At 70.8% G+C, this 115,343-nt stretch carries 96 protein-coding genes, 1 tRNA gene and 4 pseudogenes (1 of these 101 cut by a window edge); 41 read left to right on the top strand and 60 right to left on the bottom strand.

Going from position 1 to position 115,343, the window contains the following annotated elements:
- Positions 1-10: 10 nt before the first annotated feature.
- The 3 genes from ABXJ52_RS32255 to ABXJ52_RS32265 all read right to left on the bottom strand — a co-directional run bounded on the left by ABXJ52_RS32255 (position 11) and on the right by ABXJ52_RS32265 (position 3,189).
- The gene (locus tag ABXJ52_RS32255) at positions 11-991 is read right to left on the bottom strand and encodes an ABC transporter permease subunit (RefSeq protein WP_367046901.1); all 981 of its coding nucleotides are present in this window, start codon (positions 989-991) and stop codon (positions 11-13) included.
- Positions 988-1,938: an ABC transporter ATP-binding protein gene (locus tag ABXJ52_RS32260; protein WP_367049434.1), complete on the bottom strand. Its 951-nt coding sequence runs from the start codon at positions 1,936-1,938 to the stop codon at positions 988-990. The genes ABXJ52_RS32255 and ABXJ52_RS32260 overlap by 4 nt, the downstream gene beginning before the upstream one ends.
- Before the next feature lie 156 nt (positions 1,939-2,094).
- Complete coding sequence (locus ABXJ52_RS32265; protein WP_367046903.1) at positions 2,095-3,189, bottom strand: mechanosensitive ion channel family protein; 1,095 nt, start codon at positions 3,187-3,189, stop codon at positions 2,095-2,097.
- Between the two features lie 344 nt (positions 3,190-3,533).
- Between ABXJ52_RS32265 and ABXJ52_RS32270 the strand changes: the two genes are divergently transcribed.
- From ABXJ52_RS32270 to ABXJ52_RS32300, 7 genes are all read left to right on the top strand, one after another.
- On the top strand, positions 3,534-4,670 hold the full coding sequence (locus tag ABXJ52_RS32270) for an ROK family transcriptional regulator (RefSeq protein ID WP_367046905.1): 1,137 nt from the start codon (positions 3,534-3,536) through the stop codon (positions 4,668-4,670).
- 35 nt (positions 4,671-4,705) lie between these two features.
- Positions 4,706-5,962 (top strand): sugar ABC transporter substrate-binding protein, encoded by a 1,257-nt coding sequence (locus ABXJ52_RS32275; RefSeq protein WP_367046906.1) that lies wholly within the window; start codon positions 4,706-4,708, stop codon positions 5,960-5,962.
- A complete protein-coding gene (locus ABXJ52_RS32280; protein WP_367046908.1) occupies positions 5,959-6,906 on the top strand; it encodes a sugar ABC transporter permease in 948 nt (315 codons plus the stop codon). Before ABXJ52_RS32275 ends, ABXJ52_RS32280 begins: the two co-directional genes overlap by 4 nt.
- Entirely contained in the window at positions 6,899-7,753 is an 855-nt protein-coding gene (locus ABXJ52_RS32285) for a carbohydrate ABC transporter permease (RefSeq protein ID WP_367046910.1), read from the top strand. Before ABXJ52_RS32280 ends, ABXJ52_RS32285 begins: the two co-directional genes overlap by 8 nt.
- A gap of 74 nt (positions 7,754-7,827) precedes the next feature.
- Positions 7,828-8,877 carry a Gfo/Idh/MocA family oxidoreductase gene (locus ABXJ52_RS32290; protein ID WP_367046912.1) on the top strand — a complete coding sequence of 350 codons (1,050 nt, stop codon included), beginning with the start codon at positions 7,828-7,830 and terminating at the stop codon, positions 8,875-8,877.
- A complete protein-coding gene (locus ABXJ52_RS32295; RefSeq protein WP_367046914.1) occupies positions 8,874-9,890 on the top strand; it encodes a Gfo/Idh/MocA family oxidoreductase in 1,017 nt (338 codons plus the stop codon). The genes ABXJ52_RS32290 and ABXJ52_RS32295 overlap by 4 nt, the downstream gene beginning before the upstream one ends.
- A gap of 34 nt (positions 9,891-9,924) precedes the next feature.
- On the top strand, positions 9,925-10,530 hold the full coding sequence (locus ABXJ52_RS32300) for a hypothetical protein (protein WP_367046916.1): 606 nt from the start codon (positions 9,925-9,927) through the stop codon (positions 10,528-10,530).
- Here ABXJ52_RS32300 and ABXJ52_RS32305 read toward each other — a convergent pair.
- Positions 10,492-12,153, bottom strand: a complete 1,662-nt coding sequence (locus ABXJ52_RS32305) for a CAP domain-containing protein (RefSeq protein WP_367046918.1) — start codon at positions 12,151-12,153, stop codon at positions 10,492-10,494. The two genes, ABXJ52_RS32300 and ABXJ52_RS32305, sit on opposite strands and share 39 nt — an antisense overlap.
- Before the next feature lie 180 nt (positions 12,154-12,333).
- Between ABXJ52_RS32305 and ABXJ52_RS32310 the strand changes: the two genes are divergently transcribed.
- Positions 12,334-13,680 carry a radical SAM protein gene (locus tag ABXJ52_RS32310; protein ID WP_367046920.1) on the top strand — a complete coding sequence of 449 codons (1,347 nt, stop codon included), beginning with the start codon at positions 12,334-12,336 and terminating at the stop codon, positions 13,678-13,680.
- An 84-nt stretch (positions 13,681-13,764) separates the two neighbouring features.
- Here ABXJ52_RS32310 and ABXJ52_RS32315 read toward each other — a convergent pair whose 3' ends face one another.
- Positions 13,765-14,043, bottom strand: coding sequence for a DUF4190 domain-containing protein (locus ABXJ52_RS32315; protein ID WP_367046922.1), 279 nt, complete (start codon positions 14,041-14,043; stop codon positions 13,765-13,767).
- 81 nt (positions 14,044-14,124) lie between these two features.
- Here ABXJ52_RS32315 and ABXJ52_RS32320 point away from each other — a divergent pair, with 81 nt between their 5' ends.
- Both ABXJ52_RS32320 and ABXJ52_RS32325 read left to right on the top strand, forming a co-directional pair.
- On the top strand, positions 14,125-14,901 hold the full coding sequence (locus tag ABXJ52_RS32320) for an SDR family oxidoreductase (RefSeq protein ID WP_367046924.1): 777 nt from the start codon (positions 14,125-14,127) through the stop codon (positions 14,899-14,901).
- A gap of 111 nt (positions 14,902-15,012) precedes the next feature.
- Positions 15,013-15,567, top strand: a complete 555-nt coding sequence (locus tag ABXJ52_RS32325; protein ID WP_367046926.1) for a GNAT family protein — start codon at positions 15,013-15,015, stop codon at positions 15,565-15,567.
- A gap of 13 nt (positions 15,568-15,580) precedes the next feature.
- Here the strand turns inward: ABXJ52_RS32325 and ABXJ52_RS32330 are convergent, their stop codons facing one another.
- Positions 15,581-17,110 carry an amino acid permease gene (locus ABXJ52_RS32330; RefSeq protein ID WP_367046928.1) on the bottom strand — a complete coding sequence of 510 codons (1,530 nt, stop codon included), beginning with the start codon at positions 17,108-17,110 and terminating at the stop codon, positions 15,581-15,583.
- 88 nt (positions 17,111-17,198) lie between these two features.
- Complete coding sequence (locus tag ABXJ52_RS32335; protein WP_367046930.1) at positions 17,199-18,191, bottom strand: hypothetical protein; 993 nt, start codon at positions 18,189-18,191, stop codon at positions 17,199-17,201.
- A gap of 242 nt (positions 18,192-18,433) precedes the next feature.
- Here ABXJ52_RS32335 and ABXJ52_RS32340 point away from each other — a divergent pair, with 242 nt between their 5' ends.
- The 7 genes from ABXJ52_RS32340 to ABXJ52_RS32370 all read left to right on the top strand — a co-directional run bounded on the left by ABXJ52_RS32340 (position 18,434) and on the right by ABXJ52_RS32370 (position 27,156).
- On the top strand, positions 18,434-19,906 hold the full coding sequence (locus ABXJ52_RS32340; protein ID WP_367046931.1) for an FGGY family carbohydrate kinase: 1,473 nt from the start codon (positions 18,434-18,436) through the stop codon (positions 19,904-19,906).
- Positions 19,903-21,345, top strand: coding sequence for an FAD-dependent oxidoreductase (locus ABXJ52_RS32345; protein ID WP_367046933.1), 1,443 nt, complete (start codon positions 19,903-19,905; stop codon positions 21,343-21,345). Before ABXJ52_RS32340 ends, ABXJ52_RS32345 begins: the two co-directional genes overlap by 4 nt.
- Positions 21,342-22,553, top strand: coding sequence for an FAD-dependent oxidoreductase (locus tag ABXJ52_RS32350; RefSeq protein WP_367046935.1), 1,212 nt, complete (start codon positions 21,342-21,344; stop codon positions 22,551-22,553). Before ABXJ52_RS32345 ends, ABXJ52_RS32350 begins: the two co-directional genes overlap by 4 nt.
- Positions 22,554-22,760: 207 nt before the next feature.
- Entirely contained in the window at positions 22,761-23,948 is a 1,188-nt protein-coding gene (locus ABXJ52_RS32355; RefSeq protein WP_367046937.1) for a thiolase family protein, read from the top strand.
- Positions 23,949-24,019: 71 nt separating this feature from the next.
- A complete protein-coding gene (locus ABXJ52_RS32360; RefSeq protein ID WP_367046938.1) occupies positions 24,020-25,537 on the top strand; it encodes a long-chain fatty acid--CoA ligase in 1,518 nt (505 codons plus the stop codon).
- Positions 25,538-25,550: 13 nt separating this feature from the next.
- Complete coding sequence (locus tag ABXJ52_RS32365; protein WP_367046940.1) at positions 25,551-26,312, top strand: sulfite exporter TauE/SafE family protein; 762 nt, start codon at positions 25,551-25,553, stop codon at positions 26,310-26,312.
- Positions 26,313-26,355: 43 nt separating this feature from the next.
- Positions 26,356-27,156 carry a cobalt-precorrin-6A reductase gene (locus ABXJ52_RS32370; RefSeq protein ID WP_367046942.1) on the top strand — a complete coding sequence of 267 codons (801 nt, stop codon included), beginning with the start codon at positions 26,356-26,358 and terminating at the stop codon, positions 27,154-27,156.
- A 100-nt stretch (positions 27,157-27,256) separates the two neighbouring features.
- On the opposite strand, the gene ABXJ52_RS32375 is transcribed toward ABXJ52_RS32370, so the two are convergent.
- From ABXJ52_RS32375 to ABXJ52_RS32385, 3 genes are all read right to left on the bottom strand, one after another.
- Positions 27,257-29,347 (bottom strand): MDR family MFS transporter, encoded by a 2,091-nt coding sequence (locus ABXJ52_RS32375; protein WP_367046943.1) that lies wholly within the window; start codon positions 29,345-29,347, stop codon positions 27,257-27,259.
- A gap of 89 nt (positions 29,348-29,436) precedes the next feature.
- Complete coding sequence (gene cobF, locus ABXJ52_RS32380; protein WP_367046946.1) at positions 29,437-30,216, bottom strand: precorrin-6A synthase (deacetylating); 780 nt, start codon at positions 30,214-30,216, stop codon at positions 29,437-29,439.
- Positions 30,217-30,532: 316 nt separating this feature from the next.
- On the bottom strand, positions 30,533-31,060 hold the full coding sequence (locus tag ABXJ52_RS32385) for a DUF309 domain-containing protein (protein WP_367046948.1): 528 nt from the start codon (positions 31,058-31,060) through the stop codon (positions 30,533-30,535).
- A 108-nt stretch (positions 31,061-31,168) separates the two neighbouring features.
- Here ABXJ52_RS32385 and ABXJ52_RS32390 point away from each other — a divergent pair.
- Positions 31,169-31,242, top strand: a tRNA-Pro gene (locus ABXJ52_RS32390).
- A 729-nt stretch (positions 31,243-31,971) separates the two neighbouring features.
- On the opposite strand, the gene ABXJ52_RS32395 is transcribed toward ABXJ52_RS32390, so the two are convergent.
- The 3 genes and pseudogenes from ABXJ52_RS32395 to ABXJ52_RS32405 form a co-directional block, all read right to left on the bottom strand.
- Positions 31,972-32,334 (bottom strand): integrase core domain-containing protein, encoded by a 363-nt coding sequence (locus tag ABXJ52_RS32395; protein ID WP_367046949.1) that lies wholly within the window; start codon positions 32,332-32,334, stop codon positions 31,972-31,974.
- A 97-nt stretch (positions 32,335-32,431) separates the two neighbouring features.
- Entirely contained in the window at positions 32,432-33,634 is a 1,203-nt protein-coding gene (locus ABXJ52_RS32400) for an IS110 family transposase (RefSeq protein WP_367040134.1), read from the bottom strand.
- A gap of 244 nt (positions 33,635-33,878) precedes the next feature.
- Positions 33,879-34,544, bottom strand: a pseudogene (locus tag ABXJ52_RS32405) (integrase); the annotation flags it as partial.
- 76 nt (positions 34,545-34,620) lie between these two features.
- On the opposite strand from ABXJ52_RS32405, the pseudogene ABXJ52_RS32410 reads away from it, so the two are divergent.
- Positions 34,621-34,890, top strand: a pseudogene (locus tag ABXJ52_RS32410) (integrase core domain-containing protein); the annotation flags it as partial.
- Positions 34,891-34,967: 77 nt separating this feature from the next.
- On the opposite strand, the gene ABXJ52_RS32415 reads toward ABXJ52_RS32410, so the two are convergent.
- A complete protein-coding gene (locus ABXJ52_RS32415; protein ID WP_367046951.1) occupies positions 34,968-36,101 on the bottom strand; it encodes a hypothetical protein in 1,134 nt (377 codons plus the stop codon).
- Positions 36,102-36,786: 685 nt separating this feature from the next.
- Here ABXJ52_RS32415 and ABXJ52_RS32420 point away from each other — a divergent pair.
- Positions 36,787-37,092, top strand: coding sequence for an antibiotic biosynthesis monooxygenase family protein (locus ABXJ52_RS32420; RefSeq protein WP_367046953.1), 306 nt, complete (start codon positions 36,787-36,789; stop codon positions 37,090-37,092).
- Positions 37,093-37,096: 4 nt separating this feature from the next.
- Here the strand turns inward: ABXJ52_RS32420 and ABXJ52_RS32425 are convergent.
- From ABXJ52_RS32425 to ABXJ52_RS32480, 12 genes and pseudogenes are all read right to left on the bottom strand, one after another.
- Positions 37,097-37,953 (bottom strand): IS5 family transposase gene (locus ABXJ52_RS32425; RefSeq protein WP_367046955.1). Its coding sequence is split into 2 segments (ribosomal slippage): positions 37,097-37,617 and positions 37,617-37,953, totalling 858 coding nucleotides; the frame shifts between segments, so codons are not numbered across the junction.
- Between the two features lie 36 nt (positions 37,954-37,989).
- Positions 37,990-38,592 (bottom strand): annotated as a pseudogene (locus ABXJ52_RS32430) (tetratricopeptide repeat protein); the annotation flags it as partial.
- 59 nt (positions 38,593-38,651) lie between these two features.
- Positions 38,652-40,094, bottom strand: a complete 1,443-nt coding sequence (locus ABXJ52_RS32435) for a DUF6177 family protein (RefSeq protein WP_367046957.1) — start codon at positions 40,092-40,094, stop codon at positions 38,652-38,654.
- Entirely contained in the window at positions 40,091-44,116 is a 4,026-nt protein-coding gene (gene eccCa, locus ABXJ52_RS32440) for a type VII secretion protein EccCa (protein ID WP_367046958.1), read from the bottom strand. The genes ABXJ52_RS32435 and eccCa overlap by 4 nt, the downstream gene beginning before the upstream one ends.
- Positions 44,113-45,258, bottom strand: a complete 1,146-nt coding sequence (locus ABXJ52_RS32445) for a hypothetical protein (RefSeq protein ID WP_367046960.1) — start codon at positions 45,256-45,258, stop codon at positions 44,113-44,115. The genes eccCa and ABXJ52_RS32445 overlap by 4 nt, the downstream gene beginning before the upstream one ends.
- A gap of 11 nt (positions 45,259-45,269) precedes the next feature.
- The gene (gene eccD, locus ABXJ52_RS32450) at positions 45,270-46,652 is read right to left on the bottom strand and encodes a type VII secretion integral membrane protein EccD (RefSeq protein ID WP_367046962.1); all 1,383 of its coding nucleotides are present in this window, start codon (positions 46,650-46,652) and stop codon (positions 45,270-45,272) included.
- Between the two features lie 401 nt (positions 46,653-47,053).
- Positions 47,054-47,497, bottom strand: coding sequence for a hypothetical protein (locus ABXJ52_RS32455; protein ID WP_367046964.1), 444 nt, complete (start codon positions 47,495-47,497; stop codon positions 47,054-47,056).
- Between the two features lie 14 nt (positions 47,498-47,511).
- A complete protein-coding gene (locus tag ABXJ52_RS32460) occupies positions 47,512-47,973 on the bottom strand; it encodes a hypothetical protein (protein WP_367046966.1) in 462 nt (153 codons plus the stop codon).
- Between the two features lie 20 nt (positions 47,974-47,993).
- Positions 47,994-50,342, bottom strand: coding sequence for a hypothetical protein (locus ABXJ52_RS32465; protein WP_367046968.1), 2,349 nt, complete (start codon positions 50,340-50,342; stop codon positions 47,994-47,996).
- The gene (locus ABXJ52_RS32470) at positions 50,339-50,731 is read right to left on the bottom strand and encodes a DUF6507 family protein (RefSeq protein ID WP_367046969.1); all 393 of its coding nucleotides are present in this window, start codon (positions 50,729-50,731) and stop codon (positions 50,339-50,341) included. The genes ABXJ52_RS32465 and ABXJ52_RS32470 overlap by 4 nt, the downstream gene beginning before the upstream one ends.
- Before the next feature lie 85 nt (positions 50,732-50,816).
- On the bottom strand, positions 50,817-51,128 hold the full coding sequence (locus tag ABXJ52_RS32475) for a pore-forming ESAT-6 family protein (RefSeq protein WP_367046970.1): 312 nt from the start codon (positions 51,126-51,128) through the stop codon (positions 50,817-50,819).
- 58 nt (positions 51,129-51,186) lie between these two features.
- Positions 51,187-51,516, bottom strand: a complete 330-nt coding sequence (locus tag ABXJ52_RS32480) for a hypothetical protein (protein WP_367046972.1) — start codon at positions 51,514-51,516, stop codon at positions 51,187-51,189.
- Between the two features lie 512 nt (positions 51,517-52,028).
- Between ABXJ52_RS32480 and ABXJ52_RS32485 the strand changes: the two are divergent.
- A pseudogene (locus tag ABXJ52_RS32485) lies at positions 52,029-52,223 on the top strand (hypothetical protein); the annotation flags it as partial.
- A gap of 145 nt (positions 52,224-52,368) precedes the next feature.
- The gene (locus tag ABXJ52_RS32490; protein WP_367046975.1) at positions 52,369-53,034 is read left to right on the top strand and encodes a phosphatase PAP2 family protein; all 666 of its coding nucleotides are present in this window, start codon (positions 52,369-52,371) and stop codon (positions 53,032-53,034) included.
- A 29-nt stretch (positions 53,035-53,063) separates the two neighbouring features.
- On the opposite strand, the gene ABXJ52_RS32495 is transcribed toward ABXJ52_RS32490, so the two are convergent.
- The 24 genes from ABXJ52_RS32495 to ABXJ52_RS32610 all read right to left on the bottom strand — a co-directional run bounded on the left by ABXJ52_RS32495 (position 53,064) and on the right by ABXJ52_RS32610 (position 84,274).
- Entirely contained in the window at positions 53,064-54,392 is a 1,329-nt protein-coding gene (locus tag ABXJ52_RS32495) for a glutamate-1-semialdehyde 2,1-aminomutase (RefSeq protein ID WP_367046978.1), read from the bottom strand.
- A gap of 7 nt (positions 54,393-54,399) precedes the next feature.
- A complete protein-coding gene (locus ABXJ52_RS32500) occupies positions 54,400-54,951 on the bottom strand; it encodes a dTDP-4-dehydrorhamnose 3,5-epimerase family protein (RefSeq protein ID WP_367046980.1) in 552 nt (183 codons plus the stop codon).
- The gene (locus ABXJ52_RS32505; protein WP_367046982.1) at positions 54,948-56,174 is read right to left on the bottom strand and encodes a polysaccharide pyruvyl transferase family protein; all 1,227 of its coding nucleotides are present in this window, start codon (positions 56,172-56,174) and stop codon (positions 54,948-54,950) included. The genes ABXJ52_RS32500 and ABXJ52_RS32505 overlap by 4 nt, the downstream gene beginning before the upstream one ends.
- Positions 56,171-57,118 carry a glycosyltransferase family 2 protein gene (locus tag ABXJ52_RS32510; protein WP_367046985.1) on the bottom strand — a complete coding sequence of 316 codons (948 nt, stop codon included), beginning with the start codon at positions 57,116-57,118 and terminating at the stop codon, positions 56,171-56,173. Before ABXJ52_RS32510 ends, ABXJ52_RS32505 begins: the two co-directional genes overlap by 4 nt.
- Positions 57,115-58,398, bottom strand: coding sequence for a hypothetical protein (locus tag ABXJ52_RS32515; protein ID WP_367046987.1), 1,284 nt, complete (start codon positions 58,396-58,398; stop codon positions 57,115-57,117). Before ABXJ52_RS32515 ends, ABXJ52_RS32510 begins: the two co-directional genes overlap by 4 nt.
- Before the next feature lie 5 nt (positions 58,399-58,403).
- Complete coding sequence (locus ABXJ52_RS32520) at positions 58,404-59,678, bottom strand: DUF4910 domain-containing protein (RefSeq protein WP_367046989.1); 1,275 nt, start codon at positions 59,676-59,678, stop codon at positions 58,404-58,406.
- A complete protein-coding gene (locus ABXJ52_RS32525; protein ID WP_367046991.1) occupies positions 59,675-60,700 on the bottom strand; it encodes an SDR family oxidoreductase in 1,026 nt (341 codons plus the stop codon). The genes ABXJ52_RS32520 and ABXJ52_RS32525 overlap by 4 nt, the downstream gene beginning before the upstream one ends.
- A 3-nt stretch (positions 60,701-60,703) precedes the next feature.
- Positions 60,704-61,366: a PIG-L family deacetylase gene (locus ABXJ52_RS32530; protein ID WP_367046992.1), complete on the bottom strand. Its 663-nt coding sequence runs from the start codon at positions 61,364-61,366 to the stop codon at positions 60,704-60,706.
- Positions 61,363-62,157 carry a glucose-1-phosphate cytidylyltransferase gene (locus tag ABXJ52_RS32535; RefSeq protein WP_367046993.1) on the bottom strand — a complete coding sequence of 265 codons (795 nt, stop codon included), beginning with the start codon at positions 62,155-62,157 and terminating at the stop codon, positions 61,363-61,365. The genes ABXJ52_RS32530 and ABXJ52_RS32535 overlap by 4 nt, the downstream gene beginning before the upstream one ends.
- Positions 62,154-63,404 (bottom strand): class I SAM-dependent methyltransferase, encoded by a 1,251-nt coding sequence (locus ABXJ52_RS32540; protein ID WP_367046995.1) that lies wholly within the window; start codon positions 63,402-63,404, stop codon positions 62,154-62,156. Before ABXJ52_RS32540 ends, ABXJ52_RS32535 begins: the two co-directional genes overlap by 4 nt.
- Positions 63,401-64,612 carry a glycosyltransferase gene (locus ABXJ52_RS32545; protein WP_367049435.1) on the bottom strand — a complete coding sequence of 404 codons (1,212 nt, stop codon included), beginning with the start codon at positions 64,610-64,612 and terminating at the stop codon, positions 63,401-63,403. Before ABXJ52_RS32545 ends, ABXJ52_RS32540 begins: the two co-directional genes overlap by 4 nt.
- Before the next feature lie 2 nt (positions 64,613-64,614).
- Positions 64,615-65,916 carry an O-antigen ligase domain-containing protein gene (locus ABXJ52_RS32550; RefSeq protein WP_367046997.1) on the bottom strand — a complete coding sequence of 434 codons (1,302 nt, stop codon included), beginning with the start codon at positions 65,914-65,916 and terminating at the stop codon, positions 64,615-64,617.
- A 1-nt stretch (position 65,917) separates the two neighbouring features.
- The gene (locus ABXJ52_RS32555; RefSeq protein ID WP_367046999.1) at positions 65,918-67,438 is read right to left on the bottom strand and encodes a right-handed parallel beta-helix repeat-containing protein; all 1,521 of its coding nucleotides are present in this window, start codon (positions 67,436-67,438) and stop codon (positions 65,918-65,920) included.
- Complete coding sequence (locus ABXJ52_RS32560) at positions 67,435-69,420, bottom strand: alginate lyase family protein (RefSeq protein ID WP_367047002.1); 1,986 nt, start codon at positions 69,418-69,420, stop codon at positions 67,435-67,437. Before ABXJ52_RS32560 ends, ABXJ52_RS32555 begins: the two co-directional genes overlap by 4 nt.
- Positions 69,417-71,606: a bi-domain-containing oxidoreductase gene (locus ABXJ52_RS32565; RefSeq protein ID WP_367047004.1), complete on the bottom strand. Its 2,190-nt coding sequence runs from the start codon at positions 71,604-71,606 to the stop codon at positions 69,417-69,419. Before ABXJ52_RS32565 ends, ABXJ52_RS32560 begins: the two co-directional genes overlap by 4 nt.
- A 46-nt stretch (positions 71,607-71,652) precedes the next feature.
- Entirely contained in the window at positions 71,653-73,581 is a 1,929-nt protein-coding gene (gene asnB, locus ABXJ52_RS32570) for an asparagine synthase (glutamine-hydrolyzing) (RefSeq protein WP_367047006.1), read from the bottom strand.
- A gap of 3 nt (positions 73,582-73,584) precedes the next feature.
- Entirely contained in the window at positions 73,585-75,171 is a 1,587-nt protein-coding gene (locus ABXJ52_RS32575) for a Wzz/FepE/Etk N-terminal domain-containing protein (RefSeq protein ID WP_367047008.1), read from the bottom strand.
- Positions 75,168-76,538, bottom strand: coding sequence for a Wzz/FepE/Etk N-terminal domain-containing protein (locus ABXJ52_RS32580; RefSeq protein WP_367047010.1), 1,371 nt, complete (start codon positions 76,536-76,538; stop codon positions 75,168-75,170). Before ABXJ52_RS32580 ends, ABXJ52_RS32575 begins: the two co-directional genes overlap by 4 nt.
- Entirely contained in the window at positions 76,535-77,809 is a 1,275-nt protein-coding gene (locus ABXJ52_RS32585; RefSeq protein WP_367047013.1) for a glycosyltransferase family 4 protein, read from the bottom strand. Before ABXJ52_RS32585 ends, ABXJ52_RS32580 begins: the two co-directional genes overlap by 4 nt.
- A complete protein-coding gene (locus ABXJ52_RS32590) occupies positions 77,799-79,118 on the bottom strand; it encodes a nucleotide sugar dehydrogenase (protein WP_367047015.1) in 1,320 nt (439 codons plus the stop codon). Before ABXJ52_RS32590 ends, ABXJ52_RS32585 begins: the two co-directional genes overlap by 11 nt.
- Positions 79,119-79,200: 82 nt before the next feature.
- The gene (locus tag ABXJ52_RS32595; protein ID WP_367047017.1) at positions 79,201-80,694 is read right to left on the bottom strand and encodes a sugar transferase; all 1,494 of its coding nucleotides are present in this window, start codon (positions 80,692-80,694) and stop codon (positions 79,201-79,203) included.
- 405 nt (positions 80,695-81,099) lie between these two features.
- On the bottom strand, positions 81,100-81,384 hold the full coding sequence (locus ABXJ52_RS32600) for a hypothetical protein (protein ID WP_367047018.1): 285 nt from the start codon (positions 81,382-81,384) through the stop codon (positions 81,100-81,102).
- 144 nt (positions 81,385-81,528) lie between these two features.
- Entirely contained in the window at positions 81,529-82,209 is a 681-nt protein-coding gene (locus ABXJ52_RS32605) for an alpha/beta fold hydrolase (RefSeq protein WP_367047020.1), read from the bottom strand.
- Between the two features lie 94 nt (positions 82,210-82,303).
- On the bottom strand, positions 82,304-84,274 hold the full coding sequence (locus ABXJ52_RS32610; RefSeq protein ID WP_367047022.1) for a hypothetical protein: 1,971 nt from the start codon (positions 84,272-84,274) through the stop codon (positions 82,304-82,306).
- Positions 84,275-84,891: 617 nt separating this feature from the next.
- Between ABXJ52_RS32610 and ABXJ52_RS32615 the strand changes: the two genes are divergently transcribed.
- The 9 genes from ABXJ52_RS32615 (at position 84,892) to ABXJ52_RS32655 (ending at position 95,026) form a co-directional block, all read left to right on the top strand.
- Positions 84,892-87,051 carry a hypothetical protein gene (locus ABXJ52_RS32615; RefSeq protein WP_367047024.1) on the top strand — a complete coding sequence of 720 codons (2,160 nt, stop codon included), beginning with the start codon at positions 84,892-84,894 and terminating at the stop codon, positions 87,049-87,051.
- 230 nt (positions 87,052-87,281) lie between these two features.
- Positions 87,282-88,820: a GT4 family glycosyltransferase PelF gene (pelF, locus tag ABXJ52_RS32620; RefSeq protein ID WP_367047026.1), complete on the top strand. Its 1,539-nt coding sequence runs from the start codon at positions 87,282-87,284 to the stop codon at positions 88,818-88,820.
- Positions 88,817-90,235: a hypothetical protein gene (locus tag ABXJ52_RS32625; RefSeq protein WP_367047028.1), complete on the top strand. Its 1,419-nt coding sequence runs from the start codon at positions 88,817-88,819 to the stop codon at positions 90,233-90,235. The genes pelF and ABXJ52_RS32625 overlap by 4 nt, the downstream gene beginning before the upstream one ends.
- 77 nt (positions 90,236-90,312) lie before the next feature.
- Complete coding sequence (locus tag ABXJ52_RS32630; protein WP_367047029.1) at positions 90,313-91,314, top strand: SDR family NAD(P)-dependent oxidoreductase; 1,002 nt, start codon at positions 90,313-90,315, stop codon at positions 91,312-91,314.
- A gap of 70 nt (positions 91,315-91,384) precedes the next feature.
- The gene (locus ABXJ52_RS32635; protein WP_367047030.1) at positions 91,385-92,098 is read left to right on the top strand and encodes a nucleotidyltransferase family protein; all 714 of its coding nucleotides are present in this window, start codon (positions 91,385-91,387) and stop codon (positions 92,096-92,098) included.
- Positions 92,099-92,106: 8 nt separating this feature from the next.
- Positions 92,107-93,069 (top strand): NAD(P)-dependent oxidoreductase, encoded by a 963-nt coding sequence (locus ABXJ52_RS32640; protein WP_367049436.1) that lies wholly within the window; start codon positions 92,107-92,109, stop codon positions 93,067-93,069.
- Positions 93,066-93,728 (top strand): spherulation-specific family 4 protein, encoded by a 663-nt coding sequence (locus tag ABXJ52_RS32645; protein ID WP_367047032.1) that lies wholly within the window; start codon positions 93,066-93,068, stop codon positions 93,726-93,728. The genes ABXJ52_RS32640 and ABXJ52_RS32645 overlap by 4 nt, the downstream gene beginning before the upstream one ends.
- 38 nt (positions 93,729-93,766) lie before the next feature.
- Entirely contained in the window at positions 93,767-94,513 is a 747-nt protein-coding gene (locus ABXJ52_RS32650) for an endo alpha-1,4 polygalactosaminidase (protein WP_367049437.1), read from the top strand.
- A gap of 126 nt (positions 94,514-94,639) precedes the next feature.
- Complete coding sequence (locus ABXJ52_RS32655) at positions 94,640-95,026, top strand: hypothetical protein (protein WP_367047033.1); 387 nt, start codon at positions 94,640-94,642, stop codon at positions 95,024-95,026.
- A 34-nt stretch (positions 95,027-95,060) separates the two neighbouring features.
- Here the strand turns inward: ABXJ52_RS32655 and ABXJ52_RS32660 are convergent, their stop codons facing one another.
- From ABXJ52_RS32660 to ABXJ52_RS32670, 3 genes are all read right to left on the bottom strand, one after another.
- A complete protein-coding gene (locus tag ABXJ52_RS32660; RefSeq protein WP_367047034.1) occupies positions 95,061-97,166 on the bottom strand; it encodes an MMPL family transporter in 2,106 nt (701 codons plus the stop codon).
- Positions 97,167-97,375: 209 nt separating this feature from the next.
- Positions 97,376-97,690, bottom strand: a complete 315-nt coding sequence (locus ABXJ52_RS32665) for a hypothetical protein (protein ID WP_367047036.1) — start codon at positions 97,688-97,690, stop codon at positions 97,376-97,378.
- Positions 97,687-98,070 carry a winged helix-turn-helix domain-containing protein gene (locus tag ABXJ52_RS32670; RefSeq protein ID WP_367047038.1) on the bottom strand — a complete coding sequence of 128 codons (384 nt, stop codon included), beginning with the start codon at positions 98,068-98,070 and terminating at the stop codon, positions 97,687-97,689. Before ABXJ52_RS32670 ends, ABXJ52_RS32665 begins: the two co-directional genes overlap by 4 nt.
- Before the next feature lie 212 nt (positions 98,071-98,282).
- Here ABXJ52_RS32670 and ABXJ52_RS32675 point away from each other — a divergent pair, with 212 nt between their 5' ends.
- The 7 genes from ABXJ52_RS32675 to ABXJ52_RS32705 all read left to right on the top strand — a co-directional run bounded on the left by ABXJ52_RS32675 (position 98,283) and on the right by ABXJ52_RS32705 (position 104,174).
- Positions 98,283-99,482 carry a sensor histidine kinase gene (locus tag ABXJ52_RS32675; protein ID WP_367047040.1) on the top strand — a complete coding sequence of 400 codons (1,200 nt, stop codon included), beginning with the start codon at positions 98,283-98,285 and terminating at the stop codon, positions 99,480-99,482.
- A complete protein-coding gene (locus tag ABXJ52_RS32680) occupies positions 99,479-100,153 on the top strand; it encodes a response regulator transcription factor (RefSeq protein WP_367047043.1) in 675 nt (224 codons plus the stop codon). Before ABXJ52_RS32675 ends, ABXJ52_RS32680 begins: the two co-directional genes overlap by 4 nt.
- 93 nt (positions 100,154-100,246) lie before the next feature.
- A complete protein-coding gene (locus ABXJ52_RS32685) occupies positions 100,247-101,206 on the top strand; it encodes an ATP-binding cassette domain-containing protein (RefSeq protein ID WP_367047045.1) in 960 nt (319 codons plus the stop codon).
- Positions 101,203-102,003, top strand: a complete 801-nt coding sequence (locus ABXJ52_RS32690) for an ABC transporter permease (RefSeq protein ID WP_367047047.1) — start codon at positions 101,203-101,205, stop codon at positions 102,001-102,003. Before ABXJ52_RS32685 ends, ABXJ52_RS32690 begins: the two co-directional genes overlap by 4 nt.
- 170 nt (positions 102,004-102,173) lie before the next feature.
- The gene (locus ABXJ52_RS32695; protein WP_367047049.1) at positions 102,174-102,515 is read left to right on the top strand and encodes an N-acetyltransferase; all 342 of its coding nucleotides are present in this window, start codon (positions 102,174-102,176) and stop codon (positions 102,513-102,515) included.
- Between the two features lie 43 nt (positions 102,516-102,558).
- A complete protein-coding gene (locus ABXJ52_RS32700) occupies positions 102,559-103,239 on the top strand; it encodes a hypothetical protein (protein WP_367047050.1) in 681 nt (226 codons plus the stop codon).
- A 101-nt stretch (positions 103,240-103,340) separates the two neighbouring features.
- The gene (locus ABXJ52_RS32705; protein WP_367047052.1) at positions 103,341-104,174 is read left to right on the top strand and encodes a DUF1206 domain-containing protein; all 834 of its coding nucleotides are present in this window, start codon (positions 103,341-103,343) and stop codon (positions 104,172-104,174) included.
- Positions 104,175-104,206: 32 nt separating this feature from the next.
- Here ABXJ52_RS32705 and ABXJ52_RS32710 read toward each other — a convergent pair whose 3' ends face one another.
- From ABXJ52_RS32710 to ABXJ52_RS32730, 5 genes are all read right to left on the bottom strand, one after another.
- On the bottom strand, positions 104,207-104,995 hold the full coding sequence (locus ABXJ52_RS32710) for a VOC family protein (RefSeq protein WP_367047054.1): 789 nt from the start codon (positions 104,993-104,995) through the stop codon (positions 104,207-104,209).
- Between the two features lie 104 nt (positions 104,996-105,099).
- Entirely contained in the window at positions 105,100-106,752 is a 1,653-nt protein-coding gene (locus ABXJ52_RS32715; protein WP_367047056.1) for a sigma-70 family RNA polymerase sigma factor, read from the bottom strand.
- Between the two features lie 476 nt (positions 106,753-107,228).
- Positions 107,229-107,732 (bottom strand): MarR family winged helix-turn-helix transcriptional regulator, encoded by a 504-nt coding sequence (locus ABXJ52_RS32720; protein ID WP_367047058.1) that lies wholly within the window; start codon positions 107,730-107,732, stop codon positions 107,229-107,231.
- An 88-nt stretch (positions 107,733-107,820) separates the two neighbouring features.
- Positions 107,821-108,783 carry an electron transfer flavoprotein subunit alpha/FixB family protein gene (locus ABXJ52_RS32725; protein ID WP_367047060.1) on the bottom strand — a complete coding sequence of 321 codons (963 nt, stop codon included), beginning with the start codon at positions 108,781-108,783 and terminating at the stop codon, positions 107,821-107,823.
- A 60-nt stretch (positions 108,784-108,843) separates the two neighbouring features.
- The gene (locus tag ABXJ52_RS32730; RefSeq protein ID WP_367039323.1) at positions 108,844-109,629 is read right to left on the bottom strand and encodes an electron transfer flavoprotein subunit beta/FixA family protein; all 786 of its coding nucleotides are present in this window, start codon (positions 109,627-109,629) and stop codon (positions 108,844-108,846) included.
- Positions 109,630-109,737: 108 nt separating this feature from the next.
- On the opposite strand from ABXJ52_RS32730, the gene ABXJ52_RS32735 reads away from it, so the two are divergent.
- Together ABXJ52_RS32735 and ABXJ52_RS32740 are read left to right on the top strand one after the other, a co-directional pair.
- Positions 109,738-110,463 carry a TetR family transcriptional regulator gene (locus ABXJ52_RS32735; protein ID WP_367047062.1) on the top strand — a complete coding sequence of 242 codons (726 nt, stop codon included), beginning with the start codon at positions 109,738-109,740 and terminating at the stop codon, positions 110,461-110,463.
- Between the two features lie 175 nt (positions 110,464-110,638).
- The gene (locus tag ABXJ52_RS32740) at positions 110,639-110,968 is read left to right on the top strand and encodes a zinc ribbon domain-containing protein (RefSeq protein WP_367049438.1); all 330 of its coding nucleotides are present in this window, start codon (positions 110,639-110,641) and stop codon (positions 110,966-110,968) included.
- Positions 110,969-111,011: 43 nt separating this feature from the next.
- Here the strand turns inward: ABXJ52_RS32740 and ABXJ52_RS32745 are convergent, their stop codons facing one another.
- Entirely contained in the window at positions 111,012-112,547 is a 1,536-nt protein-coding gene (locus ABXJ52_RS32745; RefSeq protein WP_367047063.1) for an AMP-binding protein, read from the bottom strand.
- Between the two features lie 169 nt (positions 112,548-112,716).
- On the opposite strand from ABXJ52_RS32745, the gene ABXJ52_RS32750 reads away from it, so the two are divergent.
- A complete protein-coding gene (locus tag ABXJ52_RS32750) occupies positions 112,717-113,580 on the top strand; it encodes a GNAT family N-acetyltransferase (RefSeq protein ID WP_367047065.1) in 864 nt (287 codons plus the stop codon).
- Positions 113,581-113,644: 64 nt separating this feature from the next.
- Here ABXJ52_RS32750 and ABXJ52_RS32755 read toward each other — a convergent pair whose 3' ends face one another.
- Positions 113,645-115,343, bottom strand: the 3' portion of a protein-coding gene (locus tag ABXJ52_RS32755) for a glycoside hydrolase family 3 N-terminal domain-containing protein (RefSeq protein WP_367047067.1). Its footprint extends 620 nt past the window's final position; only the last 1,699 of its 2,319 coding nucleotides appear in the window; its start codon lies beyond the right edge, outside the window — the gene reads right to left on this strand; it ends in the stop codon at positions 113,645-113,647.

The following is a 115,343-nucleotide window of genomic DNA, read 5'->3' on the forward strand; positions in this document are numbered from 1 at the left end:
GCCGACGGTCCTAGAGGGGCCGCCGCGACGCCCACCACAGGACGAAGACGGCCACGACGGCGGTCGCGCCGAGCAGCACCGCGGCGCCGGTCCACTGCATGCCCGGCATCTGGTCGTAGCCGAAGTACTCGACCATGTTGTTGACGATGCCGTGCTCCTTGATGCAGGCGTTGGTCGCCTTCTCGGTCGGTTCGGCGCAGGTGCCCCAGCCGTAGAGCTGCCCGTCCGCGGTGCTGATCCAGCGGTCCGCCTCCACGGCGCTGCCGCTGTCGAGGAAGTTCGGCGTGTCGTCGTTCAGCGGCCAGGTGATCGTGCGCGGGGCGGCGAGGCGGTCGCGGAACTCGCCCCAGGCCACCTGGACGACCAAGGCGAAGAAGAAGGTGGCCAGCATGGCGGGCAGCACCCGGCGCAGCAGCATGCCGATCGCGATGCCGCCGATGGTGGTGAAGAGGGAGAGCGCCGCGAGCATGGGGCCCGTGTTGTCGAACACCGATCCCGAGAGCCATTCCGCGAGGAGGGGGTCTCGGTAGGGCTCCCACCACCAGAAGAACAGCGTGGAGAGCACGAGGGTGGCCACCAGGACGAGCGCGAGGCACCAGGTCAGCTTGGCCGCGAGCCAGCGGCGGCGCTGCACCGACTGTGTGGTGACCAGGTGCGCGGTGCCGTGTTCCTGGTCGCTCGCGATCAGCGGGGCGCCGATGAAGACGCCGAGGACGATGGGCAGGGCGCCGAGGGCTTCGGCGATGTACTGAAACCTCTCCGGGGCCTGCGTCAGGTTGACGTTCTTGCCGGGCCAGCCCATCCCGGCGAGCATGTCGGCCAGCTGGCCGCGCTCGTAGATGATCGCGGCCGAGCCGAGCACGACCAGGGCGACGACGATCCATGTCGTGGTGCGGTGCTGGCGCAGGACGAGCCAGGTGAGCCCGTGCAGCAGACCCGGCTTCTTGGTGGACTGCTGCGTGCGCGGCTGCTCGGTCAGGGTGGTGCTCATGCGGCGGTGATCCCCTCGGCCTCGATACGTGCGTCGTGCGTGAACAGCGGCTCCGCGTCCGGCGCACGGAGGTGGGCGAGGAGGACTTCCTCCAGGCTCGGCTCGGAGACCTCCCAGTCCGGGGCCAGCGGGCCGTGGGGCCTGATCAGGGCGCGGAACTGGCGCCCCTGGACCCGGAATTCGACCACTGTGTGCGGGGTGAGGTCCGCGGGCCGCGTTCCGTCGGGCGCGAGCCCGGTCACCAGGGCGTGGGCCGGGACCAGTTCATCGGTGCCGCCCGCCATCCTGAGCCGGCCGTCGGCGATGACCAGGAGGTAGTCGCACATGTCCTCCAGCTCGGAGAGCATGTGGGAGGACATCACCACCGTGGTGCCGCGCTCGACGGCCTCGGACATCAGCAGGGAACTCATCTCGTCCCGGGCCAGCGGGTCCAGGTCGGCCATCGGCTCGTCGAGCAGCAGCAGATCGGGCCGCTTGCCGAAGGCGAGCGCGAAGGCGACGCGGGTGCGCTGACCGCCGGAGAGCGTGCCGACCTTGGCGTTCATCGGGATGCTGCCGGAGCGCACGATCCGCTCGGCGGCCGCCATGTCCCAGCCGGGGTTGAGTTCACTGCCCATGCGCAGTGTCTCGGCCACGGTGAAGCGCTTGAACAGCGGCTTGTCCTGGGAGAGGAACGCGTAGCGAGGCATGGCCGCCGGGTCGTCCACCGGTACGCCGAAGATGCGCAGTTCGCCCTCGGTGGGGGTCGTAAGGCGGGTGGCGAGCCCCAACAGAGTGCTCTTTCCCGCCCCGTTGGGTCCGACGAGGCCGCAGATACGCCCGGCGGGCAGCCGGAAGGAGCAGTCGCGCAGCGCCCAGCCGCGGCGATAGCGCTTGCCCAGGCCGCGGGCCTCGAGCGCGGTCGTGCCCAGGGGTCCGGCGGCCTCGGTGGGGTCGGCAAGGGTCATGTCCACGCGCGCCTCTCTCGATTCCATTAAACAATTAATGGAATCATGATCTGCGCGGCGCATGCCTGTCAAACGCCTCGGGGGCGCTGTGGTGGAGGTGTCGTGGTGCGGGCCGCCCGCTTCAGGCGCTTGCTATGGCACTTGCAACGGCACTTGCTAGGGCGCCGGCTTCGTCGTCGGGGCCGTCGCCTCGCGCTGATGGGGGATCAGGACGGAGGGGAGTTCGCCCTGCTGGACGTTCACTGTGCGGACCGGGGCGGGGACCCGGATGCCCTCGGCGCGATAGCGCTGGTGGAGTTGCTTGATGAACTCGTGCTTGATGCGGTACTGGTCGCTGAACTCGCCGACGCCCAGGATCACCGTGAAGCTGATCCTGGAGTCGCCGAACGTGTGGAAGCGTACGGCCGGTTCGTGCTCGGGGAGGGCGCCGTCGACGTCCTTCATGACGCTCTCCACGACCTCGGTCGTGACGCGCTCCACCTGTTCCAGGTCGCTGTCGTAGCTGACGCCGACCTGCACCATGATCGACAGATCCTGCTCGGGGCGGCTGAAGTTGGTCATGTTGGTGCCCGCGAGCTGGGCGTTGGGGATGATGACGAGGTTGTTCGACAGCTGGCGCACCACCGTGTTGCGCCAGTTGATGTCGACGACGTAGCCCTCCTCGCCGCTGCTGAGCTTGATGTAGTCGCCCGGCTGGACCGTCTTCGCGGCGAGGATGTGTACGCCCGCGAAGAGGTTGGCCAGGGTGTCCTGAAGAGCCAGGGCCACCGCGAGTCCGCCCACGCCGAGCGCCGTGAGCAGCGGGGCTATGGAGACACCGAGCGTCTGCAGGACGACGAGGAAGCCCATCGCGAGCACGACGACGCGGGTGATGTTGACGAAGATCGTCGCCGAGCCCGCGACACCCGACCGGGACTGCGCCAGGGACTTCACCAAAGTGGTGACCACGCGGGCCGCCGTCAGCGTCGCGGCAAGGACGAGCAGGGCGGTCAGCGTCATCGTGACGTTCCGGCCGGTCCTCGGCGTGAGCGGGAGGGCCGCGGCGGCGACGGCCGCGCCCGCCGTGATCGCCGCGCAGGGGACCAGGGTCCGCACGGCGTCGACGATGACGTCGTCACCGCTCCACCGGGTCCTGCTGGCCCGCTCACCCAGCCACCGCAGGATCATGCGCAGCAGCAGACCCGCCGCGATTCCGGCGATCACCGCGATGCCGGCGGTGATCAGGTCGTGCCATGTGAGGGCTCGCTCCATCAGTTCATTCTCCAGGTTGTGCGGGCGCGCCGGACGTATGTTCGCGGTCCGGCGCGAGCGTCATCCTGCCCCATGGGTGCGGCGCCGTTGCCGGGGGCCCGCGCCCAGCTTGCCCTCAACTCGCCGGGCACAGGGTGATAACCGATGTCCCGACCCGAATCACCTGACTTCCGCCGGGACGGCTACGGCTTGCGCGCACCCGGGGTGCGACGTCGTAGGAGCCAGGTCCCGCGAGGGGGGTTCCCCGGCGGCCAGAGATATGCAAGTCTCCTCACTAATTTCCGGGTGCGGCGGCCGATCTGCTGGTCAACAGGGCTGCCCTGGACTCGACATGGGGTGAAGAAGTGTTGCGGAACGGGACACGGGGGCACGATCTCGCCTCACTGCGCCGGCTGAACACCACCGTCGTGCTGCGCGCCCTGCACCGCCGCAGCCCCCAGACGCTCGCGGAGCTCGCCGCGGGCACCGGACTCTCCCGGCCCACCGTGGAATCCGCCGTCGAGGAGCTGACCGCGCACGGCTGGGCGTCAGAGGCCGAGCGTGACGACGCTGAGCGCACGCCGGGGCGGCCCGCCCGGCGGTTCCGGTTCCGCGTGGAGGCGGGCCGCGTCGTGGGCGCCGACATCGGCCTGCACAAGATGGTGCTGCTCCTCGCCGACCTCGGTGGAACGGTGCTCGCCGTGCGGCGCGAGGACGTCGACCCGGAACTCGGCGGGGCCCAACGGCTCGACCTCCTGCGCAAGGGCCTCGAAGCCTTCCTCGACGCGCACGCCGTACGGCGCGTCGACATCCTGGCCCGCTGTGTGGGCGTCCCGGGCGTCGTCGACGCGGGAGGCACCATCACCTCCTACGTCATCCCCGAGTGGTCAGGCGTCGACCTCGCGGGGCTCCTCTCCGAGGGGGAGGCCGGCCACACCCTCGTCGAGAACGACGTGAACCTCGCCGTGCTCGCCGAGCGCTGGCAGGGCGCGGCCACCCTCGCGGGCGACGTCGTCTGCGTCCTGACCGGCCACCGCGTGGCGTGCAGCCTCACCATCGGCGGGCGCCTGCACCGGGGTCGGCGCGGCGGCGCGGGCGAACTCGGGCTGCTGCCGCTGCTCGGCATGAACACCGCACAGGAGGCGCTCAGTTGGCGGGGAGCGCGTCGCTCCGGCGAGTCCGAGGTGGCCGCGCTCGCCCGGGCCGCGGACACCGGAGACCCGCGCGCGCTCGCCGCCGTCACGGACTTCGCTGACCGCATCTCGCCGGGCATCGCCGCCCTCACGCTGGCCGTCGACCCGGAGCTCGTGGTGCTCACCGGCGGCGCGACCCCGCTGGGCAGCCATCTCGTGCCGCTGATCGAGGACAGGCTGCGCCCGCTGACCCTGCACGTCCCGCGCATCGCGCTGAGCACGCTCGGCGAACAGGGCGTCGCGATCGGCGCCGTACGCAAGGCACTTGACCAGGTCGAGTCCGATCTCCTTACGGACCCGGCGCCGTAGAACCCACGAAACGCAAGTCCGGAAGCGAGGCGCTCATGCGTAGGAGGACTCTGCTGTACGGAGCGATGGCGGCGCCCCTGCTCGCCGCCTGCTCCGGCCAGAGCGACGACGGCAAGCGGAGCGGTGGCAGGACCACCCTCTCGTACGGGGTGTGGGACGTGGCCCAGGTGCCGGGCCTGCAGAAGGTGATCGACGCCTTCGAGAAGGAGAACCCCGGCATATCCGTGCGCATGGAGCTCACGCCCTGGTCGAGCTACTGGACCACCCTCAAGACCTCCATGCGCGGCGGCACGGCCCCCGACGTGTTCTGGATGAACGCGGTCAATCTCCAGCTGTACGCCTCCAGCGGCGTCCTGGAGCCCCTGAGCGGACACATCAAGAGCGACCGCACCCCCGTGGACCGGCACCCCGAATCGCTCGTGAAGGTCTACGCCTACCAGGGCACGCAGTACGGCATACCGAAGGACTTCGACACCATCGGTCTCTGGTACAACAAGGCGCTCTTCGACAAGGCGGGCATCAAGTACCCGGACACGACGTGGACCTGGGACGACGTACGCGACGCCGCCGCCGAACTCACCAACCCCCGCGAGCGCGTGCACGGCATGGCCGCCGAGATGGACCGCCAGGCCCAGCTCTACCCCGCCATCCACGGGGCGGGCGGCTATGTCCTCAAGGACGGGGAGTCCGGCTTCGGCGACGAGCGCTCCATCGAGGGTCTGCGCTACTGGACCGACATGATCGACCGCGGCTGGTCGCCGCCGCAGAGCGCGATGGTCGAGTCCAAGGCGCGCAACCGCTTCTGGTCGGAGAAGGCCGCCATGGTCTACGAGATATCCGCGTACTCCGGGCAGTACCACGCCGTTCCCGCCCTCAAGGATCACGCAGGCGTCGCCGTCCTGCCCAAGGGCCGGGAACGGGCCACCATCATCCACGGGCTCGCCAACGTCATCTCCGCCAAGAGCCGGAAGAAGGCGGCGGCCTGGAAGTTCGTCCGCTTCATGGCAGGCCGCAAGGCCGCGGAGATCCAGGCGTCGGCAGGCATCACCATCTCCTCGTACGAGGGGACGCAGGACGCCTGGCTCAGGTCGATGCCCGAGTTCGACCTGAAGCACTACATCGAGATGCTGGAGTACGCCGTGCCGTACCCGAGCTCGAAGAACACCGCGGTCTGGGAGAACCTCCAATACCCGCTCCTGGGCGCCGCGTTCAGCGGCAAGGGCGGCATTGAGAGCGCCGCACGCACGCTGGGCGAGCAGATGGACCGAGCCCTGAAGGAGGAGCGCGCATGATGAGTGTCTTTCCCTCCACGGCGGCGGCGAAGAAGGCGGGCCGCGGCGAACCGGCGGCCCCTCCCGCGCCCAAGTCCCGCAGCCAGCGCGCCGCTTACCTCTTCATCGCGCCGCTGGGCATCGGCTTCGCGGTCTTCTATTTCTGGCCGCTGCTGCAGACCTTCTACTACAGCTTCACCGAGTTCGGGGCGTTCGGCGGACACACCTGGATCGGCACGGACAACTACGTGCGCGTCCTGAAGGACGTCACCGTCTGGCAGGCACTCGGCAACACCCTGATCTACTGCGCCATCGGCCTGCTCGCCCTGCCGGTCGCGATCGGCGTCGCGGCGCTGCTCAACCGGCGCGGACTGCGCGGCGTCGCGGTCTACCGCGCGCTCTACTTCATCCCGTTCGTGACGCTGCCGGTGGCCGTCGGTCTCGTGTGGAACTGGCTCTACAACGGCGACTACGGACTGATCAACGAAGCCTTCGAGTGGTTCGGAGCCGACCGCCGCTACTGGGTCTCCGACCCCTCGACCGCCGTGTACGCGATCGGCGCCGTCATGGTCTGGTCCACCACCGGCTACTACTTGATCATCTTTATGGCGGGCATCAAGGGAATCCCGCAGGACTACTACGAAGCAGCCGAACTGGACGGCGCCGGGCCGCTGCGCCGCTTCTTCACGATCACGCTGCCGCTGCTCAGCCCGACGATCTTCTTCGCGTCCATCATCTGCATGATCAACTCGCTGCAGACCTTCGACCTGATCTACATCATGATGGCCGAGAAGAACCCGGCGATCGGCGACACCCAGTCGGTGGTGAGCCTCTTCTACAAATGGGCCTTCATCGAGAACGCCCAGGGCGCCGCCGCAGCGCTCGCCTTCCTGCTCATGCTGATCATCGCGGCGCTGACGCTGGTGCAGTTCAGGCTGCAGAAGAGGTGGGTGCACTATGCGTGAGTCCTCCGTACGATCGTCTGCACGCCGCCGCGTCAACGCCGGTTCGGTCGCCACCCACGTGGCGCTCTCGCTCGGCGCCCTGGTGATGGTCTTCCCCTTCCTGTGGCAGCTGCTCACCGCGGCAAAGTCCCTCGCCGAGACGGCCAAGGTGCCCCCGACCTTCCTGCCGGACACCTGGAACTGGTCCAGCTTCGAGGAGGTCTTCACCGCGCTGCCGTTCCGGGAGATGCTCTTCAACAGCGTCTTCAACACCGTGGGCCGCACGGTCGGACAGCTGGTGTTCTGCTCCCTCGCCGCCTACGCCTTCGCGCGCATGCAGTTCCGGGGCCGGAGCGTCCTGTTCGCCCTCTTCCTCTCCGTACTCATGGTGCCGAGCTCGCTGCTCGTCCTGCCGCAGTACGACATCATCCAGCGGCTCGGACTGCTCAACTCGGCGCCCGCGCTGTTCCTGCCGGGCATGTTCAGTGCGTTCGGGACCTTCATGCTGCGCCAGTTCTTCCTCACGCTGCCCAAGGAGCTGGAGGAGGCCGCGCGGATCGACGGCGCGGGGCCGCTGCGCATCTTCTGGTCGATCATGCTGCCGCTGGTGCGGCCCGCGCTCGCCGCGCTCGCCGTCATCACCGCGATGTGGTCGTGGAACGACCTCCTGTGGCCGCTGATCGTCAACACCGACCCGCAGAAGATGCCCATCAGCGCCGGACTGACCTCTCTCGAGGGCCAGTACGAGACCAACTTCCCCGTGATGATGGCCGGTTCACTCATCGCGAGCCTGCCCATGCTGCTCGTCTACGTCTTCCTGCAGCGGCACTTCGTGCAGAGCGTCGCCCTCTCCGGCTCCAAGAGCTGACCCCGCTGAGCCGCCACCGGCCCACACCGACCCCCCTGCACCGCCGCCCTGGACGAGGAAAGGTAACTCCCTTCATGCGACCGCTTCACATCGGCCTGATCGGGGCGGGCGGTATCGCCCGCGCCCATCTCCCCGGCTGGCTGGAACTGGGTGCCCGCGTCAGCGTGTACACCGTCGACGGCTCGGCGGAGAAACTCGCCGCCGAGTACGCGGGCCGCCAGGTCACCGCGGTGGCGGGGCTCGGCGAACTGCTCGCCGACTGCACGGCCGTCGACATCTGCACCCCCACCCCCACGCACAAGGAACTCGCCCTTGCGGCCGTCGTGGCGGGCCGGCACGTCATCTGCGAGAAGCCCCTGGCTCTGAACACCCGGGACGCCGAGGAGATCGCGACAGCCGCCGAAGCGGCGGGTGTCCGGCTGCACCCCGCCCATGTCGTGCGGTACTTCCCGGCGTACGCGGCGATGCAACAGGCGGTATCGCGAGGAGAGTTGGGTGACCTCGCGGTGCTGCGGTTCACGCGCGGCGGGGCGCGGCCGCAGTGGGCGCCCTGGTTCGGTGACCCCGCCCAGTCCGGCGGCGTCATCATGGACCTGATGGTGCACGACATCGACATCGCCCGCTGGATCGCGGGCGACGTGGTCCGCGTGCACGCGCAGACCCGGGGCGTCGAGCACGCCACGGGCGGCGCCCGCGCCGAGGTCGTCTCGGCGACCGCCGTCCTCACCCACGCCTCCGGCGCGATCAGTCACATCACCGGCCTCTGGGGCCTTCCGGACCAGAAGTTCCGTACGACGTTCCGTGTCGCGGGCAGTGACGGGTTGCTGCGGCACGACTCCACGTCCGTGCCCGGCTACCGGATCACCGCGCAGGGGGTGCGCGCGGCCAACGAGGGCATCCCTTCGAGCCCGATGACGGAGAGTCCCTACCTGACCGAGCTGCGGGAGTTCGCGGCTTCCTGGGAGGAGGGGGCCGGAGAACCGCGGGTGAGCGCGCGGGACGGCATCGAGGCGGTGCGGATCGCGGAGGCGGCGGTGGAGTCGAGTCGTACGGGCCGGGCCGTCGAGATCACAGCGAGCCGGGCGCAGGCGGCCCGCACGGTCATTCAGGAGGTCACGCGATGAAGGTCGCCGTTCTGTCGTTCGCCCATGTCCACGCGGCCGGATATCTGCGGCTCCTTGCCCGGATGCCGGGTGTCGAGGTGATCGGCAGTGACCCGGACAGCGGGTCGGGCGCGCCCGGCGAGGTGCGGGGGCGCGCGTTCGCCGAGGAGCGGGGGGTCGCGTACGTGGAGACGTACGAGGAGGCCTTCGCCTGGGGCCCGGACGCGGTGATCGTCTGCTCGGAGAACGCGCGGCACCGCCCCCTGGTGGAGCTCGCCGCGTCCCACGGCGTCGATGTCCTGTGCGAGAAGCCGCTGGCCACGACGGTCGAGGACGGGGAGGCGATGCTCACGGCGTGCCGCGAGGCCGGCGTACGGCTCGCGGTGGCCTTCCCGGTCCGCTTCAGCCCCGCGTACGCGGCCGTCAAGGCGGCCGTGGCCTCGGGGGAGGCGGGCCGGGTCCTGACCGTGTCCGGCGCCAACAACGGCTCGATGCCGTCCTCGCGACGCTGGTTCGCCGATCCCGAACTCGCGGGTGGCGGCGCCCTGATGGACCACACGGTCCACATAGCCGACCTCCTGGACGACCTCTTCGGCGACGCGCGCCCCGTCGACGTGTACGCCCAGACGAACAACCGCATGTACGAGGGTGAGGTCGACGCCGAGACCAGCGGTCTGGTCACCGTGACCTACGACAACGGCTCGGTGGCCACGATCGACTGCAGCTGGTCCCACCCCCGTTCCCACCACTCGTGGGGCGGGCTCGAACTCACCGTGGTGGGCGAGCGGGCGACCCTGGAGATGGACGCCTTCGACCAGGCGGTCCACGGCTACAGCGAACGCCGCGGCCAGGGCCTCGAACTCCCCTTCGGCGCCGACCTGGACGAGCGGATGCTGCGAGCCTTCCTCCACGGCCCGGCCGAGAGCGGCATGGACGTCGCCGACGGAGAGGGCGGCCTGCGCACGCTGAAGATCGTGACGGCGGGCTATGCGTCGGCGAGGAGCGGGGTGCCGGTGGCGGTGGCGGGGGACTGAGCGGAGCTCCCGGCGCGGCGGGGAGAATCACCGCATGGACGTTCCCGAGCTGCTGGAAGCCGCCTCCCTGCTGGTCCCTGCGAACGTCGCCACCGAGAACGACATCACGGTGAGCGACGTCTGGGAGTACCTCGTCCACGACGAATGGGAAGTGGTCATCGGGCTGCTGGAGGAACTCGGTGCGGACCACCCGCTTCCGGTCGGCTTCTGGGAGAGCCTGGGCGCCGCGGCCGAGCAGTTGGGACTGGAGAGGAGCGCGGCCTGGTGCCACTGGCGCGGCTTCGAGACGCGCCACGGGATCTTCCGGGCTGACCTCACCCTCCGCCCTGCGGCCGAAGTGCGACGTCAAACGCCGATCGCGGGCGGTGGTGTCCTGCGACCGATGTGGGACATCGGCGACCGGACCGCGACGGGCGAACCGGCCCTCCACATCGCCCGGCTCTGGCTGGAGCTCACGCCCTTCCTGGAGCCCGGCGGCCGGGCTTCGGTGCGACTCGCGCCTCTGGACCCTCCCCGGTGGCGGTGCCTTCGGCCCGGGCAGTCCATCACCCTGCACGAGGACCGGTCCGTGGCAGGCACGGCGGTTGTCCTGGAGGTCAGCTCAGCCGCCGAACAGTTGCGTCCAGTACGTGCCCGCTGAGCCGCCGCCCGCATAGCCGACGCCGAGGTGGGTGAAGGAGGGCTTGAGGATGTTGGCTCGGTGGCCGGGGCTGTTCATCCAGCCGTCCACCACCTCGGCGGGCGTGCGCTGCCCGCAGGCGATGTTCTCGCCGATCGCGCGGTGCCTGCTGCCCGCGGCGGACGCGCGGTGCCAGGGTTCGCCGCCGTCGGGGGAGGTGTGGGCGTAGAAGGCGCGGGCGATCATGTCCGCGCTGTGGTTCTGCGCCGCCACGGTCAGGAGCGGGTCGGGGGAGAGGGGGCGAAGGCCGGCCGCGGCCCGCTCGGCGTTGGTGAGGCGGAGCACGGCGTTCGCCCACTCCGCGAGCCCCTGCGCGGTGAACGGGCTGGCCCACAGCGCCGTCCAGTAGACGTCACCGGAGCGCGCGTCGGCGGCGTGCGCCACCCCGACCTGCGTGTACGTGCGGCCGTGCACCGTACGCCGTGACTGCTCGCCTGAGAGGCAGTACTCCACGAACTCGGCGGCCGTGCGCGGCCCGGAGACCAGATGCTCGCCGATGGCCAGATACGCGTACCCACCCGCGACGACCCGCTGGTAGAGGGACGTACCGTCCGCGTGCTCCGAGCTGAGCGTGGACCGCGCCGCCATCCCGGCGGCGTGCGCGTGCGCGGCGGCGGTCAGCCGGGCATCGAGGCTGACGGGAGGCGCGCCCGCAGACGCCCGCGAGGCGTTGACCAGGGGCAGGAATCCGTCGGGGCCGGGCGGGCCGGAAGAGACGGCCGGCCCGGCGGGCGCGGACCGCCCGGAAGGTATGAGCGGCCGCCCGGGAGGCCCGGAGAGTCGCTGCCCGGAAGGCGCGCCGGACCGTGCACCGGAAGCACCGCCCGACCCAGCTCCGAAGGCGGCACCCGGCCCTGCTCCGTAAGCACCGCCCGACCCAGCTCCGGAGGCGGTACCCGGCCCTGCTCCGGAAGCACCGCCCGACCCAGCTCCGAAGGCGGCACCCGGCCCTGCTCCGGAAGCACCGCTCGGCCGTGCTCCGAAGGCGGTACCCGGCCCTGCTCCGGAAGCACCGCTCGGCCATGCTCCGAAGGCGGCACCCGGCCCTGCTCCGGAGGGACTACTCGGCCGTGCCCGCGAAGCCGCGGCCGACTGCGGAGCCTCGTCCTCCGCCACGTCCACCCCGAAGTCGCGTGCCACCCCCGCGAGCCCGTCCGCGTACCCCTGGCCGAGTGCCCGCAGCTTCCATCCCGGGCCGCGGCGGTAGATCTCCGCGAGCAGCAGCACCGTCTCGCGGTCGGGGCGCGGCGGTGTGAAACGCGCCACGAGCCGGCCGCCGGGACCGTGCACCTGGAGCGCGATGCCGGGAAGCCGGCCCAGGGGAGTGCCCGGCTCGGCGGGGCTGACGGCCACGGTGACGCGGCTCGCCCCTGCCCGCAGGCACCGCCCGTCGACCGTGACCGTGTCGCCCTGGAGGCGGGCACCGGAGGTGGCGGGCTGGTTGTAGAAGACGAAGTCCTCGTCGCCCGCGACCTTCCCGCCGTCACCCGTGACGATCACGGACAGGTCGAAGGGACCGGGCACCCGGAGCGTGACGGCACCGTCCGGCAGCGGCACGTTCCCCCCGGCAACCAGCTCGTTCATGCAAGGACAACGCGAGGGCGACACCGTCAGGTTCCCGGCACGTCGGCACGGCGCCGGAGGTTCCTCCTCCGGACGGAGGGCCCCTGAGACCGGAGGCGGATCCGCGCCGGAAAAGCCGCGTATTAGCGTGGGGGTCACGGGAAAGCACAATTCACCGACAGGATCCGAGGTGCCCGGCAGATGGCAAGCCGCAGCGAGAGCCGTACCCAGCTCGTAGAGGGACTCATGGAGCGGTTCCCGCAGGTGCCGCGGGAGGCGGTGATCAAGGAGGACCTGCTCAGGGGCGGGATGGCGTTCGACGAGTCCGCGCTCAGCGACAACGAGGGCGGCGAGGTCAAGCCGAAGTCGTACTTCATCTTCTCCTTCGACCACAGCACCCTCCCCGAGCTCGGCGCCGCCGCCCTGCGCCGCCCGCCCGAGGAGATCGTCCTCACCGGCGGCCCGTACGACCTGCGCCGCACGGTCGTCTCGGTCCGCGTGAACCCCTCGTCGCCGTACCGCGTGGCGGCCGACGACGACGGCGTACTCGGGCTCTATCTGGACGGCGTACGCATCTCCGACGTGGGCCTGCCGCCGATGCCGGACTACTACCGGCACACGCTGGAGAACGGCAAGTCCGTGATGGAGGTGGCGCCCACCATCCAGTGGGGCTACCTCATCTACCTGACGGTCTTCCGGGTCTGCCAGTACTTCGGCGCCAAGGAGGAGTGCGGGTACTGCGACATCAACCACAACTGGCGCCAGCAGAAGGCGGCGGGCCGCCCCTACACCGGCGTGAAGCCGATGGACGAGGTCCTCGAAGCCCTCGCCATCATCGACAAGTACGACACGAACAAGTCGTCCACCGCGTACACGCTCACCGGCGGCGCCATCACCACAAAGCTTCAGGGCAAGGACGAGGCCGACTTCTACGGCCAGTACGCGAAGGCCATCGAGGAGCGCTTCCCCGGCCGCTGGATCGGCAAGGTCGTCGCCCAGGCCCTGCCCAAGGCGGACGTGCAGCGCTTCCACGACTACGGCGTGCGGATCTACCACCCCAACTACGAGGTGTGGGACCCGTATCTGTTCGAGCGCTACTGCCCCGGCAAGGAGCGCTACGTCGGCCGTGACGAGTGGCACCGCCGCATCCTGGACTCCGCCGACGTCTTCGGGCCGCGCAACGTCATTCCGAACTTCGTGGCGGGCGTGGAGATGGCGGAGCCGTTCGGGTTCAAGACGGTCGGTGAGGCCATCGACTCCACCACCGAGGGGCTGGAGTACTTCATGTCGCGCGGCATCACGCCCCGCTTCACCACGTGGTGCCCGGAGCCCACGACGCCGCTCGGCAAGGCGAACCCGCTGGGCGCCCCGCTGGAGTACCACGTACGTCTCCTGGAGGCGTACCGCGCGACGATGGAGTCCAACGGCCTGACGTCGCCGCCCGGTTACGGCCCCGCGGGGCCGGGACGCGCGGTCTTCTCCGTCTCCTCGTTCATGGACAGCCTGGCGGCCGACGAAGCCGCCCCCGAGGACCGCGTAGCGCTGTGAACCGCCGGTGGGGAGGGAATGCGCGCGTCACGCGCATTCCCTCCCCACCGATGAAACCGTCCGTCCCGCCCTCAGTGCCTTGGGTCAGCCGCCGACGTACCAGGTGAATCCACCGGAGGAAGCGGCCAGGGCGATCAGCACGATGAAAACAACCACGTCGACGATGCCGAGGATGACGGCTGCCTTGGCCATTCCCGTGTTGCCCGCCTTCTGACGCAGCGAGACAGCACCGAAGATGATGGCGAGCGGTCCGAGGATGAAGTTGAAGAGGAAGAGCCCGAAGATTCCGCAGACGAGCCCGGCTACCGCGAGACCACTCGTGCGGGTGCCTGACGCCGCTGACCGACTACCGTAAGCCGACATGACCACACTCCTTGGAGATCGCATTTCAGCCTTACGTGACGTGATTCCGAGTGCCCAAGGATTCCGTAGGTAATCAGCCACATGCCGCCCGACCCGCTTTCCGGAGGAAACGTGCAGCACCACCCCGTCACGGTAGTGACCGGCGGCAGCCGTGGCATCGGCGCGGCCATCTCCACCCGCCTCGCCGCGGACGGCCACCACATCGCCATCGGCTACCACTCCGATGCCGAGGCGGCGGAGAAGGCGGCCGAGAGCGTCCGCGCGGCGGGGGCGGGCGGCGCCCGCTGCGTCACCGTCCGCATGGACACCGCCGAAGAGACGGACGTCGACCGCCTCTTCGAGACCGCCGCCACGGAACTCGGCCCGGTCACGGGGCTGGTGAATAACGCGGGGATCGGCGCCCCGGTGGGCCCTCTCGCGGAGGCCGACGCCGCCGCCATGCGCCGGGCGCTGGACGTGAACGTACTCGGCTACCTCCTCTGCGCCCGCCGCGCGATCCGCGACATGAAGCGGACCGGCGCGGGCGGCGGCATCGTGAACATCTCCTCCGCAGCGGCGACTCTCGGCGCCCCGGGCGAGTACGTCCACTACGCCGCCGCCAAGGGCGCCGTCGACACGATCACCGTCGGCCTGTCGAAGGAGGTCGCGGCGGACGGCATCCGCGTCAACGCGGTCGCGCCCGGTGTGATCTGGACCGAGTTCCACGCTGACCCCGAGCGCCCGGGGAAGCTCGCCGCGGGCATCCCGCTGGGGCGTGCGGGGGACCCCGACGAGATCGCGGCGGCCGTCGCCTGGCTGCTCTCGGACGAGGCGTCCTACGCGACCGGCACGATCCTGCGGGTGGCGGGCGGAAGGTGAACCGACCGTGAACCAACCGACCGTGAACCAACCGGTGTGAACCAACCGGTGTGAACCAACCGGCGCGAACCGACCGGCACGCGCGCGTGCCGCAGTCCTTACGCTTGGCGCATGATCACTGAATCCGCCCGCATCACCCCGGACATCGTCATGCGCCCCGCCACACTGGAGGACGCGGAGGGACTCGCGCTCTCTCTCGCCCGCAGCCGCGCGCATCTGGAGCCGTGGGAACCCAACAGACCCGAGGACTACTTCACCCGGCAGGCGCAGGCGTCCCGGCTCCGCGCCCAGTTGGAGGAGTGCCGGGCCGGGCGGACGGCTCCCTGGGTGCTCGACCGTGACGGGGACATCGTCGGCGCGGTCACCCTGTCCAACATCGTCCTCGGCCCGCTGCGCAGCGGAAGCCTCGGCTACTGGATCGACGTCGACCACATCGGCCGAGGCCTGGCCACCGCCGCGGTGATGTTCGCCTGCCTGTCCGCCGACACCGAGCTCGGCCTGCACCGCGTCGAGGCCGGCACCCTTCTCGACAACGTCCCCTCGCAGCGGGTCCTCGCCAAGTGCGGCTTCGAGGAGTTCGGTGTCGCGCCGGAGTTCCTGCACATCAACGGCGCCTGGCGCGACCACCGGCTCTTCCAGCGGATCCTCAACGACCGCACCCCGTAAGGGAGTCGGGAAGCTAGACGATGTCCTCCGCGATCTCCGCCTGCTCCCGCTCCGACCCGTAGGCCGACGGCGTGCTGTAGGAGCGTCGTGCCACGAACCACCACACCGTGGCGAGGGTCAGCACCGCGACGAGCGCGATCGACGCGTAGTTCATCGTGTCGACCGTCACCGGTGAGGCCTGCGGCAGACAGAACAGGACGGTCACGAAGCCGACCCAGACCACCGCGACCCAGCCGATCGGCTTGCTCCAGCGGCCCAGGTTCCACGGCCCCGGCTGGAAGCGGTCGCCCGCCCGCAGCCGCAGGAAGATCGGAATGGCGTACGCGGGCGTGATGCCGATGACGTTGATGGCGGTCACGGCCGTGTACGCGGTCGTCGAGTACAGCGACGGCAGCGCGATGACCGCGGCGAGACCGACCGAGAGCCATACCGCGGGCACCGGAACCTGCGTACGGGAGCTGACCTTGCGCCACACCTTCGAGCCGGGCAGGGCGTTGTCGCGGCTGAACGCGAACACCATCCGGCTCGCCGCCGCCGTCTCGGCGTTGCCGCAGAACAGCTGCGCCACGATCACGATCAGCAGCAGGGCCGTCGCGCCGGACTCGCCGAGTGCGTCGATCATGATCTGTGCGGGCGGTACACCGGTCTCGCTGGCCTGCGTGCCCGCGTAGTCCTGGATGGCGAACGTCAGCCCGGCGAGCAGGATGAAACCGGCTATCCACGAAGCCCAGATGGCACGCACGATGCCACGTGCCGCGGTCACCGAGGCGTTGGAGGTCTCTTCCGAGAGGTGAGCCGACGCGTCGTAACCGCAGAAGGTGTACTGCGCGAGGAGCAGACCGATCGCGGTGACGTAGAGCGGGTTGTCCCAGCCGGTGTCGTTGACGAACTCACCGAAGACGAACCCGGGCGACTGGTGGTGGTCCGGCACGATCGCGAGGACGCCCACGATCACGGCGACACCGGCCACGTGCCACCACACGCTGATCGAGTTGAGCAGACTGACCAGACGTACGTTGAACAGGTTCAGGACGGCGTGCAGGAGCAGGATGCACAGGAAGATCAGGAAGGTCTTCTCCGGCGTCGGCGTGAAGCCGAACTTCAGGTTGAGGAACGCCCCGGTGAAGAGCGCCGCGCCGTAGTCGATGCCCGCGATCGCGCCGAGCAGGCCGAGCAGGTTCAACCAGCCCGTGTACCAGCCCCAGCGGCGCCCGCCGAGCCGGTCGGCCATGTAGTAGAGGGCTCCCGACGTCGGGTACGCGCTGGTGACCTCGGCCAGGGCCATACCCACGAAGAGCACGAAGAGGCCGACGCCGGCCCAGCCCCAGAGCATCACGGCCGGGCCGCCGGTGCCGAGCCCGAACCCGTACAGGGTCATGCAGCCGGAGAGGATGGAGATGACGGAGAAGCTGATGGCGAAGTTGCCGAAGCCGCCCATCCGGCGCGCCAGGACCGGCTGGTAGCCGAGCTCTCTGAGCCTCTGTTCCTCGTCGGGCAGCGGGGCCTCGGTCGATGCGGGGCTCGACCAGGTGGTGCGGGACACGGATGTACCTCCGTCGGGGAGCGGGGGATGCGGGGGAGCGGGTGGTACTTGAGCGTTGGTGCTGATCCGGGAAGGGTGGCCGGGCGCCTCAGTCCGGATCCCGTACGGCGCTCAGACAGCGCGTACGTGCCTGGGTGAACGCCTCGGCCGCTGCGTCGGCGTCACCGGGCGACCGTGTGCGGTACGTCCACGGCGCCACGGTGTAGAAGGGGCCGAGCGCGTCGAACACCCGCACTGCGTCCTGGAATTGATGCGCGCCCCATAACGCGTGGGCCAGGTGGCTGAGGTCGAGGAGCGAGGTCGCCGCGGGCAGCGCGTGATCGAACCACAGGTGCAGCGCGCGCAGGGCCGAGCGGGTCGCGTCCTCCCCGATCCAGTGCAGATCCAGGGCGTGCTCGGCGCCGCCGTCCTTGCGGTACCGCTCGACGCGCACATACAGGGGCAGTACGTGCAGGGCCGATCCCGCGGGTGACGAACCGGCCGCCCAGTGGGCGAAGTTGACCGCTTCGGTGAGCGGACCTCCGGGGCGGCGGGCGTAGGCGAACTGCAGCATCCGGTGGTAGGCCTCGCGGTTGCCCGGGTCGCGCTTGTCGGCCTCGGCGAGCAGATGCCAGGGGCCGGGGAACAGCATCGGCTCGGGGGCGGGCACTCGGTGTTCGTCCCACCGCTGTCCCTTGTCGAGCTGCGCCAGGGCGAGCAGACAGACCCACGGCACGGGGTCCTCGGGCGAGGCGTCGATCGTGGCTCCGCATGCCGCTGCCGCCTCGCGCCACAGCTCGTTGGTGTGACGGTGTCCGCCGCGATGGGCGCGCAGGGTCCGCTCGACGAGGACCCTGGTGTGCAGAACGGCTGCCGCGGCGCTGTCCGGTTCCTCGGCCTGCCAGGTCCTGACGACGTCGGAGCCGGCGACGGCGGCGGCCAGGATCTGCGTGCGTTGTGTCCACAGCCCCCAGTCGGGTGTCGAGTCGAGCAGGTTGCGCGCCGACACCCAGCGACCCGCCTTGAGGTCCTGGAGCACGGCGCGCAACTGTTCGTCGTGGCCCGCCGGGTGGTACACGGGGCGGCCTGACGGAGTGGGCATGAATCCTCTGTGGGGGAAGAGGGTGTGGCGGGCAGGGGCGTGAACTGGCATATGGCGTAGTGATGTTGTTCGGCGGTCAGTGTAGATCTGTAACTTCCGCTCAAAGGACGGTTCTTGGATCTTTTGAGATCGCTTTGCGTTCAACACGGCGCGCCGGTTGGCGATTTGGGAGGAAGTCAGGTGCCGGTCGTCCCGCCGAGGGGCTCTTGACGCCTTCCCGGACGCTGTAGCAGGCTTCCGCGGTGATCACCAACGGCAGAGGACCGCGCGGCGAGGCTGTCCTCGCCATCGATCAGGGCACCTCCGGCACGAAGGCTCTCGTCCTCTGTCCGGAACGCGGCGTGATCGGTTCCGCCGCCGCCTCCGTACGGCCGCGCCACCTGCCCGGAGGGCGGGTGGAGGTCGATCCGGCGGCGCTGCTCACCTCGGTCGTCGACGCGGGACGCCGCGCCCTGACGGACGCCGGAGAACCGGTCGCCGCGGTCGGTCTCGCCAACCAGGGGGAGACGGTGCTCGCCTGGGACCCCGCTTCGGGCCGCCCGCTGGCCGACGCGCTCGTGTGGCAGGACCGGCGCTCGGAGGCATTGTGCACGGAACTCGACGTGTACGCAGCGGAGTTGATGCAGCTGTCCGGGCTCCCCCTCGACCCCTATTTCGCCGCGCCCAAGATGGCGTGGATACGCCGCCACCTCACCAGGGAAGGCGTCGTCACCACCAGCGACGCCTGGTTGATCCACCGGCTCACCGGCGCGTTCGTCACCGACGCGGCGACCGCGGGACGCACCCAACTCCTCGATCTGGACGACGTCGTGTGGTCGCCGCGCGCCCTTGATGTCTTCGGCTTGGCCGACGAGCGGCTGCCCCGAGTCGTCGACGCGGCAGGCCAGGTCGGCACCACGAAGGCCTTCGGCCCCGAACTCCCGCTGACCGGCCTCCTCGTCGACCAGCAGGCCGCGCTGCTCGCCCAGGACGTGACCGAGCCGGGCACCGCCAAGTGCACCTACGGCACCGGCGCGTTCCTGCTCGCCCACACCGGCTCCCGGCCGCGGCGCGGTGACTCCGGGCTGGTCAGCTGCGTCGCCTGGCGCCTGGCGGGAAAGAGCAGCTACTGCCTTGACGGTCAGGTCTACACGGCCGCGTCCGCCGTCCGCTGGCTCACCGACCTCGGCGTGATCGAAGGGGCGGCGGACCTCGACCCGGTGGGCTCGTCGGTGCCGGACGCGGGCGGCGTCACGTTCGTACCCGCGCTCGCCGGGCTCGCGGCGCCCTGGTGGCGGGGTGACCTGCGCGGCTCGATCACCGGACTCGGCCTCGACACGGCCCCGGGGCATCTGGTCCGCGCCCTGTGCGAGGGGGTCGCCGCCCAGGTGGCCTCCCTCGCCGACGCCGTGGCCGCCGACCTGGGCGAGCCGCTGACCGGCCTGCGCGTCGACGGCGGCCTGACCCGCTCGGCCCTTTTGATGCAGACCCAGGCCGATCTGTTGCAGATCCCGGTGGAGGTGTCGGCGTTGCCCGATGCGACCGCCCTCGGCGTGGGCGTCGTCGCCCGCATGGGCCTCGACCCGAAGCTCACGGTGCGGGACGCCGTCCCCCGGTGGCGGCCCGCCGCCGTGTACGAGCCGAAGATCGACGCCACGCAGGCCGCCGAGCGCCTCGGTGGCTTCCGCTCGGCGGTCGGCGCGCTCCTCGACCGCGCGCCAGCCCCGTCGTCATGAGCGTCACCACCAAGGGCCCGCTGCCGGCCGAGCCCTACGACGTGACCGTCGTCGGCGCCGGGGTGGTCGGCTCGGCCATCGCCCGGGAGCTGGCCGGACACCACCGGCTCCGCGTCGCCCTGGTGGAAGCCTCCGGCGACGTGGGAAACGGCACGTCGAAGGCCAACACCGCGATCCTGCACACCGGTTTCGACGCCGTGCCGGGCTCCCTGGAAGCCCGCCTCGTACGCGAGGGCAGTCGTCTCCTCGCCGCGTACGCCGCCGAGTCGGGCATCCCCGTCGAACCGGTCGGCGCGCTTCTCGTCGCCTGGAACGAGGAACAACTGAGCGCGTTGCCGGGCCTTTTGGAGAAGGCGGAACGCAACGGCTACGACGACGCCCGCATCATCGGAGCCGACGAGGTGCGCGCCCGCGAGCCACACCTGGGGGAGGGAGCCCTGGGCGCGCTCGACGTCCCCGGCGAGTCCATCATCTGCCCCTGGACGACGACACTCGCGTACGCCACCCAAGCCGTGCGCGGGGGAGTGGACCTGCACCTCAACAGCGAGGTGCAAAAGGTGAGTTCGGCACCCGGAGCTGACGCCCAGTGTCACGAACTGAGCACCCCCCGCGGGGTCGTACGCACCCGCTACCTCATCAACGCCGCGGGTCTGCACGCCGACGCGCTCGACCGGCGGCTGCTCGGCCGCGGCGAGTTCACGGTGACCCCGCGCCGCGGCCAGCTCATCGTCTTCGACAAGCTCGCCCGTGACCTGGTCAGCCACATTCTCCTGCCCGTACCGACGGCGCTCGGCAAAGGCGTCCTCGTGGCGCCGACCGTGTACGGGAACGTCCTTCTCGGCCCCACCGCGGAGGAGTTGGACGACAAGGGCGCGACGCATACGACCCATGACGGCCTTGCCGACCTGCGCGCCAAGGGCCGGCGCATCCTGCCCGCGTTGCTGGACGAGGAGGTCACCGCGGTCTATGCCGGGCTGCGTGCGGCCACCGAGTACGACGACTACCAGATCCACAGTGCACCGGAAGAGCGGTACATCACCGTCGGCGGCATCCGGTCCACGGGCCTCACCGCGTCGATGGCGATCGCGGAGTACGTCGTCGGCCTGCTCGCCGACGCCGCGGGCCCCGACCTCGACCTGACGGTGGGCGGAAACCTGGATCCGGTGAGCATGCCGAACCTCGGCGAGGCGTTCCCCCGCCCCTACCAGCGCGCCGACCTCATCGCGACCGACCCCGCGTACGGCAGCATCGTCTGTCACTGCGAGCGCGTGACCCGAGGAGAGATCAGGGACGCCCTCATCAGCACGGTCCCACCCGGATCGCTGGACGGCCTGCGGCGCCGGACGCGGGCGCGCGGTGGGCGCTGCCAGGGGTTCTACTGCGGAGCGGCGGTACGCGAACTCTTCGACGGCTGGGGCGAGTCGGGGGCGGCGCGATGAGGCGGCAGCGGAGTGTGGACGTCCTCGTGGTCGGCGCGGGCCCCGCGGGACTCGCCGCGGCCGCGAGCCTCGCCGGTTCGGGCGCGGCCACGGTGGAGGTCCTGGAGCGGGAGGCGCGGGCGGGCGGGGTGCCACGCCACTGTCACCACGGCGGATTCGGGCGGTGGGGAGCGGCGACGGGACCGCGGTACGCGGAGGACCTCGTCGAGGCCGCGCTCGGTGCCGGAGCAGCCGTGCGGGCCGGGGTGAGCGCCACCGGCTGGTCGGGTCCCCTCTCCGTGGACACGACGGGGCCGCACGGCCTGGAGCGGATCACCGCGCGTGCCGTGGTCCTGGCCACGGGCGCGCGCGAACGGCCCCGGACGGCGCGGCTCGTGCCGGGGTCGCGCCCGGCGGGGGTGTTCACCACGGGGGAGTTGCAGCAGGCGGTCCACGTCTACCGGCAGGAGATCGGCACCAGGGCGGTCGTCGTGGGGGCGGAGCCGGTGAGCTACGCGGCGCGGTCCGCGCTGCGCCGCGCGGGCGTCGATGTCGCCGCGCTCGTCACGGAGGAGGCGCGGGCCCAGGTGAGCCGGGGCCGGGCCGCCGCGGCTCGGGTGCCGCTCCTCACCGGGGTCTCGGTGGCCGAACTCCTGGGGCGCGAACGGCTGTCGGGGGTGCGGCTGCGGCGGCGCGACGGCCGGGAGCGCGTGCTGTCCTGCGACACGGTGGTGTTCACCGGGGACTTCGTTCCTGACCACGAGCTGGCGCGGCGCGGAGGCGTGCTCCTCGATGCCGGGACGAGGGGCCCGGCGGTGGACATGTCGTTCCGCACGGCGTCCCCGGGCGTCTTCGCGGTGGGCAGCGGGGTGCACGCGGTGGAGCCGGCGCGGGTGGCTGCGGGGGAGGGGGTGCGGGTCGCTCGCGCGGTGCGAGGGCATCTTGGCGGTGTGGGGTGGCCGTGTGGTGCGGTGCCGGTGGTGGCGGATGCCCCCCTGCGGTGGGTGGCTCCGAACCGGCTCGTGCCGGGCGCTTCGGGAGGTCGGTTCATCCTGCGGACGGCAGAGGCTCTGGTCTGCCCTGTTCTGGTGGTGAGGCAGGACGGGCGGTTCCTGTACCGGCAGCGGGTACTGGGGGCGGTCCTTGCCAACCGGGGGTTGTACCTCTCGGGGGGTTGGGTCGGGAAGGTGGACGCGGGTGGGGGGCCGGTGCGGGTGGCGGTCGGCTAGGGCTTTCTCGGTCCCCAACCCCGCCCCTTCCCGAAAACTCGCTGCGCGAGGGCCTTGGTCGCCGTCGATCACCGGCTTCGCCGTGTTCGTCCTCAAACGCCGGACGGGCTGGTAATCCAGCCCGCTACCCGTAGACTCCGAAACTAGCAGTGCTAATTTACTTCGAGCCGTCACGTAGTGATCCCGCAAACGATCCGGAGCCGTATCGTGCGCCCAGTCCACTTCGCCGCAGCCCGCCGCACCCCCATCGGGAAACTCCGCGGCGCCCTCTCCTCCGCACGCCCGGACGACCTCGCCGCGACCGTCGTACGCGGCCTCCTCGCGGGCACACCCGAGCTGGACCCCGCCCGGATCGACGACATCTACTGGGGCGCCGCCAACCAGGCGGGCGAGGACAACCGCAACGTGGCCCGCATGGCCGCCCTCCTCGCCGGTCTCCCGGAATCCGTGCCCGGCGCCACCGTGAACCGTCTCTGTGCCTCCGGGATGGAAGCCGTCACCGCCGCCGCCCGCACCATCGCATCCGGCGAGGCCGACGTCGTCCTCGCGGGCGGCTCCGAGTCGATGAGCCGCGCCCCCTTCGTGCTGCCCCGCCCCGACGAAGCGCTGCCGCACAAGATGGAGACCGCCGACACCCGGCTCGGGTGGCGCCTGGTCAACCCCGCCATGAAGGACCTGCACGGCGTCCTCGCCATGGGCGAGACCGCCGAGGAAGTCGCCGAGCGCCACGACATCTCCCGCGAACGCCAGGACACCTTCGCCCTCCGCAGCCACCAGAAGGCCACGGAGGCCCGCAAGAACGGCCACTTCGACGCCGAGATCCTTCCCGTCGCGCTGCCCGACGGCACCCTCGTCGAGCTCGACGAATGCATTCGTGAGGACACCTCGTACGAGAAGCTCAGCGGCCTGCGTCCCGTCTTCCGCAAGGGCGGCACCGTCACCGCGGGCAACGCGTCGCCGATGAACGACGGCGCGGCCGGACTCCTCCTGGTCAGCGAGGAAGCCCTCAACGACCTCGGGCTCGAATCCCTCGGGCGGTACGTCGCGGGCGCCTCCGCCGGTGTGCATCCGGACGTGATGGGCATCGGGCCCGTCCCCGCCACCCAGAAGGCACTCGCCCGCGTCGGCTGGTCCATCGGCGACGTCCAGGAGGCCGAGTTCAACGAGGCGTTCGCGGCCCAGGCACTCGCCTGCGTCGACGCCCTGGGCATCGACCCGGAGCTGGTGAACCCCACCGGCGGCGCCATCGCCATCGGCCACCCCCTCGGCTGCTCCGGCGCGCGCATCCTGACCACGCTGCTGCACCGCATGCGCCGCACCGGCGCGGCCCGCGGCCTCGCCACGATGTGCGTGGGCGTCGGCCAGGGCAGCGCCCTGCTCGTCGAGCGCGGCTGAACCCCCTCCCGCAACGCTGCACGGAACAACGCTCAAGGCTGCACGGAACGCAAGGAAACGGAGCACCACCCATGGCCACGCTGTCCCTCGCCGCGATCCTCGCCGAGCCCGCCCGTCGCCGGCCGGGCCGCACCGCCCTGGTCGAGGGTGAACTGCGGCTCACCTTCGGTGAGTTGTGGGATCAGGCCCGTGCGCAGGCCGCCGCACTCGTAGGGCTAGGAGTCCGGCCGGGGGACCGCGTGGCCCTGATGGCGCCCAACACCGCCGAGTTCCCGCGCGCCTACTACGCGATCCTCGCCGCGGGTGGCGTCGTCGTCCCCGTACACCTCCTGCTCTCCGCGGAGGAGGTCGAGCACGTGCTGCGCGACAGCGGCGCCACCCTGCTGCTGTGCCACCCCGCGCAGGCCGGGACGGGCAAGGCCGCTGCCGCCGCCACCGGCGTACGGATGCTGACCCTCGGCGGGGACGGTGAGCTGGAAACCCTCGCGGGCGCGGCCGAGCCACTCCCGAGCTATGTCTCGCGCGAGGCCGACGACCCCGCCGTCGTCTTCTACACCAGCGGCACCACCGGCGTCCCCAAGGGCGCCGTGCTCAGCCACCTCAACCTCGTCATGAACGCGACCGTCTGCGCCTTCGACGCCCACGACGTGCGCCAGGACGACATCGCGCTCGGCGCGCTCCCCCTCTTCCACGCGTTCGGCCAGACCGTCTCGATGAACGCGACCTGGCGCGCGGGCGCCACGCTCGTCCTGCTGCCGCGCTTCGACGCCGCCCGGGCCGTCGAACTGATGGCGGCGGAGGGCGTCAACACCTTCCACGGGGTGCCGACGATGTACGTGAACCTCGTGGCCGCCGCTGCCACGGCGGCCCAGCTTCCCGAGCTGCGGCTCGCGGTCTCCGGCGGCGCCTCGCTGCCCGTCGCCGTACTGGAACGCTTCGAGCAGGCCTTCGGCGTACCGGTCTACGAGGGGTACGGGCTCTCCGAGACCTCGCCGACCGCCTCCGTGAACCAGCCCGTCTTCGGCACCAAGGCGGGCAGCATCGGCCACCCGCTGTGGGGCGTCGACGTGGAGATCGCCCGCGCCGACGTCGAGGGACGGATCGAACTGCTGCCGACGGGGGAGCTCGGTGAGGTCGTGGTCCGTGGCCACAACGTCTTCTCCGGCTACCTGGGGCGCCCGGAGGCGACCGCCGAGGCCGTCGTCGACGGCTGGTTCCGCACCGGTGACCTCGGGACCAAGGACGCCGACGGCTTCCTGGCCATCGTCGACCGCAAGAAGGACGTCATCATCCGCGGCGGCTTCAACGTCTACCCGCGGGAGGTCGAGGAAGTGCTCATGCGCCACCCGGACGTCGCACAGGTCGCCGTGATCGGTCTGCCCGACGACGTGCACGGCGAGGAGATCTGCGCCGTCGTCGTCGCGGCGCCCGGCTCCGCGCCCGACGCCGGACAGATCACCGAGTGGTCCAAGGAGCACCTGGGCCGCCACAAGTACCCGCGCCGCGTCGAGTTCACCGGCGAGCTGCCCCTCGGCCCCAGCATGAAGGTCCTCAAGCGGGAGCTGCGCGTCACCTACAGCGGGGCGTAGGTTCCGCCCCGGCATGGATATATCTCTCTGGGAATTCGCCGCGCTCGCCGCGGCAGCGGTGCTCGTCGGCTTCTCCAAGACCGCCGTCAGCGGAGCCAACACGGTCAGCCTGGCGGTCTTCGCCGCCGTCCTGCCCGCCCGGGAGTCGACGGGTGTCCTGCTGCCCATCCTCATCGCGGGCGACGTCCTGGCCGTCCTCACCTACCGCGGACACGCCCACTGGCCCACCCTGTGGCGGCTGTTCCCGGCCGTCGCCGGTGGCGTGGCCGTCGGCACGGTCTTCCTGATGTGGGCCGACGACGCCGCCGTCCGTACGTCGATCGGGGCGATCCTGCTGCTGATGGCGGCGGTCACGCTGTGGCGCCGCAGGGCCCCGGCCGGCGAGGACGAGGCGGACGACGAGGCAGAACCCTCGCGCGGCTCCCGGCTCAAGGCCCCCTCCTACGGCGTGCTCGGCGGCTTCACCACCATGGTCGCCAACGCGGGCGGCCCGGTCATGTCGATGTATCTGCTCTCCGCGGGCTTCCGGAAACTCGGCTTCCTGGGGACGTCGGCGTGGTTCTTCCTCATCGTCAACACCTCCAAGGTGCCGTTCAGCGTGGGCCTCGGCCTGATCGACGCGCGCTCGCTGCTGCTTGACGCGGCGCTCGTGCTCTTCGTGATCCCGGGCGCCCTCATCGGCAGGGCGGCCGTGCACCGGATCAACCAGCGTCTCTTCGAGCAGCTGGTGATCGGGGCCACGGTGCTCGGCGGCCTCCAGCTGCTGCTGCGCTGAACTGCTCGAACCCGGCCGCACGCCGCCGCGTAGCCTCAGGGTCATGCATGTGCTCGTCCTCGGCGGAACCACCGAAGCCCGCCGGCTCGCCGCCGCCCTCGCCGCCCGCCCCGGCGTCCGGGTGACCACGTCCCTCGCGGGGCGCGTCGCCCGCCCGGCCGCGCTCGAAGGGGACGTACGCATCGGGGGATTCGGTGGCGTGGATGGCCTCGCCGCCTGGCTGCGGGACCACGAGGTGGACGCCGTCGTGGACGCCACCCACCCCTTCGCCGCCACCATCAGCGAGCACGCGGCCCTGGCCGCGGCGGCCACCGGCGTGCCGTCCGTCATGCTGCGCAGGCCGGGCTGGCGGCCCGAGCCCGGCGATCCCTGGCACGAAGCAGCCTCGCTCGCCGACGCGGCGGCGCTGCTGCCCGCGCTCGGCCGCCGCGTGTTCCTGACCACGGGCCGTCTCGGCCTCGCCACCTTCGCGGACGCGCACGCCGTCCCGGACCTGGCGGAACTCCACTTCCTCGTACGCTCCGTGGAGCCGCCGCAGCCGCCCCTGCCCCGCCACACCGAGGTGCTCATCGACCGCGGGCCCTACACCGTCGAGGGCGAGACGGCGCTGCTGCGCGAGCACCGCATCGACGTCCTGGTGACCAAGGACAGCGGGGCCGCCGCCACGGCGGCCAAACTCACCGCCGCCCGTGCGCTGTCGGTGCCCGTGGTGATCGTGCGGCGCCCGCGGCCACCGGAGGGGGCGACGGTGCTGCCGGACGAGGAGAGCGTCCTGTCCTACCTGGCGCGTCACCTCGGTCACGTTCCCTCAGCGGCCCGCCGACCGCCCGGCCGAACTCGGTGAGACCGTAGGTGACTTGGGGTGGGGCCGTCGGCTGGACCTGCCCCTGTCGCCGCGTTGCGCTGAGCCAAGACCTACGAACCAGCCCGGGCACCCGGCCTCGTCAGGCCTTGCCCGACGGCACCGGGACCGGCCGCCTCGCCTCGGGGGCCAGGCCGTGCTCCAGGTCCTCCACGAGCAGCCGCTTCGCGATCGCGTCGACCGCCTTGACGAGGTCCTGGTCGGCGGGGCGGCCGCTGTCCTTCTCCACCTGCTCGCCCAGCCACTTGGCCCACGCCCTGCCGATCACGTCGGCCTCGCGTTCACCGGCGGGGGTGTGCGAGAAGAGCATCCCGGTGCGCGTCAGGAAGCCCTCCTCGACCATGCGGTCGAAGACCGGCACCAGGACTTCGGCCGGCAGGTGACGCCGGGCGGCGATCAGGCTCAGATTCGAGTGCCCGACCATCCGGTCGAAGAGCGTGACCTGCATGACGGCCCACGCGCCCGCGACATCGAGCCGGGTGTCGGAGTCGCGGATGACGCGGCGGGCGGTGTCCATGCCGGTGGCGCGGATGATGTTGCCGACCGTCAGCTCGAGCACCTGGTCCGAGCTGCCGCTCGACGTGGGCGACGCGAACCCCTCGCCCATGTCCGACGAACTCATCCGCGCGCTGTCCCGCAGCCGCACCTGCTTGAGGAAGAGAGCGACGAGGAACCCGAGCAGCGCCACGGGCACCGTCCAAAGGAACACGGTGTGCAGCGTGTCGGCGTACGCCTTGATGATGGGCGCGGCCGCCTCCGCGGGAAGATCGTGCAGCCCCTGCGGACTCTGCGCCGCCTTGGCCACCACGGCGGGGTCGGCGGCCCCGGCCCGCGCCGCCGCGGCGACCCCGTCCTCCAGGTTCGGCTTCAGCGTGTTGGCGTAGATGGTGCCGAACACGGCGGTGCCGAAGGAGCTGCCGAGCGTACGGAAGAAGGTGACGCCGGAGGTCGCCGTGCCCAGATCCGAGTAGACGACGGTGTTCTGCACGGCGATGGTCAGGACCTGCATGCAGAGCCCGATGCCGGTGCCGAGGACGAACATGTACAGCGATTCCAGCCAGGTGCTCGTCTCGCTGCCCATGAGCGAGAGCAGATAGAGCCCGAGAGCCATCACCAGGGCGCCGATGATGGGGAAGATCCGATAGATCCCGGTCTTGCTGACCACATTGCCGCTGAAGATCGACGCGATGAGCAGCCCGATCACCATGGGCAGTGTCCGCACGCCCGAGATCGTGGCCGAGTCCCCGTCGACGTACTGCAGATAGGTGGGCAGGAACGTCATCGCGCCCAGCATCGCGAAGCCGACGATGAAGCTGAGGACCGAGCAGACCGTGAAGACGGGGTTGGCGAAGAGCCGCATCGGCAGCATCGGTTCGGCGGCGCGCGTCTCGACCACACAGAACAGCGCGAGCGCGATCGCGCCGCCCACGAACAGCGCGATGATGGTGCCCGAACCCCACGCGTACTGGTTGCCGCCCCAACTCGTCGCCAGGATCAGGGCGCTGGCTCCGATCGCGACGAGCGCGATGCCGAGGTAGTCGATGACGGGACGCACCGCCGACTTCACGACGGGGATGTTCCGCGCCGCGGCGATCACCACGATGATCGCGATGGGCACGTTGACGTAAAAGGCCCAGCGCCAGGTCAGATGGTCGGTGAAGAGCCCGCCGAGGAGCGGCCCGATGACGGTGGCGACCCCGAAGACGGCACCGATCGCACCCTGGTACTTCCCGCGCTCGCGCAGCGGGATCACGTCGGCGATCAACGCCATCGAGGTCACCATGAGCCCGCCCGCGCCGATGCCCTGCAGCGCGCGCCAGGCGATGAGCAGCGTCATGTTCGTCGACAGGCCGCACAGGAACGAGCCGGTGATGAAGACGATCGCCGAGACCTGGAAGACGATCTTGCGCCCGAACAGGTCGCCGAACTTGCCGACCAGGACCGTGGCGACGGTCTCGGCGAGCAGATACGACGTCACGACCCACGACATGTGCTCGGCGCCGCCCAGATCCGCCACGATCGTGGGCAGCGCGGTGCCCACGATGGTCTGGTCGAGTGCGGCGAGCAGCATCCCCAGCATGATCGTCACGAAGACGATGTTGCGGCGGCGCTTGTCCAGGACGGGCGGCCCCTGGGCAGGGGCCTCGGCGGCGGGCTCGGCGGTGGTGGTCACCCCGTCACCCTCACACCGCGCATGGGCGTGTGCATGCGGGGCCGGTCCGGTCCGGTGACGGCGGCCCCGCGGGCCACGCGCCCGTTCGCTCAGTCCAGGTTGCGGCGCAGCAGATACGTGTCCATGATCCACCCCTTGCGCTCGCGCGCCTCGGCCCGGAGGGTCTCGATACGGGGACCGGCTTCGTCGAGCGGCCCGGAGACGAGGATCTCGTCGGCGGTCCCGATGTAGGCACCCCAGTAGATGTACATCTCACCGCCCTGCGCCCCTTGGTACTGCCGGAACGCCTGCTGGGCATCGAGCATGACCACGACATCATCGACACCCTCGGGAAAGCCGCCGTCGGCGAGGCGGCGCCCGGTGGTGATCTGCACGGGGCGCGCGACGCGGTTCAGACCGGTGCGGTGCCTGGCGGCGAGCGAGGAGACACTGCTGATGCCCGGCACGACGTCGTACGAGAAGGTCAGCTCGCCCCGGTCGAGGACCTCCTCCAGGATCCCGAGCGTGCTGTCGTACAGCGCGGGGTCGCCCCACACCAGGAACGCGCCGCACTCGTCCGCTCCCAGCTCATCGGCGATCAGCCGCGCATAGATGTCCGCACGGCGGCTGCGCCAGTCCCCGACGGCGGGGGAGTAGTCCGCGCCGCCCGCCTTGCGGTCGCGTGCGGGGTCGCGGGCCTCGACCACACGGTAGGCGCCGTCGGCGCGGTGCACGTCGAGGAGATCACGCCGTAGCTGGACGAGGTCGTCCTTCTCCCCGCCCTTGTCGAGGATGAAGAACACGTCGGTGCTCTTCAGGGCCTTGACGGCCTGCAGGGTCAACTGGTCGGGGTCGCCCGCGCCGATGCCGATGACATGAATCTTTCGCACGCCGAGAGTCTGCCGTACGGACGGGTTACGGGGGCGGGCGGGTCGCGCCGCCGCGTGGGCGGTGCTGTTGTGCCCGGGGCGGCTGTGAGGTTCGGCCTTGCGGCGTCACGCGCGGCCGGTCGTGCCCCGCCGATCGGAGCGGTCGGTCATGTCGGCTCGACCAGGGCCCTTCACGCTCCGCCGGGCTCCGCCGGGCTCCGCCGGTCTGCGTCAGGTTCGTCAGACGCGCGCCGTCTCCGCGTCAGGTCCGTCAGGCGGGGTCACCGGCTCGGCATCGGGCGCGTCAGGCGCGGCCACAGGCACCGCATCGGGCGCGTCAGACGCCGTCGGCGCCGCGCAGCCGTGGTGCGTGCTCCGCCGCGTCCACCGTCCGCCCGTCCCCCTCCTCCAGGGACTCCGCCACCTGCTGTGCCCACGACACAAGTCCGTCCACGTCGATCCCGTACGGCCGCTCGCCCCGCTTCGCCGCGCCGATCGCGCCCGCCCCCCTGAGCAGCAGCCGCGCCCCGCCCGTGAGGTTGCCGCGGGCGGAGTGGGTCAGCCCAACGGCCAGCTGCGCGAGCCCCTTCCACAGGTCACGCTCGTCCTCGGGCCCCGACTTCCAGGCATCCTCGAAGACCTCGTGCGCGTGGAAGGGGCGACCGGCGTCGAGCAGCGCCTGCGCCTGCGTGACGGTCTCCTCGGGGGTACGCGTGACCCCTTCGGGCTGCCGTTCCACGCCTTCGGTGCCGTACGGCAAAGGCCGCCCGAGACCGTCACGCGGCCGCGCGTTACGGGCCCGCCCTTCGGTGTCACGGTCACGGCCACGGTCATCACGGTCATCGGGTCGAGGTGCGGTGCTCATACGGCGATTGTCCCTCGCCAGGCGTCCGGCGGGGGGCGAGGACCACTACCGAACGTGGGGTAAAGTTCTGTCTGCGCGATCACGCAGAACACCGCGGGACACGCGCACCGGGACGTGGCGCAGCTTGGTAGCGCACTTGACTGGGGGTCAAGGGGTCGCAGGTTCAAATCCTGTCGTCCCGACGGAAACGTCGCAGGTAGGGGTCATCTTCGGATGGTCCCTACTTCGTTTTTGGGAGCAATTCCGGGAGCGGGTAGCGGCTCCCTGGGAGCGGGAGTCTGGGAGCGACGTCAACCGGCGGTCGACGGCTGGTCACCCGATCCGGTCGCTCCCAGGGAGCATCTCCGCTGCCCGGCCTGGTGGAGGAGGCAAGGGGTCGCGTTGTTCGCCCCCTTGTCCGAATACTCGTCATGGGGTCGGGCCTCGAACTTGAGTCCGTTAGGGACCAATCACTGGGCTCCGATCGACCTGTTCCCGATGACCTCGCACGTGGAGTGTGTAGCTGTTTTGGAGCCAGCAAAAAAGGCCAGTTGACCTGGACTTTTTGGTTCGGGTGAGTCTCCTGGCGCGACCTCATTGAGCGCTGCCGCAGGAGGTCCGTCGTCCGTGACGCGTGACGCGGCAGCATCCACCCTGAAGCCGCAGATTGGCGGAAGACGAAGGCTGAAAGTGGACTTGCGGGGTGGTGGCACGATCACGCCGCCAGCTCACCGGTTTCTTCGAGTTCGAGATGTCTAGCAGGGACTCGCCCCAGGTGGCCCAGCGCACGAGTACCCACCAGCTGAGCAAGACGATGTTCTGTTGCCGCGCGAACTCTTCGGCGTGCTTGCACTGGAAGACGACCCTATGGCCGCCGGGCGTGGTGGCGATGACGTCGGCGCCTGTGGGGCTCGAAAAGTCGTCGCTGCAGTTCAAGCGGCGTGTCGGTACTCGTTGATTGCTCCGCTGAGGATCCGGGTGCGCAAGAGCTTGCGGGGCTCGAAACCATCCAGGACTGCTGGCTGTTCCTGGGCCTCGGGCGGTCGTTGATCGCGGGATCGGTGCGGCCGATGTCTGTTGTAGTGGTCCTGGTACTCGGCTAGGACCTGCCGGGCGTGGGCCTCGTTCAGGAGCAGAACGTGGTCGAGCGCCTCGCGGCAGATCGTGCCGATCACTCGCTCGCAGTGAGCGTTCATGCGCGGTGCCTGGGGTGCGCTGAGTAGCACGTCCATGCCTTCGGCTTCGAAGACGGCGTCGAAGGAGCCGGTGTACTTGCTGTCGCGGTCGCGGAGCACGAAGCGCAGCGACTCGACGCGGCTGCCCAGGTCATCGGCGAGATTGCGCGCCTGCTGGGTCGCCCATTGTGCGGGGGGGGTGCCTCTATGTCTTTCGTCAAGCGAGGCGTGGGGTTCTGGGTTCGTAGAAGGTGCCGTCGCGGAGCATTGCAAACAGCACGTTGATCCGTTGTCGGGCGAGGCGGAGGAGCGCTTGGGTGTGGGTTTTTCCTCTGGCCCGGCATTTGTCGTAATAGGTGCGGGAGGCAGGATCGTGCAGGGCAGCGAACGCGGACAGGAACATCGCGCGTTTGAGCTGCCGGTTGCCGCCCCGTGGGGCGTGTTCGCCGTGGATCGAGGTCCCGGAGGACTTGGTGGTGGGGGCGAGGCCGGCGTAGGAGGCGAGGTGGGCGGCGGTGGGGAAGCTGGTGCCGTCGCCGACGGTGACCAGCAGTGCGGCGGCGGTCCTGACGCCGACGCCGGGCAGCGACGTCAGGACCTTGGAAAGAGGGTGGTCCTCCAGCAGGGCTGCGATCTGGGATTCTGCCGCCCGTCGTTGCTCGTGAACGGCGCCGAGCGAGCGGGCCAGCGAGGGGATCACGATGTCCAGGGTGCCGGTGCCCGGGACCACGACGGTCTGCTCGTCGAGTGCATCGAAGACGTCGTCGGTCAGCCGTTTTGCCATGCGCGGGGCTTTGGGCCGGACCACCTCAACCAGCCTGCGGCGTCCGGCTCTTCGCAGCGCGGCTGGGGATCCGTAGCGTTCCAGCAGCCAGGTGACCGCCGGGTGATCCAGACGCGGGCCCAGGACCCGTTCCAGGGACGGGTGGAACTGGGTGAGCAGGCCCCGGATCCGGTTGGATGTGCGGGTGGCCTCGGCCGCCAGGTCCTGGTCGAAGCCGACGAGGACGGTGAGCTCGGCGGTGATCTCGTCGGTCAGCTGAAGCGAGCGAAGGGTGTGCGGCATGGTGCGGGCGGCGTCCGCGATGACGGCCGCGTCGCGGGCATCGGTCTTTGCCTCGCCCGGGTAGAGGTCAGCGATCCGTCGCATCGAAAGGCCCGGCAGGTAGGCGACCTGGCAGCCCGTGTCGCGGGCCACTGTCAGCGGCAGAGCGCCGATCGAGGCCGGCTGGTCCACGACGACCAGGACGGTGCCGAACTTCTCGCGGAGCTTGTCGAAGACCTGCCGCAGCTTCGGTTCGGTGTTGGGCAGTTGCTTGTCGAAGACTTTCTTGCCGGCCGGGGTGAGTCCGTGTCCGTGGTGAGCGCTCTTCCCCACGTCCAGGCCCAGGAAGACACCTATCTCGTCGTACTCGTTCAAACCGTCCTCCCGAACGGACGTTGTGCGTGCTGGCCTGGGCGTTGGCGTCGTGCGCGCATCCACGTTATGCAGACCTGCCGCCTGCGAAGGACCGGGCATTGCGCTCGGCCGGGCGGTAGTCGGACCTCTCATCAGCGTCTCCAACGGCGCCTCTCGGGCCCGGTGGCACCACCCCCCAGGTCATCGCTTCGACAGGGGGGACCAGCCATGCCGGGCCCGGAGGCCAGCGGCCCTCTTGCAGGACCGCGGAAAACATAACGGGGGGGTGGGCGGTGACGCCGGTGATGTGGAGTCTGCGGGTGCCGTGTTCGAGGAACGCCAGCGCGTACAGCCGGCTGCCGGTGATCGTGTCGACGTGGAAGAAGTCCGCCGCGATGATCCCCTCGGCCTGCGCGGTGAGGAACTCGCGCCAGCTCGGGCCGGTGCGGCGAGGGGCGGGGGCGATGCCGGCCTTGTGCAGGATCTCCCAGACCGTGGACGGCGCGATCGGGTGCCCCAGTTGGGCCAGTTCGCCCTGGATCCGCCGGTGGCCCCACCGCGAATTCTCCTGCGCCAGGCGCAACACCAGCTTCTTGAGCGGGGCCGCCGTGGGTGGACGCCCGGTGCGTCGGCGTCGGTCGGAGTAGTCCCACTCCTTGGCGATCAGCCTGCGGTGCCAGGCCAGTAGCGTCCCCGGTGTGACCGCGAAGACGCTGCTCCAGCAGCGGCGCGGTATCAGCGACGACAGCGCGGCCAGCCAGAACCGGTCCGCGGGCTCGTAGCGGACCGGACCGCTGAGTTGTCGTCGCAACACCGAGTTTTCGTGCTGCAGCACCAGTAGTTCGGCGTCCTTGGCCGTGTCCCGGCGCAGCAGGACCGCGGGGATGGGCAGCAGCGCCCGGGTGGCCCGGTACAGCATCGAGATGATCACACGCGCAGCACCCCAGCTATCGCGGAGGGCCTGGCACGTAGGCTCCCACCTGCAGCGATGACTTTACGAGCCCCACACCAACGCGATCTGCGAGAGAGTCGTGGGTACCCTCCGCCGCGAGGTACTCGACCGGATCCTGATCTGCAACGAGGCCCGCGCCGTGGCAGTAATGGCCCAGTACATCCGGCACTACAACCGGCACCGCCCCCACCAATCCCGGCAGCAACTGCCCCCGGACAGGCCCGAATCACCCGCCCCGGCCACCGTGACCGACCTCCAGACCCACGGGATCCGGCGACGGTCCGTCCTGGGGGGCTTGATCAACGAGTACCACCACGCCGCCTGATGGAACGGCATCGCCGCAGCGTGCACCACTGAATCGCATTTTCGAGTGGCACACGTTGCCCTTCCGAACCGCCACCCTCACGGCGCGGGGTTACTGGGCACCTTCACGTTCATCTCGCCGCAGCCGACGCGCTTCGCCTCCGCCTTGACGTACGAGGGCAGAACGGCAAGGGCGAGTGACTTGTCGTCGTGCGACTCGCTTTCCTTCCCCGGCTCATACGCCACGAACGCGACCCGCCGGGACCGGCAGTCCGCCGCGTAGACGCTCAGGCCGCCCGCGTAGGCGCCCTGCCCGTCACCGCCGAGACGCGTGGCCCGATTTCCGAGCACCCGGGAGACAACGCCGGCCAGCTCCGGGTCCGCCACGGTCATCAGCCGGAGCCTGCTCGGGCCGAAGGGCTGCCGCACGTCGCACGCCCGGATTCCGTCCGCAGAAGACGCGCCTGGCTTCGTGCCCGGCGTGGTGCCTACGACCTCCGCCTCGGACCCCTGAGCCCACCTGGGCAGTCGGACGCCCTGGATCCCGCAGAGCCGGTCGACGTCGACGTCCGGCAGCTCGTTGCCCTCCGGGGCGCGTCGGAGCTTCGGCGGGTCGGAGTACGGGCTGTCGCAGCCGTATCGTTCCATGACCCCGTTGGCCAACCGCACGACCGCGCGGGACATCGCGTCGAGGCCCCGCCGCGCGTCGACCTCGTTCTGGCCCTCTGGGTCAGCCGCTTCCGAAGCGAGGGTGACCACCCGCAACGGCGGCTTCTCGCCCGGCTCGTACGAGCGTTCCTCACAGCTCGCGGGGAGCGCCACCCAAGCCCGGGTGGAGGAAGCCATGCCGGTGATCCCCTCGCCGAGCGGCGTCATCCGGGAGGAGAGGTACTCCTCGGTCCAGCTCCATGCCTGTGCGCCCCGCAACTCGCCCAGCGTCCGCACCGACGCCGTGACCTCAGACTCCAACTCGTCGTCCCCGAACCCCTGCATGCTGCACTCCGTGTGCATGTGGTCCTCTGTGGCCCGCCGCAGCGGCAGCTCACGGCTGCGGACGTCCGTGTCCGAGAACAGGGCGTGCTCGACATCGGGCGAGAGCGAACCCCAGCACACGTCCCGCGCCACGAAGGGCAGTTCATTGGAGCGCCACGCCATGACGCCTGACCCCAGCAGCGCCCCGACGAGCGCGCCGATGACAGCGATGCCACTCCGGCTACGGGACAGACGGCGCATCCGGCCCGGGCGCTCCGGCGGGGAAGGCCGGGGGGCGGGGGCCTGCCGTAGGGGCCCATCCACCTCGGGGGTCTCGGGCCCAGAGTTGGCCATCTTGGAGCTCTCCGGCCCGGTGCTCTCCATCCCTGGAGCCCCCGGCGCGGTGCTTTCCGGTTCGTCCGGCATCTCGTCCTTCCTCTCGGGGGCTGTCCTGGCGATCCGCGCGGCCCCACGGCCGGGTAACCGAGTCGTTGGGTATCGGTGACGGACCGCCTCCCCACTCGTCACCGACGGTCCGAGGAGGTTATCTGTCGGGTACACGCGTTCGGGGAGCAGGGCAGCCTCGCGGAGATGGAGCGATGGCGATGCCTTCACGGGCCCGACGCTCGGGCCCGACGGAGTTCGCGCAGCCGACGTGGCGCGGACTTCGGATTGCTGCGGGCCGAGTCAAGGACCCAAGCCGTTCATCTGGACCAAGACAGCCCAAGAGATCCTCGACGCCCTCGCCCGCTTCTGCCGACGAATCTCCGGCGCAGGACAACGGACAGGAAGTTCGCGCCTAGGCCGTGTCTGATGGATCTTTCCCGGCTCCTGATAGATCGGTGAGTCGTGTGCTCCGGGGTTGCGGCAGGGTGCCGGCCGCGTCGTCTGAAGGGGCGGCCATGATGGTGCCGAGTAACAGCAACTCCGACGAAGGCGGCATGACATGGCCTATGGCTACATCGGTTCGATGAAGACCCAGCCCGGCAAGCGCGACGACGTGGTTGCGATCCTGCTGTCCGGAGCCGATAGCCTCCGCGACCTTGGCTGCAGAAGCTACGTGGTGGGCCTGGCCGCCGATGCCCCGGACACGATCGTGGTCACTGAGGTCTGGGAATCTAAGGATCACCACGACGCATCCCTGCGGTTGCCCGAGGCCAAGGAAGCGATCGCTGCCGCCATGCCCATGCTCACCGGCGAGTTCACCAGTCGCGAACTGGTTGTCGCCGGCGGCCTCGGCGCTGGTGACTGATGCCTCATGGTTTTAGCCAGAGGAAGATGGCTGCGACATGGAGTGCGGCCTGATAATTCGTGGCGAGTTTGTCGGTACGCATGGCAATGCCGCGCCATTGCTTGAGCCGGTTGATGCAGCGTTCGACAGCGTTGCGGAGGCGGTAAGCATCACGATCGAGCGCGACCGGGCGGCCGCCGCGTGGGCCGCGGCGCTTCCGGTTGGCCTGCTGGTCAGCGGGTTCGAGGATGACCGCGCGGATTCCGCGCCTGCGCAAGTGGGCGCGGATCGCCCGAGATGAGTAGGCGCGGTCGGCGAGCACGGTGTCGGGACGGACACGAGGTCGACCGACTGGGCGCGGGACACGGATAGCGGCCATGACACGCTCGAACTGCGGTGCGTCACCCGCTTGTCCGGCGGTGACTACGAAAGCGATCGGGCGGCATCGGCCGTCGGCGGCCAGGTGGACTTTCGTGCTCAGTCCGCCGCGGGATCGGCCGAGAGCGTGGTCGTGCGGTTCACCGGCCGGAGCCCCCTTTTCGCGGCACCGGCGGCGTGCTGGTGGGCGCGGACGACCGTGGAATCGACGCCAACAAGCCAGTCCAGATCGCCATCCGCGTCCGCGCGGGCCTGCAAAGCGACGAGGACGCGGTGCCAGGTGCCATCGCGGGCCCAACGGGTGAACCGGTCAAACACCGTCTGCCAGGGAGGGCACTCGTCCGGCAAGTCACGCCAGGCGAGGTTGTTGCGGTACTTGAACGCCACCGCGTCGATGACCCGCCGGTGATCCGTCCACCGCCCGCCCCGACGAGGCGTCCGGTCCGGTAGTAGCGGCTCGATCAGTCTCCAATGGCCATCGCTCAGGCCCCCACGAACACTCACACCACACTAAAACGACCACCTGATCCACCAGACACGGCCTAGCTCCCCGGCGATGGCGCGGGCGATGAGGGTCGTGCCGCAGCCGGGCGGGCCGTACGGGAGCAGTCCGCCGCGCAGGCTCTTGCCGTACAGCTTGCGCAGTTCCGGGTTGCGCATCGGGGCCAGGAAGGAGGTTTCGAGGCGTTCCTTGACTTCCTGTATGCCGCCGACGTCGGCGAGTCGCACGGTGCCGGGCGCGCCATCTCCCATGCTGCGGCATCGCCGGGGTCGAGGTCGCCGCTGCCGTCGGCGGCCAGCGGCGCCTCGGCCGGGGACGGCGTGCTCTCGAGGAACCGGGGCGGGACGAGGTCGCCGACTTCCTCCTCGGCGGCCGTCCAGTCGAAGCCGTTCTGGGGCTGGTGCTGGGGAGGGGGCGCCCGGCTCTGCGGGGCAGGTGCGCCCATGGCGCTGGTCATGAGGTTGCGTACCTGCGCATCGGCCGGCGCGTGCTGCAGGGCGACAGCGGCTTCGGTGATCGCCGCGTCATTGTTGCCCTGCGTCCAGCAGCATGTCGGCGAGGTGTACGCGCAGCGGTACGTCGGCGGGGGCCGACGCGACGGCTGTGCGCAGGCTCTGGATCGGAGGGGATTCCTCCGGCATGGTCGATTCTCTGTGTTGGTGGTGGCTGGGGTGGTCCGGCGTTTGTTGTTCGTCCTGGTTCACCGAGGTGACCTGGTCGGCCCTGGAGTGGCCTTGAGGTGTTCGGTGAGCTGCTGGAGGGTGGTCCAGGCTTCGGCGTCTGTGTTGTCGCCCAAGGGGTAATGGAGTGCGGGGTGGCTGGTGGTGCCGAGCTGGGTGGGGCGGAGGTTGAGCGGTGGGCGGCGGGCGTGGGAGAGGCCGATGTCGTTTACCTCGGAGGGGCCCAGGGTGAACGCGGTGGGGATGGGCGGGGCCTCGAATTGCGGGGGGATGGTCAGGTCTCGGCGGGCGCGGCGTACGGAGGTGAGCATGGTGGTCAGGCCGTGCTCGGTGATGAGGGTTTCCGCGAGGGCCTCGATGCTGTCCAGGGGCGGGGCTGTGTCTTCGCCGTAGCCGAGGGCGAGGGTGGTGTCTTGGGCGATGCCAGTTGCGGTGCGGGAGATGCGGAGGGTGGCGATGGCCGGGCGGTCGGGGTGGCCGATGGCGAGGATGTGGGTGGGTTCGGGGGCGCGCCCTCGGGCCAGTTCGGTCAACTGGCGGGTGGACCAGGGGAGATTGATGGGTTCAGCTGGGCCCCAGCCGGTGGGCGGTGTGCCGGCGAGGCGGTGCCAGGCAGTCTCGAGGGGGCGGCCGAGGATGAGGTCTTCATCGGCATCGTGGTGGGTGCGCAGGGAGACGATGAGCTGGCGCTCGGTGCCGATTCCGGGCTGGGTGAAGGGCGCTGCGACGGTGGCTTGGCCGTCGGCGGTGAGGGCGGGGGCGAAGGTGCCGTCCTGCCAGCGCAGCACGGCGCCGGAGAGGCCGTCGTAGTAGCCGCAGTCGGGGTGTTGGATGACCCATCGGTTGGGGGCGCCGGTCAGGGCTGTGCGCAGGGGCAGGCTGAGGCGGGCGTGGTGTGGGGTGACGATGTGCAGGGCGCGGCCGGATGCGGTGGTCGCGCGCAGGATGTCGGACAGCCAGGCAGTCAGGGGGATGACGGGGCGATCGGCGATGACGACGGCGGTGGAGTCGGTGAGTACGTCGACTGCCGGCAGGGCTCCGTCGGGCGCGGGGTGTGCGGTGACGGCTTTGTCCGCGTCGTCGGGGGTGGGGATGACCTGGGTGGTGGCCGCGGAGGGAGGCCATGTGGTGCCGCCGAGGAGGGTGGTGAGGCGGCCGCAGAGAGAACCCGCGAGAGGTTCGGCTTCGGGGACGGCGGTGGAGGCACGGGCCTCGGTCCACCAGAACGGGGCCCCCGGGTCGGGGGCTTCGCTGCCCAGCAGGCGCTGGGCTTCACTCGGGAGGTGGACCAGAAGCGGGGCTTCGACGGAAACGAGTGGGCGGCCTGCGGGATTACGGAGCTGGATGACCGCGCCTTCGTGCGCCGTTCCCACGTCGAGGTCGGGGCCGCCCGCGTACAGGCCTGCCAGGAGAGCCCAGGTATCGGGCATCTGAGGGGTGAGGGCGATGACGTCCTTGGTCACGGGTGTCGTGTCTCTTCCGGTGCTTCGGCGTCTTCGCTGTGGTGGGCGAGGGCGGTCTGGATGAGCTGGTGGCGGCGGCCGCGGCGGACCAGGGTGCCGCGTCCTGGGGGTTGGGTGGAGGCGTAGAGGCCGGGGAAGAGTTGGCCCTCGGTGCGGTCGCCGGTCATGAGGAGGGCGGTGGTGCCGGTTTCGCGCAGGGTGGTGAGGAAGGGTTCGTACAGGGCGCGGGAGGATCCGGCGACGCGGCGGGTGACGATGAAGTGCAGGCCGATGTCCTGGGCGGAGGAGATGTAGGGCAGGAAGGGTGCCAGGGGTTGCTGGCCCGCGGTAGTGAGGATGTCGTAGTCGTCGACGAGGATCACGATCCGGGGCCCGGTGAACGAGGGTCCCTCGGTGATGGCGTCCGGGTCGGCGGTCTCCGGCATGCGCTTTTCCAGTTCGCCCGCGATACCGGTGGCCAGGGCGCCGGCGAGTTTGGCGTTGTGGGCGTAGCCGCCGCGGTAGGGCTCGGGGACGACGCCGCGCAGGCCGCGGCGCGGGTCGAAGACGCCGAAGACCAGGTCCTTGTCGCCGTAGCGGTCCATCAGTTGCTGGGTGATCAGTTTCAGCAGATTGGTCTTGCCGCATTCGTTGTCGCCGAGGATCAGCAGGTGCTGGTCCTGGCCGGTCAGGTCCAGGAAGGCCGGGGCGAGGGCGTCCTGGTCGACGCCGAGCGGGATGCGCGAGGGCTCGGCGGTGACCGAGGGCAGCTTCGCGGCGGGCAGGGCGGTGGGCAGGACCCTGACGGGTGCGGCCAGTTCTCCATGCCAGGTGGCACGGACGGCTTGGGCGGCGTCCTGTAGGGCCGGGCCGAGGTCGCCGATGGTCGGCCGGCCGTCGATGCGGGGCAGGGCGGTGTGGGCGAAGAGTTTGGCGTCGGTGAGGATGCGGCCCGGGGTGTCCGCGGCCAGTGTCTCGGAGAGTTTGCGGTCGATGCTGGAGTCGGAGGGGTCGTTCAGGCGCAGTTCGACGCGGGTGCCGAACATCGACTGGGTGGCGATGCGTACGTCGTTCCAGCGCAGCATGCCCGCCACGATGTGGATGCCGTAGCCGCTACCGCGTTTGAGGAGGTCGGCGACGGTGTCGTCGAGCTCGGAGAACTCGTCGCGCAGGGCGCCGAATCCGTCGATGAGCAGCACGATGTCGGTCGAGCCCAGTTCGGTCAGCCGGCCCTGGGCGCGCAGGTGGCGTAGCTGGTCGACCGAGTCGATGCCGTGTTCGCGGAAGAGCTCCTCGCGCAGGGCGAGTTGGGTGCGGACCTCGGCGACGGTGCGGGCGGCCCGCTCGTGGTCGGCCCGGCCCGCGATGCCGCCCACGTGCGGCAGCCCGGACAGTGCGGTCAGGCCGCCGCCGACAAGGTCGAGGCCGTAGACGGCGACCTGGTGCGGGGTGTGGGTCAGGGCCAGGGACAGTGCGAGGGTACGTAGCAGGGTGGTCTTGCCGGACTGCGGGCCGCCGATGACGGCGGCGTGTCCGCCGGCGACGGTCAGGTCCAGGGTCCAGGGTTTTTGCCACTGCTTGGCTGGATCGTCGAGGACGCCCAGGGGTATCTGCATGGCGCCGGTGGAGGTGGCGAGGTGCAGGCCGCGCTCAGAGGCCTGTACGGGTCCGGCGGCGGCGTCGAGCGAGATCGCGTCGGGCAGTGGCGGCAGCCAGATGCGGCGGACCGGAGGGGCGGCTGTGCACAGCTGGTCGACCATGGCCGTCAGGACGGTCGGGCCGGTCTCCCGCTCCCGCATCGCGGGTTCTTCGGGCGCGCCGGTGGTGGGGTCCTGGCCTGTGTTGAAGGTGGGGTAGGTCCAGGCGAGGGGTTCGGCGTCGGTCTGCTCGCGCAGGGCCGGGCCGCGGTAGGCACCGGAGACGTAGCCCGCCTTGAAGCGTTCGTAGGTGGAGGTGTCGACTTTGAGGTAGCCGAAGCCCGGCAGTGGCGGGAGGTGGAAGGCGTCCACGGCGTCCAGGACGGTGCGTGACTCGTCGGCGGAGAAGGTACGCAGAGCCAGGCGATAGGAGAGGTAGGTCTCCAGACCCTTGAGCTTGCCGCCCTCGATGCGCTGGCTGGAGAGCAGCAGGTGCACGCCGATCGAGCGGCCGATGCGGCCGATGGACAGGAACAGGTCGATGAAGTCCGGCTTGGCGGTGAGGAGTTCACCGAATTCGTCGATGACGACGAACAGGTGGGGGAGCGCCTCCAGAGCGAGTTCGGGCTGCTTGGCGCGCAGGGCGGCGTAGTGGCCGATGTCGGCGACGTTGCCGGCGTCCTTGAGGACCTGCTGGCGGCGTTTGACCTCGCCGGCCAGGCTGGAGTGGACGCGCTCGACGAGGCCTGCCTGGTTCTCCAGATTGGTGATGACACCTGCGACATGCGGCAGTTCGGTGAAGGGGGCGAAGGTGGCGCCGCCCTTGTAGTCGACCAGGACGAGGGCGAGGTCTTCGGGGGAGTGGGTGGCGGCCAGGGCCAGGACGAGGGTGCGCAGGAGTTCGCTCTTGCCGGAGCCGGTTGCGCCGACGCACAGGCCGTGCGGGCCCATGCCCAGTTCGGAGGACTCCTTGAGGTCGAGGAGGACGGGTTCGTGGCGGTCGTTGAGGCCGATGGGCACGCGCAGGAAGTCGCGTTCGCCGCGTGGCGCCCACAGCCTGTCGAGGTCCAGGGCGGCCGGGTCATCGATACCCAGGAGGGCGGGGAAGTCCACCGGCCCGGAGACCGGCGTGCCCTCCGTGGCCGATTCCGCCGACAACCGCAGCGGGGCCAGCAAGCGTGCCAGCCCTTCCGCACCCGCCACGCTCAGTTCATCCGATGTTCCCTGCGCGGCTCGGAGATGGGGGACGCGCAGGTCCTCGACGGTGACCTGGTCGGCGTCGACGGTGATCCGCACGCTCACCTCATCCGGCTCGTGCACCTGCTGCTCCAGCAGGTGCAGCACCGTCACACCCATGTCGGCCAGCCCGACCGTCGCGTCGGGGCGCGGCAGCTCGACGGCGTTCTCTCTGTATGCATCGCTGATCACGACGAGCCGGTCGGTGAGCTTCAGCGCGTCCTTGCCGGAAAGACCGCGCCGTACCTCAGCCGCGTACGACGCTCGTCGCCGCAGGTCTGGGCCGATGAGCCGGGCCAGCTGAGGTAGATCCGGCGCGATCCGCCGGCCTGCAACAGGGGCACCGTTCCCCTCGCCGACCTCGTCACCCAGGACGTGAGGCAGCCACTTCGCCCACTCCCACTCGGGAAGCCGGTCGCCAGGCACCCCTAGGGCGATGGCCACATCGTCCGGCGCGTGGGTGACGGCAGCCTGGGCCAGCACCGCACGGGCCACATTCAGCACAGCCTCGCGCTCTCCGACAATGCTGACGTTCCCGACCCGGTCGAGCGGCACCGTCAGCGGACAGTCCGCCGTCACGGCGAAACGCGCCTGCAGAGCGCGGGCCTCATTCAGCATGAACGGATCAGGCGGGGTCAGCACACCGCCGGCCGTGTCCTGTCCGATCGCCAGGTCCTGCACGGGTACGTCTCCGGCACCCACTCGCACGCGCAGGAAGTCCGCATCCGCACGCCGCCGTTCCCACAACCGGGCCGGATCACGCACCAGGTCATACAACGCCAGCGGCGCCGGAGACAGCAGACGGGCTCTCGCCCGCCGCTCGCGCTCTATTGCCCCCAACTCCTCGCGCTGCTCCTCCAGATACTCCAGATACCGCTCTCGCTGTGTACGCCGGGTTCGCTGGGCCTTGCCCCGCTGCGACAGGAACAGAGCCACCGCGGCCAGCAATGCGAAGACAAGGACGATCGCGCCGATGGCGGCGAACTGGCTGTTACGGATCACGGTCATCATCACCACCGATCCCATGACACCGGCCATCGGCAGCAGCGCGGTCGCCGCACTGCCCATCTTGCCCTCGGGCAGATTCGGCGGCGGCTCGATGGTCCGCGGCTCGGCCGGGGCCAGAGGGCGGGTGGAGCGGGCCGGGCGGTGGACAAGATGCTGAGTCATCGCACTCTCACAGCTCTCTGTATCGCCTCGGCGGCCAACCGAACCGCGGCATCGCGGGAGCTCTGGCCGAGCATGGCGGTGTGTATGGGGCCGCCCTGGGCCAAGTGACGGTCATAGGGCAACGGCACCACACCCACCCCGGTCTCCCGCAGATGCGCGGTGGCCGCCTTCAGATCAAGCGTCGTATCGGGCGAGTTCGCCGTCAGCGCCACCACCGTGGTCGCCAGCGCTGAGTGCGGCAGACGGGCCAGCCAGTCCAGCACGATGCGGGTGCCGTTCACGCCCTCCGCGGTCATCGGGGCGACCACCACGCGTGCGTGAGCGGTGTCCATCGCGGTCCGCGCCACCTCGCCCGGCAGCGACTCGCAGTCCACCACCGTCACCGCGAAATACCGGCGCAGCGCCAGCGTCACCGTCCGGTAGGTGCGTACGTCCAGCGGGGGCCCGACCCGTCCCTGACCGGCGGGCAGCAACCACCCCCCGTCGGGCACCGGCACCAGATAGCCGGTGATATCGGTGAGCTGCATGGAGGGAGAGAGGATCTCTGCCAAGTCGCCGCATGCCCAGCGCACCGACTCCGCGCCCATCCGTACGGGCAGCGTGCCCAGAGCGGCATCGGCCTCCAAGGCGAGCACCGGATCATGCCGGTAGTGCTGGAACGTGCGTCCCAACAGCGCGGAGACGGTGGACTTGCCCACCCCGCCCCGGATGGAGGTGACAGCGACCACCCGGCCCGTGGTGACCGGCTGCTGGATCTCACGGACCAGCCGCGTCTGCTCGGCGACCTCCTGCCCGGCAGAGGCCGTGAGTTTACGCAGAGTCCGCCCGGTCCGCCGAGCCGCCGAATCCCCGTGCTGCGGGGTGCCCAGAGCACGCGCGAGACGTGGATCGACAGTCGGCACGGCCTCCGGCGCCGGCGCAGCAATCCGTGGATCTTGGACACCGCGGGGAGCCGGCGCCGGAACCTGCGCCGCACGGGTTGGCCGCTCCTGTCGCTGCGACGGTGCTGGTGCCGGTGACTGAGGCGCTGACCGGGGATCCCCGAGAGATTCCGAGGCGGCAAGACGCAGCGCGGCAGTGGACTCCGCGGAAGCCGTTCCCAGCTCCCGGAGCACATTTCGCTGCCAGTCCCCGTCAACCATGGCCGCCGTCCCTACGCGAAGGTGTCGAGCAGGCGCCCGTACACATCGAACACCCCGATCGTCAGGGGCAACAGAGCGATTACCCCCACCGACTCCACCAGATCCCCCGCCCGTCGCAGCCGTACCCGCACGTGCTCAGCGGGCTGCACCACCAGGACCACGAGGGGAACGACCGCGAACGCCACGAGCAAGGCCAGTGGCCCCGCCGCCCCGGACTGTTCCATCCACACCCATACCAGCCGTACGGCGACGACCGCCGAGGCCGTCAGCAACGCGACGACCTCGGCAGTCAGCGGAAAGGCACGCGCCCGCAACGCCAGCACCACCGCGACGGCCCCCGCGAGCAGCACCGTCCACACAGATACGACGCGCAACACCAACACCCCGGCGAACGCTGCGGAAGCACCCGACACGACCGTGGCGATCGCCAGGCCACGATGGGTGGCCGCCAGAGCGGAAGACACCTGATAGCGGCTCACCGACACCCCACCGGAGCGCCGGTCGTCCAATCCCGGCAGCCCGGACGCCATCATCGCAAGGCGCGGCAACAACCCCAGCGCCACCACCGAAACGACCGTCAGCAACGCCGCGGCACGAGCTGTCTCGACTCCCGGGCTGCCACCCGACTGCACGGCGAGCGCGGCCTCCCAGCACACGGCGCCCCCGGCCAGTGCCGCAGCGCCCACGAGCCCGCCGCGCCCCAGTGGCAAGAACCATCCCGACAGCGCCAACGCCACGACCAGGGCACCGGCAACGCCCGCCATTCGCAAGGCGCCAGACCAGGCATACGCATCGCCGAGCGACCAGGCACCGAACACCCCCAGAACGCCGGTTACGACGATCAGTGTGGCGGCCAGGCTCGTCCGCCGGGCACGCCCGAACAAGGCTCCGCCGAGAGCCGCAAGGACAGCGGTGGCCAGCAGCACCGTGCCGACACCCGACGCGGAGAACTCGCCTCGCGCCAACACCCCGGCCACGACGGCCCATCCGACCGTGGCCGTACCGGACACCACCTGACGGGCCGCAGGCCGCCACCGCCACGCCCGCACATCCAAGTCGTCGGCGGCCTCATCGGTGACGTCATGCACCACCGGCGCAGACGGAGCATCCTCCACCCGAACCAGCCGCAGCACCGCACCGTCCGGCACACCGGCCGACTCCAGCGTCCCGTCCTGCGCCAGTACCGAACCATCGGCCGTCACCAGATGCCGCAGCATCGGCTGCGTGTCCACACGGTCGTCCAACAGTCGCATGACGTCGGGCAGAAGCCGCCCGATCGGCTCCTGCGACGGCAGGACGAGGTCCACCCGCCGCCCCTCGCCAACGAGTGTGACCCGGCTGAGCGCTGTACGACTCGGACTGCTTGTCCGCCTCGTGGGTCCCGCAGGTATCACGCGTTCGAACCAATCATTGAGAGGAGGAGGAAGGTGGAGGAGAAGGAGTGGACACCGGTGCGGAAGGCGAAGAGGACGGGACTGGCGATCCGTACGGGCTCTTTCCGATAAGGCGGTGGGAGATGAAGGACCACCCCACACACCCGGCACACAACACCGCGGCGATCACAACCCCGGCGAACACCTTCCCCAACCGCTCATCCACAGAACGTCGCTGCCGCTGCGCCCCGAACAACACGGCATCTCGCAGCCGTCGGCGTCGAACAGACACCGACTCCAGCAATTGGCTGTCATAATCCTGGGCTGCCACCCCACCTACTCCTCGCTACATCGCTCACAAGTTTCCGGCAGACCCAGGCCGTGGCCCGGGTCGAGGCATGATGAGCGGTCGTTCCTCAACACTAATCAGTCGGAAGCAGGTCGGATTGGCCGGAACCCACAGGGGGCGATGTCAAGCGACTCACAGTTCCACCATCCGCGACCAGAACGTCGGGCATTTCTGCCTCAAGAAAGCGGAGATAGCCGATGGTCCCGAAAGTGGTAGTCCGCGCAGCCAACCATGTCAGGAGAGAGTGAAGTTCGCCGAACTGGTCGGGGTGAATCTCTTGACGAACCGTCAATGCCCACCCGCGCGGGCCGTGCTGGAGCTCGCCTACCAGGGCCCCGCCGATACGTGATGCCGGACCGGTTGAGGACAGTAGTGGATACTCCTGCACCTCCTGCAAGTCATCGACTGGAGCCGTCTCTTGGGGCTCGTCCAGGTGCCAACGAAGCAGGGCCAAGTCGGGATCGGAAATCGAGGCGGGGAGGTTAAGCGCAAGCTGCAGTTCGTAGAGGTCACTCATGCGAGATGTCCATGCTACTCGTCTTCTTCCATTTGCGTCGTCAAACGCAGTGTGAGCTCGGCGCTGGCCAGCATCCGGGTGATCTCAATCGGCAGATTCCCGAATTCTTCCCTGACGACATCGGAAGGGTCAATTGTGCGCAACTGTCCGTCGCGGCCCTCTGCCTCGACGACGTAGCGATAGCCGCGTGGTGCCGTAGAGTCGTCTACCACATTCCATCGAGCACCATGTTTCTCGATGAGGAATTCCGATACGTATGACATCAGGTCGCTGAGCAGCGTCACCCAGTCTGATGGCTCGAATTCCTGGTAAGGAAGACGGGATACGTAATTCTGTAGAGCTGGGACTAGCTGCAGCGGGTCGCCAACGTAGACGTCCGGGGCGACTCCCAGCATGTCTGCGATTCCGACAATATTATTGCGTGAATCCTCGATCCATCGTTCGAGGTCTGGTTCGGGAGCGGCTGCCCTCGCCATTCCTGGCACCTTCCGTGTGGTTAAGACTTCTTGGGGGGTGGACCGTATTCAACGAATACGATTCTTGCCTGTATGAGGTAATTTCTGAGTGCTTGTGAGGGGGGCGCGTGAGTGAACACCCAGCGAGGATCATATCCGGGATCTAGCCGCCGCAGCGTCAGATCCTTGTTGATCTGCTCCATCATCCCCTTGTTCAGTGGTACCTCGCCGTTGACGACCTGCTTCGTTCCGTCTGCGAGTGTGACTGTCCGGAATTCCAGGTAGTGCTTCACCTCAACAGCCAGCGTACGCCCGTCCGGCAGGTCCACAGGAACATCGACCTTTCGCCCTCCTGGGCGCTCGACCGGGTAATACGGGTGGTCATGCCGCGTCACTCTGTAGTGCCTTTCCGGGCTGCCGTCGAGCATCTCCCGGAGGTAGTCTTCGGCTGCGTCATTCCGATATTTACTCGGGCGCAGATTGCGCAACTCGCGCAGAGTCAGTTCTGTTCTGCCAGGCGGGAGCGCTGGTCGTGTGAAGTCGGGGACGTCGCTTCCAGTACCGCCTTGACGTGGTTCGGCCGATGCGTCCGGTTCATTGGCATCCGTTTGGGTGTCGTGTGACGTGGTCGTATCCGGATCATCTGATCCGCTGCCGTGAGCTGGCTCGTTCGAGCTGTCATTGGCTGCGCCTGCCCCGTTGGGCCCTTCGTTTCCACGAGCGCCATGGCCAGCAACATGGGCCTCCCCAGTGGCTGTCCCGCCTGTGCCGCTGCCTTCGCGAGAGGGCGTCGAGTCGTGCGGCCGGCTCGGCACAGGTTCATGGTTGGTGGACGGGCCACGACCGAGGTCGTCTGCCGCGCCGCTGGGTAGCTGGTTCGTCCTGCCTCCAGCGTGGCCGGAGGAGCCGGTAACGGGCATATCGTTACCAGTCCGGCCGACGGCCCCGACCGCCCCCTCTCCGGAGCGGGCACCGGCCATCGCCGGCTCACGAACCGGTGCGCGCACGGCGGGTGTTTCGGCCTGCCCTCCGGTGCGCTCGGGAGCCGCCCTCTGGACCTTGACCTGGTCGACGTGCTGGACGATCACCTTGTGGTTCTCGTCGAGGAGTGCGCCCTCGCGGGTGAGGTAGCGGGTCTCGCCCTTCTCCGTCACGTACTTGAGGGTGTTGTCCGGGAGGACCTCGACGCGGTCGGGGATCTTTACGATCGTGCCGTCGGGCTGGAGTTTGCCCTGCCCGGACAGGACGTCGTTGTATGCCCCGGTGTTGAGGTTCTTGAGGCTGCCGAAGAGGTCGCCTACCTTGACGGCGCCGAACTTGCCGGCCTTCCCGATGTAGGTGATGGGGTCGACCAGACGGCCGGCCTTGCCCGCGACCGAGATGGCCTTCGCGGCGGCACCGCTCTTGGCAGCTGCGCCCGCGCCCCCGGTGGCCACGGTGGTGATGACGTTGAAAGAGACCGCCCCGGCGGCACGTGCGGGGTTCTTGCCCCACTGGTCGTAGGCAACCAGGGCCTTGCCTGTCTCCGTGACCGCCGTACGCGAATCGCGCAGCCAGGAGGGCAGCTTGTCCTTGGGGGCCATCCAGTAGGCGGCCCCGGCGGGGCTGAGGGTGATGGCAAGGCCGGTCGCCAGCTTGGCCAGGCCCGTCCAGGCCTGACCTGCGGCCTCCCAGCCGTCCGTGCCGACCAGGGTGCCCAGGCCCTTGATCGTGCCGACGACGCCGTCAATGATGAAGCCGTCCCACACAAAGCTCTTGATGTTGTGGCGGACGGCCGCCCATCCGGTGTATTCCCGCTCGACCGGAGCGCCCCAGGGCGTCGACTCGGCGTGGTTGAGGTCCTCGGCCTTGTAGCCGTAGGTGCCGCAGTTGCTCTCGCCGTCGCTGGCCTTGAGCTGGATGCCGCCGACCAGGGCGGTGATCTTGTTGTGGCAGGCGCGTTCGGCCGCCCAGAACGCGTCCATGGTGGTGTTCACGTCGTGCCACAGGTCGTTGTTGTGCTGGACCTTGTCCTTGTCCTCGCGCCAGTCTTCGTCACCCGCGACGTCGTTGCAGTAGAAACTGCTGGCCTCGGTCTGCAGACTTTTGAGCTTGGCGGCCAGCGGACGCACCTCATCCGCGTAGGTGGTCAGCGCTTGCGACACCTTCTCCAGGTCGTCGGCGAACGCGTCCGTCTTGGTAGCCACCGGCGCGGTGGTGGCGAACAGATCCTCCGCCTCCGGGGCCTGGTAGAAGGCGGACAATCCCTGGAAGTTGGAGTGGACCAGCGCGCCATTGACGCGGAACAGGATCGCTTCCGCGGTCAGGGTCGTTGCATCCAGTTCCAGTTGTTCCAGGTTCCCGGTGAACTGGGGGATTCCTGCGGAGTCAATGAGCTTGGCATCGCTCACTTGCCACCGCCTTGTCCGGTGCCCGCACCGGGCATGTCGATCTTGGGTTCCTTCAGGGCGGCGGCCTGGGCGTCAGCAGCCATGTCCAGGTCCCCCTTGATGTATGCGGTGGTTGCCTCGCCCGCGCCGTTCAATGAACTCCCGGCGCGCTTGGCGATATAGGTCAGGTCCTTCTGCCACTGCGTGAAGAACACGCCCAGCGCGGCTGCCACCGGTCCCTGTGTGCCGTCTCCCTCGCGCCCGCCTTCGACAGCAGTCCCCGCCGACTTCGCCGCGCTCGGCAGCGTCTTTTGCATCTGCCCACCAACGCTGGCGAGCCCTTCGGCGGCCGTACCCGCCTTCTCCAGAACGCCGCTCACTCCGGCAGGATCAATGTCCCAAGCCGTCACAACAAGCCCCCTTCATCCCCGATCCCCGTCGCCCATACCGCTGGTCTCGGCCGGGCGCCCCACCGCCTCTCCAGGAGGCGGGCAGTCAGCCGATGTTGTCGACCGCCGCGCGCGCCCGCGCGAGCGTCGACTGTGCGGTGCCGTCGTTCTGCTCCAGTGTGGTGCGCACGAGGCGGATGATTTCCCGGACCTCGTTGGCCGCCTTGTTCCAGCGGACTTCCTTGCCGTGGTAGTCGTCGGAGACGCCGTCGGCCTGGTAGTCGGCCATCGCGGCCTTCACCGCGCGGTCACGGTCGCCGAGCACCAGCTCCAGCTGACCGATGATGATCTGCAGGCCGCCCTGCACGTCGGCCGAGGCGCCGGTGTCGTAGGAGCGGCGGTCCTGGGTTCCAGCCATGGCGAAGTTCCCCCTGTGTGCGAAGTGTTGGGTGTGCGTGCAGGTCGAGTCGGCAGGATCAGGCCGAGAAGCGGGCGCCGTCGAAGTTGGCCGCGCCCATGTTCTGGTGGGCGTTGTCGGACTGCTCCTGGTCACCGGAGCCGAACGCGGTGTCCATGCCCGCCTGGCCGCCCAGAATTGAGGACAGCGCACCGTTCAGATCCGAAGTGATCTCGTCCGCCCGCAACTTGAACGAGTCGAAGGTCGCTTTGCCCGCCCCGTTGAACTTGCCCTCCAGCGGCTCCGCCGCCTGGACCAGCAGACTGATCAGCGTCCCGAGATCGTCGCTGGACCCCACCGTGCTCTTCCCCAGCACCGCGAGAGTCGTGTCTCCCATGTCGAACTTCATGAGTCCACCCCCGTAAGTCGCCAACTTATGGTGTGCGCCGCTCGTCGTCTGTGAGTCACGGGAGCCGCACGCATCACTCACGCCCCGTAGCGTATCGAACATCCTCTCCCATCGCGCGTTGCAGACGCAACGTCGTTTGGACTGAAGTGGCGTGATCTGTCGCATGGCGTCGGCAACGGCGTCCTGGTTTACGCAACCCAACTCCGTGCTCACCAGCAGCGTGTCAGTTCGGCCCCACAGGGATCGGGCCGCGCCGGTAGGCGCTGAGGGGAGTTACGTGGCCGGGACCTTGCGTCGCGGGAAGGGCGCGACGAGGCCTGATGCAAGACGTAACCGGCGGTCGATGCAGTCAGAAGCGCTGCCTGCGGAGCAGTGCCTGTACACCTGGTCGTCGAGTCCAGGCGTTCCCGATGCCCAGCTTGCACGGCCGAGGAGCGAGCAATTCGAGTTACTCGTTGGCTCGTTGGCCGACGAGTGCTGGTGCAGTGACGGGCCGGCGACGGCGCTTCTGCGGTGGCAGCGTCGCTGCCGCGTTCCCGGTCGGTACGCAGCTGAAGGTGACGAACCTGGACAACTCCAAGTCCACCACGGTGGAGGTCACTTCGACGTCGGGCAGCTGTGTTCTGCTCAACAACGCGGCGTTCGAGGAGGTGCGCGAGTCCGGGAAGTTCCTCATCCGCGAGGCGCGGATCGAGCGCGTCGGGTAGTCGTTAAGGTGGCTCAGTGGCCTGGCGGTTCCGGGCCGCTCCGGACGGCACGGCTGCTCCGGACGGTGGCTCCTGCGCGGGCCAAGTGGCTTACGGCGGGGGCCAAGTGGCTCACGGCGAGGGGGCGTTGGGCTTGGTGGAGTGCTTGGATCGGCCCGCGGCGCTGCCCCCGTCGTTGCCCCCTTCACTGCGCGCGCCGCTCGGTTTCATCGCCGTCCTCGCCGCGCTGGTGGTCGTCACGCTCGGGGTCCTGTACGCCGGTCACGGTCGGTCCGGCTCCGTGGACAGGTGGTTCATCCAGCCCACGGACGACAGCGTGCGGCCGCCATGGCGCGGCCTCGCCCTGGCCACGGACTTCTTGGCGGAGCCCGCCGGAGCGGCGATGCTGCTCGTGCTTGCCGTGACGGGCTGTCTGCTGCTTCGGCGGCCCCGCGCAGCGGTGCTCGTCGTGGCCGGGGTCGTCGTGACCGTGGGGGCGACGACACTGGTCAAACCCCTGGTGGGGCGCACCATCCACGGCGACGGCAACCTGTCCTATCCGAGCGGGCACACCGCCTTCCTCACCGCACTCGCCCTCATGGTGGCGCTGCTCGCGGCAGGGCGGCTCGGCCTCGGCCGGGCGGCCGGCATGCTGCTCGTGCTCGGAGCGGCGCTGGTCACCGGCGCCGCCATGGGCTGGGCGCAGGTCTCCCTGGGCGCGCACTACCCGACCGACGTACTCGGCGGCTGGTGCACCGCGCTGGCCGTCGTACCGGCGATCGCGTGGCTGGTCGACCTGGCGGCCGACGCCCTTCGGCGGAAGCGCCGCTGACGGCGCATCACGTCACCTCACACACCAGCTCACGCCAAGCGGCGGAACACCGGCTTCACCGGCCGCCCGCCCACCCAAGGGGAGGGATCACCGGCGTCAAGTGCCTTCCGGTACACCGCACATGCCTGGGCCACCACGTCCACGGTGTGGTCGATGTCGGCGTCGCTGAGCGCGCTGCTCACCACGAACGACGGGGCAAGGATGCCGCCCGCGAGCAGCCGGCGCAGGAACAGGGTGCGGTACTGCTGCGAGGGCTGCCCGTTCGCGTCGAGGGTGGCGAAGACCAGGTTGCTGGCCCGGCCCCGGACGACGACGTGGTCGCCGACGCCCATGCCGGCCGCTGCCTCGCGGACCCCGGCCGCCAACCGCTCGCCCACAGCGTGAAGTTGGGCGGTGATGCCCTCCTCGGCGTAAGTGGACTGCACGGCCATCGCGGCGGCCAGCGAGTGTGTTTCCGCGCCGTGCGTGGTGGACAGCAGGAACACCCGGTCGCCGGAGTGCCGCAGCCCGCCCCGCTCCATCAGCTCGCGCCGCCCGGCGAGCGCGGAGACGGCGAACCCGTTGCCCAGCGCCTTGCCGAACGTGGAGAGGTCGGGGGTCACGCCGTACAGGCCCTGGGCGCCCGACTCGGACCAGCGGAAGCCGGTGATCATCTCGTCGAAGACCAGTACGCAGCCGTGTCGGTCGGCCAGTTCGCGCAGGCCCGTGAGGTAGCCGTGCGGCGGCTCGGTGTGTGTGGTGGCCGGTTCGAGGATCAGGCAGGCGATCTCGCCCCGGTGCCGGGAGAGGAGCTCTTCCGTGGCGGCCAGGTCCCCGTACGGAAAGGACACCGTGAGATCGGTGGTCGCCGCGGGAATGCCGGCGGACATCGGCGTCGTACCGATGAACCAGTCGTCGACGGAGAAGAACGGATGGTCGCCGCAGATGGCCACGCGCGGGCGCCCCGTGGCGGCGCGGGCGAGGCGCACCGCGGCGGTGGTGGCGTCGGAGCCGTTCTTCGCGAACTTCACCATCTCGGCGGTCGGCACGGTGGCCAGGAAGTGTTCAGCGGCCTCGGCCTCCACGAGGGAAGGCCGGACGAAGTTGCTGCCACGGTCGAGTTCGCGCCGCACCGCTTCGATCACGCGCGGATGGGCGTGGCCGAGGCTGACCGACCGCAGACCGGAGCCGTACTCGATGTAGCGGTTGCCGTCGACGTCCCACACGTGGGCACCGTGGCCGTGGCTGATGACCGGGGCCAGGTTCTCGGGGTACTGGTCGTCGCCCTTGGCGTACGTGTGCGCGCCCCCGGGGATCGCGGCGTGCAGCCGCTCGTTCGCAAGACGCGACTTGGGCAGATGCGACTCTTCGGTGTCCACAGCGACTTCAGCTCTCCTTCTGCTTCAGGGCCGCGGCGAGGCTCGGCGCCTCCCGGTCCCGCTGGGACATCGACGTGACCGGCAGCGGCCACGGTATGGCGAGCTCCGGGTCGTCGAAGGCGATCGTCACGTCCTCGGCCGGGTCGTGCGGGCGGTCGATGCGGTACGAGGTGTCGGCGGTCTCGGTCAGCGCCTGGAAGCCGTGCGCGCATCCCGCCGGGATGTACAGGGTCGTCTGCGTCTCGCCGGACAGTTCGAAGAAGGCCCGGCCGAGGTAGGTCGGTGAGTCCGGCCGCAGGTCCACGACGACGTCGAAGACGCTCCCGTACGAGCAGCGCACCAGCTTGGCCTCGCCGGCACCGGAGCGCAGGTGCAGACCGCGCACCACGCCCCGGACCGAGCGGGACAGGCTGTCCTGGACGAAGGCGCCCGGGTCGATGCCCACCGAGCGCACCACGTCGACGTCGAAGGTGCGGCAGAAGAAGCCTCGCTCGTCGGCGTACGGCGTCGGCTCGAAGAGGTACGCGCCCTCGATCGCCGGGACTTCGGTCACCTTCACTTTGCCTCCCGCAGGGTGTGGTCGCTCGCCGGGAACAGGGCCGCGGACAAGGCGGTGAACTGGTCCTCCAGGCGTCGGGCCGCGAGCAGGTTCTGCTCGGTGAGGGCCCGTCGTACCTCGGCCGAACTCCGCTCCAGCGTCCGGAACTTGTCCAGCAGCTGGCCGGCGTCCGCCTCGCGGGCCGGGTGGCAGTACGCGCCGAGCCCCATCCGGGCCATGAGCGCGTCGCTCTTCGCCGAGTAGCTGATGGCGAGGGTCGGTGTGCCGACCTTCAGCGCGCAGATCAGGTTGTGGTACCGGGTCGCAACGACCGTGTCGGCGGCCGCCATCTCCTTCATCAGATCGTCGAGCGAGGCGGTCTCGGCCGCGGTGACCAGGGGTGAGTCGACCGCGTCGAGGATCGCGTCGACCACCGGCCGGTCGAGTTCGTCGCCGGTGACAAGACGGACCGCCCTGCCGTCCTCGACCAGGGCGCGCACGAACGCGGTCGTCCCGTCGAGGTAGCGCCGATTGATGTGCACGGCCCTCGCACGTTCGTCGTTGTTGCCGTGGAAGTCCATGACGCCGACGCAGACCGGTCCCGGCGGCCCCGACGGCACGCTCGCCGACGGCGTCGGCAGGGCGAACACGAGGTCCTCGTAGACCTCGTCGCGCGAAGTGTCCACGTCCATCGCCCGCATCGCATCGCGGGAATGGTCGTCGCGGTACGACCGGTAGGCGGCAAGCCGGGCCGACCAGCGCACCAGGGTCCGGGTCGGCCGGTTGCCGATCGGCCCCGCGCCGACGCTGACCAGCGCGACCCGGGTGCCCAACAGCCGTCCGGTCGCGCAGAGCAGGAACAACGAGTAGGGGAAGCCCCACGGCCGCAGCGGCAGCGTGGTCTCCAGGACGCCCGTGCCCGGCACGATCACCACGTCGTGCCGGCGCACCCATGCCGCGGTGCGGACGGCGTCGACGAGTTTGCCCAGACCCTTGGCCGCGATCGCGCCCGCACGCGACGCGGTCCGGTACTCCCCGCGGTACCAGTTCAACCGCGTGGCGGGGATCCGGTATCGGGCCGTGACGTCCTCGGGCCCGCCGCACATCGCGTCCACGAGCGCGTCCGGGTGCTCGGCCCGCAGGTACCCGAGCACGGCTTCGAGCGACCCGTTGTTGCCGACGTTGCCCGCGCCGAGCAGACCGAACAGCCCGACACGCGGCGTCTTTCCGTCTTCGGAGGTCATGTCCGCCGCCCTTCACGGCCGGCGACGAGGGCGTCGACGGAGACGGTGATCAGGGCCGGGTCGACCGGGGCACGGTCCTCGACCCGCTCGCCGGCGCCGGGCCGGGTCCGGCTGGTCATCCACGCGGCCAGGTGTCCGTAGCACGCGCGCCGGTCCGCGGCGGACAACGGCGCCCGCTGGATCGCCGCGACGAAGCCCCATACGTACTCGGCGAGGAGCCGGGGCGTGGGGTGCAGGGGGCCCGCCCGGCGCGGGTCAAGGTTGACGCACCTCGACCGCTTGGACGGGTTCGCCCGCTCTGCGCGGGTGGGGTGGTCGCGGCGGAAGTACAGCAGCTCCGGCACCTGGTGGAAGGGTCCGTGCAGGGCGATCTCGGCGACGAACGTGCGGTCCGCATGGTGATAGCTGTCGTGCGGCTTCACCCGGCGCAGCACGTCGGCCCGTATCACGCCGTAGAAGTCGTCGCCGCCGGGCTCGAACAGCATGCTGCGGAAGCGCTCCGGTGCGCGCGGCGAGTCGGTGGCGAGCGTGTACGCGTAGGGGACCGTCACCTTGCCGTCGCCGTCGATGACCGCCTGGTCGGCGTGGGCGAGGATCACGTCAGGGCGTTCGTCGAGCGCCTCGACGCAGCGCCGCAGCAGGTCCCGGGCGTACAGGTCGTCGTGCGAGGCCCACTTGAACAGCTCGCCGCGGCACTGGGTGAAGACGTAGTTGTGGTTCGGCGCGGCGCCGATGTTCCGCAGCAGCCGGATGTACCGGATGCGCGAGTCCCGCGCGGCGTACTCGCGGCAGATGTCCTGGGTCTTGTCGGTCGAGGCGTTGTCGGTGACGACCAGCTCGAAGTCCTCGTAGGTCTGGCCGAGCAGAGCGTCGAGCGATTCGGCGAGGTACTCCTCGCCGTTGTAGACGGGCAGGCCGATGCTCAACCGGGGATGGGCGGTCATTGCGTCCTCACTTCGGGGATGGGGTTCAGGCGGCGCTCGCGCAGAGCGGACCGCAGTTGCAGCCACCACACGGCAGAGCTGCAGGCGGCCGCGGCGGCGACGCCCCAGGCCGAGCCGACGGTGCCGGCCACGACCGCCCCGCCGAGCCCGCCGCTGACGTAGAAGGTCGAGGCGAACAGCTGGCAGCGCAGGCTGCGCCGGGCCGCGGCGAGCGCGCGAAGTCCGGCCGCCGCGCCGGTGCCGAGGCCGGCGCCCGCGACGCCGAGCGTGACCGGCACGATGATCTGTGCGGCGGAGCTCCAGACGTCACCGAGGACGAGCTCGCCCAGGCGGTCCGGCATCAGGAGCAGCACCGAGCCCCAGAGCAGCGCGCCGACGGCCTGTCCGCCGCCGAGGAGGAGGCAGAACCTGCCGAGCCGGTGCGGGGCCTGGCGCAGCATCCGTGCCGCCTCCGCGACGGTGACCAGCGTCAGCCCCATCAGCACGGCGAGGAACGGGCCGAGCAGCAGCTCGGCGCCCCGGATCACACCCACCGCGCCGACCCCGACGATCGCGCCGAGCCCGTAGGCGCGCAGCTGGCTGGCGCCGCTGACGCCGACGTTCTCGACCAGATACCGGTAGCTGAGATCGCGGTGCTCGTGCAGCCACGCGCGCCCGCCGGTGAGCCGGGGCCGTATGCCGGACTGGAAACAGCCGTACACCGCGGCCACCGCGGCGGACGCGCCCCAGGCGAGCACGAAGGCGGTCACGGTGCCCACGCGGGCCGCCACCACCATGGCGGGAACGAGCGCGACGCCCCACACGACGTCGTTCACGAACGCCTTACGGCCGTTGCCCGCGGCGAAGAACGAGTACCGCCAGGCGTCCTGCAACAGCAGCCCCGGCAGCATCAGACCGAGCCCGGCGAACGCGGGCCCCACCTGACCGCCGAGGGCGAGGCCGATCACCAGACACGCGGCACCGATCACGGCACCGACGCCGAGCGCGGTGCCCGACGAACGGGCCACCGCCCCGCGCCAGGACGTGTCGGACACGCCGCTGAAGCGCACCACGAGCGGATCGGTGGCCAGGCCGCGGGAGACGCTGAGGACCACTCCGTAGGTCACCCAGGCCAGGCTGAACACGCCGAACGCGGTCAGGCCAAGGGAGCGGGCCACGTAGATCCCCACCGCGAAGTTGGACAGGCTGGAGGCCGCCTGGTCGGCCAGGCCCCAGGACAGCCGGCCGAGGATGGCCCGCCTGGCGGTGGGCCGGGCCGTCTTCTCCTCCCCGGTGGTCATCGGCGTCACGCTTTGATCAGCCCGGCGGCGTGCAGGGCGTCGGCCGCGACGGCGACGGTGTCGAAGGACAGCCCCGACCGTTCGGCGACGTCGAGCAGACTGTGCTCGCCGTCCGAGAGGTTGAGCACCCAGAGCATGGCCATCTGCGCCTGCTTGGTGTCGCTGCGCCCGCCGAGCGCGTCGTACAACCCGCGACGGCCCAACTGCGGTTCGCCGTAAGGGCTGAGGTTCAGATAGCGCCGGTTGCGGTCGAGGACGGCGAACGCCTCGCGGCAGACGGCGAGGGTGTCCGCCATCGCCTCCGCCGACACGAAGTCCGGGTTGTCCGCCGAGGTGTGGTACTCGGGGTATCCGGCGTACGGGGTCCGGCTGAGCGAGCCCACGCCGAGGTTGAACCCGGGGGAGCAGTACTGCCGCTCGTCGTAGCCGTACGGAGTGAACTCGTTGACGGAGTGCGGGCGTTCGGAGGCGGAAAGGACGTGCCGCAGTACCCGGTCGATCTCCGCGTCGCCGCGCCTGCTCTGTTTGTACGTCAGTTGGCCCGAGTCACCCGCGCAGGCGAGCACGAGGCCGTGCTTGACCTGCTCCATCCGCTCCTTGTTGCGGGCCAGCCAGGTGATGGCCCCGACGGTGCCGGGCGCGTAGATGAACCGGTAGGTGTAGTACGGAGTCGTCGTGGCCAACTCCCTTGCCAGGTACGTCGCCACCGCGATGCCCGCCAGGTTGTCGTTGGCCAGCGAGGGATGGCAGAGGTGGCAGGAGACGATCACCTCGTCGGGCACCTGACCGGGGACCACGTGCTCGGCGTAGGTGAGATGGCCGTCGGCGAGGGTCGAGTCGACGCGGACCTCGTAATCGCCGTCCGGCATCGCGTCCAGGGTCTCCTGGGCCAGGCAGAATCCCCACTCCGGCTTGTAGTAACTCGTGCGGTACGGCACCCAGCTCGGGTGGTCCGGAAGGGTGTGCAGGTGTTCACGCAGCTCGGACAGCGGCATGGTCGCCGACACCGGCACGCTGTAACCGAGCACGTGCAGGCTGGACTCGGCGAAGTCGACGATCCGCCGGCCCTCGGTGTCGGCGATGTACGCGTCGCGGATGTTCCACTCCTGCGGCACCGTCCAGTCGAGCACCTGCGTCCCGGTCGGCACCTCGTGCACCTGCAACGGGACGTACTCGCCGACGATGTCCAGGGTGGCGCGCACGCCGTCGCCGGTGATGCTCCGGCAGAGCGGGTACAACCGCTCCACCAGAGCGTGCATCTCCTCACCGGCCTGCGTCATCGGCGCCGCCGCAGGGTGTCGTCGACCGCACCGGCCTCGGACGCCGCGCGCAACACGGCGAGGCGGGTGAAGCGCTGCTCGAAGTCCTCCCGGGTCAGGTCGAACTTACGGTAGGCATCGGCGAGTTCGAGCGCGCCCTGCTGCACCGTCCACTCGCAGTCGAAGCCGGGAATCGCGGCGCGGAAGCGGGAGAAGTCCACCCGGTAGGACCGCGGGTCGGCGCCGTTCTCGCCGGTGATCCGCACCTTCGCGCCGGACACCGCGTCGGCGACCTGCTCGGCGATCTCGGCGACCGTGACGTTGTTGACCTCGCTGCCGATGTTGAACGCCCGGTCGTGCACCGCCTCTTGAGGCGCGTCGAGCGCGGCTGTGAAGGCCCGCGCGATGTCGGCGGCGTGCACCAGCGGGCGCCAGGGCGTGCCGTCGGAGAGCACGAGCACCTCGCCGGACAGGAGCGCGTGACCCACCAGGTTGTTCAGGACGATGTCGGCGCGCAGCCTGGGGGAGTAGCCGAAGGCGGTGGCGTTGCGCATGAACACCGGGCTGAAGTCGCCGTCCGCGAGCGCGTGCAGATCGTCCTCCACCCGGACCTTGGACTCCGCGTACGGCGTCACCGGGCGCAGCGGGGCGTCCTCGCCCACCAGGTCGCCGCCCCCCGCCGCGCCGTAGACGGAACAGGTCGACGCGTACAGGAAGCGCCGCACTCCGGCGTCGCGGGCCAGCCGGGCAAGGCGTACGGACGCGTGGTGGTTGATGTCGTAGGTGAGCTCCGGCGCGAGTGACCCCAGCGGGTCGTTGGAGAGCGCGGCCAGGTGGATCACGGCGTCCACGCCGGCGACGTGTTCGGCTGTGACGTCGCGCAGGTCCACCCGGTGCCCCTGCGGGTCCGCGGGCGGCGGGCCGAGCACGCAGTCGGCGAACAGACCGGCGTCAAGGCCGACGACTTCGTGTCCGGCGGCCGTGAGTACCGGGGCCATCACGGTGCCCAAGTAGCCCTGGTGTCCGGTGAGCAGTACGCGCAAGGTTCATTCCTCCAGATCGCAAGTGCCGAGATCGAGCGTGAGTTTGGTGACGGCGAACGCCTCGGCGTACCGCGCGTGGCATTCGATGCCGCGGATCCGCGCGAGCCCGAGGAAGGCCTCCCGGTCGTACCAGGGCCGGTGCCGCTGCGAGGGGTAGTGCTCCTGCAGCAGCCGCACCTTGTGTTCGGCGGTCTCCGTGGACAGCGGCTGATACGCGGCCATGCGGCCCAGGTCGCCGTCCCACTTGACGATCTCGTAGCCGAGCACGAGGTGGTCGCGGAAGGCGGTGGGCATCAGCAGCGCCAGGCCGCGGTGGTCCTGGTGCGCGTCGTCCGTGCGCGGGGCCAGGACCAGGTCCGGCTCGGTCTGCCCGCGCAGTTCCTCGACCGCGGCCTTGGCCTCGTCCCAGTGCACGGGCATCCGGCCGTCCGGCAGCTTGAGCACGGTGAGCCGCAGATCCGCCCCGGGACAGAAGGCGGCGAGCGCGGCCCGCTCCTCCTGCTCACGCTCACCGCCACCACCGGAGAGCACCAGCGCGTCGACACGGATCCCCGGCCGCGCGAGACACATCGTGAGGAGCGTGCCGCCCGCGCCGATCGCGATGTCGTCACAGTGCGCGCCCACCGCGACGATCCGCTCCAGGCGCCCGGACCCGAGCCGGATCACGCGCCCACCCCGGCGGGGTCCCGCTCCCACACGGCCCACGGGCGGTCGCCCCGTGCGTAGGCGGAGTCGAGCGCGGCCCGCTCCTTCACGGTGTCGGTCGGCTTCCAGAAACCGCGGTGCTGGTGCGCCACGAGGCGGCCCCGCTTGGCCAGTTGGGCACACCCGTCGGCGACCAGGTCACCGTTCTCCGGTATGTGGTCGAAGACTTCCCTACGGAGCACGAAGTAGCCGCCGTTCTCCCACAGCGGCAGGTCGCTCACCGCGGTGATGCCCCCCACCAGGCCGTCCTCGCCCAGCTCCACGCAGTGGAACGAGGACTGCGGCGGCACGACCATCATCGACGCGCCGGCGTCACGCCGGGCGAACCGGTCGATCATCTGCGGCAGCGGGGCGTCGGTGAGTACGTCGGCGTAGTTGGCGAGGAACATCTCGTCGCCGTCCAGGTGGTGCCGCACCCGGCGAAGCCGCTCGCCGATCGGCGACTCGATGCCGGTCTGCGCGAACGTGATCGTCCAGTCCGATATGTCGGTGGAGAGGAGTTCGGTCCGCCCACCGCGCAGCACGAAGTCGTTGGACGTCGTCTCCTCGTAGTTGAGGAAGAAGTTCTTGATGTGGTGCGCCCCATATCCGAGACACAGGATGAACTCCGTGTGCCCGAAGTGCGCGTAGTAGCGCATGACATGCCAGATCAGCGGCCTGGGGCCGACCATCGCCATCGGCTTGGGCACGTCGTCGGCGGCGCCGCTGCGCATCCGCATCCCGTAACCGCCGCAGAACAGTACGACCTTCATGCTGTGGCCTTTCCAGATGGGGCCTCGACGATGCTGAGTTCAGGGATCGGGAAGACCAGACGGCCGCCCCAGTCGTGTACGTAGGACAGCTGCTCGACGAGCTCGGCCCGCAGGTTCCAGGGCAGGACGAGCACGTAGTCCGGCCGGTCGGCGGCTATCTGCTCGGGCGCCAGGACCGGGACGCGGGTGCCCGGCGTGAAGCGGCCGTGCTTGTAGGGATTGCGGTCGACCGTGTACGCGAGCAGGTCGGGCCGGATGCCGCAGTGGTTGAGCAGGGTGTTGCCCTTGCCCGGCGCGCCGTAGCCGACGACCGTCTCACCGCGCTCGGCCGCCGTGATGAGGAACTTGAGCAGATCGCGGCGCACCTTGGCCACCCGGGCGGAGAACTCGGTGTAACCCGACAGCTCCTGCAGCCCGGCGGCCTTCTCCCGCGCCAGCACGTCGGTCACCCGTTGCGTGGGCTCGCCGGCCACCTCGGCGGGCCGGGCCCAGAGCCGGATGGAGCCGCCGTGCGTGGGCAGCAACTCGACGTCCACGAGGGCGAGTCCACCGCTCGCGAGCGCCCGGATCGCGGACGCGACCGTGTAGTACTGGAAGTGCTCGTGGTAGATCGTGTCGTACTGGTTCTCCTCGATCAGGGTCAGCAGATGCTGCACCTCGATGGAGACCCAGCCGTCGTCGGCGACCAGCGAGCGCAGACCCTGGGTGAACCCGACGACGTCGGGGATGTGCGCGTACACGTTGTTGGCCACGACCAGGTCCGCCGGGCCGTGTTCGGCGCGGACGGCCGATGCGGTGTTCGGGCTGAGGAACTCCGTGAGCGTGGGCACGCCCGCGTCGCGCGCGGCGGCGCCGACGTTCACCGAAGGCTCGATCCCCAGGCAGCGGATCCCCCGGTCCACCACGTGCTTCAGCAGATATCCGTCGTTGCTCGCGACTTCGACCACGAAGGCGTCGCGGCCGATACCCGCCCGCTGTACGGCGTCGGCGACGAACGTACGCGCGTGCTCCACCCAGGAGGTCGAGAAGGAGGAGAAGTACGCGTACTCGCTGAACGTCTCCTCCGGAGTGATCAGCGGCGGTATCTGCGTGAGCCAGCACTCCGTGCAGACCCGCAGATGCAGCGGGTACGCAGGCTCAGGACCGTCCAGTTGGTCCGTGGCGAGAAAGCTCTCGCACGGCGGTGTCGCCCCCAGATCGACGACGCTCTCCAGCGCCGCCGAGCCGCAGAGTCGGCAACGTGTCATTTGCTGCCCCCCATTGATTCCGTCCGGCCCGCGATCGCGGAGCGGTACCCCTCCATCAGGCGCTCAAGGCCGACGGCAGGGCTGAACCCCTGCTCGTACCGGCGCCTGGCGGCCCGGCCCATCTCCTGGTTGCGGGCCGCGTCGACCGTGACCCGGCGTACGCAGTTCGCGAGCGAGGTGGCCTCGCCCGGCCGGTGCAGCAGCCCGCTCACGCCGTCCTCGACCAGTTCGACGAAGGCGCCGTGCCCCGCGGCGACGGTCGGGACCCCCGCCGCCATCGCCTCCACGACGACCAGACCGAACGCCTCCAGCCACGTCGAGGGAGCCACCACGGCCACCGCCCGCGCGATGGCCTTCTGGCTCTCCGCCGTGTCGCACAGGCCGACGCAGCGCACGTCGTCCCGGCCCGCGGCCCAGGCCCTAACCTCCCGCTCCAGCGGCCCCGCGCCGGCGATGACGAGTGGCACACCCACACCGCCGTCCGCGGCGATCTCGTCCCACGCGGCCATGAGAAGCCGCACGCCCTTGGCCTCCGCGAGCCGGCCGAGATAGAGCAGATGCTCGCCCGCGCCCTCGCGGCGGATCTCCGGCTCGGGCACGAAGTTGTGCTTCACCGCGAGGCGTTCGGCCGGCATGCCGGATTCCACCAGGACGTCGCGCTGCGCGGCGGAGATGCAGAAGAACCGCTCCACGCCGGACCACCACCGCCGCCGGTTGACCGAGAGGCTCAGCGCCAGCGGCACCGTCGCGAGCCGGGAGTCGCGGTAGCAGCCGTGCCGCACGGCGGGCAGCGGCGCCGCCGTCCCGACGCACTCGGTGCACGGCCTGCCGTCCCGCTGCAGTGTGCCGGGCGGGCAGACCTGGGTGTAGTTGTGCAGCGTGGCGACGGCGGGCACGCCCGCGTCGGCGCAGGCGGCGAGGACCGCGGGGGACAGGAGCGGGAAGACGTTGTGCACGTGGACGACGTCCGGCCGCTCGGCGCGGAGCCGGGCGGCGAGCTCCTTGCGGACCGCAGGGTTCCACGGCACGAGCAGCGGAACGGTCGCCTTGGACAGGAGGGAGCGGGCGGCGATGTCGTCGCTGCGCCGCTCGAACACCTCGACCCGGTGGCCGGCCGCGCGCAGCAGCGCCACCTCCTGGTCGACGACCTTGTTCTCACCGCTCGGCTGCGCCGAGGCGTAGCGGTTGTGCACCACGAGGACGTGCATGCTCACAGTCGCCTCCGATCTTGGGCCCAGCGCGGGATACGCCGCCGTGGCACCGCGGGCTTCGCCAGGGGCGTGGCCGCGGCGGGTGTCGCGAGGAGCGAGGCGGCCAGGGCCAGATGCAGCAGATACGGCGAGGCGTCGCCGAGGCCCGCCTCGGTGTACGACGCGATCGCGCAGTAGCTGATCAGGAAGATCGCGCACGCCCGCGCAAGGGACGGCGGTCGCAGCAGCGCGACGCCGCCGAGGATGGTGATGAACGCCGTCACGAGGGTGACGCCGGCCCAGCCCTGCTCGTGGTAGACGGCCAGCCAGCTGTTGTCGATCGGCAGCCCGCCGAACGACTTGTCGCCGAGGCCCATGCCGAACAGCTTCTCCCCGGTCGTCCGGGGCGCGGCGAGGAGGGCGTCCCAGACCTTGGCCCGGCCGGTGAGGCTGGTGAGGTACTCCTGGCTCTGGCCGCGCAGGAACCACGCCCGCAGCAGCGGGGCGAACCCCACCGCGGCCACCGTGGCGACGACCACCGCCCAGGTGAAGAACCGGCGGGCGGCGGCGCTCGTCAGGACGAGCGAGCCGATCGCCAGCGCGAGCCCGATGAGCATGCCGAGGGTGGCCGTCCGGGTATGGGTCAGCGCGAGCAGGACGAGCGAGGGCACGATGATGACCGCCGCGCTGCCCCTGTCGGTCCTGCGCCCCAGCAGAAGCAGCACGGTGAGCCCGATGATCACCGCGGCGTACTGGCCGATCTGCGGCGGGGTGAGCGGCCACAACGCGCCGACGAGCCGCCCGCCGTAGACATCGGGCAGGGCCGCGCCCGGCGAGATGACCGCGCCGGCGGCGACCGACCCGAGCACCGCGAAGTACATGCGGATGTGGTGCCGGACGAACGTGTCGCTACCGTCCCACCAGCGGCTGAGCAGCCACAGCGTGCCGATGAAGAGAGCGAGGCGGGTACAGCGGAACAGCGCGCCGAACCCGGACACCAGTTGCAGGCTGGAGATCACGCTCGGCACGAGCAGCAGGGTGAGCAGCAGCAGGAACGCGCTTGCGTGGATGCGCAGCCGCAGATTGAGCGCGAGCGCCAGCGTGAACGCGCCGACCAGCGCGCCCATCGTGACCAGCTGGATGAGGGAGCGGGGCAGCGGGATGATGATCTCGGCCCCGGCGGAGCCGAGCGTGTTGAGGATCAGCAGCCCCCAGACGGCCCCGACGAGTTTCGGTGTGCCGGGGCGCGGTTCGCCGCCCGTCCGCGTGCCCCCCGCGTCCGCTCCGTCCGGCAGCCCACCGCGCCGCAGGTCCTGACTCATCTCACTCACCGGCCCGTGCACGGAGGGTGCTGCTCGCGTCCTGCTCGTACGGCGCGCCCTGCCACTGCCCGAAGTCGAGCACCCGGCTCGGGTCGTGGGCGACGAACTTCCACGGACCGATGTAGACGTTGTCGCGCCAGCGGTTGCCCTGCTTGTGGGTGATGGCGTCCGCCACCCGATCGCCCTTGTACGGCGACCACTTCGGGTAGGTGCCGTAGTTGGCGAGGACCGCCATGCGGTCGCACATGGCCGCGCACTTGAGGACGGACTTGTCGAGCACGAACCGGTTGGTGTGGATGTCCACCCGCTGGGTCTTCCACCGGCAGTCGGCGTAGAGCGGCTTGGTGGCGATCTTCGGCTGCGCGCAGCGGTCGGTGTTCTTCTCCAGCAGCGTGCAGTCACCGGAGGAGGTGTTGGCGGGGCTGTTGCAGAACCGGTCGGCGTTCTCCCACAGGGTGATCCCGGACCAGTTGTTCTCCAGGAGGTTCCGGTAGACCTCGATCTTGTCCGTGCGGGCCCGGACCCGTGGTTCGCCGCCTGACTCGGACAGATAGAGGGTGGCGAAGGGGAAGGTGTCGCCGCCGGAGGCCCCCTTGCGGCCCTCGACCCAGTTGTTCCGCCGGATCGTGTTCTTCCGGATGACCGCGTTGTAGCTGGTCTCATAGATCAGGGCGGCACCGTCGTTGGCATCCAGCACGTTGTCCTCGATGCGGAAGTCGTTGTTGTTGGTGTCCGCCCACAGCCCGGTCCCGCGGTTGTCGTGCACCCAGTTGCCCCGGATGTCGGCGCCATCGACCGCCCAGAACTTGACGCCCCCGGTGCAGCCGCAGCCCTCCCGCCGCCGCTCCCAGTCGCCGGTGTTGTTGCCCACGATCTCGTTGCCCTCAAGGACCAGATCGCGGAGCGGGCCCGTGCCCTTGTACGCGTTCATGCCGTACTGCCCGTTCTCGCGAAGGCAGTTGGCGCGGACCTGCTGGCGGGCGCCGGCCATCAGCCCGGCCCCTGAGTTGTGCTGGATCTTCGCGTGCTCGATCACCCAGCCGTCGGCCGAGTCGTGGTTGACCACGCCCTGGTCGTGCGGCGCGACGAAACGCTGCACGGTCAGATGGCGGATGGTGACGTCACGGGCGTCGCCGCCGAACGCGTACTGGTTCTTCTTCCGGCCGTCGAGCACCGCGCCCGGCGCGCCGAGGTAGCGGTTGCCCTTCTTGGGGATGACTTGGGCGTGGCGGTCCGGTTCGAGCGTGTGCTTGCCGGGGCGGAGCCAGAAAGTGGTGTTCGCAGGGCTGCTCCTGGTCTTCGCTGCCAGGTCGTTGACCACCTTGGGATCGACCGTCACCGCGCCCGCCGGCGCCTTCGTCGGCCCGGCCGCGGGCTTGGCACACACCCGCGCCACGGCTCGCGCCCCGGACTTCGCCGGAGCGGGCGTCTGCTCCGCCCGCTCGCCCGGCGAGCTCTCACAGCCGGTCGCCACCAGCACGGCCAGCGCCGCCACCGGCAGAGCCCAGTTCCGCCACCTCATCCCGCCGCCCCCTGGCCCCGGAACCTGAGCACGGTCGTGAACCCCTGCGTGCCGTCGGCGAAGCCGGTGCCGACCAGGGTGGTGGCGGGTTCCTTGCGCCCGAAGCCGGCGGAGTACCAGCCGAGCGGCGGGTCGCTCTCGCCGTGGTGCGCGCGCCAGGACAGCTGCTCGGGCAGGTCGAGCACCGCGAAACGGTCCTCGCCGTCCCGGGTCCAGGTGAGTACCGCCCAGTTCCCCACCAGGTCCGCGGCGATCGCCGGGCCGAGGTGGAACGCGAGGCGCACGGCCGCCCGGCCCCTGCCGCGCACCTCGTCGACCACCCGCAGCTCCTGGCTCGCGGCGGTCAGCTCCACCCGGCGGCGGTGCACGGAACGCTGGTATCCGTCGTGCTCGGCGCACCAGTGGGCCACACTCTCGGGGGATGTGCCCACGTCCAGGACGCGGCTGCGGGCGTGCCGGGTCCAGAGGAACGGGCCGCCGGAGACGGACTGGTCGGCGCCGTTCAGTTCCAGGGTGTTGTGGCCGAGGGTCGAGCGGAAGTACTGCCGCCACTCGGGCTGTCCGTGGTAGCAGAACGTCCCCGGGTCGGCGAGCACGTCGACCCCGTCCTGCCGGACCTCCACGGACAGCGCGTCCGCGTGGGCGTGCGCGGCGATGGACAGGAAGCCGTGCGGGCCGCCGTCGCAGCGGCACCAGATCCCGTCAGGACCGCGCAGGATGGTCATGCCCGCGTCCGCGAAGTGCCCCGGTTTGGCGGAGGGGCGGGCCACGGCCGGTGCGGTCCCGCCCTTCGCGTAAGGGCGGATGAGCGCGGCGAGCAGGGGGGTGCGCACGTCGGTTCCGGTCACCTCCGGCCACCAGGCGAGGCGGCCGAACACCGCGTCCCCGGTGGCGAGCAGCGAGGCCCAGCGGTCGGTGCCCGCGCCGTCCACGATCAGGCCGTGTCCGTCGTCCGCGTCCCCCTGGCGCGGCGGCCGCAGCCGGTTGTCCACGACGGCCGCGAGCGCGTCGGTCATCCGCAGCAGCACCAGGCGCAGCGTCGCGGGGACCGGCACGTCGGCGGCGTCCGCCTCGGCCACCGCGGCAAGGCCGAGCTCCAGGACGAGCCCGTGGTACTCGCTCGCCAGCTCGCGGTTGAGCCCGGAGAGGAAGGTGTTGCCGCGCAGCTGCCGCTCGAGCGACCGCAGCGCGTCGTTCCGCCAACGCTCCGATGAGGGAAACCAGTTGAACGCGCAGGCCGCGGCGAACTGCCCGGCGGCCTCGGCGATGATGTGGTTGTTCGCAGAAGAGCCCCGGCTGGGGAAGCCGGCCAGCCAGCGCTGGTGGTGCCAGATCTGGTTCAGCGCCACCGGGTTGTCCTCGAAGAGACCGGCCGCGCCCGGCCAGCCGTCGAGCAGCCTGCGGACCCACACCCAGGAGAGCAGCCGGATGCCGAGCTCGATGCCGCTGATCCAGTGCACGCCGCGCAGCGGCGGGTTGGCCGCCCACCACGACCGCAGGTGCTCGGCCACGCGCTCGGCGTACCGCTCGTCCCCGGTGACCGCGTAGGCGGCGGCGAGCACGGTGAGGTACTGATGCCGGGACAGCTCCCAGATCTGCTTGATGTCCCCGACCGCGTCCTCCTGGCGGTACGGAAGGTCGAAGGCATAGCCCCACGGAGCATGGCGCCCGGTCTTCGGGTCGTACCACCAGTCCGGGTCGGCCAGGTCGTCGCGGGCCACCCCGAAGTACTCGGCGTGCCCGGCCATCAGCAGCTCCGCCGCGTCGACCAGACGCTTCGCGGCATCCGGCGGCACCGCGGCGAGCGCCGCGGCGGGCAGCACCGCGGTGAACCGCGCGCCGCTCACGCGCGGGCACTCGGGCCGCGCCGAGCGCCACCGGCGCCTGCGCACCGTGTCACCCACCCGGCCCGCGACCTCCCGCGGGCCCATGCGGGACAGCCGCCGCAGGTACCAGACCGGATTCCCCGAGTTCACGGTCATCGCGCCCCCGTCAGCGCCACCGGAGCGCCGCACGCCAGGCCTGCCTGCACGGCGAGGGTGGCCGCCGTGGTGGCGACGAGGGACTCCAGTGGTACCGGCATCGGCCCGCCGGTCCGCACGGCCCTGACGAACGCGGCGAGTTCGGCGTTCTGCCCCTTGTCCCTGGCCTTGGGCAGCCGCGAACTGACCCACCGCTTGGGGCCGTGGACCGAAGCACGGACGAAGTCGTCGAGCCGCAGCACCTTGCCGTCACCGACGAGGTCCAGCGTCTCCTTGGGAAAGCCGGGCGCACCGTTGGTGACGTAACTGATGGTGGCGGTGGACCCGTCCGGGTAGCGCAGCACGACCTGGAGGTCCTCGTTGCCGGAGGTGGCCACCGCGTACACCGAGACCGGGTCGGCCCCGAGCAGCCAGCTCGCCGTGTCGATGAAGTGCCCGCCCTCGCCGACGAACCGCGAGCCCTCGGCGCCCTGTTGGAGGTACCAGCTGCCGTGCTGCAAGCGGCCCGCGTTGACCAGATAGCGCAGGTTCGCCGGACCGCTCCGGGCGCCGAACCGCTTCTTGGCCTCCTGGAGCAGCGGCGAGAACCGGCGGTTGAAGCCCACCTGCAACCGGTCGTTGCCGGACTCCTCCACGGCCGCGAGCACGCCCGTCAGCTCGTCGTCGGAGAGTGCCAGGGGCTTCTCCACGAACACCGACTTACCGGCGAGCAGCGCCCTCCGGGTCAGGTCGGCGTGCGAGCTGTGCCGGGTGACCACGAACACCGCGTCGATGGACTTGTCGCCGAGTACGGCGTCGAGATCGGTCGTGGCGTCGGCGAAGCCGAACTTCCGCTTGGCGTTGGCCGCGGACAGCGCGGTCGTGGTGACGACCGTGGACAACTCGACGCCCTCGCGCCCCGCCAGGTGCGGCAGCAGCATCGACGTCGCGTAGTTGCCCGCGCCGACGAACGCGAGGCGTACGGGTGACTTGGTGGCCCGTGGCGTGGCGGACACCTGGCCGCTCCCTCGCTTCACCTCGGGCACGGCCACTGCCGGGGCCTCCGATTCCGTTTCCCCCGTCTGCTCGGTGTAGCGGAACAGCACGGCCACGGCCTTCAACTCGCCGTCCTTCAGGCCCTGGTAGGTCTCCACGGCGTCATCGAAGGCGGCGATGTGGGAGATCAAGGGCTCCACGTCGACGCGGCCCCGGGCGGCGAGATCGAGGAAGCACGCGAGGTTGCGGCGCTCGGTCCAGCGCACATAGCCGATGGGGTAGTCCCGGCCCTCCAGCTCGTACGCGGGGTCGTAGCGCCCCGGGCCGTAACTGCGGGAGAACCGGACGTCGAGCTCCTTCTCGTAGTACGCGTTCCACGGCAGGTCGAGGCTGCACTTGCCGATGTCGACGACCCGGCCGCGGTCGCGGCTCAAGTGGGCGGCCAGCTCGACGGGCTGGTTGCTGCCGCCGCCGGCGGCCAGATACACCTGGTCGACGCCGTGGCCCTCGGTGAGCTCCGCGACGGCGGCCTCCACGGCGGCGGACGCGGGGTCGCCGCAGGCCGCGGCGCCCGAGCGCTCGGCGAGTTCGCAGCGCGCCGGGTCGGGATCGACTCCGACGACGCGGACCCCCGATGCGGTGAGGAGCTGCACCACCAACTGCCCGATGAGACCGAGGCCGATGACGAGCGCCACGTCGCCGAGCTGCGGCTCGCCCCGGCGGACGCCCTGCATCGCGATCGACCCGACGGTGCCGAAGGCAGCGTGCCGCGGCGCGAGACCGGCGGGAACCGGCGCGTAGAGGTTCTTCGGCACCCAGTTCAACTCGGCGTGCAGCGCGTGCTCGTTGCCGGCGCAGGCCACCAGGTCCCCGGGCTTCACATCGTCGATCCCGGCGCCGACCTGCTCGACCACGCCGCACAGCGAATAGCCGAGCGGGGTGTAGGAGTCCAGCTTGCCCATCACCTTGCGGTAGGTGGCGGGCACCCCGTTGGTGGCCACGCTCTGCATGACCTTGGCCACCTGGTCAGGACGGGAGCGGGCCTTGCCCACCATCGACATGCCGGCCTCGGACACCTTCATGAGCTCGGTACCGGTGGATATCAACGAGTAGGCGCTGCGGACCAGCACACCGTCCGGCTTGCACCCCGGAACCGGCACATCGAGCAGCGCCAGCTCACCACTCTTGTAGTTCTGTACGACCTGCTTCACCCGAGCTCCTCTTGATTCACCGTCAACGCCGTCAATTCCAACGCCGTCAAGCCACTTGTCGCTGGCCGGAGCCAGCGGTCGCGCCGCGGTACCAGTACTCGAGGGTCAGCACATGCCACAGATGCTTGGAGAAGTCCCGCTGCCCCGCGGCGTCCTCGGCGACCATCCGCTCCAGCGCGTCACGGCGCAGGATCCCGGAACTGACGAGCACACCGTCGTTGACCACCTCGCGCACCAGCGGTGCCAGATCCCGGCTCATCCAGGCCCGCAGCGGGGCGCTGAACAAGCCCTTGGGCCGGTACGCGATCTCCCTCGGCAGGACCGAGAGGGCCGCCTCCTTGAGGACGGCCTTGCTCTGCCGTCCGACGATCTTGCGGTCACCGGGCACGGCGAACGCCGCCTTGACCACCTCGACGTCCACGTACGGCACCCGCACCTCGGTCGACGCGGCCATGCTCGAACGGTCCGTGTAGGCGAGGTTCAGACCCGGCAGGAACATCCGCGCGTCGCCCAGGCACATGCGGTTGACGAAGTCGTCGAGTGCGTTGTCCTGGTAGATGTCCGCGTGCTCGGTCAGCACGTCGTCGACCGTCCCCGCCAGGTCCGGATTGACCAGGGCGAGCAGCTCGTCCTTGTCGTACATGGTGTAGCTGCGCCGGAACGCGGCCTCCTCCGACAGATCGGCGAAGGAGAGGAACCGCTTGGCGAAGCGCACCGAGCGGAACCCCCGGCGGGACGTGGCGACCGGCAGCCGGTCCACGGCTCTGGACAGGCCCCGCCGCAAGGGCCGCGGGACACGCTGGTAGCGCACCGCGAACAGGTTGGCCAGGTGCTTGCGGTAACCGGCGAACAGCTCGTCGGCGCCCATCCCCGAGAGCATCACCTTGACCCCGGCCTCCCGCGCGGCCGAGCAGATCAGGAAGGTGTTGATCGCGGCGGGGTCGCCGATCGGCTCGTCCAGGTGGTGCGTCATCCGCGGCAGCAGGTCGAGCACGTTCGGGGCGATCTCGATCTCGTGCAGGTCGACACCGAATCGCTCGGCCACCTGCCGGGCATAGCGCAGGTCGTCCGGCATCGCCTCGAACTTGGCGTCCTCGGCGCGGAATCCGATCGTGTACGCGGAGATCCCGGGCCGGTCGCGGGCCGCGAGCGCGGTCAGATAGCTGGAGTCGAGACCGCCGGAGAGGAAGGTCGCCACGGGCACGTCGGAGAGCAGGTGCTGCCGGGTGGACTCCTCGACGACGGCGGCCAGGTCCGGCAGTTCGCCGCTGCGGGCCCGCTCCTGCCCCTCGGCGGCCACGTCGCGCAGGTTCCAGTACTGACCGCGCTCCACCCGTCCGTCGGGCCGGCACCTGAGCCAGCTCCCCGGCGGCAGCTTCTCCGCCTCGCGGAACGCGCACCGCGAATCCGGAACCCAGTAGTAGAGCAGCGAGGCCACCAGCGCCGCGTCGTCCACCCGCAACGATCCGCCGGTCACGGCGGCGAGCGCCTTGAGCTCGGAGGCGAAGACCAGGCCCTCACCGCGCCGCAGCAGGAACAGCGGCTTGATGCCGAGCTGGTCGCGGGCGAGGACCAGTTCACCCGTCCTCTCGTCGAAGATCCCGAACGCGAACATGCCGCGCAGCCGGGGCAGGCAGTCGGTGCCCCAGCGCCGCCAGGCCTCAAGGAGCACCTCGGTGTCGGACGTACCGCGAAAGCGCACCCCGGAGGCCGCCAGCTCGGCACGCAGCTCGGGCGCGTTGTAGAGCTCGCCGTTGTACGTGAGGGACAGGGCGTCCTTGACCATCGGCTGGGCGCCGGTGTCGGACAGGTCGATGATGGACAGCCTGCGGTGCCCGAGCTGTACTTCGCCGTCACCGGCGGGATGGCCGTACCGCCCCGCCCCGTCCGGTCCGCGGTGGGCGAGGACATCGGTGAGCCGGTCGGTCACGGCCTTCCCGTCCGGCCATCGGTAGGTGCCTGCGATGCCACACATGTCTTACCGCGCCTCCTGGTCGCTGTCCGGGACCCGTACGGCCCTTGGGGGCCGCTCGGCCTGCTGCCGGCCGTCCCCCACTGCCTCGACGGCGTGGGAGGCACCCCCGCCGCCCCCGCCGCCCCCGCCGCCCCCGCCGTTCCGCCGGGCGAGGCGTGCGTCGTGGCCGCGCAGCGCGGTGTGCGGGCCGTCCCACAGGGTGCCGTCCGTCCGGTCCCGCGGATCGGGGTCGATCAACACCACACCGATCACCGGGATGAGCAGATCCGCGAGCTGCCGCGCCACGGTGTGCAGCCAGGCGGCGCTGCCGTGCCCGGCACGCACGACGAGGACGGTCTGCGAACCGAGGTCCTGCAGGCCGGTCCACGCCGTGCCGGGCACGACCGAGCCGACACCGATCCTGCGCGTCTGACGCGGCACGGCCGCGGCACGGTCACCGCTGACCACGGCCGGGCCGCCCGGCTCCTGGCCCCGGCCGGCGCGCTCCAGGGCCGGCAGGCCGTCGATGACGACCACCGGCTCCTGGGCCGACAGTGCCTTCGCCAGGTCCAGGGCGAGCACGCTCGTGCTGTGCGCACAGCCCAGCTCCAGGAGCGACACCGATTCCCCTGAGTCACGCACGGTGCGGGCCAGGGTCGATATGAGCCGTTCGCGCTCCGTACGGGTCCGTCGTCGCTGCCAGAACCCGACCCGGCGACGGGGCACGCGCCGCAGCTCCGCGATGACCGACGCCCCCAGGTTCGCCGCGATCTCCCGGCGCAGCACCGGACGGTCCGCCACCACCGAACCGACCGCCGCCACCGCGAGCCCGATGACGAGGCCGAGGACGAGTCCGATCGCTGAGTTGGTGGCAGCGGCCAGCGGCAGGGAGTGCCGCACCGCGCGCGGTGCGTCCACGATCTGCGTGCCGGAGATGATCCGGGGCGTCCCCATCCGCGCCTCCTCGGCGCGCTGGTCGAAGTCGGCGATCCGGGAGGTGAGTTCGGCCCTGCGGGCGAAGAGCGACTCCATGCTCGCCGACGACTCCGGGTCGCTCGAAGGCGTCCTGCCCCCGATCGACTCGTTGACCTGGGCGAGTTCGGTCCGCATGCGGTCGCGCTGGTCGCGCAGGGCCTTGGCCTCGGCCTTCGCGGCGTCCTGCATCCGCTGCACATGGTCGGCGACGAACGCGTCCGCCAACGCCTTGGCCCGGGCCACCGCCTGCGCGTCGCTGTCGCCTGTCACATCGATCCGCAACAGGTTGTTGGTCACGCCGGTGCCCCGGTAGTCCCGCATGAAGTCCTCCGGTTTCACCGGTGAGTTGAGGGACTTCAGGGCCTTGTCGGCGATCCGCGTGGTCTGCAGCACCTCCACGTCGGTGCGGATGAGCGTTCCGGTGTCGTTCGGCTGATCCTCCTGATGCGCGACGAGCACCTTGGCCACGGCGGTCGGCGGCGGTGGTCGCAGGACCGCCACCGCCGCGCCGATCAGCAGGCCGAGGAGCGCCAGGGAGCACCAGAGGCGGCGGCGCCTGCGCACCGCGACCACCAGCGCCTGAAGGTTGAGCAGCGGAGCGGCTGTCGACGGCTCCGGGGCCGTGTGCGTCGTCACGCCGAACCTCCCGTCGCGTGTCCGCGACCCGCGAGCGCCGGAGCGGCGTTCTCCGGAGGGCGCTCGGCAGGCCGCGCGGCACGGGCCCGTACCGGCCCGGCGACGACGACGCCGACGACCTCATGCCTGCCGTCCGCACACGCCCCGGCGAGACCGGCGAGCTCACCGGCGGTCCAACTGCCCGCGCTGAGCACGACCAGGGCGCCGGACTCGGCGTCACGGTCCGGCACCAGCGGCCGGGACACCGAGACGTCCACCACCCGCAGCTGCGGATCGCTCTTGGCCTCGGCGGCGAGCTGCTCCGCCGCCCGGCGGGCGATCTCGTCGCCGTCCGGTACGACGACCAGCAGCCGTCGGGAGCCCGGCAGTTGGATCCGGAGGCGGGCGCACACCCGCCGGTAGCGGAGCTGTCTGCCGGCCTCGTCGCCGGACGCCGGCGGGGTCGGCAGCTCCCACCGGGTGTCGACGCCGAGGAAACGGCGGGTCCAGGCGCGCGGGCCGCCGCCTTTCGGCCCGTGCGCGGCCCGTTCAGCGGGCACCTCGACGGTGCCGATGAGCGTCGACCCCAGCGCCGCGGTGATCTCCGACTCGGTGCGGAGCCGGTTGTTCGAACGTGCCGCGGTGAGATGGGCGATGACGGAGACCAGGAGGAACAGCAGCGCCCCGCCGACCACGAGCTGTGTCCTCGTCGGCGGTGCCTCGCCGGTCGGCAGGGCCGCGGGCCCCATGACGACCATGCCGGCCTTGCCGGTCGCCGGGTCGGCCTCTTCCAGCTTCTTCATGGCCTCCTCCAGCGAGGTGCGCAGCTTCTCGAGCGAGGTGCGCGCCTGCACGCTCTCCACGGTCTGTCCCGGATCCGCCGCATCTGCCAGCTCGGAGATGCGGCGGTTGGTCTCGGCGACCTTCTTCCGCAGCGCCTCGGGCCCGGTGGCCGTCGCGGGGTCGGCGCTGCCGCCCGCGAGCCGCGTGGCGAAGGTGACGAATTCCTTGGCCACACGGTCGGACAGCTGCTGCGCGCGCTCCGGGGTGTCGGCCGTACCCGAAATCGTGACGATGTTCCCGTCGGCGGCCTTGGCGCTCACCCGGTCGATGAGCTCGTCGCCGTCGCCGCCCGTCCAGTCGAGCGCGTCGGCGGCCCGGTCGACCACCGACGAACTGGTCGCCACGTTCACCTGCGTCAGCAGCTCGCGTTCCTCCCACTGCCCCGGCAGCAGTACCGACGCCGATGCCGTGTAGCGCGGTGGGAACAGCACCACCGAGGCGCCGTAGCCGACCAGGGCGCCCACCAGGGCGACGACGGCGAGCAGCCGCCAGCGCCTGCGGAAGATCCGCCCGACCGTGGCCAGACGTATGGTGTCGTCGCTCAACGTCGCCTCCTCCCCATCCGGCTCGGGGCGCCACCGACGTGTCCGGGGGCGGGGCAGGCAGCGGCGTAGGCGGCGAGCAGCGAGCGCTGTGAGTTCTGCCAGGACAGTGCTCCGCCGACCCGCTCCTGGCCGATCTTGCCCATCCGGGCCCGCTTCTCCGGATCGTCGAGCAACGCCGCGATGAGCCCGGCGAATTCGGCCTCGTCGTTGGCGGGCGCGTACACGGCGGCGTCACCGGCGGAGACGCGCGCCTCCTTGAGGTCGAACGAGACGATCGGCCGGCCCATCGCCATGTACTCCATGACCTTGTTCATGGTCGACACGTCGTTGAGCGGGTTGCGCGGGTCGGGGGAGAGGCACACGTCCGCGGTGGACAGATAGCGCACCAGGTCGGCGTCCGGAACGCGTCCGGTGAACTGCACCTGCTCGGAGAGACCGAGCCGCCCGGACAGCTCCACCATCGCGTCGAACGCGTCACCGGCGCCGACGAACACCGCATGCCAGTCGGTCCGCCCGAGGCCGTCGCGCAGCTTCGCCAGGGACCGCAGGGCGTAGTCGACGCCGTCCTGCGGGCCCATGACGCCCAGATAGCACAGCAGATGCTGCTTGTCGCGCTTCAACTCCGGCTCGGGCGGCACCGGTTGGAAGCGTTCGACCGCGGGCGCGCTGCGCACCACGAAGACGTCCTCCGGCCGCTGACGGCCACGGCGCACCGCGACGTCCCGATAACTCTCATTCGTGGCGAGCACCACGTCCGCGGCGCGGTAGGTCATCCGCTCAAGGGCGCACACGGCGCGGTAGAGCAGGTCCTCGCCGCGGCCGAACCGGGAGAGATACAACTCGGGTACCAGGTCGTGCTGGTCGAAGACGAACCGCGCGCCGCGCCGCTTCATCCACAGCGCGGGCAGGAACAGCAGATCGGGCGGGTTGCAGGCGTGGACCACGTCGACCGGTCCGACCTTCCGGGCAAGGCGGAGTGTGTGCCACAACGCCGAGCCGTACTCCCGCAGGTAGCCCGCGGGACCTCCGGTGGCCGCGCGCAGGGGGTAGCGGTGGATCCGCACCCCGTCGACCACCGCCTCCGGTTCCGTGTCGCGCTTCTCGCCCCGGGGACAGATGACGTGCACCGTCCAGCCGGCGTCGCGCAGTGTCGTGCACTCCTGCCACACCCGCCGGTCGAACGGCACCGACAGGTTCTCCACCAGGATCAGCGCGCGCCGTTCGGGCCGGCCGGCGCCGGTCGTGTCACCAGACGATGTGTTACCAAGCAAGGCCTATGTACCCCGGTTCGGTCCGGCGCGCCGCGGCGTCGGGTAGGTGGATGAGGTCGACGATCACCGGTCCACCGCCATGGGGCAGCGCCGAGAGGACGTCCGGGTCCTTGGTCCCGACCACGCACACCTCCGCGTGCTCGAGCACCTCGTCGACGGAGTCCGCGAGCAGGTGCGCGAGGTGCGGCAGCCGGTCCTCGATGTACTCGCGGTTGGCGCCGAGCAGCCGGGACATGCTGACGTTCGCGTCGTAGATCTTCAGGTCGTACCCCTTGCCGAAGAGCCGCTCGGCCAGCTCGACGAGCGGGCTCTCGCGCAGGTCGTCGGTGCCGGGTTTGAAGGACAGACCGAACAGCCCCGCCCGGCGCTTGCCGGTGCGTTCGACCAGCTCCACCGCGCGCTGCAGATGGTCGGAGTTGGAGGGCAGTACGTGGGACAGGATGGGCACCGAGACATCGGCCCGCCGTGCCGCGTGGACCAGGCTGCGCAGGTCCTTGGGCAGGCAGGAGCCGCCGAAGGCGAAGCCGGGCCGCAGATAGGCGGGGCTGATGTTCAGCTTGCGGTCCGCCAGGAACACGTCGATCACCTGGTGCGAGTCCACCCCGAGCGCCTGGCACACCGCGCCGAGTTCGTTCGCGAAACCGATCTTGAGGCCGTGGAAGGCGTTGTCCGCGTACTTGATCGCCTCGGCCGTCGGGACCGGCACCCGGAAGACCTCGCCGGGCAGACCGTCGTACAGCGCCGCCACCACGTCGCCGCTCGCTGGGTCGAGTTCACCGATGACGGTCTTGGGCGGGTCGTAGAAGTCCCGCACGCTCGTGCCCTCGCGCAGGAACTCCGGGTTGACCGCGACCCCGAAGTCCACCCCGGCCGTGCCGCCGACGTTCTTCTCCAGGATCGGGACCAGCAGGTTCAGACAGGTGCCCGGGAGCATCGTGCTGCGAAAGACGACGGTGTGCCGCCCCCCGTCCCGCTCGGCGAGCGCGGAGCCGATCTGCTCGGCGACCCGCTCCAAGTACGTGGTGCACAGGCTGCCGTTGGGCTCCGACGGCGTGCCCACACAGACCAGCGAGACATCGCTGCTCATGATCGCTTCGCGGACGTCGGCGGTGGCGCGCAGCGCCCCGGTCCGCACGACCTCGGCGATGAGGTCGCCGATCCGCTCCTCGACCACGGGGGCCTTGCCGTCGTTGACCAGGTCGACCTTCACCTGGTTCACGTCCACGCCGACGACCTCGTGGCCCATGCCGGCCAGGCACGCGGCCGACACACAGCCCACATAGCCGAGACCTAAGACACTGACTCTCACAACCCGTTCCTCCCCCCGGGCACACCCTTCCGGCGTGCCTTCAGTGCGTCAGCCGGACAGCTGAGCCGTGAACCCCCGCACATCAGTAGGCCCCCTGCCCCTGGAGCACCGCACGCAGCGTCTTCCACAAGATCACCGTGTCCAGGGCGAGCGACCAGTCCTCCACGTACCGCAGGTCGAGGCGGACCGCCTCGTCCCACGGCAGATCGCTGCGCCCGCTGATCTGCCACAGCCCGGTGAGCCCGGGTTTGACGAGCAGCCGCCGCCGGATGTCCGGGCCGTACGCGGCGGACTCCTCCGGCAGCGGAGGCCGCGGACCGACCAGCGACATCGAGCCGAGCAGCACGTTGAAGAGCTGCGGGAGCTCGTCGAGCGAGTAGCGGCGAAGCACCGCGCCGACCCGGGTCACCCGCGGATCGCGGCGGAGCTTGAAAAGCAGCCCCGCGCCTTCGTTGCGGTCGGCGAGCGCCGCACGTGCCCGGTCGGCCCCGACGACCATGGTGCGGAACTTGAAGATGGTGAACTCGCGGCCGTCCTTGCCGACCCTGCGCTGGCGGTACAACGCCCCACCCCGGCTGTCCACGAGCACGAGCAGTCCGACGAGCACCATCAGCGGCGCGAAGAGCAGCAGCAGGAGCGCCGCGCCCGTCCGGTCGACGACCCCTTTGATCGCTCGGCGCCCCCCGGTGAAGGTCGGCATGCTGACCCGAAGGAGCGGGATGCCGAGCACCGCGTCGACGTGCAGCCGCGGTCCCGCCACCTCCATCAGGACGGGGGCCACGACCATCTCGGCATCGCTGCCCTCGAGGTTCCAGGCGAGGCGCTGCAGCCGGTCCGGTGACCAGTGCGGGTCCGGTGTGACGGCGACGACGCGGTAGCCGTCGCGACGGACGTGGCCCGCGACGTCCGTCAGTGGGCCGACCACGGGAACTCCGTCCAGTTGGTCGCCGTCCACGCGGTCGCCGTCGAGCCCCAGACCGTCCTGCGTGCACACCGCCTCCACCCGCCAGCCCAGGTGCGGGAACTTACGGGTGCGAGTGATCAGGTCGCGCACGGTGGCCGGGCTCCCGGCGGCGAGCACCGGACGCAGACACCGCCCTTCCTTGCGCTGTTTGTGCAGCCACAGACGGAGCAGATACCGCTCGGTCATGGTGACGAGCGCGATCGCCGGGATCGCGACGAAGATCCAGAGCTTGATGTTGCGCGAGGTCAGGGCGATGCCGCCGAGCGAAAGCACGACGACCGCCGTGAAAAGTGAGCGGCCGAGCCGGCGGAATTCCTCCGCTCCCTGGCCGAGAACCGCCGGAGCCCATGACCGGCTCACCGCCAGCGCTCCCAATACGAGGAGCTCGGTGCCGAAGGCGAGAATTCCCCACTTCTCGTGCCAGTTGGCGGCGTCGCGGGCCCCGAAGAAGCTGCCGATCGACGCCACCACGAAAAACGTGGCGACGGTATCGCTGATGATCACGGTACGGCGGTACCGCTGCTCCCAGTCGCTCGCGGGCCTTCCGATTGCCCCGTTCGTCAGACGCCCGCGCGCCGACGGAAACGGGCTGACTAATTCCCCCTGCTGCACAGGACCCCCCACAGGTCGCCAGTGGCTCGGCGCCTCGGCCGAACACTGTTCCCGCAGGAGGCACCCCCGCCCCCCGCGCCGCGCTGTTCCTCCCCTCGGGAGGCCCCGCCCCCCGTACCTGACACCTCAGCTGTTCCCACATCCCGAGGCGCGCGGAAACCCGTCGAAACCTTTGGGTGCTCCCCAGCACCCAAGGACCCCTGTGGTCCGGCTTTCCGTAGCGTCGCGCCTGGAGATCATTAACGGTCGCTTCATGTCTGAACAGCTGAAGCACGGTCAATCTAGACCATTGGCGCCGGTATGAAGAGAGGATGTGTGGAATTTGTGGTCAAGCTTTGAATTTGGCTTTGTCGATCACTCGCCCGAGGGGTCCCGGCCCCGCGGGCGAGTGGGTTCCTGGACCTTTCAGGCTCCGGGGATCCAGTAGTTGTGCGCGGAATACGACGCGGAATCGCCTCCGGGGCCGGTCAGGCCGACCGACTCCGCCACGGGCGCGACCTTCTCGGAGAAGGCTTGCGCGTGCCGCTCGGACTCCCAGAGGTCGTAGATGTCCAGACCGTCGCTGCCGGGGACGCAGACATGGGCGATGCAGCCGTCGAAGACCTCGGGCGTCTCCTGGAGCTTGGCGTTGAGGGTGTCGTACTGCTCGGTGGTGACACCCGGCAGGGAGACATGCATGAAGATCGCCATGGCGGACGCTCCTAGTGACATGGGGGACGACCGGGCGAGGAGAGTCGCCGCACGGCGGCCGGCGCCCTATGGCCAGCACAGCACGTGCGTACACCGATGGCACCCACAAGTAATGCGTGCGGTCGTCCTCGCAGTGCGGACGCGTCATCCTGAGGGAGAGAACCGCTCGGCGATCACCGGCGGCAGGTCGGTGATGCCCAGGAGTCCTGCCACCGCCCGCCCCGTCAGGTCGTGCCACGCGGCGGCGCGGCGCAGCATGGCGTGATCACCGCCCCGCATCAGCACGGTGGCCGCCTCGGCGCCCGCGGCGCCGGCCCGCGCCGTGAAGTCCTGGGAGGACCTCGGGTCGGTCGTACGGTCCTGGTCCCCGTGCAGCAGCACCACGCGTCGGCCGCGCAGATGCGCCACCGGCTCCCCGGCGGGACACCAGGGCGCTAGCCCGACCACCCCTCGCACCAGCGGACTTCCGGCGGCGCGCAGTGCGGCGCGGGCCCCCATCGAATGCCCCACCAGGACCGTCGGTGCGCCGCCGGTGAGCAACTCCAGCTCGTCCAGGGCCCGCTGGGCGTCCCGCGCCGCGTCCGCGCGCTCGCCGTTCCAGCCCCGGACGCGGTAGCGAACCCGCGCCATCAGCACCGCGTCTCGCGACGTCGACCTGCGGATCGCCCGCTCGAAGAGACGCAGCCGCACGCCCGGCAGATTCCACGCCGGGGGCGCGGCGGTCCCGAACTCCCGGCCGCCGTGCAGCAGAAGCACGGCGGCACGCGGCTCCTTGACGGGCCTGCTCAGCTCAAGGACCGGGCGGTGGCCATCACGGAAGGGCACGTCGACTCCTCGACATCTCGGTGTCCGCGGACGCGGACGGTGGTGGTTGCCTCCGCAAGGCTGCCATCGGCACCGTCCGGTCGCGCGACCGCCCTCAGCGCACGGGACGCCGTCCGACCTCGTCCAGCCTCTCACCGTCCGTGAGACGTGCCCTTACGGTCACGTCGGGGCTCCGGGGGGCGTTGACGGCCAGTGTGCGTCCTTCATCGGTCTCGTCCACATCTCCGGTCACCTCGATCCCATCGACCTCGCGGCTGCCCGCGGCGAGGAGGTAGTGGCGTCCGGAGCCCGCCGTCCAGGACGTACTGGCCACGACATGCTGGCCGAACCGGCTGCAGGCCGCGGTGGAGTGCGCACGCCCGGCGACCTTCGCCGGCGCCGTGGCCGGCTCCGCGGAGGTGCGGAACTGCACGAGGACACTGCCGGGGCCGCGCCAGGTGGACGCGCGGGTGCAGGACCACACCGCCCGGCCGCCCCGCTCGGGCAGCTCCTGCTCGGCGAAGTCCCACTGGTTCACGGACCGCACACCGCTCTGCCGCAGCTCGGGCAGCCGGCACGCGGTGCGCGCCCAGCTGCGCAGCGCCGCATCGCTCGTCGCCTCGCGAGGCTGCCGGGCCGGGGCGCCGGTGCCGGGCAGCGGGGTGTAGCTGAGATGCGCGGGAGTGATGCCGCCCAGGTCGGCGACGAGGAAGGCGTGCTTCTCCACGATCCTGCCGGAGGAACGCAGTTGCAGCGCCGGCAGGCTGTCGCAGGCCCCTGCGTCCGACGGCTCGCCGACGGCGTCGGTGACACCTTCGTCCGACACGTCCAGCGGTCGGCCGGGGGAGTTGGGGGTCAGCAGGTCACGCGTCTGCGCCTCGGCGATCCACGGGGCGGTCAGATAGCGGAGCTTGCCCGCCGAGCGGCTGACGACGAGCGCGGCCGCCGTGGTCACGTCGGCTTCGTCGGAACGGGAGATGTCCAGCGACGCGGCGCCCGCCGAGGCGGCGGGTTCCGTGTAGCGGACGACGCGCCGACCGTCGTGGAACAGCACGACCGCGACCCGGCCGACGTCACCCGCGTACAGCAACTGGGTGCCGCCGACGGGAGGTTCGGCACTGGTGGCCTTCGCGACGCCGACCCGGGTGCCGGACGGCGGATCGGTCCAGACGCCGAGCGCGCGACGGATGAGCGCGTCGTCGTCGGTACGCGCGCCTCGGGCGGGCCACGCGGTGAAGTCCACGCGTGAGGTGTCGGCCCAGGCGTCACGGGGAGTGCGGAGCAGCTCTTCGGGGGCGATCGCGGGGCGGGCGTCCGCACTGCGGGAGGGCTTGCCCACGGGCCCGCCCACGACGCCGGTCAGCAGGGCGGCGCACCCGAGGGCGATGATCCCGATGGCCGACCAGGTGAGGTGGTACCGGCGCCTGCGGCGCAGCAGATCGGTCGGCCGGGTCTGTACGGAACAGGCGTCGAACTCCCGCGAACGCAGCAGCGCTTGAGCCGCCGCGCCCTTGGCGGCCCCCATGTCGCAGGCGGTGCGCAGGGCCTGCTCCGGCCGGGGTGCACCGGCCGCGGTGAGCAGCTCGACGACCTCGGAGCGGGGCAGGCCCTCCAGCTGGAGCAGCACGAACGCCGCACGTGCGGGCGCGGAGGCATCGGAGAGGGCCTGCCCCAGCGCGACCTCCTCGCCGCCCGCGCGAGGGAACAGCCGCAGCCCCCACACCACCGGGAGCATCGGCAGCAGCGTACGAGGAGGGGGCAGGAAGCCCGGCCAGCCGCGGGGACGGCGGTCGTGGGCGAGCGCCGAGCGCAGCACGCGTGCCCGCACGTGGGCCGCCGCGGGGTCGGGTATGCCCCTGCGCTGCTCGGGCACACGGGGCGTGGCACGCCCGACGCGGAATCCGGGCAACGCGCGCTGTACCAGCGCGTGGGCGACGAGGACCCGCCTGTGCCTTCCGAGGTCGTGCGGGAGGGTGAGGTAGGCGAGGCGTATGAGCCGGGTGTACTGGTCGACGATGACGGCCTCGGCCTGGTCACGTGCCGCCCGCCCGGACCCTCTGGCCGCGGGTCGCTGCGATGTGCTCATCGATCAAGAAGCCTTCCAAAGGCTGACGACGTTGCGTCCTGACCACGTTCAAACGAGTGAATCGTGCGATGGTCACAGCCGGTTCGCGGGAGGATGCGAACACGTGCCCGAAATGCAAGAGCGCCCCCCTGTACGCCCCCCATCACGCCCTGAATTGCGCCCCCTCGTGTTCATGGAACGCGCTTGCCGTGCAGGTCAGAACGCGCTTTCCGGGAGAAGGCGCCGAGCGGCGGGCCCAGCCCGGTTGGCTGATTTGGCGCGGTTCGGCGCGACCTTGATTCCGGCGCCCGCCGAGCGGGCCGCGAGGCGGCGCGTGTATCCAGCACCTATAAGTGGTCCGGGGATCTACCACCCCTCTGAGCGGCCACGGTGTCCAGGAGCGCCTGATTCCGCCGTGTCATCTCCCGCCCCCTCTTGCTCGTTTCGTACCGCTAAGGGTTCGCCATCTTTTTTCCGCCAGGTTTCACAGAATCCGCACAGACCCCACAGGTGGACCGCACTATGTGACGCGTCAGAGCGAGACGGACACACGCTGCGATGTGTGCCGTCTCGTTGGGGGGCGGGCTGTGGGGTGGAGACATGCCACCGGCCCGACCGTGGAGGGGACCACACACCGCATGAATCGCACCGCACGAGCGGCGGCTCTCGGCGCCGGCGCTCTGCTTCTCGCGCTCTCGCTGCCCGGCACTCCGGCCTCGGCCGCCGGGCTGCCACGCATCGACCTGCGCGTCCTGGTGGTGACCGACGGGGGTCCCGCCACCGCCGCGCTCACCGCCGAACTCGACGTCCAGGGCACGCCGTACACGACCGTCGACCTGCGGCAGAGCGGACGGCCCGTGATCGACGCCGCGTTCCTCGCGGACACCGTCGACGGCCGGGCGCGCGCCAAGTATCAGGCCGTCGTGCTGCCCAACGACAACCCGTTCGGCGCCGGTTCGGCCGAGATGGCCGCCCTTGCCTCGTACGAGCGGACCTACGCCGTCCCGCAGGTCGACGCCTACACCTACGCCAGGCCCGAAGCGGGCCTGCAGACACCCGAGTTCAGCGGTTCGCTCGACGGTGTGCGGGCCCAGGTGACCGCGTCGGGCAAGAGTGGCCCCTTCGGATACCTCGCCGGGCAGGTGCCCTTCGAGGACAACGCGCCGGACATCGGCGAGAGTTACGGCTTCCTGGCGAAGCCGGCGCCGGGCGCGGACTTCACGAGTTACGTGGACGCGCCGATCCCCGGCGCCGACGGCCGTGGCTCGCTCGTGGGGGAGTACCGCCACGACGGCCGGCGCGAGCTGGTGGTGACGTTCGTCTACAACCAGCACCAGCAGCAGTTCCGGCTGCTCGCCCGCGGCATCGTCGACTGGATGACCCAGGGCGTCCAACTCGGCTCGTCCCGCAACTACTTCGCCGTGCACGTCGACGACGTCTTCGGGGCCGACGACCGCTGGGACAGCGAACTCAACTGCACGCCGGGCGACGTGGACTGCCCGCCGGGCCAGGGGACCCCCGACCCCATCCGTATGACGGCGGACGACGCGGCCTACGCGGCCCAGTGGTCCAAGGGCCGTAAGTTCCCCCTCGACATGGCCTACAACGGCGGCGGCAGCGAGCTCCACCGCGAGGAGAACGGCGGCGCGGACCCCCTCGCGGACCGGCTGATCGCCGACCGTGGCGAGCACCGCTGGATCAACCACACGTACAACCACCCCTTCCTCGGCTGTGTCCAGGACGTCAGCACCGTGCCGTGGACCTGCGCGAAGAACACCGACGGCAGCACGCGCTACGTCTCCCGCACCGAGATATCCCAGCAGATCTCCGACAACCGCAACTGGGGCCGACGGGCCGGACTGCCGCTCCAGGAAGGCGAGTTGGTCACCGGAGAGCACTCCGGGCTCAAGGTCCTGCCGCAGCAGCCGGACGACAACCCGAACCTGAGCACCGCCCTGCGGGACAACGGCGTGACCTGGCTCGGCTCGGACAACTCCCGCGACCGGGGCCAGCGCCCGGTGGGCCCTTCGCTCACCGTGCCGCGCTACCCGATGAACGTCTTCTACAACGCGGGACGCACCAGCGAACAGATCGACGAGTACAACTGGATCTACACCCGCAAGGCGGACGGCGGCAGCGGTGTCTGCGAGAACTCCTCCGTCGCCACCTGTCTGGAGAACCCCCTGGACGCCACGACCGGCTACCAGGACCACATCGTGCCGGTGGAGTCGACGATAGCGATGGGGCACGTCCTGGCGAACGACCCACGGCCGCACTTCATCCACCAGTCCAACCTCGCAGAGGACCGCATCGCCTACCCCGTGCTCGGCTCCATCCTCGACACGTACGGCGCGCTGTTCGCGGACAACACCCCTGTGGTCAACCTGCGGATGGCCGACATCGGCGGCGAGCTGCGCTCCCGCACGGCCTGGGACACGGCGGTCAAGGCGGGCAAGGTCACCGCCTACCGCATCGGCGACAAGGTGACCGTCCAGGCGCCCTCCGGCGTGGCCGCCCGCGCCACCATGCCCTCCGGCACCGTCCGGCAACTCCTCCTGGGAACCGACCCGTTCGGGTCCGCCTACGCGGGAAGAACCTCCGGCTGGGTGTCCCCGGGGCTCCTCCAGAGCCGCGTCACACTCGACCTGCCGTCCGCCCCGGCGGTGGGCAGTGCGGCGGCCGAGCGGCCCGGCGTCACGAAGGCCGCGAAAAAGCTGCCTGTCCCGCCCGGCGCCACCACCTACGTGAAGCCCGGCACCGACGGCCACACACCACGGGCGCTGCCCACCCGGCGCTGACCCACCCGGTCGCACCCGGTGGCCGGCCGGCCCCTCCCGGCCGGCCGCCGGACCCATGACGGGCGCCGTCCACGCCCGCCCCCCCGGTAGTCCAGAGTCATCGCGCCACCATCCCCCCGCGCCCGTACGTCCCGCATGCCGCCGTTCACGGAACTCGCCCACCCCGGCCCACCGGGGCGGGCGCCGCCGTCGGCTCCCTCGCGTTCGTATCTCACCCGCGGAGCCCCACCATGTCCGACTCACCCTCGCCCGTGCCGATACCGGCACCCTTCTCCAGGCCCTCGTCCCGCCCCGCACGGACCCGCGTCACACTGCTGACCGAAGGCACCTACCCGCACAGCCACGGTGGTGTCAGCGTCTGGTGCGACCAACTCGTGCGCGGCATGCCCGACGTCGACTTCGGTGTGCTCGCCGTGACCGGCACCGGGCGCGAGAGCCTCGCCTGGGAGCTGCCGTCGCACGTCGACGAGCCCGTATGCCTGCCCATGTGGGGCCCCACCCCGCCCGGACACGCCCCACGCGGCCGCCGCAGGCGCCAACTCCTCGGCTCCTACGAGCAGTTCCTCACCGCGCTGCTCGACCCGGCCGCCGAGGACGGCTTCGCCCCCGCCCTCCACGACCTCGCCCGGCACGCCCGCGACGGCGCCCTGGCACCCACACTGCGCACCGACCGCGCGGTGCACGTCCTGACCTCCGTCTGGAACGCACCCGGGCGCGCGACCGCCGAAGCACGGCCGACCCTGCACGACGCGGTCACCGCCACCAGCCTGCTCGAACACGCGCTGCGCCCCCTGGCCGCCCGGCCGCCCGAGCGCGGCGTCGCGCACGCTGTCAGCGGCGGCCTCGCGACCCTGCCCGGCCTGGTGGCCCAGCAACTCCACGGTGTGCCCCTGCTGTTGACCGAGCACGGCGTGTACCTGCGCGAGCGCTACCTCGGCTACCGCACGGGCCCGTACAGCTGGCCCGTGAAGGCCGTGCTGCTCGGCTTCTTCCGGTTGCTCGCCGAAGAGACGTACCGCAGGGCCGCCCTGATCACCCCGGGCAACCGCTACAACCGCCTCTGGGAGGAGCGCGGCGGCGCGGAGCCGGCCCTCATCCGGACCGTCTACAACGGCGTGGACCCCGAGGCCTTCCCGCCCGCGGGCCCCGAACCGCGGACCCCCACCCTCAGCTGGGCGGGCCGGGTCGACCCGATCAAGGACCTGGAGACCCTGATCCGCTCCTTCGCCCTGGTCAGGCAGGAGATCCCGGACGCACGACTGCGCCTGTTCGGCGGCACCCCGCGCGGCGGCGAGGCCTACCGAGAGCGCTGCGAGGCACTGGCCGCCCAACTCGGCCTCGGTGACGCGGTGGTGTTCGAGGGCCGCGTCGAGCACATCAAGGACGCCTACTCGGCGGGCAACGTGGTGATGCTCTCCAGCATCAGCGAGGGCTTCCCCTTCACCCTGATCGAGGCCATGTCCTGCGGGCGCGCCACGGTCTCCACCGATGTCGGCGGGGTGCGCGAGGCCGTGGGCCCCACCGGCCTCGTGGTGCCGCCGCGCGCACCGGAGGCCATGGCGCGTGCCGTCGTCGAACTGCTCCGCGACCCCGCCCGCCGCGCCGCGATGGGCGAGGCCGCCCGGCTGCGGGTGATCGAGCAGTTCACGCTCCGGCAGACGGTCGACGCGTTCCGCTCGATCTACGAGGAGTTGGCCGCCGCCGGCCAACAGGGCGACCGGACCCTGGAGTTCGCGATGCAGCACTTCCCGGGCGAGGTGGCGGGATGAGCGGCCCGCTCCCTCTCAGGCCGCGCGGCGTACATGCCCGCCGCGCGGACCCCGGCCAGGCCGCGGGCGCGGACGACACCCTCGCCCTGCGCCTCGCGCGCCCGCCCCGGCCCCGCACCCGCCCCGGTGTCACGCTGCGCCCCGCCCGCGCCGACGACCCCGTCGACCTGCTCGCCGCCGAACTCGCCGAGGAGGCGGGCGCGGCCGTGCACCCCTACGAGGTCGCCGCGCTCCTGGAGTCGCAGGGCCTGACCGGCGACAGGATCCAGGAGACCTATGGCCACCCCGACCTGTTCTCGCTGGCCGACGCCGTCTTCCGGCGGGTGCCGCGCAGCCATCCGAAGCCGCCTGTGCCACCGGACCCCTGGCGTCCCGACCACCTGCGCTGCGCCATGCGCGGGCTGCTCTTCGCGCTTCCCGGTACGGCCTATGTACTGGCGCAGGGCGTTTGGGGGTCGGCCTCCGGGCTGTACGGTCTGATCGCCGCCGCCCTGGTGTCCTGGGCCTGGTCCCAGGCGCTGAGCCACCGTGCGTACAGCAGGCTCACCACCGGGCGCCACGAGGCAGGGCGCACCCTGCTGACCGGCGCGCCCCTCGGCGTCGTGGCCGCTTCGGTCACCGGTCTGCTGGTCGCGGGTCCCGGCCCCGCCGCGCTGTTCGCCCTCGGTCAGTCCTGCTATCTCGCCGCGGCCGGGCTGCTGCTGGTGCTCGGCCACGAGAAGCTCCTCGCGGCGGCGCTCCTGCCGGTCGTGGTGGCCGCCGCGGCTCAGCCGTGGTGGCAGCCGCCGGAACTCCTGCGCACCGGGCTGCCGTTGCTCACCGTCCTGCTCGCGGTGGCCGCCGCGGGGCACGCGCTGCGCTCGGCGCTTCGGGTGACCCCGGTGCCCGGCCCCGTGCCGCCGCTGGTGCGCTCGCTGCCGTACGGCCTGTTCGGTCTCGCGGCCGGTGCGCTGACCGCGGTGGCGGGACAGCAGGAGCCGTACGCCGTCATCGTGCTGACGCTGAGCATGGGCCCCGCCGAGTGGCTGCTCTACCGCTACCGGGGTCTCGCCGTGGCCGCCCTGCACGCCTCGACCACCCCCGGAGGCTTCAGGCTGCGCGCCGTGCGTGCGCTCATCGTGTGCGGCGGGGCCTACCTCGTGCCGCTCGCCCTGGGCGCCGTGCTCGTCGGCGCGAGCGCGATCCGGCTTCTCCTGCTCGGCGCCGTGCTGTGGACCGCCCTGCTCCTGCAGGCGTTCGGCGCGGGCTGGTCGTCCGCGGCGCCCTGCCTGGCCGCAGCGGTCGTCGTGACGGCGCTTCCGTTCACCGGCACCGTCTCGACGCCCACCGCACAACTCGTCGCCTGTACCGCGGCTGCCACGGCGCTCCTCGTGGTCGCCGTCGACCGTCTCGGCAGGCCCACGGCACACGCCTAACCGGGCCCAGCCGCCCGCACCTTCACCTTCACCTGCACCGTCACCTTCCTCTTCACGTCCCAGCACCTGGAGCATCCATGGCATCCGCACCGCTCGTCGCCGTCACCGGAGCCGAAGGCTTCATCGGCTCGCACCTCACCGAAGCGCTCGTCGCCTCGGGCCACCGGGTCCGCGCGATGGCGCAGTACAACTCCTTCTCCTCCTACGGCTGGCTGGAGACCCTCGCGCCCGACGTGCTCTCCGAGGTCGAGATCGTCCTCGGCGACGTACGCGACCCGGGATCGGTCCGCGGCCTGGTCACCGGCGCCGAGACCGTCTACCACCTGGCCGCCCTCATCGCCATCCCGTACTCCTACCAGGCCCCGCACAGCTACGTGGACACGAACGTGACCGGCACGCTCAACGTCCTCGAAGCCGTACGGCAGTTGGAGATCCCGCGCCTGGTGCACACCTCCACCAGCGAGACGTACGGCACCGCGCAGACCGTGCCGATCACCGAGGGCCACCCCATCAACACCCAGTCCCCGTACGCCGCTTCGAAGGCGGGCGGCGACCGGCTCGCCGACAGCTACCACGCGAGCTTCGAGACGCCCGTGGTGACCCTGCGCCCCTTCAACACCTTCGGGCCGCGCCAGTCGATGCGCGCCGTCATCCCGACCGTCATCGGCCAAGTGGCTTCCGGTTCACGAGAGATCACCCTCGGCGACCTGCGGCCGACCCGTGACTTCACCTTCGTCGCGGACACCGCGCAGGCCTTCATGGCCGTCGGCACCGCGCCCGCGGACGCCGTCGTGGGCCGCACCTTCAACGCGGGCACGGGCGGTGAGATCTCCGTCGGTGACCTGGTGCGGCTCATCGGCAAGGTGATGGAGGCCGACCTCGACGTGCGCGAGGACGAGCAGCGCATCCGCCCCGCGGCCTCCGAGGTGATGCGCCTGGTCGCCGACGCGAGCCGCCTGCGCGCGGCGACGGGCTGGGCGCCCGGTCACGACCTTGAGCAGGGCCTGGCCCGCACCGTCGAGTTCTTCCGCGACCCGGCCAACCTGGCCCGCTACAAGACGGACATCTACAACATCTGAGCCACCCGGCCGCCCACCCACCCACTTCTGGCCGCCTGACCACTTCTGGGCACTCACAGGGGAGAAGATCATGCACGCAGTCATCCTTGCCGGCGGCAAGGGCGTCCGCCTCCGGCCGTACACCACCGCGCTGCCCAAGCCGCTGGTCCCGATCGGCGACCAGCACGCGATCCTGGAGATCGTCCTGCGCCAGCTGGCGAGCGCTGGCTTCACCAGCTGCACCATCGCGATCGGCCACCTCGGCCACATCATCCGCGCATACGTCGGCAACGGCGCTCGCTGGGGACTGCGCGTCGGCTACTCCACCGAGGACAGCCCGCTCGGCACCATGGGCCCTCTCCTGACGATGATGGACCGGCTGCCCGAGCACTTCCTCGTGATGAACGGCGACATCCTCACCGACCTCGACTACGCGGACGTCCTGGACAGCCACCGCACGTCCGGGGCGCCGCTGACGATCGCGACGTACGCGCGCCAGGTGCGCATCGACTTCGGCGTGCTCACCACCGACTCGGACCGCGTGGTCGCCTTCACGGAGAAGCCGAGCGTGGACTACCGCGTCTCCATGGGGGTCTACGGACTCTCGCGCGACACGCTCGCCTCCTACACGCCGGGCCTGCCGCTCGGATTCGACGAACTCGTGCTCGACCTCCTGAAGACCGAGACCCCGCCGCACGCCTACAACTTCGACGGCTACTGGCTCGACATCGGACGCCCGGACGACTACGACCGCGCGAACGCGGAGTTCACCTCGCACCGCTCCCTCCTCCTCAAGGGAGCGTGAACCCCGCCGTGCGCATCCTCGTCCTCGGCTCCACCGGCTACCTGGGCGGGCACATCGCCGAGCGGCTGCACGCCCTGCCCGACGTGCGGCTGCTCCACGGCGGCCGCGCCCCCTCGGACGACCTCCGGATCGACCTCGCCCGGATGTCCCCTGCCGCACTCGCCGAGCAGCTGACCCGGGCCGAGCCCGACGCCGTGGTCAACTGTGTGGGCGCGGTCGGCGGCAGCACGCTGGCCCTCGCCGAGGTCAACTCCCGCGGTCCGGCCGCCCTCTGCGAGGCCATGCGGGCGGCGGCGCCCGCCGCGCGCCTCGTTCACATCGGCTCGGCGGCCGAGTACGGGCCGACCGGCATCGGCGAGCGGACCACGGAGGAGGCCGCCGCCCGCCCGGTCGCCCCGTACGGAGCCACGAAACTGGCCGGCACCCTGGCAGTCCTCGACGCGGAGCTCGACGCGCTCGTGCTGCGGGTCACGAACCCGGTGGGGCCGAGGGCTCCCCGGGCCGGACTGCCGGGGCGGCTCACCGCGGAGCTCGGCCGTGCGGTGGCCCGGACTCCGCACGCCACCGTGCGGGTCGGCGACCTGTCCGCGTACCGGGACTTCGTCGACGTACGCGACGTGGCGCACGCCGTCGCGCTCGCGGTGACCTCGCCGGGGCGGCTGCCGGGCCTGCTCAACATCGGCAGCGGCCGTGGCGTGCCGGTGCGCGACCTGGTGCACGGCCTGGTCCGCGCCGCGGGTTTCACCGGCCGCGTGGAGGAGTCGCTCGGCAAGGTGGGCCGGTCGGTCGCCGTGCCCTGGCAGTGCGCAGACATCGGCGCCGCGACAAGGGAGTTGGGCTGGACGCCGGAGCACTCCCTGCGGGATTCGGTGACCGCACTGTGGGCCGCCGACGGCGCTCCGCCAAGCCGCCCGGAAGGCACGGGCCCCGGCGGGCCGTGTCTCGCGCCCGCCGGCGGGGACCCGCGATGACCCTGCTGGTGCCGCTCTACGTCCACCCGGCCGTGGACCCCGCGGCCTGGCAGGCGCTCGTGGCCGCCGCGCCCCAGCTGTACGGCGTCGTCCTGAACGTCGCCGACGGTCCGGGCGCGGCCCCCGACCCGGCCTTCGCCGCCGCCTCGCGGACCCTGCGCGATGCGGGGGTGCGGGTGCTCGGGTACGTCGACACGGCGTACGGGGAGCGGCCGCTCGACGCCGTCACCGACGAACTGGACCGGCACCGGGCCTGGTACGGCGTGGACGGCTGCTTCCTCGACCAGGTCGCCTCCGGCCGCCGCGAGCTGCGGGACTGCCGGCGCATGGTCCGCGCCCTGCGGGGGCGTGGCGCGGACACGGTGGTCCTCAACCCGGGCGTGCATCCGGCGCCCGGGTACGCCCGCGCCGCCGACCTCCTCGTCACGTTCGAGGGGCACTGGACGACGTATCTGGGCTCGTTCGCCGCCCCGTCCTGGACGGCCAGGCATCCTCCCGAGCACTTCTGCCACCTCGTCTACGGAGTGCCGCCCGCGCTGGCCCGCCTCGCCGGGCGCACCGCCGTGCAGCGGGGGGCGGGGGTGCACTGCGCCGTGCCCGGCGCGGGGCCCAACCCGTGGACACAGCCACCGCCGGCCGCGGCCGGGAGCACGACGTGAGGCTCCGCGCACGGCTCGGACCGTTCCTCGTCACCGTCCTGCTGCTGGGCGGCTGCGCGTCGGCGGAGCGGGACGGCAGCTCCGCGGACCGCTGGCGGCCCCGGCCGGGCACCACCTGGCAGTGGCAGCTCGACGGCCGCGTCGACCCGAGCGTGGACGTCCCCGTCTACGACATCGACGGTTTCGAGAACCGCGCGTCCGACGTGGCCCGGCTGCACCGAGCCGGACGCCATGTCATCTGCTACGTCAACGCCGGGGCCTGGGAGTCCTTCCGCCCCGACAGCGACGACTACCCCGCGTCCCTCCTCGGCCGCGCCAACGGCTGGAAGGGAGAGCGCTGGCTCGACATCCGCCGCCTCGACGTGCTGCGTCCGCTCCTCGCCGCGCGCTTCGACATGTGCCGGAGCAAGGGCTTCGACGCGGTCGAGCCGGACCTGCTCGACAGCTATCTGAACCGCACCGGATTCCCCCTGACCGCACGCCACCAACTGGCCTTCAACCGCATGGTCGCCCGCCTCGCCCACGACCGCGGCCTGTCCATCGGCCTGAAGAACGACCTCCCGCAGATCCCGCAGCTCGTGCGTGACTTCGACTTCGCCGTCAACGAGGAGTGCGCCCAGTACGACGAGTGCGCCTCGCTCACCCCCTTCATCAAGGCGGGCAAGGCGGTGCTGCACGTCGAGTACGCCGTGCCCAACGAGGAGTTCTGCGCCCAGTCGCGCCGCCTCGGCCTGTCCTCCATGCGCAAGAAACTGAACCTGGGGCAGTGGCGCAGACCCTGCTGACGCCCGGCCGTTCCCCTGTTGAGACGGGTGGGGGGACGCGGCGTAACTGATGATCTTGCCCTCGCGTTGGACGGCCGGGACCCGGCACGGAGGCCGGGCCATGACGAAGGTCGAGGGGCACGCATCATGCACGACATCACCAGGAAGATCGTCGCCGGGATCGGCACCATGGCCGCCGCGCTCGGCTGTGTCATCGTCAGCGGGCCGTCGGCGGCGGCCGACGGTGAGTGGTGCAACCACTCGGTCTGCATCAGGACCTACGACACCGGCACCTACCTCGGCAGGGTCGAGGTATCGGTCACCAACACCAACCAGCCGAACCGCATCCGCGCGCGCGTGTGGACCACGAACGGCTGGAGCGCCAACACCAAGACGGAGGACGTCGCCAAGTTCCGCACGTACCGGGACCAGGCCTACCCACAGCGCCACTTCCCCGCGGGCACCAGGCTCTGCGCGGAGGGCTTCCGGGGCGGCGGCAGCGTGGGCCTCCCCTGCGTCACGATCACCGGCTGACCGCAGCGGGGGTCAGCACCCCGGCCGACGGGGCTCAGACAGGTTCTCGTGCCGGGGCCGGTACGGCGGCCGCGGTGTGCTCGGCCCGGTGCAGGGTGCGGAAGAGGCGACCCGGCCACCAGAACCGGTGGCCCAGGTCCAGGGCGATGGCCGGCACCAGGACCGTGCGGACGAGGAAGGTGTCGAGCAGGACACCGATGCCGACCAGCACACCCATCTGTGCCATCGTCACCAGCGGCAGCCCCGCGAAGACCGCGAACGTCGCGGCCAGCACGACGCCCGCCGAGGTGATCACGCCGCCCGTGCTGGTCAGGCCCTCCAGGATGCCACGGGTGTGGCCCAGGCGGGCGGCCTCCTCCTTGACGCGGTGCATCAGGAAGATGTTGTAGTCGATGCCGAGCGCGACCAGGAAGACGAAGCCCATCAAGGGAATCGACCAGTCCACGCCCGCGAAGCCGAGCACACTTTCGAAGAGCACGTTGGATGCGCCAAGAGCGGCGAAGAAGGAGAGGACCACCGTCGCCAGGAGGAGGAGCGGCGCGACGAGCGACCGCAGCAGCCAGACCAGCACGCCGAGGACGACCAGCAGGACGATCGGGATGACGGTGCGCAGATCGCGGTCGGCGGCGCGCTGGGTGTCCAGGGTCTGCGCCGTGGTGCCGCCGACCAGGGCGCCGGCCTCGTCGACCTCGTGCACGGCGTCCCGGAGCCCGTCGACCGCGTCCTTGGCCGACTCACTGTCCGGGAGCCCCTCCAACACCACCGTGAGTTGCGTCAGTTCGCCGTCAGGGGAACGGCTCCCGCTCTCGACCCGGGCGACTCCCTCGGCCCCGGACGCGGCCGCACGGACCTGCGCGGCCTGCCCGGTGTTCGTGACGATCTTCGCGGGGTCGGAGGCGCCCGACGGATAGTGGGCGGAGATCTTCTCCTGGGCGGTGACCGACTCGGGCTTGTCCTGGAACATCTCGGACTGCGTGAGACCCATGTTGATGCCGAAGGCGCTGAGCGCGAGAACGCCGGTGACGGCGACGGACATCATCCACGACCAGCGGGGACGCCGTGCGACGGCGGCGCCGATGCGTGACCAGACCGTGCGTTCCCCGCGCGCGGGCGTGCCGTGCTTCGGCACGAACGGCCAGAACACCCAGCGGCCCGCGACGACCAGCAGCGCCGGCAGGACCGTGACCATCGCGAGGAACGCGCAGACCACGCCGACGGCGCCGACGAGACCGAGGGAGCGCGAGGAGTTCACGTCGGCGAACGCCAGGCAGGCCAGGCCGACCGCGATGGTCCCCGCCGACGCGAGGATCGCGGGCCCCGAGCGTCGCAACGCGGTCCGCATCGCCGTGTGCCGGTCCTCCTGGCGGTGCAGCTCCTCGCGGTATCGGGCGATGAGGAGCAGGGCGTAGTCGGTGCCGACGCCGAAGACGAGCACCATCAGGACACCCGCGCTCTGCGGGTCCACGGGCAGGTCCGCGTACTTGGCGAGGAGATAGGTGCAGACCTGGGTGAGGACGGCGGCGAAGCCGACCGAGATCAGCGGGAACAGCCACAGGAGAGGGCTGCGGTACGTGATCAGGAGCAGCACGGCGACGACGATGCCGGTGGCGATCATCAACGTCGAGTCCAGTGTGTCGAAGACGGCGACTTGGTCGGTCAGCGAGGCCGCGGGCCCGCCGACCTCGACGTCGACGCCCGGCGGGGCGTTGGCGCCGGCGATCTCGCGCAGCTTGTCGACCTTGTCGGTCAGGCCGTCGTCATCGGCGGACATCGGGACCGTCACGAGCTGGGCCCTGCCGTCGTCCGAGGGCACCGGCCGCGAGATCTGCTCTCCGTCGGCGGCGAACCGGGCGAAAGCGGCCCGGTCGGCGGCGGCCGCCTGCTCGGCCTTGCCCTGACCGGTGTACACGACGACGGCCGGCATCACGGTGTCGTCGCGGAACTTCCCCAGCTCCGTGTTGACCCGGGCGGATTCGGCACCGCGCGGCAGGAAGGCGTTGGCGCTGGTGTCCTCGACGTCACCGAGCTTCCCGGCCAGCGGGCCGAGGGCCATCGCGAGGATCAGCCAGGCGGCGAGCACCAGCCATTTGGAGCGCCGGCCCGATGGCACGGCGGCGGCGCGCCGGAGCAGTGGACGCATGGGTAGTCTCCTTCTGTGTGGAGCGCGCCGCCGGTCGGTGACCGGCACAGGGCGCACGGGGCCCGCACCACGGCGCCGTAGGTGTGATGACCTGCCGTGGCGTAGGGGTGTGTGTGAGGCCGGGCCGTCGAGGCCCGGGGCGTGTGCCGCTCTCGCACGGCCGGGAGTTGCCGCTCCCGGCCGTGCCCGCACGCGGCCGCCGTCCGCTACTACTCGATCTCGCGCATCATCTTCTCCATGGAGCTGACGGAGTGGCGGGTCCGCTCCAGCTCCTCCCGCGTCTGCCTCATCTCCTCGACGGAGCGCCGGTGCAGTTCCACGTTGTCCTCGAGCAGCTGGGCGTACTTCGAGGCAAGCGCCCTGTACTGCTCCTCCCTGGCGGCGAGCATCCGGGCCCGCCAGGTGGCGGCGACCTGCCACACGATCACGATCAGCAGAAGGAAGAAGCCGGCCGCGCCGACGCCCCCGACCCATGCGCTCACGGCGTCACCTCCGTCCGCCAGCGTCACCAGTTGTCCGTTCACTTCGCTTCCTCTTTCGTGGGTCTCGCGGAACTCGTGGCCTCCGCGGTCTGCTTGGGGCGGGTCTCGGAGAGGGTCCGCGCCGCCCTGACGAACAGCTGCGGTGTCAACTCGTAGACGAACGGCGCCACTTCGAAGTACTTCATGGACTTGCCGTCCTCGGAGACCTCCAGTGACCCGGTGACGAGACCGGCGGCCTCCAGCAGTTTCAGGTGCATGTGCAGCAGTGGGCGGCCCATGCCGATCTCGCGGGCGAGAGCGCTGACGTAGTTCCGGCGCTCGGTGAGCGCGGCGACGATCCGCATGCGGTGCGGATTGCCCAGCGCGCTGAGTGCCTTCAGCAGCTCGTCGCCCGTCGGTTCCGGGCTCGGGACCTCGGCCATCGCGGCCTCTCTTTCGTGCCTGTCAAGAAAAGCTGACATGAGGCGCCGCTACCCGTCAAAGATTCCTGACACATCTCAGGGTTAGATGGGGGACGCGGCTGGGGGAGACCTCAGGGTTCGTCTCAGGGTTCCTCACCGGGGCCGCCTCACGAGTGCTCCCGTACTCCCGCTGTCGTACGCGCCCCGCGCGCGCGGCTCCTATCGTGAGTTCCGTGACCACCTCCCGCATGTCGCCGGGGCGCATCCGGCGGCCTTGGCCTCCGCAGCTCACGGACGTCGCCGTGGCCGCGGTCGTCGGGCTCCTCACGGGCCTGGACGCGGCGGTCAACGGTCCCGGACACCGGCAGGCCGACTGGCTGACGTGGACGCTGTTCGCCGTGTCCGTCGCGGCGCTCCTGGTACGCAGCAGGTGGCCGGTCGCCGTCACCGTCGTCACCGGTGCGGCCTGCGCCGGCTGGGCGCTCCACGGGCACATCGGGGAGCTGCTCAACCTGCCGGTGATGGTCGCGCTGTACGCCCTCGCCGTGGAGGGGAACCGGCGCCGCACGCTGCGTACCGCCGGGGTCGCCGCCCTCGTCTCGGGGGCGGTCTCGGTCGTCGCGGGCAAAGACGTGGCGCAGCCCCAGGGCGCCCCTCTCCTTGAGATGCTCTGGCCTCTCGTTCCACTGCTCCTCGGCGAAGTGGTGCGCGGACGGCGGGAGTTGCTGAAGGAGTACGCCGACCGGGCCGAGCGCGCGGAGGCCGACCGGGAGCGCGAGGCCCGGCGCAAGGTCGACCAGGAGAGGGTGCGCGTCGCACGCGAACTGCACGATGTCATCGCCCACACCGTGTCGGCGATGACCGTGCAGGCGGGCCTCGCCCTGGACGCGCTCGACAGCAGACCCGAGGTGGCCCGGACGGCGATGCGGCAGGTACGGACGTCCGGCAAGGAGGCGGTACGCGAACTGCGGGCCACGGTGGGCGTGCTGCGCGAGGGACGGCACACGGCCTCCGTCGACCCGGCGCCCCGCCTCGCGCAGCTCGACGAACTGGTGGAAACGGCGCGCGGCGCCGGACTTCGGGTTTCGCTGCACGCCGACACGGGTGGCCGTGAGCTGCCGCGGCTGGTGGAGTTGGCGGCGTACCGCATCGTCCAGGAGGCACTGACCAACGTGATCAAGCACGCGAGCGCCCGGCACGTGGCGGTGTCGGTCGCCGTGACGGGCGAGTGCCTCGCCGTGGAGATCACGGACGACGGACCCGGCACCTCCGGGGGCGCGGGCGAGGGGTACGGCCTGATCGGCATGCGGGAGCGGGCCACCGCGATGGGCGGCGGTGTCGAAGCGGGCCCGCTGCGAGGCGGCGGGTGGCGGGTGCGTGGCACGCTGCCCGTCGAAGGCGGCATGCCGCCCGTCGCAGGGGGAGCGGTGTGAACGACCGGATCAGAGTGCTGCTCGCCGACGACCAGACCGTCGTACGCGCCGGTTTCCGCGCCTTGCTCGACCTCACCGGCGACCTGGTCGTGGTCGGTGAGGCGGCGGACGGCGTCGCGGCGGTGGAACTGACCCGCACCACTCGCCCCGACGTGGTCCTGATGGACATCCGCATGCCGCGCGCCGACGGCCTCGAAGCCACGCGCCGCATCGTCGCCGACCGCACCCTCGACGCCGTACGCGTCCTGGTCCTGACCACCTTCGAAGCCGACGAGTACGTCTTCGAGGCGCTGCGCGCGGGAGCCGCGGGCTTCCTGCTCAAGGACATCGAACCGGACGACCTGCGCACCGCGATCCGTACCGTCGCCGCCGGGCAGAGCCTCCTGGCGCCGGCGGTCACCCGCCGGGTCATCGAGGAGTTCGCGCGGCTCAAGGCACCCGAGGCCGAGGCGCTGCGGCGCCTCGATCCGCTGACCGACCGGGAGCGCGAGGTGCTCACCCTGGTCGGCCGCGGCCTGGCGAACGACGAGATCGGCGCCCGCCTCCTCATGTCGCCGCTCACCGCGAAGACGCACGTCAGCCGGGCGATGACCAAGCTCGGGGCGCGGGACAGGGCGCAGCTGGTCGTGCTCGCGTACGAGACGGGCCTGGTGCGCGCCGGCGAGAGCTGACCCGGCGCCCGCCGGCCCGCTACTCCCGGTGGAGTAGTCACCGACTCCCGGCGGCAGATGTCCGGGGCGCACGCTCTCCGTAGCGTCGACGGCATGATCGAAGCACGGGAACTCACCAAACGGTTCGGCCGCGAGACGGCCGTGGACCGGCTCACCTTCACCGTCCGCCCCGGCCGCGTGACCGGCTTCCTCGGCCCGAACGGCGCCGGAAAGTCGACCACCATGCGCATGATCCTCGGCCTGGACGCGCCGAGCGGCGGCACGGTCACCATCGACGGACGGCGCTACGACCGCCTCACGGCGCCGCTGCGGGAGGTCGGTTCGCTCCTGGACGCCAGGGCGGTGCACGGCGGACGCACCGCGCGACAGCACCTCGTCGGCCTGGCCCGCAGCAACGGCATCGGCGGCAGCCGGGTCGACGAGGTCCTCGACGCGGTGGGCCTCACGAGCGTGGCCGGCCGCCGGGCGAAGGGGCTCTCGCTGGGCATGGGCCAGCGCCTGGGCATCGCGGCCGCGCTGCTCGGCGACCCCGGGGTACTGATCCTCGACGAGCCGGTCAACGGCCTGGACACCGAGGGCATCCGCTGGATCCGCGACCTGCTCAAGTCCCTTGCCCTGGACGGCAGGACGGTGTTCCTCTCCAGCCACCTCATGAGCGAGATGGAACTGACCGCCGACCACCTGATCGTGATCGGCCGCGGCCGGCTCCTCGCGGACACGGACATGCGCGACTTCATCGAGACCAACTCCCAGGGCACCACCCTGCTGCGGACGCCCGACTCCGAGGCGCAGCGGATGCGGGCCCTGCTGGAGACGGCGGGCGCGTCCGTGCGCCTGGACGCGCGCGGCGGCTGGCGGGTGGCCGGCCTGCGGCCCGCCGAGATCGGCGAGCTGGCCCGCACGCAAGGCCTGGCCATTCATGAACTCACCCCGGCCTTCTCCACCTTGGAGGAGATCTACACCGACATGACGCGGACCTCGGTGGAGTACCGGGGCACGTCTACCACACCGTACGAAGCCGGGACGCCCGAGGCGAAGGAGCCGGTCCGATGACGACGACAGCGACCAAGAGCCCGACCAAGACCCCGACCGGGGACCCGGCCGTTCCCGGCTTCCGTGAAGCCCTGGCCTTCGAGTGGACCAAGTTCACCTCCCTGCGCTCCACCCGGTGGACACTCCTGACGACCGGTCTGCTGACCGTCGTCGGCGCGGTGTTCGTCGGCCTGAGCGGCAGCCTCCAGCCCGACGACACGGTGCTCGGCGGCAGCCTCACCCTCAGCGTCGTCTCGCTGATGGTCGCCGGCACGGTGGGCACGCTGACCGTGTGCGGCGAATACGCGAGCGGCACCATCACCGCCACCCTCACCGCCGTACCGCGCCGCGGCCGCGTGCTCGCCGCGAAGGCGACGCTGCTGGTCTGCCTGCTGTACGTGACCGGACTCGTCTCCTGCACGGTGGCCTATCTGCTCGGCGGCGCGGTCCTTGAGGACGGCAGGTACGCCCAAGGGGAGCCGCTGCCCGCGCTGTTCGGCATCGCGGGGCTCTTCGCGCTCGTCGGACTTCTCGGCCTCGCGGTCGGCGCCCTCCTGAAGCACACGGCAGGGGCCGTCGTCACGGTGGTCGGTGTCCTGCTGCTGCCGTCCCTGTTCGGCCCGCTGCTCGGTGACCTCCGGCGCTGGGTCGCGGGGGCGACACCGACGGCCGCCCTGGAAAAGCTCACGCAGACCTCGGACGCGAGCGCGGAGACGGTCGGCAGTCTCGGTGCCTGGCCCTCCCTCGGCGTCGTCGCCGCGTACACCCTGCTGCTCCTGGTGACGGCCTGGCGGCGCCTGCGCCTGAGGGACGCATGAGGGGAGACGGCCGCGGCCGTACGCCCGATGTGCGCCCCCTGGCATGAAAAGCCACCCGGTACAGGGATATACGGGGGTCCACACCTATGGCTAATGTGCTCGCAATGTCTTTCCGAAGACGGCCCCCTCCCTGCCCGCAGGCTGTCACTTACCGATGCGCTCCGGCGACGGTGCCGGCGGGCCGCCACGTCATCACGCTCCTCGACGGTGGCGGGCGGCACATCGGGCACCTCGACTACCAGGTGTGCCATCCCTGCGGCGTCGCCCACGTAAACACCATCGCGATCGCGGGCCATTGGCAGGGCATGGGCCTGGGGCGCGAGGCTCTCCACCGCGCGACGGACCCCTGGCCCGCCTACACATGGACCACGTCACGGCAGTCCGCCGACGGCCGGAAGTTCTTCGCGGCGATGGCGGAGGAGACCGGCCTCGAACTTGTGCAGGGAGCCGTGGAGTGCCCTCACATCACCGTCCCGCCACGGGGGCTCGGGCCCGGCGGGGCGCTGCTCTGAGGCGCTGTGCGACCGGCGAACCGCACGCGATAGCGTCGCCCACGTGACGATCAACACGCGTGGCAACACCCCTGACTCCGCCGGGCACGCGGGGGTGACCGCCGGACAGGGGCGGACCGCCCGACGCGTCGCCGACCTCGTCGTCCTGCTGTCCCCGCCCCTGATGCTCCTCGTGCCCGCGCTGCTGATACGGGCACGGCTGATCGACGACGGCTACCTCTTCCTCAACCTCGTCTCGCTCGGCGTCAGCGCTCTGGTGGCGGCCTATTCCTGCATGGGATGGCACGCCCGCCCGCACGGCGACGACCTGCTGTCCGCCCGCACGCTGACCGGGCGGCGCACCATCGACCTCTCCCGGCTCACCAAGGTCGGCCGCCTCGAGGTGCCGGGTCAGGCCCGCACCGACGACCGGCTGATCCTCACCGACGCGCACGGAGTGCGGCTCATCGTCCACAAGCTCGCGGGCGGTGACGCGACGGTCGACGCCCTGGTGCGCAGGGCCCTGCGCACCAGGCCGCCGGGCGCGGGCGTGGTCGTATCGAACCGGGCCGCCGAACGCCTCGACCTGCGTACGGAGGTCAGCCGCCCGCAAGGCCGCCTCAAGCCGGGCCGCACCATCCCCGACGGGCTCATCGGGTGGGTCCCCTTCCTGTCGCTCCTCGTGTTCGCGCCGACGAGCTTCGGACTGTTGATCGCGGGCTTCGTGCTCTCCGACCTCATCTGACGGCCCCGGGACACGAAGGGCCGTCAGGCATGGCCGGGCACTGACGCGGGCACTCGGAGACCGGGCGTGTACGGCGCGCCCACGTTTCTGGGGAGGACACGATGACGCTGTCTCGATTGCACATGCGCGGCCGGAGCAAGAAGGCCGCCCGCCGCTCGGCGGAGAGGGAATCGCTGACGGCGGCGGGCCGCGCGGGCTTCGTCGCACGCGGTGTCGTCTACGTCCTCATCGGTGTGCTTGCCCTTCAGATCGCCCTCGGCGGCGGCGGTGAACAGGCCGACAGGGAAGGTGCGTTGGCCCAGGTCGCCCAGCAGCCCTTCGGCGAGGAGATGCTGTGGGCGCTGGTCGTCGGATTCGGCTGCATGGCGCTGTGGCGGGGCGCTCGCGCGGTGGGGCGCCACGGGCCGCGACGGAAGGCGCCGTCGCGGGCCCTCGACGGCGGCAGGGCCGTCTTCTACGGCGTCGTCTGCTGGGCGACCGCCGTGTACGCCGCCGGGCAGCGCAAGGGTTCCAGCGGTGACGCCAAGTCGCAGGACTGGACGAAGACCGCGCTGGAACTTCCCTACGGCCGTTACCTGGTGGGCGCCGGGGGCTGCGTGCTCATCGGCGTCGGGATGGTGCTCGCCGTGCGGGCGATGATGCGCCGCTTCCTGCGGCAGCTGGACCTCGGCTCCCTCAAGGGCCGCTCGCGCCAGGTCGTCACGGCCCTGGGCGTGACCGGCGGTGTCGCACGCGGCGCCGTGTTCGCGGCGGCCGGCATCTTCATCGTGACGGCGGCCGTCCAGTTCGACCCCGACGAGGCCAAGGGCGTGGACGCGACGCTCCGCAGCTTCGCGCACACCCCCGCGGGGCCCTGGCTGCTGGCCGCTGTCGCGGCGGGGCTCATTCTCTTCGGCGTCTTCTCCTTCGCCTCCGCGCGCTGGCGGAGGCTGTGAACCCGTGCGTTCTGTGAGCGGCTTCGGGCGCTCTAGGAGAACGTGGGCATCTCGCCATCCGTGGTCGTCAGGTCGATGATGCTGAAGGTGGCGCCCTGCTGGTCGGCAACCGTGGCGAAGCGACCGAAGGGGCTGTCCATCGGGCCGAAGAGCAGCTGGCCGCCGAGTTTGGTGACGGTGGCGATCGCGGCGTCACAGTTCTCCACGGCGAAGTGCACGTTGACGAACGGCGGCACGTCCGGCGGGAACTCCTCGGTCATCTTGAGGCGGCCGAGGACCGTCTCACCGCCGACCTCGAAGACGCTGAAGTCGGCGTCGTCGACGTCCATCCTCTTCGACGTGTAGGGAAAGACCGAGGGAAGGAACGCGTCCGTCGCCGCCGGGTCCCGTGTGGTGAGCTCCGCCCAGCAGTAGGCGCCCGCCTCGCCGATCTTCTCGAAGCCCTGGTGGGTGCCCGGCTGCCAGACGCTGAAGTACGCGCCGCTGGGCTCCTGGGCCGTGGCCATGGTGCCGAAATCGCCGAGCTCCATCGGCTCCATGGCGAGGATTCCGCCGTTGTCACGGATCTTCGCGGCTGTCGCGGCGGCGTCCGGCGTCGCGAAGTAGAGGTTCCAGGCCGGGGGCCCGTCCATGCCCTGCGTCTGCGGCATGACGGCGGCCACGGCCTTGCCGTCCGAGCGCGCCTGGGTGTAGCCGCCGTACTCTTCCGAGCCGGCGTCGAACGTCCAGCCGAGCACTTCGCCGTAGAAGCTTTTCGCGGCCTCCACGTCGGGGAATATCGCGTCCGCCCAGCAGGGCGTGCCTTCCGGGTACGCAGCCATCGCGAGGGCCTCCAGTTCCGGCGGTTTCCTGTGGATTTCACGCTATTCGAACGAACGCGCCCGCGCCCGTCGAATCCCGCATCCGCAGGCCCCACGGGCCCGGGTCACCGCGCGCCGAAGTTCTGCGTCCACCAGGGGCCACCGCTGCCCTGCCGGTATCCGATGCCGATCTCCTTGAAGGAGCAGTTGAGGATGTTGGCCCGGTGGCCGGAGCTCTTCATCCAGGAGTCCATCACGGCGGACGGGGTGCGCTGGCCGGCCGCGATGTTCTCGCCGTAGGTGCTCCACTTGTAGCCCGCCGCGGTGACCCGGTCGCCGGGGTCCTCACCGTCGGGGTTCGTGTGGTCGAAGAAGTCGCGCTCGGCCATGTCGTCGGAGTGGCCCTGCGCCGCGTCGCCCAGCTTGCTGTTCAGGGTCAGCGGTCCGCAGCCGCTCTTGGCCCGCTCGGCGTTGGCGAGCCGGGTGACCTCCTGGCTGTACGAGTTGCCGGCCGGGGCCTGCGGAGCCTGGGGTGCGCTGCTGGTGCGGGTGGGCTCGGGCTTCGTGGGCGCCTTCGGCTTCGGCGTCCTGGTCTTCGACGGCGTGGGCTTTGGGGACGGCTTGCGTGTCTTGCTGGGGGAGGCGGAGGGGGTCTTGCTCGGCTCGGAGGCCGTGGGGGAGGGGGCCGCGGGGGTGGGCGGCTGCGAGGCGGTCAGCGGCTGCGCTTCCGTCTTCTCGTCGTCCGAGGGGCGCGTGGCCGAGTAGATGACCCCGGTCGCGACGACGACCACGGCGACGCCCGCGGCCACCGTCCGGCCCTTGCGCGGCATCCGGTGGCGCTTGGCGGCATGTCTCGCCGGAGCACTCCGGGAGCCGGCTATCTCGTACGTGTCGGCCGCTGTGGGATGCGCGTCGGCCGGCATGTGCGGTGAGCCGGCCGACAGATGGTGGGGGTCGGCCGCCAGGTGGTGTACGTCGGCCGCGCTCGCCGCGCGGATCGCGCCGGGGGCCGCCAGGGCGGCGGACACCGGCACCAGGGCGAGGCCCACCAGCAGGCGCTCGGCGAGCACGAGACCCGCGCCGTGGCCCGAGCACATCGCGCAGTCACGGACATGCCGGGCCAGGCGCTTGCGCCAGAGGGCGGACGGAGTGCCGTCCCAGGGGGCCACGACGTCGCTCAGGTACGCGCACCGGGGCGCGGCGGCCAGTGCGCGGACCACGATCCTGGCCGTCTCCAGCTGCGTCTTCATCCGCTGTACGCGGACCGTGGCGTGCTGTGTCGGCAGCTCAAGGGCGGCGGCGACCTCCGGCCGGGTGAGCTCGCCGGAGACCTCGAGCCACCACAGCGACAGGAGCGCGCGGTCGTCGGTGTCCAGCCACCGGGTGGCTTCGGCAACCTCCCGGCGCTGGCCCACCAGGCCGAGCCGGATGATCGTCAGGTCGACGAAGTCGGCGCCCGGATCCGCGACGTCGTGTGCCTCGTGCAGCGGGCTCGGGCTCTTCTGTCCGGACGCGCGCTGCTGCCAGTGCCTGCGGATCTCGTTCATGGCGATGGCCACGAGCCAGGACCGGAAGCTCGCCGGGTCACGGAGCGACGCCAGGCCCGCCAGCGCCCGCAGCATGGTCTCCTGCACGACGTCGTCGACATCGGCATGGCCGTCGAGCGCCCGCCCGACGATGTTGTAGACCAGCGGCAGATACCCGGCCACCAGCTCGTCCTGCGCGTGCTGGTCCCCGGTCTGCGCCGCCGTCACCAGAGGATCGTGTTCACCGATCATGGAATGCCTCACTCGCTTTCTTCGTCGGCACGTTCTGGCCTTACACCTGGGAGATCGCGTGAGCGTTCGGAGATAACAGAAAACCGCGAACGGAATTTCGGTTCGAGTCGGTGAGCATACGCACCGGCCGCCGCCGGAACGCATGGCTTCCTTACCGGCATATCGGACATCGGCCGGTTCCGCATGGTCGGCGGGGCTGAATGCCGACCAGTGGCTCACGCCCCTGGCAGGCACTCCAGCCGCACGAGGCGACGAAGGCCTGGCCGAGAACGACTGTCGCGGCGCGAACACTGACCGGGGACCCTGCGAACCCTGGGCCCGCCCCTTCGTGCTGCTGTCCCAAGGCCACCGCGACGAGGCCGCGAAGGCACTGCGCCTACTTCCGGACCCGCCACGCGACCTGCTTGCCTTGGGCCCGGTCGCACGCCACCTCGACGACCTCGGCCTCGGCCCTGCGCCGCTTGGATGAGGGGCTGTCAGGAGGCGGAAGCAGCCTGGACGTTGCGGATCATCGCGCGCAGCACCTTCAGCGCCGCCACATATTCCTCGTCGCTGATGCCCTCGTGAACCACGGCGCGCAACTCGGTCATCACCTCGCGCAGCCGGACCCTGGCCGCCTCGCCTGCGTCGGTGAGGTGCAGGCACTTCCGGTCGTCGACCTCCAGCCAACCCCGGTGCAGCAACTGGTCGACGACGCGCGCGATGTCGTACGGCCCCTCGGCGAGCGGGGCCAGCTGGCTGACAACTTCCTCGCAACTCGGCGAGGCGGCACCGCCGTTGACCCGATTGAGCACCCAGTACTGCGGCTGCGTCACGTCGATCCGGGCCAGTGTGTCACGCAGATGCCGGGTCACCGTGTCGTGGGCCAGGCCGCTCCAGTAGCCGATGGGCTGGCCGGCGAGCATGTCGTCGCTGGCGGCAGGGTCGGCCGGCGCCTGGTCGGTGGTGGTCCGACCGGTGCCGTTGTTCGACGGGTTCATGATCGCGAGGTTATCGCGACGTCGTGGCCGCACGCGGCGCAGCCCGGCGGCGGTGAGATCGCGCGGCCGGGCTGCGGTGCGAACGAGGTCAGCCCTTGCGGGTGTTGACCTCTTCGGTGAGGGCGGGGACGACGTCGAAGAGGTCGCCGACCACGCCGTAGTCGACCAGGTCGAAGATCGGGGCCTCGGCGTCCTTGTTGATCGCCACGATCGTCTTGGAGGTCTGCATGCCCGCCCGGTGCTGGATCGCACCCGAGATACCCGAGGCGATGTACAGCTGCGGGGAGACGGACTTACCGGTCTGGCCGACCTGGTTGGAGTGCGGGTACCAGCCCGCGTCCACCGCCGCGCGCGAGGCGCCGACCGCGGCACCGAGCGAGTCGGCGAGGGACTCGATGAGGTGGAAGTTGTCCGCCCCGTTCACCCCGCGCCCGCCGGAGACCACGATCGCGGCCTCGGTCAGCTCCGGACGCCCGGTCGACTCACGCGGCGTACGCGAGACGACCTTGGTGCCGGTGGCCTGCTCCGAGAAGGACACCTCAAGGGCCTCGACGGCGCCCGCTGCCGGGGCGGCCTCCACGGGGGCCGAGTTCGGCTTGACCGTGACGACCGGGGTGCCGGTGGAGACCCGGGACTTGGTGGTGTAGGAGGCGGCGAACGCGGACTGCGTGGCCACCACACCCTCACCGTCGGCCTCCAGGTCGACGGCGTCGGTGATGATGCCGCCCTTGACCCGCAGCGCCAGACGCGCCGCGATCTCCTTGCCCTCGGCGGAGGAGGGCACCAGCACGGCGGCCGGGGACACCGCGTCGTAGGCGGCCTGCAGCGCGTCGACCTTCGGCACGACCAGGTAGTCGGCGAGCTCGGCGGCGTCGTTGGTGAGGACCTTGACCGCGCCGTGCTCGGCCAGCGCGGCGGCGGTGTCGCCGGCGCCGTTGCCCAGCGCGACGGCGACCGGGTCACCGATCCGGCGGGCCAGCGTCAACAGCTCCAGGGTGGGCTTGCGGACGGCACCGTCCACGTGGTCGACATAGACGAGAACTTCAGCCATGGGACTTCAATCTCCTGCGGTTACGAAGAAGTGGGGCGGATTTTCGGGGGTGGCTGAAGCTCAGATGAACTTCTGGCCCGCGAGGAACTCAGCGAGCTGCTTGCCGCCCTCGCCCTCGTCCTTGACGATCGTGCCCGCGCTGCGCGCGGGACGCTCGGTGGCCGACTCGACCTTCGTCCAGGCACCCTCCAGGCCCACCTGCTCGGCCTCCAGATCCAGATCCGAGAGGTCCCAGGCCTGCACCGGCTTCTTCTTCGCCGCCATGATCCCCTTGAACGAGGGGTAACGCGCCTCGCCCGACTGGTCGGTCACCGACACCACCGCCGGCAGCGAGGCCTCCAGCTGCTCGGAGGCGGCATCGCCGTCCCGGCGGCCCTTGACCACACCATCCGCGACCGACACCTCGGACAGCAGCGTCACCTGCGGCACACCAAGACGCTCGGCCAGCAGCGCCGGCACCACACCCATCGTCCCGTCCGTGGACGCCATGCCCGAGATCACCAGGTCATAGCCGGCCTTCTCGATCGCCTTCGCCAGGACGAGCGACGTACCCAGCGCGTCCGTGCCGTGCAGGTCGTCGTCCTCGACGTGGATCGCCTTGTCCGCGCCCATCGACAGCGCCTTGCGCAACGCGTCCTTGGCATCCTCGGGGCCGACGGTCAGCACGGTGATCTCCGCGTCGTCCGCCTCGTCGGCGATCTGCAGCGCCTGCTCGACCGCGTACTCGTCGAGCTCCGACAGCAGGCCGTCCACGTCATCACGATCGACGGTCAGGTCATCGGCGAAGTGCCGGTCGCCGGTGGCGTCAGGCACGTACTTCACGGTGACAACGATCCTCAAGCTCACGCCGGCTCTCCTACCTGGTGTGGTTCGTTATGGCGACGGTATGGCACTCAGTACCCCCTGTAAAGGTACGTAGTGCCAGATTGGCCTTCACGATGCTACGTTCCCCGCATGACTGAGGCGCGCGGACCAGCGAAGAAGGCCCCCATGCGGGAGGTGCTCGCCAAGGCGGCGTTCCAGCTGTTCCTCGAGCGGGGCTTCGAGCAGACCACGGTGGACGACATCGTGGCGCTGGCCGGGGTCGGGCGCCGCTCCTTCTTCCGGTACTTCCCGTCCAAAGAGGACGCGGTCTTCCCCGACCACGAGAGCTGTCTCGCCGACATGACGGCCTTCCTCGAAGCGGCCGACGACGTCGAACCCGTGGACGCCGTGTGCGACGCGGCCCGCATCGTGCTGCGCATGTACGCCACGAACCCCGAGTTCTCCGTGCAGCGCTACCGCCTCACACAGGAGGTCCCCGGCCTCCGTACGTACGAACTCTCCGTGGTGCGCCGCTATGAACGCACCATGGCCGGCTACCTCCGCGGCCGTTACGCCGACGCCGAGGACGGCTCCCTGCGCGCCGAGGTGATCGCCGCCGCCGTGGTCGCCGCGCACAACAACACCCTGCGCTCCTGGCTGCGTTCGGGCGGCGACGGCGATGCCGAGGCAGCCGTGGACCATGCGCTCGGGCTGGTCCGGGAAGGGTGGGGCAACGGCGCCACCGGCGTGGACGCGGCCGGCGCGGCCGACGACGAAGCCCATGAGGAAGTCGTCGTCATGGTGGTCTCCAAGCGGGCGCCCATGTGGCGCGTGGTGCAGCGTGTCGAGTCGGCCCTCGGCCAGGAATCCGACTGAGCTGCACTCAGTACCTTTACCTCCTGGCACTCAGTGCCATATGGTGCGGATGCGTCGGCGCCGAGCGCGGCGCGTCCGAGCCGACATCCGAGCCGAGTGCAGGTCCAATGCAGGGGGTCGAGACGTGTCCCAGCAGGAATTGAGCATCGCGCCGTCAGAGCACGAGCGAACCGGCATGATCTACCAGCGCTGCCGATGGTGCGGCACCGCGTCCTTCCGCCGCATGCTGTGTCCGGTGTGCGCGTCCAGTGATCTGGCGTCCGAGCACAGCGACGGCGAAGGCGTCGTCGTCCAGTCCAGCGTGGTCAACCGCTACACCGGTACGGCGCGCAACGAGTCCCTCGTGCGCTTCCCCGAAGGGTTCGTGTTCCGCTGCCGCGTCGTGGGCGCCTCGCCGCACCTCGTGTGGGTCGGCGCGCGTGTACGGCCCGTGGCCGGGTCCGATCCGGAGACCGGTGAGGCCGTCTTCGAGCTCTGTGAGACGCACACGAGCAACGACTGGTAGTGCTGCGGAGCCTGGTAGCGCTGCGGAACAGGGGTGGCACGGATCAGTTGACGCCGCGCTCGTGCCCCTCCCAGTACGGCCCGCGCAGCTTGTACTTCTGGAGTTTTCCGGTGGCCGTGCGGGCCAGTTCTTCGCGGAACTCCACCGAGGTCGGCGCCTTGAACCCGGCGAGGTTCTCCTTGCAGTGCCGGATGAGTTCCTCCTCCGTGGCCTGCGCGCCGGGGGCCAGGACGACCAGAGCCTTGATGGTCTCGCCCCACTTCTCGTCGGGCACCCCGATGACCGCGACCTCGGCGACCGCGGCATGGCTGAACAGCACGTCCTCCACCTCGATCGACGACACGTTCTCACCGCCGGTGATGATCACGTCCTTCTTGCGGTCACTGATCGACAGATGGCCGTCCGCGCCGATCGTCCCGCCGTCGCCCGTGTGGAACCAGCCGCCCTCCAGCGCCTGAGCGGTCTCCTCCGGCTGCTCCCAGTACCCCTCGAGGATCACGTTCGAGCGGGCCAGCACCTCGCCCTCGTCCGACGTGCGCAGCGTCACGCCGAGCGCGGGCGCCCCGGCCTGGACCAGCTTCTCCGCGCGCTGCCGCGCGGTGAGAGCGTCCCATTCGGCGCGGGTGCGGTTGATGGTGAGCAGGGGAGAGGTCTCGGTGAGCCCGTAGATCTGGATGAACTCCCATCCGAGCTCGGACTCGACCCGCTCGACCGTCCGGGTCGGCGGCGGAGCCCCGGCCACGATGATGCGCACCCGGTCCCGGCCCGGGATCTCCCCCTCCCACGACCGGGCGGCGGCAAGGACCGCGTTGACCACGGCGGGCGCCGCGCACATCACCGTGACCCCGTGCTCGGCCACCCGGCGCAGGATCTCGGCGCCGTCCACCTTGCGCAGCACGATCTGGCGGGCGCCCATGCCCGCCATCGCGAACGGCATGCCCCAGCCGTTCGCGTGGAACATCGGCAGGGTGTGCAGATAGACGTCCCGGTCCGTGACCCCGGCGTGCAGCGCGAACGTCAGGGCGTTCACCCAGATGTTGCGGTGCGTGATCTGAACGCCCTTGGGGCGTGCGGTCGTTCCGCTGGTGAAGTTGATGGTCGCGGTGGCGTTCTCGTCGTGCTCCCAGGGCTCGGGCTCGGTGTCGAACCGGTACAGCTCCGCGTCGGCCCGCGCCCCGAGCGTGAAGCGGTGCTTGCAGGTCACCTCCGAGAGGAGGTCCTCCAGCTCGGGGTCGACCAGCAGGACGCTCGCCCCCGACTGCGCGACGATGTAACTCACTTCGTCGGGCGAGAGACGGAAGTTGACCGGCACGAGGACGCGGCCGTGGCCGCTGACGCCGAAGAACGACGTCAGCAGCCGTGCGCTGTTGTGCGAGACCACCGCGACCCGTGCACCGTGCGGCACCCCCAGCGCGTCGAGACCGGCGGCCTGGGCCCGCGCCAACTCGCCCACGCGTCGGTACGTGAGCCCTTCCCAGGGCTCGGCCGGCTGATCGGGCTCGTCGACGACGCCGACCCGTTCCCCGTAGACGGCCGTGGCGCGGTCCAGAAAATCAAGGGCCCCGAACGGGACGAACATCCTGGCCTCCCGAAGCTCAGTCGATGTACGCCGCCTATCCGACCACGCCCCACGGGAAACCGGGCACCCCGGCGCCATACCGCTCACGACTCGGGTAGCGGGGCGGGTGGCCGGGCAGGATGGATCCGGTGCGGCCGGTGAGAACGGCCGCCGTACGAAGGGTGCAGCGATGACGGATTCGGCCCCTGGGCGGCTCACCATCTCGCGGGCGACGCTCGAGGACTGGCAGGTCGTCAGCGAATGGGCGGCGGACGAGGGCTGGAATCCGGGTCTGCGGGACGGTCCGTCCTTCTTCGCGCAGGACCCCGACGGATTCTTCCTGGGCCGACTCGGCGCATCGGGCGAGCCCGTCTCCGCGATCTCGGTCGTGAACTACAGCGAGGTGTACGCCTTCCTGGGCTTCTACCTCGTCCGCCCCGACCTGCGCGGCCACGGCCACGGCCTCGCCACCTGGCGCACGGCTCTCGCCCACGCGGGCAAGCGCACCGTCGGCCTCGACGGCGTGGTCGCCCAGCAGGACAACTACCGCCGTTCGGGCTTCGAGCTCGCCCACCGCACGATCCGTTACGTGGGCCCCGTGCCCGGAGACGTCCCCAGGAGCGCGCGGATCCTGCCGGTCGAGGCCGCGGGCCTGCGGGCCATCACCGCGTACGACGCCGCGAGTTACCCGGCCGACCGTCCGCGCTTCCTGGAGTCCTGGCTGACGGCTCCCGGACACCGCGCCCTCGCCCGGATCGTCGACGGCCGCGTCACCGGCTACGGCGTGCTCCGCCCCGCCCAGGGCGCCCTGCGGATCGGACCTCTGTTCGCGGACACACGCGCCGACGCGGAAGAGCTCTTCGACGCGCTGACGGCCGACGCCGGGGGAGTACCCGTCATCATCGATGTCCCCGAGACCCAGCCGCACGCCGTGGCCCTCGCCGAGACGCGCGGCATGAAGCCCACGTTCCCCACCGCCCGCATGTACACGGGCCCGGTGCGGGAGCTCGCCGAGGAACGGGTCTTCGGTGTGACCACGCTCGAACTCGGCTGATCCGGGACGGCCGGGCCCGGGTACGTACGGGACCCGGCCCTCCCGCATGACCGCTGCGGGACCGCTACGTGATCGTCAGCCTCTTCTTCGCCTCGGCCTCGGAGCTGTTGCCGACGTAGAGGTCCACTGCTCCCTCCTCGACACGGAACTCACCGTTCTCCGCGTTCGTCCAGAACCCGAAGTCGTCGGCGCCGAGCTGGAAGCGGACGGTCTTCGACTTCCCGGGCTTCAGCGTCACCCTGCGGAAGCCCCGCAGCTTGCGCACGGGCTGAGCGATGCTCGCCGCGATGTCATGGACGTACAGCTGGACGACTTCGTCGCCCGTGCGCTCGCCGGTGTTGCGGACGGTGACCGCGACCTCCAGGGTGTCGCCCCCGCGCAGCGCCCGCGCCGAGACGCGGTCGCGGCTCAGCCTCGGCTCACCGATCTCGAAGGAGGTGTAGGAGAGGCCGTGGCCGAAGGTGAACTGCGGGTCCGGGGGCAGGTCGAGGTACTTGGAGGTGTACTTGTTGTCCGCGTCGTACGGGCGCCCTGTCGACTCGTGGTTGTAGTGGACCGGGATCTGACCGACCGTCCGCGGGAACGAGACGGGCAGCTTGCCGCCCGGGTTCACCTCGCCGAACAGTACGTCGGCGATCGCGTTGCCCGCTTCGAGTCCCGGATGCCAGGCCTCCAAGACGGCGGGCGCCGACTTGAGCCAGCCGCCGAACGTCAGCGGACGGCCGTTGACCAGAACCACCACGAACGGTCTGCCCGTCGCCGCGATCGCCTCGATCAGCTTCTCCTGCCCGCCCGGCAGGCTGATGTCGCCGCGCGCCGCCGCCTCGCCGCTCAGCGCCGGGGGTTCACCGACCACGACGACGGTGACGTCCGCCTTCTTGGCCGCGGAGACCGCCGCCGGGATGCCGCCGGTGTCCTTGCCCTCGGCGTCGACGCCCTTCGCGTACGTCACCTTCGCCCGCGGGGCGGCGGCCTTCACCGCCGCGAGGATCTTCCCCGAGGGGAAGTTCTTCGCCGCGCCGGGGAACGTCCACGTGCCGAGCAGGTCGTCGGAGTCGCCGAACGGGCCCACGACCGCGATCGACCCGGTGTACTTCTTCAGCGGAAGCGCTTTGCCGTCGTTCTTGAGGAGCACCATCGAGCGGGCGGCGGTCTCACGGGCGGCCTCGCGGGCAGCGGCGGACGGCTCGTCGATGGCGTCGTCCTCGTCGACGTACGGATGATCGAAGAGGCCGAGCGCGAACTTCAGGCGCAGGATGCGCGCGACCGCTTCGTCGAGCCGGTGCTCGGTGATCCTGCCGCCGCTCAGCAGCTTCTTGCCGTGCTTGGCGAGGTCCGTGCTCGCCATCTCCATGTCGACGCCGGAGTTCAGCGCGAGGCGGGCCGCGTCGGCGCCGTCCTCGGCGAAGCCGTGCGCGACGAGTTCGTCGACGCCGTTCCAGTCGCTGACGACGAAGCCGTCGAAGCCCCACTCCTTGTGGAGGATGTCGGTGAGCGTATGGGAGTTGCCGTGGGCCGGAACGCCGCTGATGGTGTTGAAGGAGGCCATCACCGTGGCCACGCCCGCGTCCAACGCGGCCTTGAACGGCGGCAGATAGTGGTTGCGAAGCCGCGACTCCGACACATCGACCGTGTTGTAGTCCCGGCCGCCCTCGGCTCCGCCGTACGCGACGAAGTGCTTGGCGCAGGCGGCGATGCGGTCCTTGGCACCGAGCCCGGAGCCCCGCTGGTCCTGCCCGTCCTTCCCCTCCCTCGGGCCCTGG

Origin of the sequence: Streptomyces sp. Je 1-332 (assembly GCF_040730185.1) — a bacterium.
Classification (GTDB): domain Bacteria; phylum Actinomycetota; class Actinomycetes; order Streptomycetales; family Streptomycetaceae; genus Streptomyces.

Bases quoted from the DNA above. Each gene is read 5' to 3' on its own strand.
- ABXJ52_RS32310 (WP_367046920.1), top strand. From the start codon at position 12,334: ATGGCAAGCCGCAGCGAGAGCCGTACCCAGCTCGTAGAGGGACTCATG.
- ABXJ52_RS32540 (WP_367046995.1), bottom strand. From the start codon at position 63,404: ATGACACGTTGCCGACTCTGCGGCTCGGCGGCGCTGGAGAGCGTCGTC.
- ABXJ52_RS32295 (WP_367046914.1), top strand. From the start codon at position 8,874: ATGAAGGTCGCCGTTCTGTCGTTCGCCCATGTCCACGCGGCCGGATAT.
- ABXJ52_RS32725 (WP_367047060.1), bottom strand. From the start codon at position 108,783: ATGGCTGAAGTTCTCGTCTATGTCGACCACGTGGACGGTGCCGTCCGC.
- ABXJ52_RS32315 (WP_367046922.1), bottom strand. From the start codon at position 14,043: ATGTCGGCTTACGGTAGTCGGTCAGCGGCGTCAGGCACCCGCACGAGT.
- ABXJ52_RS32615 (WP_367047024.1), top strand. From the start codon at position 84,892: ATGAATCGCACCGCACGAGCGGCGGCTCTCGGCGCCGGCGCTCTGCTT.
- ABXJ52_RS32510 (WP_367046985.1), bottom strand. From the start codon at position 57,118: ATGACCGCCCATCCCCGGTTGAGCATCGGCCTGCCCGTCTACAACGGC.
- pelF (WP_367047026.1), top strand. From the start codon at position 87,282: ATGTCCGACTCACCCTCGCCCGTGCCGATACCGGCACCCTTCTCCAGG.
- ABXJ52_RS32275 (WP_367046906.1), top strand. From the start codon at position 4,706: ATGCGTAGGAGGACTCTGCTGTACGGAGCGATGGCGGCGCCCCTGCTC.
- ABXJ52_RS32325 (WP_367046926.1), top strand. From the start codon at position 15,013: ATGATCACTGAATCCGCCCGCATCACCCCGGACATCGTCATGCGCCCC.
- ABXJ52_RS32285 (WP_367046910.1), top strand. From the start codon at position 6,899: ATGCGTGAGTCCTCCGTACGATCGTCTGCACGCCGCCGCGTCAACGCC.
- ABXJ52_RS32545 (WP_367049435.1), bottom strand. From the start codon at position 64,612: ATGCACGTCCTCGTGGTGCACAACCGCTACGCCTCGGCGCAGCCGAGC.
- ABXJ52_RS32305 (WP_367046918.1), bottom strand. From the start codon at position 12,153: ATGAACGAGCTGGTTGCCGGGGGGAACGTGCCGCTGCCGGACGGTGCC.
- ABXJ52_RS32705 (WP_367047052.1), top strand. From the start codon at position 103,341: ATGACGCTGTCTCGATTGCACATGCGCGGCCGGAGCAAGAAGGCCGCC.
- ABXJ52_RS32360 (WP_367046938.1), top strand. From the start codon at position 24,020: ATGGCCACGCTGTCCCTCGCCGCGATCCTCGCCGAGCCCGCCCGTCGC.
- ABXJ52_RS32560 (WP_367047002.1), bottom strand. From the start codon at position 69,420: ATGACCGTGAACTCGGGGAATCCGGTCTGGTACCTGCGGCGGCTGTCC.
- ABXJ52_RS32690 (WP_367047047.1), top strand. From the start codon at position 101,203: ATGACGACGACAGCGACCAAGAGCCCGACCAAGACCCCGACCGGGGAC.
- ABXJ52_RS32745 (WP_367047063.1), bottom strand. From the start codon at position 112,547: ATGTTCGTCCCGTTCGGGGCCCTTGATTTTCTGGACCGCGCCACGGCC.
- ABXJ52_RS32735 (WP_367047062.1), top strand. From the start codon at position 109,738: ATGACTGAGGCGCGCGGACCAGCGAAGAAGGCCCCCATGCGGGAGGTG.
- ABXJ52_RS32505 (WP_367046982.1), bottom strand. From the start codon at position 56,174: ATGACCTCCGAAGACGGAAAGACGCCGCGTGTCGGGCTGTTCGGTCTG.
- ABXJ52_RS32255 (WP_367046901.1), bottom strand. From the start codon at position 991: ATGAGCACCACCCTGACCGAGCAGCCGCGCACGCAGCAGTCCACCAAG.
- ABXJ52_RS32320 (WP_367046924.1), top strand. From the start codon at position 14,125: ATGCCGCCCGACCCGCTTTCCGGAGGAAACGTGCAGCACCACCCCGTC.
- ABXJ52_RS32610 (WP_367047022.1), bottom strand. From the start codon at position 84,274: ATGAGCACATCGCAGCGACCCGCGGCCAGAGGGTCCGGGCGGGCGGCA.
- ABXJ52_RS32455 (WP_367046964.1), bottom strand. From the start codon at position 47,497: ATGAGTGACCTCTACGAACTGCAGCTTGCGCTTAACCTCCCCGCCTCG.
- ABXJ52_RS32370 (WP_367046942.1), top strand. From the start codon at position 26,356: ATGCATGTGCTCGTCCTCGGCGGAACCACCGAAGCCCGCCGGCTCGCC.
- ABXJ52_RS32715 (WP_367047056.1), bottom strand. From the start codon at position 106,752: ATGATCGGTGAACACGATCCTCTGGTGACGGCGGCGCAGACCGGGGAC.
- ABXJ52_RS32365 (WP_367046940.1), top strand. From the start codon at position 25,551: ATGGATATATCTCTCTGGGAATTCGCCGCGCTCGCCGCGGCAGCGGTG.
- ABXJ52_RS32445 (WP_367046960.1), bottom strand. From the start codon at position 45,258: ATGGTTGACGGGGACTGGCAGCGAAATGTGCTCCGGGAGCTGGGAACG.
- ABXJ52_RS32685 (WP_367047045.1), top strand. From the start codon at position 100,247: ATGATCGAAGCACGGGAACTCACCAAACGGTTCGGCCGCGAGACGGCC.
- ABXJ52_RS32385 (WP_367046948.1), bottom strand. From the start codon at position 31,060: ATGAGCACCGCACCTCGACCCGATGACCGTGATGACCGTGGCCGTGAC.
- ABXJ52_RS32630 (WP_367047029.1), top strand. From the start codon at position 90,313: ATGGCATCCGCACCGCTCGTCGCCGTCACCGGAGCCGAAGGCTTCATC.
- ABXJ52_RS32600 (WP_367047018.1), bottom strand. From the start codon at position 81,384: ATGGCGATCTTCATGCATGTCTCCCTGCCGGGTGTCACCACCGAGCAG.
- ABXJ52_RS32740 (WP_367049438.1), top strand. From the start codon at position 110,639: ATGATCTACCAGCGCTGCCGATGGTGCGGCACCGCGTCCTTCCGCCGC.
- ABXJ52_RS32625 (WP_367047028.1), top strand. From the start codon at position 88,817: ATGAGCGGCCCGCTCCCTCTCAGGCCGCGCGGCGTACATGCCCGCCGC.
- ABXJ52_RS32720 (WP_367047058.1), bottom strand. From the start codon at position 107,732: ATGAACCCGTCGAACAACGGCACCGGTCGGACCACCACCGACCAGGCG.
- asnB (WP_367047006.1), bottom strand. From the start codon at position 73,581: ATGTGTGGCATCGCAGGCACCTACCGATGGCCGGACGGGAAGGCCGTG.
- ABXJ52_RS32660 (WP_367047034.1), bottom strand. From the start codon at position 97,166: ATGCGTCCACTGCTCCGGCGCGCCGCCGCCGTGCCATCGGGCCGGCGC.
- ABXJ52_RS32655 (WP_367047033.1), top strand. From the start codon at position 94,640: ATGCACGACATCACCAGGAAGATCGTCGCCGGGATCGGCACCATGGCC.
- ABXJ52_RS32635 (WP_367047030.1), top strand. From the start codon at position 91,385: ATGCACGCAGTCATCCTTGCCGGCGGCAAGGGCGTCCGCCTCCGGCCG.
- ABXJ52_RS32280 (WP_367046908.1), top strand. From the start codon at position 5,959: ATGATGAGTGTCTTTCCCTCCACGGCGGCGGCGAAGAAGGCGGGCCGC.
- ABXJ52_RS32645 (WP_367047032.1), top strand. From the start codon at position 93,066: ATGACCCTGCTGGTGCCGCTCTACGTCCACCCGGCCGTGGACCCCGCG.
- ABXJ52_RS32670 (WP_367047038.1), bottom strand. From the start codon at position 98,070: ATGGCCGAGGTCCCGAGCCCGGAACCGACGGGCGACGAGCTGCTGAAG.
- ABXJ52_RS32335 (WP_367046930.1), bottom strand. From the start codon at position 18,191: ATGCCCACTCCGTCAGGCCGCCCCGTGTACCACCCGGCGGGCCACGAC.
- ABXJ52_RS32265 (WP_367046903.1), bottom strand. From the start codon at position 3,189: ATGGAGCGAGCCCTCACATGGCACGACCTGATCACCGCCGGCATCGCG.
- ABXJ52_RS32290 (WP_367046912.1), top strand. From the start codon at position 7,828: ATGCGACCGCTTCACATCGGCCTGATCGGGGCGGGCGGTATCGCCCGC.
- ABXJ52_RS32555 (WP_367046999.1), bottom strand. From the start codon at position 67,438: ATGAGGTGGCGGAACTGGGCTCTGCCGGTGGCGGCGCTGGCCGTGCTG.
- ABXJ52_RS32750 (WP_367047065.1), top strand. From the start codon at position 112,717: ATGACGGATTCGGCCCCTGGGCGGCTCACCATCTCGCGGGCGACGCTC.
- ABXJ52_RS32515 (WP_367046987.1), bottom strand. From the start codon at position 58,398: ATGACCACCGGGGAGGAGAAGACGGCCCGGCCCACCGCCAGGCGGGCC.
- eccCa (WP_367046958.1), bottom strand. From the start codon at position 44,116: ATGACTCAGCATCTTGTCCACCGCCCGGCCCGCTCCACCCGCCCTCTG.
- ABXJ52_RS32350 (WP_367046935.1), top strand. From the start codon at position 21,342: ATGAGGCGGCAGCGGAGTGTGGACGTCCTCGTGGTCGGCGCGGGCCCC.
- ABXJ52_RS32420 (WP_367046953.1), top strand. From the start codon at position 36,787: ATGGCCTATGGCTACATCGGTTCGATGAAGACCCAGCCCGGCAAGCGC.
- ABXJ52_RS32300 (WP_367046916.1), top strand. From the start codon at position 9,925: ATGGACGTTCCCGAGCTGCTGGAAGCCGCCTCCCTGCTGGTCCCTGCG.
- ABXJ52_RS32710 (WP_367047054.1), bottom strand. From the start codon at position 104,995: ATGGCTGCGTACCCGGAAGGCACGCCCTGCTGGGCGGACGCGATATTC.
- ABXJ52_RS32480 (WP_367046972.1), bottom strand. From the start codon at position 51,516: ATGAAGTTCGACATGGGAGACACGACTCTCGCGGTGCTGGGGAAGAGC.
- ABXJ52_RS32550 (WP_367046997.1), bottom strand. From the start codon at position 65,916: ATGAGTCAGGACCTGCGGCGCGGTGGGCTGCCGGACGGAGCGGACGCG.
- ABXJ52_RS32460 (WP_367046966.1), bottom strand. From the start codon at position 47,973: ATGGCGAGGGCAGCCGCTCCCGAACCAGACCTCGAACGATGGATCGAG.
- ABXJ52_RS32260 (WP_367049434.1), bottom strand. From the start codon at position 1,938: ATGACCCTTGCCGACCCCACCGAGGCCGCCGGACCCCTGGGCACGACC.
- ABXJ52_RS32345 (WP_367046933.1), top strand. From the start codon at position 19,903: ATGAGCGTCACCACCAAGGGCCCGCTGCCGGCCGAGCCCTACGACGTG.
- ABXJ52_RS32535 (WP_367046993.1), bottom strand. From the start codon at position 62,157: ATGAAGGTCGTACTGTTCTGCGGCGGTTACGGGATGCGGATGCGCAGC.
- ABXJ52_RS32415 (WP_367046951.1), bottom strand. From the start codon at position 36,101: ATGCGCCGTCTGTCCCGTAGCCGGAGTGGCATCGCTGTCATCGGCGCG.
- ABXJ52_RS32475 (WP_367046970.1), bottom strand. From the start codon at position 51,128: ATGGCTGGAACCCAGGACCGCCGCTCCTACGACACCGGCGCCTCGGCC.
- ABXJ52_RS32520 (WP_367046989.1), bottom strand. From the start codon at position 59,678: ATGACGCAGGCCGGTGAGGAGATGCACGCTCTGGTGGAGCGGTTGTAC.